Source organism: Paenibacillus sp. WC2504, assembly GCF_052682475.1.
The window spans coordinates 7,735,858-7,851,200 of the sequence record NZ_JBQZFH010000001.1; the positions used below are offsets into that span (position 1 = coordinate 7,735,858).

At 48.6% G+C, this 115,343-nt stretch carries 110 protein-coding genes, 1 rRNA gene and 1 riboswitch (1 of these 112 running past the window's edge); of the genes, 38 read left to right on the forward strand and 73 right to left on the reverse strand.

The window, feature by feature from the left end:
- From ACUN27_RS35315 to bcp, 8 genes are all read right to left on the reverse strand, one after another.
- Positions 1-1,527, reverse strand: a 16S ribosomal RNA gene (locus tag ACUN27_RS35315) (it extends 9 nt beyond the left edge of the window).
- A gap of 337 nt (positions 1,528-1,864) precedes the next feature.
- Complete coding sequence (locus ACUN27_RS35320; protein WP_326062130.1) at positions 1,865-3,268, reverse strand: NCS2 family permease; 1,404 nt, start codon at positions 3,266-3,268, stop codon at positions 1,865-1,867.
- Between the two features lie 142 nt (positions 3,269-3,410).
- Positions 3,411-3,511, reverse strand: a riboswitch (purine riboswitch).
- Between the two features lie 89 nt (positions 3,512-3,600).
- Entirely contained in the window at positions 3,601-5,139 is a 1,539-nt protein-coding gene (gene guaA / locus ACUN27_RS35325) for a glutamine-hydrolyzing GMP synthase (protein WP_315954890.1), read from the reverse strand.
- Between the two features lie 111 nt (positions 5,140-5,250).
- Complete coding sequence (locus ACUN27_RS35330; protein ID WP_445560500.1) at positions 5,251-7,575, reverse strand: transglutaminase-like domain-containing protein; 2,325 nt, start codon at positions 7,573-7,575, stop codon at positions 5,251-5,253.
- Positions 7,562-8,776, reverse strand: a complete 1,215-nt coding sequence (locus ACUN27_RS35335; protein WP_326062132.1) for a DUF58 domain-containing protein — start codon at positions 8,774-8,776, stop codon at positions 7,562-7,564. Before ACUN27_RS35335 ends, ACUN27_RS35330 begins: the two co-directional genes overlap by 14 nt.
- Before the next feature lie 11 nt (positions 8,777-8,787).
- A complete protein-coding gene (locus ACUN27_RS35340; protein WP_127458692.1) occupies positions 8,788-9,765 on the reverse strand; it encodes an AAA family ATPase in 978 nt (325 codons plus the stop codon).
- 65 nt (positions 9,766-9,830) lie between these two features.
- Positions 9,831-11,285 (reverse strand): polysaccharide deacetylase, encoded by a 1,455-nt coding sequence (locus ACUN27_RS35345; protein ID WP_315954894.1) that lies wholly within the window; start codon positions 11,283-11,285, stop codon positions 9,831-9,833.
- A 1,091-nt stretch (positions 11,286-12,376) separates the two neighbouring features.
- Entirely contained in the window at positions 12,377-12,856 is a 480-nt protein-coding gene (gene bcp / locus ACUN27_RS35350) for a thioredoxin-dependent thiol peroxidase (protein ID WP_315954895.1), read from the reverse strand.
- Positions 12,857-13,012: 156 nt separating this feature from the next.
- Between bcp and ACUN27_RS35355 the strand changes: the two genes are divergently transcribed.
- From ACUN27_RS35355 to ACUN27_RS35375, 5 genes are all read left to right on the forward strand, one after another.
- On the forward strand, positions 13,013-14,278 hold the full coding sequence (locus tag ACUN27_RS35355) for an S-layer homology domain-containing protein (protein ID WP_326063276.1): 1,266 nt from the start codon (positions 13,013-13,015) through the stop codon (positions 14,276-14,278).
- Between the two features lie 141 nt (positions 14,279-14,419).
- On the forward strand, positions 14,420-15,115 hold the full coding sequence (locus tag ACUN27_RS35360; RefSeq protein WP_326063277.1) for a response regulator transcription factor: 696 nt from the start codon (positions 14,420-14,422) through the stop codon (positions 15,113-15,115).
- Positions 15,108-16,118, forward strand: a complete 1,011-nt coding sequence (locus tag ACUN27_RS35365; protein ID WP_315954898.1) for a sensor histidine kinase — start codon at positions 15,108-15,110, stop codon at positions 16,116-16,118. The genes ACUN27_RS35360 and ACUN27_RS35365 overlap by 8 nt, the downstream gene beginning before the upstream one ends.
- Before the next feature lie 98 nt (positions 16,119-16,216).
- On the forward strand, positions 16,217-16,978 hold the full coding sequence (locus ACUN27_RS35370; protein ID WP_315954899.1) for an ABC transporter ATP-binding protein: 762 nt from the start codon (positions 16,217-16,219) through the stop codon (positions 16,976-16,978).
- Positions 16,968-18,914 (forward strand): ABC transporter permease, encoded by a 1,947-nt coding sequence (locus ACUN27_RS35375; protein ID WP_326063278.1) that lies wholly within the window; start codon positions 16,968-16,970, stop codon positions 18,912-18,914. Before ACUN27_RS35370 ends, ACUN27_RS35375 begins: the two co-directional genes overlap by 11 nt.
- 20 nt (positions 18,915-18,934) lie before the next feature.
- Here ACUN27_RS35375 and ACUN27_RS35380 read toward each other — a convergent pair whose 3' ends face one another.
- The 5 genes from ACUN27_RS35380 to ACUN27_RS35400 all read right to left on the reverse strand — a co-directional run bounded on the left by ACUN27_RS35380 (position 18,935) and on the right by ACUN27_RS35400 (position 23,947).
- Positions 18,935-19,849 (reverse strand): RNA polymerase sigma-70 factor, encoded by a 915-nt coding sequence (locus ACUN27_RS35380; RefSeq protein ID WP_326063279.1) that lies wholly within the window; start codon positions 19,847-19,849, stop codon positions 18,935-18,937.
- A gap of 27 nt (positions 19,850-19,876) precedes the next feature.
- Positions 19,877-21,175 (reverse strand): phytoene desaturase family protein, encoded by a 1,299-nt coding sequence (locus ACUN27_RS35385; RefSeq protein ID WP_445560501.1) that lies wholly within the window; start codon positions 21,173-21,175, stop codon positions 19,877-19,879.
- A gap of 137 nt (positions 21,176-21,312) precedes the next feature.
- Positions 21,313-22,101, reverse strand: a complete 789-nt coding sequence (locus tag ACUN27_RS35390; RefSeq protein ID WP_315954903.1) for an ABC transporter permease — start codon at positions 22,099-22,101, stop codon at positions 21,313-21,315.
- A gap of 3 nt (positions 22,102-22,104) precedes the next feature.
- Positions 22,105-22,899, reverse strand: coding sequence for an ABC transporter permease (locus ACUN27_RS35395; RefSeq protein WP_315954904.1), 795 nt, complete (start codon positions 22,897-22,899; stop codon positions 22,105-22,107).
- Entirely contained in the window at positions 22,892-23,947 is a 1,056-nt protein-coding gene (locus tag ACUN27_RS35400; RefSeq protein WP_315954905.1) for an ABC transporter ATP-binding protein, read from the reverse strand. Before ACUN27_RS35400 ends, ACUN27_RS35395 begins: the two co-directional genes overlap by 8 nt.
- Positions 23,948-24,153: 206 nt before the next feature.
- Here ACUN27_RS35400 and ACUN27_RS35405 point away from each other — a divergent pair, with 206 nt between their 5' ends.
- The 4 genes from ACUN27_RS35405 to ACUN27_RS35420 all read left to right on the forward strand — a co-directional run bounded on the left by ACUN27_RS35405 (position 24,154) and on the right by ACUN27_RS35420 (position 32,213).
- Positions 24,154-25,191 carry an LCP family protein gene (locus tag ACUN27_RS35405; protein ID WP_315954906.1) on the forward strand — a complete coding sequence of 346 codons (1,038 nt, stop codon included), beginning with the start codon at positions 24,154-24,156 and terminating at the stop codon, positions 25,189-25,191.
- Positions 25,192-25,444: 253 nt separating this feature from the next.
- Positions 25,445-26,791: a glutamate-1-semialdehyde 2,1-aminomutase gene (locus ACUN27_RS35410; protein WP_445560502.1), complete on the forward strand. Its 1,347-nt coding sequence runs from the start codon at positions 25,445-25,447 to the stop codon at positions 26,789-26,791.
- A 624-nt stretch (positions 26,792-27,415) separates the two neighbouring features.
- Complete coding sequence (locus ACUN27_RS35415; RefSeq protein WP_445560503.1) at positions 27,416-31,966, forward strand: glutamate synthase-related protein; 4,551 nt, start codon at positions 27,416-27,418, stop codon at positions 31,964-31,966.
- A gap of 121 nt (positions 31,967-32,087) precedes the next feature.
- Positions 32,088-32,213, forward strand: coding sequence for a DUF6254 family protein (locus ACUN27_RS35420; RefSeq protein ID WP_220138883.1), 126 nt, complete (start codon positions 32,088-32,090; stop codon positions 32,211-32,213).
- 468 nt (positions 32,214-32,681) lie between these two features.
- Here ACUN27_RS35420 and ACUN27_RS35425 read toward each other — a convergent pair whose 3' ends face one another.
- From ACUN27_RS35425 to ACUN27_RS35480, 12 genes are all read right to left on the reverse strand, one after another.
- The gene (locus tag ACUN27_RS35425) at positions 32,682-32,837 is read right to left on the reverse strand and encodes a hypothetical protein (RefSeq protein WP_445560504.1); all 156 of its coding nucleotides are present in this window, start codon (positions 32,835-32,837) and stop codon (positions 32,682-32,684) included.
- A gap of 111 nt (positions 32,838-32,948) precedes the next feature.
- The gene (gene helD / locus ACUN27_RS35430; protein WP_445560505.1) at positions 32,949-35,360 is read right to left on the reverse strand and encodes an RNA polymerase recycling motor HelD; all 2,412 of its coding nucleotides are present in this window, start codon (positions 35,358-35,360) and stop codon (positions 32,949-32,951) included.
- Positions 35,361-35,580: 220 nt separating this feature from the next.
- Positions 35,581-36,462, reverse strand: coding sequence for a DinB family protein (locus tag ACUN27_RS35435; RefSeq protein WP_326063284.1), 882 nt, complete (start codon positions 36,460-36,462; stop codon positions 35,581-35,583).
- Between the two features lie 4 nt (positions 36,463-36,466).
- Positions 36,467-37,129 carry a bifunctional 2-keto-4-hydroxyglutarate aldolase/2-keto-3-deoxy-6-phosphogluconate aldolase gene (locus ACUN27_RS35440; protein WP_315955116.1) on the reverse strand — a complete coding sequence of 221 codons (663 nt, stop codon included), beginning with the start codon at positions 37,127-37,129 and terminating at the stop codon, positions 36,467-36,469.
- A gap of 32 nt (positions 37,130-37,161) precedes the next feature.
- Positions 37,162-38,139 carry a sugar kinase gene (locus tag ACUN27_RS35445; protein WP_315954910.1) on the reverse strand — a complete coding sequence of 326 codons (978 nt, stop codon included), beginning with the start codon at positions 38,137-38,139 and terminating at the stop codon, positions 37,162-37,164.
- A gap of 188 nt (positions 38,140-38,327) precedes the next feature.
- Positions 38,328-39,188, reverse strand: coding sequence for an inositol monophosphatase family protein (locus ACUN27_RS35450; protein ID WP_315954911.1), 861 nt, complete (start codon positions 39,186-39,188; stop codon positions 38,328-38,330).
- Between the two features lie 219 nt (positions 39,189-39,407).
- Positions 39,408-40,178, reverse strand: coding sequence for an enoyl-ACP reductase FabI (gene fabI, locus ACUN27_RS35455; RefSeq protein WP_127455090.1), 771 nt, complete (start codon positions 40,176-40,178; stop codon positions 39,408-39,410).
- A gap of 101 nt (positions 40,179-40,279) precedes the next feature.
- On the reverse strand, positions 40,280-41,236 hold the full coding sequence (uvsE, locus tag ACUN27_RS35460) for a UV DNA damage repair endonuclease UvsE (RefSeq protein ID WP_315954912.1): 957 nt from the start codon (positions 41,234-41,236) through the stop codon (positions 40,280-40,282).
- 83 nt (positions 41,237-41,319) lie between these two features.
- Positions 41,320-41,619: a hypothetical protein gene (locus ACUN27_RS35465; RefSeq protein WP_445560506.1), complete on the reverse strand. Its 300-nt coding sequence runs from the start codon at positions 41,617-41,619 to the stop codon at positions 41,320-41,322.
- 473 nt (positions 41,620-42,092) lie between these two features.
- Positions 42,093-42,410 carry a hypothetical protein gene (locus tag ACUN27_RS35470; RefSeq protein ID WP_157323415.1) on the reverse strand — a complete coding sequence of 106 codons (318 nt, stop codon included), beginning with the start codon at positions 42,408-42,410 and terminating at the stop codon, positions 42,093-42,095.
- 6 nt (positions 42,411-42,416) lie between these two features.
- Positions 42,417-43,562, reverse strand: coding sequence for a D-alanine--D-alanine ligase (locus tag ACUN27_RS35475; protein WP_315954914.1), 1,146 nt, complete (start codon positions 43,560-43,562; stop codon positions 42,417-42,419).
- 44 nt (positions 43,563-43,606) lie between these two features.
- Entirely contained in the window at positions 43,607-44,626 is a 1,020-nt protein-coding gene (locus ACUN27_RS35480) for an amidase domain-containing protein (protein ID WP_445560507.1), read from the reverse strand.
- Between the two features lie 301 nt (positions 44,627-44,927).
- Between ACUN27_RS35480 and acnA the strand changes: the two genes are divergently transcribed.
- Both acnA and sleB read left to right on the forward strand, forming a co-directional pair.
- On the forward strand, positions 44,928-47,645 hold the full coding sequence (gene acnA, locus ACUN27_RS35485) for an aconitate hydratase AcnA (RefSeq protein WP_315954916.1): 2,718 nt from the start codon (positions 44,928-44,930) through the stop codon (positions 47,643-47,645).
- A gap of 195 nt (positions 47,646-47,840) precedes the next feature.
- Positions 47,841-48,503 (forward strand): spore cortex-lytic enzyme, encoded by a 663-nt coding sequence (gene sleB / locus ACUN27_RS35490; RefSeq protein WP_127455076.1) that lies wholly within the window; start codon positions 47,841-47,843, stop codon positions 48,501-48,503.
- An 80-nt stretch (positions 48,504-48,583) separates the two neighbouring features.
- Here the strand turns inward: sleB and ACUN27_RS35495 are convergent, their stop codons facing one another.
- Complete coding sequence (locus ACUN27_RS35495) at positions 48,584-49,474, reverse strand: cation diffusion facilitator family transporter (RefSeq protein ID WP_315954917.1); 891 nt, start codon at positions 49,472-49,474, stop codon at positions 48,584-48,586.
- A 98-nt stretch (positions 49,475-49,572) separates the two neighbouring features.
- Entirely contained in the window at positions 49,573-50,316 is a 744-nt protein-coding gene (locus ACUN27_RS35500; protein WP_127455072.1) for an IclR family transcriptional regulator, read from the reverse strand.
- Between the two features lie 312 nt (positions 50,317-50,628).
- On the opposite strand from ACUN27_RS35500, the gene ACUN27_RS35505 reads away from it, so the two are divergent.
- Positions 50,629-51,624 (forward strand): alpha/beta hydrolase, encoded by a 996-nt coding sequence (locus tag ACUN27_RS35505; RefSeq protein ID WP_445560508.1) that lies wholly within the window; start codon positions 50,629-50,631, stop codon positions 51,622-51,624.
- 333 nt (positions 51,625-51,957) lie between these two features.
- Here ACUN27_RS35505 and ACUN27_RS35510 read toward each other — a convergent pair whose 3' ends face one another.
- The 14 genes from ACUN27_RS35510 to ACUN27_RS35575 all read right to left on the reverse strand — a co-directional run bounded on the left by ACUN27_RS35510 (position 51,958) and on the right by ACUN27_RS35575 (position 63,860).
- A complete protein-coding gene (locus ACUN27_RS35510; protein WP_315954919.1) occupies positions 51,958-53,277 on the reverse strand; it encodes a deoxyguanosinetriphosphate triphosphohydrolase family protein in 1,320 nt (439 codons plus the stop codon).
- A 234-nt stretch (positions 53,278-53,511) separates the two neighbouring features.
- Positions 53,512-54,120 carry a GTP cyclohydrolase I FolE gene (gene folE, locus ACUN27_RS35515; protein ID WP_394358179.1) on the reverse strand — a complete coding sequence of 203 codons (609 nt, stop codon included), beginning with the start codon at positions 54,118-54,120 and terminating at the stop codon, positions 53,512-53,514.
- Positions 54,121-54,129: 9 nt separating this feature from the next.
- Positions 54,130-54,708 (reverse strand): TetR/AcrR family transcriptional regulator, encoded by a 579-nt coding sequence (locus ACUN27_RS35520; RefSeq protein ID WP_315954920.1) that lies wholly within the window; start codon positions 54,706-54,708, stop codon positions 54,130-54,132.
- A 133-nt stretch (positions 54,709-54,841) separates the two neighbouring features.
- On the reverse strand, positions 54,842-55,051 hold the full coding sequence (locus tag ACUN27_RS35525) for a YneF family protein (RefSeq protein ID WP_127455063.1): 210 nt from the start codon (positions 55,049-55,051) through the stop codon (positions 54,842-54,844).
- A gap of 90 nt (positions 55,052-55,141) precedes the next feature.
- Positions 55,142-56,173 (reverse strand): HD-GYP domain-containing protein, encoded by a 1,032-nt coding sequence (locus ACUN27_RS35530; protein ID WP_315954921.1) that lies wholly within the window; start codon positions 56,171-56,173, stop codon positions 55,142-55,144.
- A gap of 15 nt (positions 56,174-56,188) precedes the next feature.
- The gene (locus ACUN27_RS35535) at positions 56,189-56,752 is read right to left on the reverse strand and encodes a methylated-DNA--[protein]-cysteine S-methyltransferase (protein ID WP_315954922.1); all 564 of its coding nucleotides are present in this window, start codon (positions 56,750-56,752) and stop codon (positions 56,189-56,191) included.
- Positions 56,749-57,942 (reverse strand): tRNA epoxyqueuosine(34) reductase QueG, encoded by a 1,194-nt coding sequence (queG, locus tag ACUN27_RS35540; RefSeq protein WP_379172642.1) that lies wholly within the window; start codon positions 57,940-57,942, stop codon positions 56,749-56,751. The genes ACUN27_RS35535 and queG overlap by 4 nt, the downstream gene beginning before the upstream one ends.
- 47 nt (positions 57,943-57,989) lie before the next feature.
- The gene (gene lepB / locus ACUN27_RS35545) at positions 57,990-58,595 is read right to left on the reverse strand and encodes a signal peptidase I (protein ID WP_315954924.1); all 606 of its coding nucleotides are present in this window, start codon (positions 58,593-58,595) and stop codon (positions 57,990-57,992) included.
- Complete coding sequence (locus ACUN27_RS35550; protein WP_315954925.1) at positions 58,596-59,150, reverse strand: DUF402 domain-containing protein; 555 nt, start codon at positions 59,148-59,150, stop codon at positions 58,596-58,598.
- A gap of 142 nt (positions 59,151-59,292) precedes the next feature.
- On the reverse strand, positions 59,293-59,724 hold the full coding sequence (locus ACUN27_RS35555; RefSeq protein ID WP_315954926.1) for a GNAT family N-acetyltransferase: 432 nt from the start codon (positions 59,722-59,724) through the stop codon (positions 59,293-59,295).
- Positions 59,725-59,962: 238 nt separating this feature from the next.
- The gene (locus tag ACUN27_RS35560) at positions 59,963-61,171 is read right to left on the reverse strand and encodes an MFS transporter (protein ID WP_315954927.1); all 1,209 of its coding nucleotides are present in this window, start codon (positions 61,169-61,171) and stop codon (positions 59,963-59,965) included.
- A gap of 280 nt (positions 61,172-61,451) precedes the next feature.
- Positions 61,452-61,958 (reverse strand): hypothetical protein, encoded by a 507-nt coding sequence (locus ACUN27_RS35565; protein ID WP_445560509.1) that lies wholly within the window; start codon positions 61,956-61,958, stop codon positions 61,452-61,454.
- Positions 61,939-62,451 (reverse strand): hypothetical protein, encoded by a 513-nt coding sequence (locus ACUN27_RS35570; RefSeq protein ID WP_315954929.1) that lies wholly within the window; start codon positions 62,449-62,451, stop codon positions 61,939-61,941. The genes ACUN27_RS35565 and ACUN27_RS35570 overlap by 20 nt, the downstream gene beginning before the upstream one ends.
- A gap of 53 nt (positions 62,452-62,504) precedes the next feature.
- Positions 62,505-63,860 (reverse strand): TrkH family potassium uptake protein, encoded by a 1,356-nt coding sequence (locus tag ACUN27_RS35575; RefSeq protein WP_315954930.1) that lies wholly within the window; start codon positions 63,858-63,860, stop codon positions 62,505-62,507.
- 216 nt (positions 63,861-64,076) lie between these two features.
- Between ACUN27_RS35575 and ACUN27_RS35580 the strand changes: the two genes are divergently transcribed.
- Entirely contained in the window at positions 64,077-65,951 is a 1,875-nt protein-coding gene (locus ACUN27_RS35580; protein ID WP_379172562.1) for a PAS domain S-box protein, read from the forward strand.
- Positions 65,952-65,993: 42 nt separating this feature from the next.
- Here ACUN27_RS35580 and ACUN27_RS35585 read toward each other — a convergent pair whose 3' ends face one another.
- From ACUN27_RS35585 to ACUN27_RS35595, 3 genes are read right to left on the reverse strand one after another with little or no spacing between them, the layout of a single operon-like run.
- Positions 65,994-67,109, reverse strand: coding sequence for a Ger(x)C family spore germination protein (locus ACUN27_RS35585; RefSeq protein ID WP_315954932.1), 1,116 nt, complete (start codon positions 67,107-67,109; stop codon positions 65,994-65,996).
- Positions 67,109-68,218 carry a GerAB/ArcD/ProY family transporter gene (locus ACUN27_RS35590; RefSeq protein WP_445560510.1) on the reverse strand — a complete coding sequence of 370 codons (1,110 nt, stop codon included), beginning with the start codon at positions 68,216-68,218 and terminating at the stop codon, positions 67,109-67,111. The genes ACUN27_RS35585 and ACUN27_RS35590 overlap by 1 nt, the downstream gene beginning before the upstream one ends.
- Positions 68,218-69,774: a spore germination protein gene (locus tag ACUN27_RS35595; protein WP_445560703.1), complete on the reverse strand. Its 1,557-nt coding sequence runs from the start codon at positions 69,772-69,774 to the stop codon at positions 68,218-68,220. The genes ACUN27_RS35590 and ACUN27_RS35595 overlap by 1 nt, the downstream gene beginning before the upstream one ends.
- 155 nt (positions 69,775-69,929) lie before the next feature.
- Between ACUN27_RS35595 and ACUN27_RS35600 the strand changes: the two genes are divergently transcribed.
- From ACUN27_RS35600 to ACUN27_RS35610, 3 genes are all read left to right on the forward strand, one after another.
- Positions 69,930-70,151: a hypothetical protein gene (locus tag ACUN27_RS35600; RefSeq protein WP_315954935.1), complete on the forward strand. Its 222-nt coding sequence runs from the start codon at positions 69,930-69,932 to the stop codon at positions 70,149-70,151.
- Positions 70,152-70,238: 87 nt separating this feature from the next.
- Entirely contained in the window at positions 70,239-70,850 is a 612-nt protein-coding gene (locus tag ACUN27_RS35605) for a superoxide dismutase (RefSeq protein WP_127455033.1), read from the forward strand.
- Between the two features lie 203 nt (positions 70,851-71,053).
- Positions 71,054-71,737, forward strand: a complete 684-nt coding sequence (locus ACUN27_RS35610) for a Crp/Fnr family transcriptional regulator (protein ID WP_315954936.1) — start codon at positions 71,054-71,056, stop codon at positions 71,735-71,737.
- A gap of 21 nt (positions 71,738-71,758) precedes the next feature.
- Here the strand turns inward: ACUN27_RS35610 and mutY are convergent, their stop codons facing one another.
- Positions 71,759-72,880: an A/G-specific adenine glycosylase gene (mutY, locus tag ACUN27_RS35615; protein ID WP_326062887.1), complete on the reverse strand. Its 1,122-nt coding sequence runs from the start codon at positions 72,878-72,880 to the stop codon at positions 71,759-71,761.
- A 99-nt stretch (positions 72,881-72,979) separates the two neighbouring features.
- Here mutY and ACUN27_RS35620 point away from each other — a divergent pair, with 99 nt between their 5' ends.
- The gene (locus ACUN27_RS35620) at positions 72,980-73,543 is read left to right on the forward strand and encodes a hypothetical protein (RefSeq protein WP_326062886.1); all 564 of its coding nucleotides are present in this window, start codon (positions 72,980-72,982) and stop codon (positions 73,541-73,543) included.
- A gap of 118 nt (positions 73,544-73,661) precedes the next feature.
- On the forward strand, positions 73,662-73,991 hold the full coding sequence (locus ACUN27_RS35625; protein ID WP_315954939.1) for a c-type cytochrome: 330 nt from the start codon (positions 73,662-73,664) through the stop codon (positions 73,989-73,991).
- A gap of 5 nt (positions 73,992-73,996) precedes the next feature.
- Here ACUN27_RS35625 and acpS read toward each other — a convergent pair whose 3' ends face one another.
- Positions 73,997-74,383 (reverse strand): holo-ACP synthase, encoded by a 387-nt coding sequence (gene acpS, locus ACUN27_RS35630; RefSeq protein ID WP_315955117.1) that lies wholly within the window; start codon positions 74,381-74,383, stop codon positions 73,997-73,999.
- A gap of 208 nt (positions 74,384-74,591) precedes the next feature.
- On the opposite strand from acpS, the gene ACUN27_RS35635 reads away from it, so the two are divergent.
- Entirely contained in the window at positions 74,592-75,569 is a 978-nt protein-coding gene (locus ACUN27_RS35635; RefSeq protein ID WP_445560511.1) for an aldo/keto reductase, read from the forward strand.
- A 74-nt stretch (positions 75,570-75,643) separates the two neighbouring features.
- On the opposite strand, the gene nadE is transcribed toward ACUN27_RS35635, so the two are convergent.
- From nadE to ACUN27_RS35680, 9 genes are all read right to left on the reverse strand, one after another.
- A complete protein-coding gene (nadE, locus tag ACUN27_RS35640; RefSeq protein WP_445560512.1) occupies positions 75,644-76,453 on the reverse strand; it encodes an ammonia-dependent NAD(+) synthetase in 810 nt (269 codons plus the stop codon).
- Between the two features lie 155 nt (positions 76,454-76,608).
- Positions 76,609-77,046 carry a BrxA/BrxB family bacilliredoxin gene (locus ACUN27_RS35645; RefSeq protein WP_315954941.1) on the reverse strand — a complete coding sequence of 146 codons (438 nt, stop codon included), beginning with the start codon at positions 77,044-77,046 and terminating at the stop codon, positions 76,609-76,611.
- Positions 77,047-77,179: 133 nt separating this feature from the next.
- Complete coding sequence (locus ACUN27_RS35650; protein WP_315954942.1) at positions 77,180-77,572, reverse strand: DUF3905 domain-containing protein; 393 nt, start codon at positions 77,570-77,572, stop codon at positions 77,180-77,182.
- A complete protein-coding gene (locus ACUN27_RS35655) occupies positions 77,569-78,456 on the reverse strand; it encodes a prolipoprotein diacylglyceryl transferase family protein (RefSeq protein ID WP_445560513.1) in 888 nt (295 codons plus the stop codon). The genes ACUN27_RS35650 and ACUN27_RS35655 overlap by 4 nt, the downstream gene beginning before the upstream one ends.
- Positions 78,457-78,518: 62 nt before the next feature.
- A complete protein-coding gene (locus ACUN27_RS35660) occupies positions 78,519-79,409 on the reverse strand; it encodes a polysaccharide deacetylase family protein (RefSeq protein WP_445560514.1) in 891 nt (296 codons plus the stop codon).
- Positions 79,410-79,628: 219 nt separating this feature from the next.
- Positions 79,629-80,315, reverse strand: a complete 687-nt coding sequence (locus ACUN27_RS35665) for a PspA/IM30 family protein (RefSeq protein ID WP_315954945.1) — start codon at positions 80,313-80,315, stop codon at positions 79,629-79,631.
- Positions 80,316-80,318: 3 nt separating this feature from the next.
- The gene (locus tag ACUN27_RS35670; RefSeq protein ID WP_445560515.1) at positions 80,319-80,783 is read right to left on the reverse strand and encodes a PspC domain-containing protein; all 465 of its coding nucleotides are present in this window, start codon (positions 80,781-80,783) and stop codon (positions 80,319-80,321) included.
- Entirely contained in the window at positions 80,752-81,447 is a 696-nt protein-coding gene (locus ACUN27_RS35675) for a PspA/IM30 family protein (RefSeq protein WP_445560516.1), read from the reverse strand. Before ACUN27_RS35675 ends, ACUN27_RS35670 begins: the two co-directional genes overlap by 32 nt.
- 39 nt (positions 81,448-81,486) lie before the next feature.
- Positions 81,487-81,807, reverse strand: coding sequence for a LiaF transmembrane domain-containing protein (locus tag ACUN27_RS35680; RefSeq protein ID WP_315954948.1), 321 nt, complete (start codon positions 81,805-81,807; stop codon positions 81,487-81,489).
- 190 nt (positions 81,808-81,997) lie between these two features.
- On the opposite strand from ACUN27_RS35680, the gene ACUN27_RS35685 reads away from it, so the two are divergent.
- The gene (locus ACUN27_RS35685; protein ID WP_445560517.1) at positions 81,998-82,228 is read left to right on the forward strand and encodes a spore germination protein; all 231 of its coding nucleotides are present in this window, start codon (positions 81,998-82,000) and stop codon (positions 82,226-82,228) included.
- Between the two features lie 42 nt (positions 82,229-82,270).
- Here the strand turns inward: ACUN27_RS35685 and ACUN27_RS35690 are convergent, their stop codons facing one another.
- From ACUN27_RS35690 to ACUN27_RS35700, 3 genes are read right to left on the reverse strand one after another with little or no spacing between them, the layout of a single operon-like run.
- Entirely contained in the window at positions 82,271-82,954 is a 684-nt protein-coding gene (locus ACUN27_RS35690; RefSeq protein ID WP_326062879.1) for a hypothetical protein, read from the reverse strand.
- Positions 82,951-83,847 (reverse strand): ABC transporter ATP-binding protein, encoded by an 897-nt coding sequence (locus tag ACUN27_RS35695; RefSeq protein ID WP_326062878.1) that lies wholly within the window; start codon positions 83,845-83,847, stop codon positions 82,951-82,953. Before ACUN27_RS35695 ends, ACUN27_RS35690 begins: the two co-directional genes overlap by 4 nt.
- Positions 83,847-84,215 (reverse strand): GntR family transcriptional regulator, encoded by a 369-nt coding sequence (locus tag ACUN27_RS35700; protein WP_127458717.1) that lies wholly within the window; start codon positions 84,213-84,215, stop codon positions 83,847-83,849. The genes ACUN27_RS35695 and ACUN27_RS35700 overlap by 1 nt, the downstream gene beginning before the upstream one ends.
- A 156-nt stretch (positions 84,216-84,371) precedes the next feature.
- On the opposite strand from ACUN27_RS35700, the gene ACUN27_RS35705 reads away from it, so the two are divergent.
- Entirely contained in the window at positions 84,372-85,427 is a 1,056-nt protein-coding gene (locus ACUN27_RS35705; RefSeq protein ID WP_445560518.1) for a metallophosphoesterase family protein, read from the forward strand.
- A gap of 57 nt (positions 85,428-85,484) precedes the next feature.
- On the opposite strand, the gene ACUN27_RS35710 is transcribed toward ACUN27_RS35705, so the two are convergent.
- The 3 genes from ACUN27_RS35710 to ACUN27_RS35720 all read right to left on the reverse strand — a co-directional run bounded on the left by ACUN27_RS35710 (position 85,485) and on the right by ACUN27_RS35720 (position 89,884).
- Positions 85,485-86,582: a hypothetical protein gene (locus tag ACUN27_RS35710; RefSeq protein WP_445560519.1), complete on the reverse strand. Its 1,098-nt coding sequence runs from the start codon at positions 86,580-86,582 to the stop codon at positions 85,485-85,487.
- A 1,098-nt stretch (positions 86,583-87,680) separates the two neighbouring features.
- Positions 87,681-89,204, reverse strand: a complete 1,524-nt coding sequence (locus ACUN27_RS35715) for a sensor histidine kinase (RefSeq protein ID WP_326062875.1) — start codon at positions 89,202-89,204, stop codon at positions 87,681-87,683.
- Positions 89,201-89,884 carry a response regulator transcription factor gene (locus tag ACUN27_RS35720; RefSeq protein ID WP_127458044.1) on the reverse strand — a complete coding sequence of 228 codons (684 nt, stop codon included), beginning with the start codon at positions 89,882-89,884 and terminating at the stop codon, positions 89,201-89,203. Before ACUN27_RS35720 ends, ACUN27_RS35715 begins: the two co-directional genes overlap by 4 nt.
- 221 nt (positions 89,885-90,105) lie before the next feature.
- On the opposite strand from ACUN27_RS35720, the gene ACUN27_RS35725 reads away from it, so the two are divergent.
- Together ACUN27_RS35725 and ACUN27_RS35730 are read left to right on the forward strand one after the other, a co-directional pair.
- Entirely contained in the window at positions 90,106-90,987 is an 882-nt protein-coding gene (locus ACUN27_RS35725) for an FAD:protein FMN transferase (RefSeq protein WP_315954954.1), read from the forward strand.
- A gap of 156 nt (positions 90,988-91,143) precedes the next feature.
- Positions 91,144-92,400: a BaiN/RdsA family NAD(P)/FAD-dependent oxidoreductase gene (locus ACUN27_RS35730; protein ID WP_315954955.1), complete on the forward strand. Its 1,257-nt coding sequence runs from the start codon at positions 91,144-91,146 to the stop codon at positions 92,398-92,400.
- A gap of 70 nt (positions 92,401-92,470) precedes the next feature.
- On the opposite strand, the gene ACUN27_RS35735 is transcribed toward ACUN27_RS35730, so the two are convergent.
- From ACUN27_RS35735 to ACUN27_RS35745, 3 genes are all read right to left on the reverse strand, one after another.
- Complete coding sequence (locus tag ACUN27_RS35735; RefSeq protein WP_315954956.1) at positions 92,471-93,826, reverse strand: dicarboxylate/amino acid:cation symporter; 1,356 nt, start codon at positions 93,824-93,826, stop codon at positions 92,471-92,473.
- A 339-nt stretch (positions 93,827-94,165) separates the two neighbouring features.
- Positions 94,166-94,684: a hypothetical protein gene (locus tag ACUN27_RS35740; protein ID WP_315954957.1), complete on the reverse strand. Its 519-nt coding sequence runs from the start codon at positions 94,682-94,684 to the stop codon at positions 94,166-94,168.
- Complete coding sequence (locus ACUN27_RS35745) at positions 94,644-95,468, reverse strand: inositol monophosphatase family protein (protein ID WP_445560520.1); 825 nt, start codon at positions 95,466-95,468, stop codon at positions 94,644-94,646. Before ACUN27_RS35745 ends, ACUN27_RS35740 begins: the two co-directional genes overlap by 41 nt.
- A 171-nt stretch (positions 95,469-95,639) precedes the next feature.
- On the opposite strand from ACUN27_RS35745, the gene ACUN27_RS35750 reads away from it, so the two are divergent.
- The gene (locus ACUN27_RS35750; RefSeq protein ID WP_326062872.1) at positions 95,640-96,605 is read left to right on the forward strand and encodes an aldolase catalytic domain-containing protein; all 966 of its coding nucleotides are present in this window, start codon (positions 95,640-95,642) and stop codon (positions 96,603-96,605) included.
- Positions 96,606-96,701: 96 nt separating this feature from the next.
- On the opposite strand, the gene ACUN27_RS35755 is transcribed toward ACUN27_RS35750, so the two are convergent.
- Positions 96,702-97,025 carry a hypothetical protein gene (locus tag ACUN27_RS35755; RefSeq protein WP_326062871.1) on the reverse strand — a complete coding sequence of 108 codons (324 nt, stop codon included), beginning with the start codon at positions 97,023-97,025 and terminating at the stop codon, positions 96,702-96,704.
- A 201-nt stretch (positions 97,026-97,226) separates the two neighbouring features.
- On the opposite strand from ACUN27_RS35755, the gene ACUN27_RS35760 reads away from it, so the two are divergent.
- The 3 genes from ACUN27_RS35760 (at position 97,227) to ACUN27_RS35770 (ending at position 100,075) form a co-directional block, all read left to right on the forward strand.
- On the forward strand, positions 97,227-97,985 hold the full coding sequence (locus ACUN27_RS35760) for a response regulator transcription factor (RefSeq protein WP_445560521.1): 759 nt from the start codon (positions 97,227-97,229) through the stop codon (positions 97,983-97,985).
- Positions 97,982-99,349, forward strand: coding sequence for a sensor histidine kinase (locus ACUN27_RS35765; protein WP_315954962.1), 1,368 nt, complete (start codon positions 97,982-97,984; stop codon positions 99,347-99,349). Before ACUN27_RS35760 ends, ACUN27_RS35765 begins: the two co-directional genes overlap by 4 nt.
- Before the next feature lie 204 nt (positions 99,350-99,553).
- On the forward strand, positions 99,554-100,075 hold the full coding sequence (locus tag ACUN27_RS35770) for a C40 family peptidase (protein WP_326062869.1): 522 nt from the start codon (positions 99,554-99,556) through the stop codon (positions 100,073-100,075).
- Positions 100,076-100,217: 142 nt separating this feature from the next.
- Here ACUN27_RS35770 and ACUN27_RS35775 read toward each other — a convergent pair whose 3' ends face one another.
- The gene (locus ACUN27_RS35775; protein ID WP_315954964.1) at positions 100,218-100,676 is read right to left on the reverse strand and encodes an Hsp20/alpha crystallin family protein; all 459 of its coding nucleotides are present in this window, start codon (positions 100,674-100,676) and stop codon (positions 100,218-100,220) included.
- 136 nt (positions 100,677-100,812) lie between these two features.
- Here ACUN27_RS35775 and ACUN27_RS35780 point away from each other — a divergent pair, with 136 nt between their 5' ends.
- The 5 genes from ACUN27_RS35780 to ACUN27_RS35800 are packed head-to-tail and all read left to right on the forward strand — an operon-like array spanning position 100,813 to position 102,729.
- Complete coding sequence (locus ACUN27_RS35780; RefSeq protein ID WP_127457737.1) at positions 100,813-101,040, forward strand: spore germination protein; 228 nt, start codon at positions 100,813-100,815, stop codon at positions 101,038-101,040.
- Positions 101,041-101,074: 34 nt separating this feature from the next.
- Positions 101,075-101,284, forward strand: a complete 210-nt coding sequence (locus ACUN27_RS35785) for a spore germination protein GerPB (protein ID WP_315954965.1) — start codon at positions 101,075-101,077, stop codon at positions 101,282-101,284.
- Between the two features lie 60 nt (positions 101,285-101,344).
- A complete protein-coding gene (gerPC, locus tag ACUN27_RS35790; RefSeq protein WP_326062868.1) occupies positions 101,345-102,079 on the forward strand; it encodes a spore germination protein GerPC in 735 nt (244 codons plus the stop codon).
- A 5-nt stretch (positions 102,080-102,084) separates the two neighbouring features.
- Positions 102,085-102,264 carry a spore gernimation protein GerPD gene (locus ACUN27_RS35795; protein ID WP_157323778.1) on the forward strand — a complete coding sequence of 60 codons (180 nt, stop codon included), beginning with the start codon at positions 102,085-102,087 and terminating at the stop codon, positions 102,262-102,264.
- 3 nt (positions 102,265-102,267) lie between these two features.
- Positions 102,268-102,729: a spore germination protein GerPE gene (locus ACUN27_RS35800; protein WP_315954967.1), complete on the forward strand. Its 462-nt coding sequence runs from the start codon at positions 102,268-102,270 to the stop codon at positions 102,727-102,729.
- A gap of 60 nt (positions 102,730-102,789) precedes the next feature.
- On the opposite strand, the gene ACUN27_RS35805 is transcribed toward ACUN27_RS35800, so the two are convergent.
- Together ACUN27_RS35805 and ACUN27_RS35810 are read right to left on the reverse strand one after the other, a co-directional pair.
- A complete protein-coding gene (locus ACUN27_RS35805; RefSeq protein ID WP_326062867.1) occupies positions 102,790-104,424 on the reverse strand; it encodes an S-layer homology domain-containing protein in 1,635 nt (544 codons plus the stop codon).
- Between the two features lie 162 nt (positions 104,425-104,586).
- The gene (locus tag ACUN27_RS35810) at positions 104,587-105,507 is read right to left on the reverse strand and encodes a GGDEF domain-containing protein (protein ID WP_326062866.1); all 921 of its coding nucleotides are present in this window, start codon (positions 105,505-105,507) and stop codon (positions 104,587-104,589) included.
- A gap of 319 nt (positions 105,508-105,826) precedes the next feature.
- On the opposite strand from ACUN27_RS35810, the gene ACUN27_RS35815 reads away from it, so the two are divergent.
- Positions 105,827-106,528 (forward strand): response regulator transcription factor, encoded by a 702-nt coding sequence (locus ACUN27_RS35815; RefSeq protein WP_315954970.1) that lies wholly within the window; start codon positions 105,827-105,829, stop codon positions 106,526-106,528.
- Here ACUN27_RS35815 and ACUN27_RS35820 read toward each other — a convergent pair.
- On the reverse strand, positions 106,525-107,259 hold the full coding sequence (locus ACUN27_RS35820; RefSeq protein ID WP_315954971.1) for a DUF554 domain-containing protein: 735 nt from the start codon (positions 107,257-107,259) through the stop codon (positions 106,525-106,527). The genes ACUN27_RS35815 and ACUN27_RS35820 overlap by 4 nt on opposite strands.
- 136 nt (positions 107,260-107,395) lie before the next feature.
- On the opposite strand from ACUN27_RS35820, the gene ACUN27_RS35825 reads away from it, so the two are divergent.
- The 4 genes from ACUN27_RS35825 (at position 107,396) to ACUN27_RS35840 (ending at position 110,093) form a co-directional block, all read left to right on the forward strand.
- Entirely contained in the window at positions 107,396-107,629 is a 234-nt protein-coding gene (locus tag ACUN27_RS35825) for a hypothetical protein (RefSeq protein WP_127457745.1), read from the forward strand.
- Positions 107,630-107,718: 89 nt separating this feature from the next.
- Positions 107,719-108,360, forward strand: coding sequence for a thiamine diphosphokinase (locus ACUN27_RS35830; protein ID WP_326062865.1), 642 nt, complete (start codon positions 107,719-107,721; stop codon positions 108,358-108,360).
- Between the two features lie 112 nt (positions 108,361-108,472).
- A complete protein-coding gene (locus ACUN27_RS35835) occupies positions 108,473-109,564 on the forward strand; it encodes a polysaccharide deacetylase family protein (RefSeq protein WP_315954973.1) in 1,092 nt (363 codons plus the stop codon).
- Positions 109,565-109,643: 79 nt separating this feature from the next.
- Positions 109,644-110,093 carry a PilZ domain-containing protein gene (locus ACUN27_RS35840; protein ID WP_315954974.1) on the forward strand — a complete coding sequence of 150 codons (450 nt, stop codon included), beginning with the start codon at positions 109,644-109,646 and terminating at the stop codon, positions 110,091-110,093.
- Here ACUN27_RS35840 and ACUN27_RS35845 read toward each other — a convergent pair.
- The 4 genes from ACUN27_RS35845 to ACUN27_RS35860 form a co-directional block, all read right to left on the reverse strand.
- Positions 110,086-110,577 (reverse strand): GAF domain-containing protein, encoded by a 492-nt coding sequence (locus ACUN27_RS35845; RefSeq protein ID WP_315954975.1) that lies wholly within the window; start codon positions 110,575-110,577, stop codon positions 110,086-110,088. The genes ACUN27_RS35840 and ACUN27_RS35845 overlap by 8 nt on opposite strands.
- Before the next feature lie 403 nt (positions 110,578-110,980).
- On the reverse strand, positions 110,981-111,670 hold the full coding sequence (gene araD, locus ACUN27_RS35850) for an L-ribulose-5-phosphate 4-epimerase (protein WP_309492452.1): 690 nt from the start codon (positions 111,668-111,670) through the stop codon (positions 110,981-110,983).
- Between the two features lie 141 nt (positions 111,671-111,811).
- Positions 111,812-113,041, reverse strand: coding sequence for an S-layer homology domain-containing protein (locus tag ACUN27_RS35855; RefSeq protein WP_315954976.1), 1,230 nt, complete (start codon positions 113,039-113,041; stop codon positions 111,812-111,814).
- Positions 113,042-113,284: 243 nt separating this feature from the next.
- Positions 113,285-113,734 carry a hypothetical protein gene (locus ACUN27_RS35860; RefSeq protein ID WP_315954977.1) on the reverse strand — a complete coding sequence of 150 codons (450 nt, stop codon included), beginning with the start codon at positions 113,732-113,734 and terminating at the stop codon, positions 113,285-113,287.
- Between the two features lie 177 nt (positions 113,735-113,911).
- Between ACUN27_RS35860 and ACUN27_RS35865 the strand changes: the two genes are divergently transcribed.
- A complete protein-coding gene (locus ACUN27_RS35865) occupies positions 113,912-115,174 on the forward strand; it encodes a hypothetical protein (protein ID WP_445560522.1) in 1,263 nt (420 codons plus the stop codon).
- Positions 115,175-115,343: the final 169 nt, after the last annotated feature.

A 115,343-nucleotide genomic window follows, 5' to 3' on the forward strand; every position in this document is an offset into this window, starting at 1 on the left:
GATCCAGCCGCACCTTCCGATACGGCTACCTTGTTACGACTTCACCCCAATCATCTACCCCACCTTCGGCGGCTGGCTCCCTTGCGGGTTACCCCACCGACTTCGGGTGTTGTAAACTCTCGTGGTGTGACGGGCGGTGTGTACAAGACCCGGGAACGTATTCACCGCGGCATGCTGATCCGCGATTACTAGCAATTCCGACTTCATGCAGGCGAGTTGCAGCCTGCAATCCGAACTGAGATCGGCTTATAAGGATTGGCTCCACCTCGCGGCTTCGCTTCCCGTTGTACCGACCATTGTAGTACGTGTGTAGCCCAGGTCATAAGGGGCATGATGATTTGACGTCATCCCCACCTTCCTCCGGTTTGTCACCGGCAGTCATCTTAGAGTGCCCACCCGAAGTGCTGGCAACTAAGATCAAGGGTTGCGCTCGTTGCGGGACTTAACCCAACATCTCACGACACGAGCTGACGACAACCATGCACCACCTGTCTCCTCTGTCCCGAAGGAGGGCTCTATCTCTAGAGCTTGCAGAGGGATGTCAAGACCTGGTAAGGTTCTTCGCGTTGCTTCGAATTAAACCACATACTCCACTGCTTGTGCGGGTCCCCGTCAATTCCTTTGAGTTTCACTCTTGCGAGCGTACTCCCCAGGCGGCATACTTACTGTGTTAACTTCGGCACCGAGGAATCGAATCCCCAACACCTAGTATGCATCGTTTACGGCGTGGACTACCAGGGTATCTAATCCTGTTTGCTCCCCACGCTTTCGCGCCTCAGCGTCAGTTATAGGCCAGAAAGTCGCCTTCGCCACTGGTGTTCCTCCACATCTCTACGCATTTCACCGCTACACGTGGAATTCCACTTTCCTCTCCTACACTCAAGTCAACCAGTTTTGGATGCGAACCGGGGTTGAGCCCCGGGCTTAAACACCCAACTTAATTAACCGCCTGCGCGCGCTTTACGCCCAATAATTCCGGACAACGCTTGCCCCCTACGTATTACCGCGGCTGCTGGCACGTAGTTAGCCGGGGCTTTCTTCTCCTATACCGTCACACAAAGCGCAGTTACTCGCCTTGCTGTTCGTCTAGGGCAACAGAGCTTTACGATCCGAAAACCTTCATCACTCACGCGGCGTTGCTCCGTCAGACTTGCGTCCATTGCGGAAGATTCCCTACTGCTGCCTCCCGTAGGAGTCTGGGCCGTGTCTCAGTCCCAGTGTGGCCGTTCACCCTCTCAGGTCGGCTACGCATCGTCGCCTTGGTAGGCCGTTACCCTACCAACTAGCTAATGCGCCGCAGGCCCATCTATAAGCCACAGATTGCTCCGTGTTTCATGATTCTCTCATGCGAGAAAACCAGTTATCCGGTCTTAGCTATCGTTTCCGATAGTTATCCCAGTCTTATAGGCAGGTTGCCTACGTGTTACTCACCCGTCCGCCGCTAAGCACCGAAGTGCTCCGCTCGACTTGCATGTATTAGGCACGCCGCCAGCGTTCGTCCTGAGCCAGGATCAAACTCTCCATAATAGAAAAGCTTAATTGTACTCATTGACTTGCTAGCGAGATTATTCATCTCATTTATAGTCGATTACTCGACTGTGCTTACTCACTCGTTGTTCAGTTTTCAAAGATCAATGACTTCCTTATTCATCCATCGCCTTCAAAAGCGACCTGATCAATATACCACATCAGCCTATTCGATTGCAAGAACTTTTTTTCAGTTACTTTCGTTCTTTCGTTCGACCGCCGAAGCGACAAGAAGTAATATAACAAATACGCAAAGGCATTGCAAGTCCTTTGCCAATTGTAAAATATGGTAACAAAAAAAAGCCCCGGCACATCATGCACCAGAGCTTAAAGTTTTTTAACCTTGACTTCCTATAAAGATGTAACGAGCTAGAACAAGAATCGCCAATACCCACATAAGCCAGTGAATGGAATAACGCTTCTCACTTTTACCACCCAAATTCGCTGCTGCTGCCAATACCACATAAGTAACAATACCAAAGGAAATCCCATTCGCAATATTGTAAGTGAAAGGCATCAATACAATAGTAAGGAACGCTGGAATAGCAATAACGAAGTCTTGGAAATCAATCTCACGAATCGATTGCACCATCAGAACACCAACAACGATCAAAGCAGCCGCCGTAGCGGAACCAGGAATCAACATCGCAATTGGAGCAAGGAACAGAGCAAGCAAGAAACATACGCCCGTAGTTACGGCGGTCAAACCAGTACGTCCACCCTCTGCTACACCTGCTGCGCTTTCTACAAATACAGTGACCGTACTCGTTCCAACTAATGCACCACCGCTAACACCGATTGCATCTACAAACATCGCTTTCCCTACACGCTTGTTGCCTTCTTCTTTGTTCTTCATAATTCCAGCGCGACTCGCTGTTCCAACCATTGTGCCGAATGTATCAAACAATTCAACGAATGTAAATGTAGCAATAACGGAAACAATCCCCGTTGTCATAATCCCTGCAAAATCAAAATCACCGAATCGAAGCTTGCTTAAATCCGGAACCCATGTCGTATCTGCACTTGTCAAGGTACCGAGATTAACCATCCCCATGAAGTAGCCGATAACTGTAGTGGCCAAGATACCGAACAAGATCGCACCGCGAATGCGCAGCACCATAAAAATGGAAATCAGCAGAACACCGATAATCGTTAGAATAACGCTTTTATCTTCTAATGAACCCATATGAAACACTGTTTCAAATGAAAGAACGTCTGTAAATTGATGAGCTTTGATATCTTTGCCGCTTTCTACTGCGACAGTAAGAATACCGCTGTTTTTGAAACCGATCATCGCGATAAACAAGCCGATTCCTACCGTAATCGCATGCTTCAGGCCATCTGGAACAGCGACAAGGAGGATCTGACGAATTCGGGTCACGGTTAAAATGATAAAGATGATCCCCGAAATAAACACGGCGGTTAACCCCATTGAAAACGTAAACTTACCTTGTGATGTCAAGATAATCGTTGCAAAATAAGCGTTCAAGCCCATTCCCGGCGCAAGCGCAACAGGAAAGTTAACGAATAACCCCATAGCAATCGTCATAACACCGGCAGCAATCGCCGTAGCCAAGAAAATCGAAGTCCAGTCACCGCCGGTAGCTCCCGATTTAAAAGCACTCAGCACGTCTGGGTTGACTGCAAGGATGTAAGCCATCGTCATGAAGGTTGTAATCCCCGCCATGATTTCTGTTCTTACGCTCGTGCCGTTTTGTTTCAATTTGAAAAAGCGATCCATTTTTCCTACTCCTCCTAAAACGAATGGTGGGGAACAGCAAAAAACCCGGAATCATGTTGCCTGATTCCGGGTACGAAAAAGGAGCTTCCCTATGAGAGTTGCCCCTTCTATGCATAGCACAAAAAGTCATAGTAACTCACACAGATTCCGTCCTTTTTTTCGTAGCCAGATCATTTGCGGTGATCTCGTAGAAACTCTCGGGCCAATCCCCAAGATTATACGAAAAACTGTTATCCATTTCACATTTTAGTGCGGAAATAACCCTTTGTCAATAAAAAAGACGAACATTCCAGGGTTAAATTTTCCCAGAACGTTCGTCTTTTCAATATTATCTATTCCCACTCAATTGTAGCAGGCGGTTTGGACGTAATGTCGTAGACAATACGGTTTACATTCTCAACTTCGTTCACGATACGAACGGAGATTTTCTCCAGCACATCCCATGGAATACGCGCCCAGTCGGCTGTCATGCCGTCGATGGAAGTAACTGCACGAATGCCTACAGTGTAGGAGTACGTTCTAGCGTCTCCCATAACCCCAACGCTTTTCATGCCCGGAAGAGCCGTGAAATATTGCCAGATCTCGCGATCCAAGCCTGCTTTCGCGATTTCATCGCGCAGGATGGCGTCGGATTCACGAACAATTTTCAGCTTGTCCTCTGTGACTTCGCCAAGAACACGAATAGCCAGACCAGGACCTGGGAATGGTTGTCTCCATACGATTGCAGCAGGAAGACCGCACTCTTCGCCCACTTTGCGCACTTCGTCTTTAAACAAAGTTTTGAGCGGCTCGATTAGCTTGAACTTCATATCTTTCGGTAGTCCGCCTACATTGTGATGCGATTTAATCGTATGCGCTGTAGCTGTACCACTTTCTACGATATCCGTATAAAGCGTACCTTGTGCCAGGAATGTAAAGTCATCGAATTTGCTGGACTCTTCTTCGAACACGCGGATAAATTCCGTACCGATAATTTTACGTTTTTGCTCCGGATCAGCTACGCCGGCCAATTTGCCGAGGAAACGTTCACGCGCATCGATTTTGACCACTTGCATATCGAATTTGCCAACAAATGTATCCATAACGCTTTCTGCCTCGCCTTGGCGCAGCAAGCCATGGTCAATGAACATACAAGTCAATTGTGAACCAATCGCTTTATGCAAAAGAATCGCAACAACCGATGAATCCACCCCGCCGCTAAGCGCGCAAAGGACTTTCTTGTCGCCGACTTCTTGACGAAGTTCTTTTACCATATCCTCAACAAAGGAGGACATCGTCCAATCACCTTCACAACCGCAAACGCCGTAAATGAAGTTATGGATCATTTCGTTCCCTTGAAGGGAGTGACGAACTTCCGGATGGAACTGTACCGCATGAATATTACGCTCACGATGGCTCATTGCGGCAATTTCAAGGGAATCCGTGCTCGCTTCGATGACGAAACCTTCAGGAAGAACGGATACATGATCACCATGGCTCATCCATACCGTTTGTTTCGCTTCCAAGCCTTTCACCAGCGGGCTTTCATTCGTAAACGAAAGATCTGCCTTGCCATATTCACGCGTATGTGCGCGTTCAACTTTACCGTTCAATTGATGAGCAATTAGCTGCATGCCGTAGCAAATCCCCAAAATCGGAATCCCCAAATCGAAGATTTGCGGATCAACAGCTGGTGCTCCCTCACCGTATACGCTGGATGGACCGCCAGAGAACACAATACCCTTTGGCTGAAGCTCGCGAATTTTCTCAACCGTTGTATTGAACGGCAGCAGCTCGCTGTACACGCCCAAATCACGGATTCGTCTAGCAATCAGTTGGTTGTACTGGCCTCCAAAATCTAAAACGACGATCATTTCACTCGGTTTACTCATTATCCGACCTCCTAATTTCATAGCGGTTGAGGTGTCAGGGGTATCCTTGTCCGCTTACCGCTATTTATAGGTACTAATTTTAAACATTAGGTACCTAGGATGTAAAGGGGTTTAATGTGTCTTTTGAATGGCTTTCCATATTGCCACAATTTCCCGCTTCGTATAATGCGAAGAATTGACGGCATCATAGCGGATGCTTTCATAGATTAAAGCGAATTTAAGCAGCGCTTGCTTTTGACCTTGATGCTTGAAACTCAAAGAGGTGACATAGTCTCTCACGGTTTGGTCCTTAGGCTTTCCGCCATATTTGCGGAATAATTGGAGCCACAAACGATCCATATAAGGAATCAGGGGATGCGGATGATTTAAGCTGTGTTTGTAAAATGGAACGAGCGCTCCGTTAAGCAAGAAACCTTTTCGCTTCAGCAAGAGGACAATAGCCGCCAGCACGATGAGGCCTCCTAGCAACATGATGAGAAGGTTGCGATTTGTTTTGGCATAATCGATGACTGTATGTTTCGTGGCTTGCAGCCACTCGCTTGAAGCCGCTGTAAAATTCCCAGGTACCGGAATATTCATCAGAGAAGCGGTCATCGCAGATTGCTCCATAGCAGCCGTCGTTAAGGTCTCTCTTGGATGGTCGGAAGAAATCCCCGAGAATCCCGGCGTAGGCTCAAACGGCACCCACCCCATAGATGGGAAATACACTTCCACCCAAGAATGCGCATCCGAGTTACGAACCAACACTTCTTGAAGCTGATCCGCCTCATGGTCAGTCGATTGCAGTGTTCCGGGCGCATAACCTTTGACCCAGCGGGCTGGCACACCGACAGAGCGCAGCATCACCACCATCGACGTTGAAAAATGATCACAATAACCGGTCTTATCCACGAACAAAAAGTGACTGACAAAGTCCTCACTTCGACTAGGAGTCGTCGGCTTCTCAAGGCTGTACGTATAGGTATGGCTCAAATACTGCTCAATCGCAACGGCTTTGGCATAAGGCGTAAGCCGGTTCGCTGTAATTTGTTCGGCAATGCTGCGAACCGATCTCGGCAACGTTGACGGCAGCTGCAAGTAATCGCCCGTAATCTCTGGCGGGTAAGAACCGACATCCGAATTCAGCAAAGTCGGATCTTCCCTAACAGGCTGTACGGTTACTTTGTAATACGACAAAGGATCTGCAATATCAGGCAAAGCCACTTTCCCGCTCAGCGTAGACTTGAGCAGGATGTCCCGTGATAGCGGCTTCCCCTTCTCCGTCAGAAGAGAGTCCACACCCAGTAGATTGCCACCTAAGAACAACTGCTTATTCGGCGACTTGTCGTTCCACAAAACTTCTTGTGCTACAAGCTTTCCTGAACCTGTTTGAACAGGCGCTGCGTACGGCTCAAGCGTTTGATTCGTTTGAGTCCAGCCTTTGCCGTCGTAGAAATTTTTGGATTCTCCGCGCCAGTAAGTAGGCTCTGATGTTTTGGCTGTGAATACCGGAGTCGTGTCTACTTGGAGGGGACCTCCTAAGGAAGTGTCATTTTGACCGTAGCCTGATTTGGCCACAGCTCCACCGGCATGCGTCTCCTCATTGTAAAGTTCAAACAACCGATCGGACATATACGCCCAGCTTACCGGCTTCATCAGCTCTTCCGGCTCGGCCTGCTTGGCCGAATACCAGGCGGCTGCGGCTAGCACCCCCACTACGGCTGCACTAACGGCCACCCACCTAAAAGCGCTTCCGGGACGAACCGAAGCAAAGCCGTAGGTTTGCTCGATTCTCGAAAGATTCAGCAGCGCTAACAGCAGCAATCCATATCCTATTGTGCGCATGATGCCTTGCACGGTATCCGCACCAAATACCAATTGTAGGACAACCAAATAAATCAACGTGGCAGCAACAAACCATAGGCTGTGCTGTCTTTGCAGCATGAGCGCCTGTATCACGGAAATAAGCAGCGACCAGCCCAGCAAAAATAGTAAAGTCCTGAGTTCACCGCTGATGAGGTCAAAATGGGCCTGCATCAGATAACCGACATCCTGAACGATCGTTCTAAGCAAGTCAAAGACCCACGCTCCGGTTATAAAGGTTTCCCTGTCAAACATAAATCCGACGAAAAGCAGGATCAACACGCCTTTGGCCGTCCATCCCCAAGTGTAAGGAACTTTAAAGCAATCTATGGCGATGCATAACGCAAAAACGACCAATATCGGGCCGGCTTCAATCGACGTATCTGCCATCCACGCCAATGGATGGAGCCATTCTGAAATCAGTAAGAACAGCAAGAGAGAGATCAAGATGTCTCGGAAAAAGGTTTGGTGGAGCGGCGATGATGTCCCCGTGCCGGTCACTGCGCTGGCGTGGAAGATGGGACCTGGTGGAATCGCTCCTGAAGGGCGAATAAAGGTCATGCGCGAATCGCGCCGTGGTTCAAGCGGTTGCATCCGCGACACCTCCTTGCTTCGGCCACTGACCCCGCGGGTGTGGCACTTCCGTGAAGCTGCAGCCTGCGGCTTGCAGCTGCGAAGCCCCCTCTCGCTCAGCGACCGAGAGGGAGGGCTTGGCGTGCACGTAGATCACGTGCACGGAACGGCGCCTGGTGCGCGCATCCGCGATCGCGCGCACCAGCGCCACATCGAGCGTCGATGTGATACACACCATCGACGCATCCGGCGGCAAGGCCGCCGCCTCTTTCCTGACGAGGTCAGGAAAGGCCATGGCGGGCTTGCCGCCCACGCTCGCGAGTACTTCGTACGCGAGCGTCAGATCCGGGCGAATCGTCGGCGCGATTCGCTTTCCGTTCGAGCTGCTGGCAAAGCCGCAGCTCTCGCGCCCGCCAGCGGCGGCTTCGAAGAAGCCTGCCGCGAGGGCGACGCCCTTCTCCAGCAGCGGCTGAGCCGCTTCAGCTGGAGCCGCCGCAGGCGCCGCGTCGAGCAGCAGCATCCGCTTCGCGGAGGCGGCCTGCTCGGGGTCCTTGGTCATCAGCCGGTTCAACCGGGCTGTGGATTTCCAATGAATGCGGTGATACGGGTCACCGCTGGCATAGTCACGGACACCGCTGATGAGCGGTGTCTCCGCTTTAGGACCACGGGCGGTAGGCACGTCGCCGTCGTCCGCGTGAAAGGTCATGCCGGAGCGGCCCAGCGTATCCGCCTTCGGATAAACGAGGCACCGGTGAATCTCGTCCCGGCGCGTTCGGCGAACGGCGAAACCGAACATATCGCCGGTGACCGCTTCACAGCCTGCGAAGCGGTATACGCCGCGCATAAGGCCCGTAATTTTATAACGGAAAAGGATCGTGGACTGAAACCATGGGAAAAGCAGCTTGCTATAGATCAGCTGAGCCCCGCTTCCTTCATGGACCCACGTTTCTTTGACGACCAGCCAAGGCATTGGCATCCGCGCACGGTGTGCAATCCCAAGGCTGATCGTGATATCTTCACCCGCCACAAATACTTCTCCGGACAACTGCCGATTGATCGACAGCCCTTTGAACGCAAAGACATAAAACAATCCCGCCTGAATCCATATCAAAGTCAAGCAGCATCCTAAATACCAGGCAGCGAAGCCACCTTGCCAATAAACCAACAAAACCGATAGGACACACCCCACAAAGAGCAGCGACGATTTACCCCAGCTTTTCATGAATGTGCCCCCTACTTCGACGAAACATAGCGAAGTACTGGAGTTTGCAAGGAAGCTAATAGATCCGCTAATATCCGTTCCGCCGACTTTCCCGTCATCCGAGCCTCGGAGGTCAGAATAAGCCGGTGTGTCCAAACAGGCAGCACCAAATCCTTAATATCATCCGGCACAACGAACGTTCTGCCTTTCATATAAGCGGACGTTTGCGCAGCACGCATCAACGCGTGGGATGCCCTTGGACTTGCACCAAGGTACAAATCCGTATGTTCCCTTGTAGCTAAAGCAAGGCGAACGATGAAATCTTTTAACGTATTATCGACATGAATCATAGCTGCTTCTCTTTGTAACTGCACAAATTCATCCTGCACAATAACAGGCTTCACTTGGTCGATCGGATGGCGATCCTGGAGTCGGTCGAGCATCAGAATCTCTTGATCCGGCGTCGGATAGCCTAAGGATAGCTTCATCAGGAAGCGATCCATTTGCGCTTCAGGCAGCGCATAAGTCCCTTCATAATCTACGGGATTTTGAGTTGCCAGCAAGACGAAGGGCTTCGGCAGTTCATAGCCCACTCCATCCACCGTGACCCGCTTCTCTTCCATCGCTTCCAGAAAAGCAGATTGTGTTTTCGGAGAGGTCCTGTTGCATTCGTCCGCCAACACGATCGGCGTCATTAACGGTCCGGGGCGAAATTCAAAATCGCCTGTCTTCGCATTATAAACAGACACGCCCGTCACATCGGATGGCAGCAAATCCGGCGTACATTGTATTCTCTTAAACTCGCAACCAATGGTTCTTGCCAAAGCGCGCACTAACATCGTTTTTCCCACACCCGGCACGTCTTCCAATAAAAGATGACCGCCGCTCAACATCGCGATAAACGCCTGCTCGATCGTCTCTCTTTTGCCAACAATCACTTTCTCCACATTCAGGATCATCCGTTCCACGAGAGGCTGCGGCTGATCGAATATTCGTGTTTTCGACTGCATAGTCAAGAAGCCTCCTTACTTAAAGGTATGCTTCTAGTTTTTCCAGTGTTCTACTCTTTTAGACATTAACCTGCTAGGGCAAATAGAGAGTTTTTTAGACTACTATTATTATCTTTCAGGATAAAGAATTGTCGGAAGGCCATCGCCACTTCCCGTCTGCCCTCTTCCATCACCGTGTCCGTAATTCTACCTCCTAGCGAATCTACCGTTTTACGCAGGGGCACGACCATCGTCCCCTCCTGCAGTTCCATATCTGCGAGCGAGTAGGTGGCTACGTTATTTCCCAAAGCATAGGCGCGAATCGTTCTCGCCGGTAAGTCATATTGAATATCGTAAATGCCGTAGTGAGCATTAGCTGTCTTCGTTATATCCTGCCACTGTACGTTTCCACCTAACTTTTCAATTAAAAAACGCAATGAAAGCTCAATTCGATTCGATCGCAATTGATATTGTGCAGGCTCCAAAGTAACACTGCTCCACTGAGAAAAGTGAACCTTAAGCGGCACAGTCGGCTTTATAGCGAGTAGTGGAGACTCTTCATCTGCTTCTGCCACCTTTTGCTTCCCTAGCTGCTCATCCGTATTCTTAGGCTCCTCCTTGACTTGCTGCAAGCCCGGATGCTGGTGTACGGTCGCATATTGTTGTGTTTCCTCCCATAGTTGTTGAAAATGAGCCGCACTCATGTTTCTTGACCACTTGGATTTTCCCACTTGGAATTGCTTCGGCTTTACATCAGTTGTCAGGGGTGCGAAAGCATAACCCAGGTTCTTATAATATTCGATCACTTTAGGCAGGATCTCTACTGTTGATTCATGCCCCGTGCCATCATGGAATAGAACCGTCATTTCGTGCTCGAGCGGTGAATCCTTGACCGTTTGCCAAATCTCATTTGCCGGTACATGAACTCTCTTCGAATCTCCGCTGTCAACATTCCAGTCCACGACGGTATAACCCGCTTTATCCATTAAATAGTAGTAATAGGCATCGAAATTGGTATAGGTCCCTCCAGGAGCGCGCACGAATTGCGGGCGGGTGTCTGCGATGTCGGCGAAGATTTCCTCACTGCGTTGAATTTGATCCCAAAACGTTTGAAAATCGCTATAAAGCTCTTTATATACATGATTATAGGAATGATTGCCGAGGGTATGTCCGTCTTTCAAAATTCTTTTCACCATATCGGGGTACTCTTTGGCTTGTTCGCCCAGTGCAAAAAACGTGGCTTTCACGCCTTCTTTCTCTAAAATATCCAGAACCTTGCCCGTTAACTTGCTAGGACCATCATCAAAGGTTAAATAAACCGTAGGCTGCTCAGGTGTTACATAGTTTTTCTCTTCCTGCTGTAGGCGTTTGCCCGTTTTGAGCTTTTGATAAATCTCCTGCTCATCTTTGGCGGAGGTTCCATCCCCTTCTGTGGCCCTAACAGGAACCGCAGAGAGAAACAGGGAAACTAGTAGTAGCAAGACCATAGTGAGTTGAATACTTTTCCGTTTACTGGCTGCATGTTGAACTTGAAAACGCATGCGATGATCCCTCCGCTTGTTCTATCATTTTACTACCTGATAGAGTATATGGGAGATGGACGGGGAGTATGTCTCTTGTCTAGCAGTAATTTTCCGAGGAGGAGGACTAGTATCTGAAGAGATTTGTAATGGAGCTAGAGTCATCTATTTCGGTGTAATCGACCGTTTTCATGGGCTAGACGGAACTACAGGGTCTTATTTTTTAGAAAAATCGAGTATTTCGCTTAAAATCGGCAAAATAGAGGATCACAGTTCCACTCCAACTAGCAAACGGCTGCTTCTAGATGAAATAGCGGACTGTAGTTCCTCGTTGAGGAGAAAGGAATCGTTGGAAGGAGTTAATTTCCCTCCGTAGTTTAGCTTGTTAAGAGCCCAGTGGGAGCGAGTTTTGGCGGTGTAGAACACCCAACGCCGCTAAAAATTCAGCGTTACTGAGACATTTGGCGGAGGGGGCATCCTCATAGGAGAGGTAAGCTGGCTAGCCACTTGGAGGAACTACAGGCCGCTATTCTAACAAATTAAGTCCGTTTCCGCGTTCAAGCGGAACTGCAGGGCCCTATTTGACCACCTACCTGTTTAGCCCGATTTCTTCAAGAAAACGGACAAATAGAGGACGTCAGTTCCCCTCCACGTTAAGAGGAGCCTATTTCGATGAAATAGGGCCCTGTAGTTCCCCTCAGGGAAGAACCGCTGGAGCGATAGCAGCGACTGTGACAGCTATGTTGTATTTTGCGCAACCATTTGGCCGTAAAGGGGCCTCATTTCACCTCTATATTGCACTTTATACAACGATTGTTGCATTTAAATCGCTTACAATTCACCTTTTGCAACAAATGGTTGTATGATGTGCAACGAAAGACCGCAATCGCGATCTGACCACACCATTACGTTGTATGTAATGCAACGTAGCCCATCAACTTTGCTGCACAGCCGTCTTTACAACGAAAAATATTTGTTTGAGTAGATTCGATTCCATACTTAGATTTTAACAACAAAATTAAATAAAGGTTGAGCTTTCGCTCAACCCCAAAACATATAAATTCTTATCTTTCAAAAAAAGCCGCCGAGAACCTCTCTCGACAGCCTTCTTCTTACAGTGCTTCGACCGCTTCCAGCACCGACTGGACATGGTTTTTTATCCGCACCTTACTCCATTCCTTCACGATGTAACCTTCCTCGTCAATGAGGAAGGTCGAACGGACAATGCCCATGTACTCACGGCCATATAGCTTTTTGAGCGCCCATACCCCGTACTTTTCAGCCACCTGGTGATCGCTGTCAGAAAGCAGCAGGAAAGGCAGCTCATATTTCGCGATAAATTTATGATGGGCGTTCAGTTCATCAGGACTAATGCCGATGACTTCAACCCCGAGTTCGGCGAACTTGCCGTTATAGTCGCGGAAATCACAGGACTGCTGCGTACAGGTCGGCGTATTATCTTGCGGGTAAAAGTAGATAACTACCTTTTTACCTTTATAATCATGCAGCGACACGCTGCTGCCACTCGATGCAGGCAGTGTAAAATCAGGGGCAAGACGTTTGACCGTCTCTTGCTCTTTTTTCTTAGCCATTCTATGAACGCTCCTATCCATTCCTTCTTATCTTCACTCATTATGCGATATTTGCAGCCTCACATCAAACCGCGATGTCCAAAACTAGCATATAACATGAAAATCATGGTAGGTTTAATAGGATGGTATAAAAATTTTAAGGAGTGAAGAATCGTCATGCATCCTATTCAACGTATGTCATTACTCTCCACATTGGGACTGACACTAGCCCTCCCAACTTTATCAGACTCTGCCGCTGCAGCAGATGATAGCGCACTTATTACACGGGGACAATTCATTAAACAAATTACCGACGAGCTGAAACTGACACCTTTGAATAAACAAACTGTCCTGCCTTCCGACGTCAGTTCGGATTCTCCCTATGCTAACACCGTACGTATCATGCGTGAACGCCGAATCCTGCAAGGATATTCAGACGGCACATTCCGCCTGGACCAAGCCGTTAGCCCCGCGGAGGCTTCCCTCATTCTGGGGAGATTTCTAGGTCTGGCCGACAGTAAGGCGAGCACTGTTTTGAAAAGCGATTACAGCGTTGATTTCAGCGGCCAAACTGCAGGTATTACCCTAGACACAGCAGGAGCAGCCATCAAAAAAGCGCTAGCGAACGACCCTTCGGTGTCCTCCTGGCTCGTTGCGGATCCAACCTCACCAACGGATCTGAAAACGTTCCGCGGTCACATGGAGATGGGCATGCATATTCTGCTTCATCCAAATGCGGGATCTCCGCTGAACAACCTGCAGACAACTGTTAAGTCGGACATCAGCTATAATAAGGATCAAGGCCTTCATCAATCCATTACGACTGTTGCCCCAGGCTCGGATATGGTCATGAAAACGATCAACATGGAGCAATACATGGTTAGTCAAGGTACTTTCATGTCGATGCCTAATGCAACAAATGACGGCATCGAGTGGTTTGATATGTCCAAACAAGTGCCGTTTACCTTCGAGCAGGTGATGGAGCTGCAGAAGAAAAGCATGGATATAAGTAAAACCTTGGTAACGCCATATTTCTTCTACAAGGATCTTGGCACGACTGAGAAGGATGGGCAGAAACAGCGCAAGGTCTCTATTCGAGGAAAGCTAACCAACACCGCCGATATTGTCAAAACATTAAGTGGACTTGGCGGCAGCCAGGATGCTTTCAAAGAGGTGCTCAACTCGCCTGCAATTGCAGGAATGAGCGTTTCCTTATCCGCTGTACTTACGGTAGATGAGCAGACCAAACTTCCTGTCAGCATGGATGGCGATTATATCGTTGAATATGGTGAAGATCCAAATATTCCGATTGAACAAGTAGATATGACCATGTCTATGACCTATCAAGATGTGAACCAGCCGATAGATATTCAATTACCAGAGGAAGCTAAGAAAGCGAAGCCTGTTCCAGTCCCTGTTCCTGCTCCTACGCCTGCTCAATAAGTGTACAAAAAGAACCTTGATTCCCACGTTTCGTGGTGATTAAGGTTCTTTTGCATGTGGCGATGAGGATGCCAATTCGCACTTCCCTCTTTTATCCATTACAATGAATGTTAGAAATTTGTCGCAAGCAGGTGATTCCCTATGTTTAAAATATTGCTGATCGAAGACGATGCCACTCTTTTCACAGAAGTGAAGGACCGGCTCGCTCAGTGGTCCTACGATGTGCATGGCATTACAGATTTTGGCCGGGTCCTCGAAACGTTCGCGGCCTTGAAACCGGATCTCGTGATTATTGATATTCAGCTCCCGAAATTTGACGGGTTCCATTGGTGCCGTATGATTCGAACTCACTCCAATGTCCCCATCGTTTTCTTGTCCTCACGCGATCATCCAACGGACATGGTGATGTCGATGCAGCTTGGCGCCGATGATTTCATTCAGAAGCCGTTTCATTTCGACGTGCTTATCGCCAAAATCCATGCAATTCTCCGCCGGGTCTATAACTACAACACGGAGCCTCTCAAATTGAAAACCTGGTGCGGTGCTACGATTGATTACGAGAAAAATACGGTGACAAACGAAACCGGTACCATCGAATTAACGAAGAATGAAATCTTCATTCTCAAATTGCTCATCGAACGTAAGAACACCATCGTTAGCCGGGACGTCATCATTAACAGCCTCTGGGACGACCAGCGGTTTGTCAGCGACAACACCTTAACCGTCAATGTTAATCGACTTCGGAAAACACTGGACGAGCTGGGGTTAGGTCGTTTTATCGAAACTAAGGTCGGGCAAGGTTATATGGCCACAGAAGAGGCTCATTTCCATGATTAGACGTTATCTCGTCGAAAGAAGAAGCTGGCTCCTTTTCTTTATTTCCGCACAGGCTCTTGTTCTGCTTATTGCCTTTTTGGATAAGGCCATCCCCTTTGGCCCTATTCTTTACATTGTCTTTCTAACGACAACGTTATTTCTCATCTTTTTCATTTTTCGTTACAACAAAGAAACTCGTTTCTATAAACAGCTTGAGGAACGAGACAACAATCTGGATCTCTCCGCCTTAGCGGGTGCGGATAGTCCCTTGGAGTCTGTCGTAGAGACCAGCATGATAAATCTGGCCGAGCATCTCCGTCAATCTGCGTCCAGGCATCAGGTTGCACTAGAACAGGAGAAGGACGATTTGCTGGCGTGGATTCACGAAGTCAAAACACCACTCACCGCCATGCGGCTCATGATGGACCGTCTGGAAGATGAGACGATGAAGACCGCTTTAACCTACGAATGGCTGCGGATTCACCTTCTCCTGGATAAACAGCTTCATCAGAAGCGGCTCCCGTTCATGGAGAACGACCTGTATATCGAACAGGTGAATTTGGAATCATTGACCTATGCAGAAATTAAGACGCTACAGACATGGTGCATCCAAAAAGGCATCGGCTTCGATCTTGATTTCGAAGTGACGGACGTGCTGAGCGATGCCAAATGGCTCGCTTTCATTCTGCGTCAGCTGGTGACGAACGCCGTGAAGTATAGTGATCCTCATGCTGCGGATATCATCATCCGGACGCGCCGCCGCGACGAACGGACGGTCCTTGATGTCAGCGACCACGGCCGCGGGATCGAACCGAAGGATTTGCCGCGCATCTTCGATAAGGGCTTTACCTCCACAGCCTGGCACCAAGACAGTGCCGCTACGGGGATGGGCCTCTATTTGGCGAAGAAAGCCGCCGAATCGATGCTGATTCACATCGCCGTGAGCTCGGAGCCGGGCGCTGGCACCACGTTCACCCTCATCTTCCCCCAGCCGAATGAGGTCATGCGCATCACAGGCATGTGACAACTTTGTCACATGCCTCTCTTCTTTGTTCGCCCGATCGCGGGAGAAAACGGGCAGCTCTTTTTATAATAAAGCTATCGAATAAAGGAGTGTGTGAAATGACAATTCTGGAAGCAGTGAAAATTCATAAAAGCTACGGCAATAAATTCAATAAGCAAGAGGTTCTGAAGGGGCTAGATATCCGAATTGAAAAGGGAGAGTTCGTCAGTATTATGGGGGCGTCGGGCTCGGGGAAAACCACGTTGCTGAATGTGCTTTCCTCCATCGATAAGGTCAGCCAAGGCTCTATTCAAATCGAGGGCAAAGAGATTACGACTTTGAAGGAAAAGCAGTTAGCCGAGTTTCGCAAGCGGCATTTGGGGTTTATTTTTCAAGATTATAATCTGCTCGACACCTTGACCGTCAAAGAAAATATTCTTCTGCCGCTTTCTATCGCCAAAACTTCCAAGCAGGACGCTGAGTCCAAGTTCCAAGCCGTCGCCACGGAGCTGGGCATTTATGAAATCAAGGATAAATATCCTAATGAAATCTCAGGCGGCCAAAAACAGCGGACCTCCGCGGCCAGAGCGTTCGTTCATGAGCCGGGCCTTATTTTTGCAGATGAGCCAACCGGGGCGCTCGACTCCAAATCCGCATCGGATTTGCTGCATAAGCTGAGCGATATGAACGAAAAGCGCACAGCTACCATCGTCATGGTCACGCACGACTCCGTCGCTGCGAGCTACGGAAGCCGGGTTATTTTCATCAAAGACGGGCAAATATACACACAGCTTTATAAAGGGCAAGAATCCAGACAAGCGTTTTTTCAAGATATCATGAAGACTCAAGCAGTTCTAGGCGGTGTGCAGAATGAGCATTAACCAGCTGATTATTCAAAATTTGAAAGCGAACATCAAGCACTATTATTTATATATATTCGCTTTGATGTTCAGCGTCGCGCTGTACTTTGCTTTCGTCACTTTGCAGTACGATCCCGCTTTGGATCAGACCAGAGGCTCCATCAAAGGAGCAGCAGCCATCAAGTCTGCCTCGATTCTGCTAATCGCAATTGTCGCTATTTTCAACTTGTATGCCAATAACATGTTCGTAAAAAGGCGCAGCAAAGAAATCGGCTTATTGCAGCTGATCGGCATGACGAAAACGTCCATTTTCCGGATCCTCAGCACAGAGAACTTCATCCTGTATTTCAGCTCGCTTATTGTCGGAAGTTTTATCGGGTTCTCGGTGTCGAAGCTGATTCTGATGATATTGTTCCAAATTACGGGGGTCAACGCGATTGCAACGCTTCACTTTTCGACCCAGGCGTTAGTCCAAACCTTCGTTGTATTCGTGGCCGTCTATTTGCTAATCATGCTGGTTAACTACGTATTTATAAAAAGACAAACCATCCTGTCACTGTTCCGAGTTACCACGTCCACCGAGATTAAAGTAAAGCGCCTATCTCTTGCAGAAGCAGTCCTAGGATTGATTGGCATTACGCTCATCTTGCTCGGCTATTATGTTTCATCCAAGCTGTTCAGCGGCAGTTACACGACAATGGTCGAATTGTTCACAGCTATGATTTTTATTCTGGCTTCAGTTATTATCGGTTCTTATCTGTTTTATCGAGGCTCCGTTCGCATGCTGCTTAACGTCATTCGCAAGAAGAAAAACGGATATTTGAATGTTCGCGAGGTCCTCTCGCTCTCTTCCATTATGTTTCGAATGAAATCCAATGCCCTGCTGCTGACTGTCATTACAACCGTATCCGCATTAGCTATCGCCTTACTATCATTAAGCTACATTTCGTACTATTCTGCGGAAAAAACAGCAAAAAACGATGTGCCGTCCCACTTCGCCATCACGCAAAAGGACGATGCCGATACGTTCAAGGCGGCGCTGGATGCCCGCCACATTTCGCATAAGGATACGACCATTGAAGTGATACAGGCTAAAGCCAACATAAGAGGAATTTTAGCCGGTAATATGAACGGGCTTATGGTGGATCCGAGTGATATGACGCTTTCCGTGATCAGCGATGTAAATACGCCTTCCTACAATATGACGCCTGAGCAAATTCTGTTTACCGGCACCAACGATCTGTTGAGTAAGTTTATGAGCTTCAAAGATTCCGGGAAGCTCGAATTAGCCGGACAGCACGCCGTTACCCCTCTCACCTATTTAGGTTCGAAGAAGCAATCCATCGTCTCATGGTACTTCACGAACGGCGGCATGCCTGTTGCTATCGTAGACGACTCCGTCTTTCAACGGCTTAAACAGGATCTGGTGCCATCGTTGCAAAAGAAGTCCTCCCTCTATCTGGGCATCGATATTGTAAACGAGGCTGAGCTGTCAACCGCCAATCAGATTTTCGGAGACTTAGGGTTTGATAAAGATGACCGCGGTGATTCCCGGTTGGATAGCTCTATGAACCAAAAAAATAGAATGGGACTTACGATGTTCATCGTCGGCTTTCTCGGCCTTACGTTCCTGATCACATCAGGCTGCATCCTGTATTTCAAACAGATGGATGAGAGCGAAGACGAGAAGCCGACCTACACGATTTTACGAAAACTTGGCTACACGCAAGAGGATTTATTAAAAGGGATTCGCCGCAAGCAGCTATTTAGCTTCGGAATCCCGCTTGTCGTCGGCCTTACGCATAGTTACTTCGCCGTCCAATCCGGTTGGTTCCTGTTCGGAGCGGAACTGTGGACACCCATGATCGTGGTCATGGTGCTTTATACCGCTTTATATTCCGTCTTCGGATTTCTTTCCGTGAAGCATTATAAGAAAGTCATCCGCCAAGCGCTTTGATAGATGATTGATTTAACTTCCTAAACACCCATCTCCGCTACATGCCTCAGCTTATCAGGGTTCGCAACCAAATAGACAGCCGCTACCTGACCATCTGCAACATGGAAAGTCATCACATTGTTCGGCTGTCTATCCTGATAGGATACAACGCCCAATTGTCCATTTACGGTCGCCATTTTAAAGCTAAAGCCACTCGGAACTTTGGACAGTACCCCAAATAAAAACATGGCAATGCGTTCGGCACCCTCAATAGGTCGTATAGCCGCTCTGACTTTGCCCCCACCGTCCGAATATAGGACAGCCTCTGTTTTGACAATGTTCAGCAACTGAGCCATATTACCGGAAGCTAAAGCATGAACGAATTGCTCCACGATAGCGTTAGCCTGATCCTCCACTGGCTGCTTGGGTCGTACAACATCCTCGGCGTCCTGACTGGCTAAGGTACTGATCGAACTTTTGGCTCTGCGGAAAATTTGCCGGCAGTTCACGCTGCTTTTATCAACAATTTCAGCAATTTCCTCATAGTCGTATTGCAGCACTTCCCTTAATACGAATACCGCCCGCTCTACCCAGGAAAGCTGCTGCAGCAGAAATAGGTACGCTGTGGATAACGACTCTTTTTGCGTATAAAATAGTTCTGGCAGATCGCCCTGGTTCTCCGCCGCCACAAGTGGCTCCGGCAGCCATGGGCCTACATAAACTTCGCGTTTTTTGCTTGCAGAACGCAGCTTGTCGATACAGCGGTTGGTTACCATTTTGCATAGATAAGCTTTAGGATTCTGAATGCCCTGAGGATTTTTCTCATTAAAATATAGAAAAGTTTCTTGGACGACATCCTCGGCATCCATGACACTCCCCAGCATCCGATAAGCTAATGCGAACAAAAGCGGTTTATACGCCGTGTATATCTGTTCGGCATCCCTGGCATTCTCCATCGTCTACACCTCCTGCTTATTTCCATTTTACGCCATCACATAGCTCTTTAAAATAGCGGCCGCCGCCCGCTTGGCACTTGCCGCTGAAGCATCGGCGAGCATTTCGCCGTGCGTGACCCAGTCTCCGGCCACATAGAGGCCGCGGACTCCCTCAACGGCCGGCCCTGTGAACCGGCTCGCCCTTCCGCGATGCAGCGTATCGTGGACAACCGTGATATTCGGCAGGAACTGCCGTGCCACGACCTGATCTTCCCAGCCTGGATGAAGGGTATTCATAGCTTCGGTGAGCAAGCGCTCGTCGGCCTTCGGATCACTCTCTCCCGGGCCGTTGTACTTCACCAAATGCACAACCAAGGTTCCGTTGTCGCTCAACTGGGTGTTCAATGTATGGTGAGAGAAGAAAATCGGTTGATCAAGGCCCATGGCAACGTCTCGCCCGCCTTCTGGCAATTTTCTCAAGCCAAGATCCAAGCATGCCGCCATGGACGGACGAGCTTGATCTTTCCACTGCTTGAGTATGGTACGGTCAGCCGCATCACTCACCAGCTTATAAGTTTCAGACGGTGAGGCGGTGCTGATGACATTAGCGGCTTGGATATACTCGGCGCCGGCTAGCAATAGTTTTTGAACCCTGCCATTTTCAAGCACAATTTCTTTGACATCTTTGCCGCTTACAATTTGCACACCCGCTTTGACAGCTAGTTCTCTAAGCTGATCCACGATCGTTTGCCAGCCGCCATGGAGGTAAAGAACACCTTTTAACGCACGCTGCAATTGCGCTAGCACCGGTCCCGCCAGCTGAAAGTCGGTATCCTGCGCGTAAGTAGCCGTTCGGCATAGCGAGTAAAAGACGTGACGGACCATCGGATCCGAAATTTCCGCCTCCGCCCAGTCTCTTAAGCTCCTGTCAGGGATGCGGCTTGCGTCCAATTTAGTAAGCTTCATCACGAACTGAATGAGCTGCATTTTACCCGACCATGTCAGCAGCTTCGAAGTCAGCATGTTGGTCAGATTCGCAGGCATAGGGACGATTTGGTTGTTCCACAACGCCATGATCTTGGAGGACGGACTCCCTCCGTGTAGGCGCACTCCCAGCTCCGTCAAAATCGCGTACGCCTGACCGGCACGGTATATGGCATGCCCGCCTAGATTGAAGAAGGCGCCGTTCTTCTTATTCGTCATCGCCCGGCCTCCCAAGCGTGCCGCTTTTTCCAAAATAATTACCGATTGACCGCCTTTTGCTAATTCGATCGCCGCGATTAGGCCAGCCAAGCCACCGCCTATAACAGCTGTATCGTATTGCCCCAGTTTATGCAATTCCGCCATGCTCCATCGCCTCCGTTTTGTCTTTTCAGTACATATGGCGAATGAGGTTTGCATTTTGTGACAGAAGGGCGTGAAGTTGGGCCTGTGCAGCGCAAAAAAACCTCCAACCCGCATACGCAGAGTTGGAGGTTTAAGCATTAAGATCCCGCACCGCGGTACCGTTTCACGCCAATATTCCAAACCGTAATACCAATAAAGCAGAAAATCACGCCCATCACCGGCGTCAGCAGCGCGAACCACTTCCAGTTCGCTGGATCAATGAAATACGCCGCAGGATAGAAGCCAACGAACGCAAACGGCAATATCCACGTCAAAATGCTGCGAAGCAGCTTATTGTAAATCGTGGCCGGATAACGCCCGTAGTTCTGGATATTCCAAATCAGCGGCAGAATGCCGGTTGGCGCATCCGAGTAAAAACCAAGCGCCGTCAGCGAGATGTACACGCCAGCATAGATCAGAATCGAGCCCACAACCATCAGGATAAAAATCAGCGGATCATGCCAATGGAACGGAAGCCCTAGCTTGACCCAAGAGTAGATCATAACAATCAACCCGGCCAACGCACTAAACAAAGACGATGGACTGAGATTCTCCAGCATCAATTGCCATAAGTTATAAGCCGGACGGGTGAGGATACGATCCATTTCCCCTTTAACAATATATCGTTCACTGAAGCCCCACAGATTAAAAAAAGTGATGAATATGCCATAGGGGATCATAAAATAGCCGTAAATGAACAAAATTTGTTCTTGATTCCAGCCGCCAAGCGATTGCGTTTGCAGAAAAACGACGAGAATGAAGAATAAATTGAGCCCATTGAACATCAAATCGGAAATCACATCAATCCAGAAGTCAGATCGGTAGGTGAGGCGGGTTTTCATGTAATTTTTCAGATACTCAGCAACTAGGGAGATATAGAATGTCATGTGTTAACCCCCCTGCACGAATAAACGCGTTTTGGATTTGACCCAGAGAGCAACCATGGGAACGAGCAGCAGCAAAAACCACAGAACCTGTACGCCAAGATTTTGATAAATAGCCGAACCAGTAATTTTCCCTGTGAACACGGCGCTCGGCAAGTACGTAATGGCTTGAAACGGAAGCCACTCTAGAATGGACTTGGACCACCCCGGGAAAAAGGAGATCGGAATAATTAGCCCTGAGAATAAATCGACCGCAACGCGCTTCATGCGCATTAGGCCTTCGTTATTTTCAAGGAAGAAAGCAAACAACCCGGTAATAATATTAAGCTGCGTATTAATTAGGAAACTGAAAAACAACATCACAAAGTAGATCACCCATAGGCCTGGATCACTAGGAAATTGAATCGGCAGTAACAGCCAGATGAAAATCATGCCCGGCGTTGTAAACAGCAGCAAACGGAAGACGCCTTCACCGAGTCCTTGCATCATTTTCACAAATACATAATTATACGGCCGAATGAATTGAATCGCCACGCTGCCGTCTCGAATTTCATTGGCAATTTCCCGGTCCAAGTTATTGAAGTAAAAGGCGCGCCCCATCCAGGAAACCGCGACATACGTCGTCATCTGGCCCAGTGTCAGGCCGCCAATCATCTCTTGCCCGCCATATATGGCTTTATAAACAAAATAATAGGAGCCAATATTGAGTGCATAAATCAAAATGCCGCTGTAGTAGTTCACCCGGTAAGCAAGCATCATAAGAAATCGCATGCGAATAACTTCCAGATAAGCACTAAGCATGTGTGAAGGCTCCCTCTGGCTGCTTGGTTTCCTCTGGACGTTTCACATCCGCTGAACCTGCTTTATATATTTCTCGAACGATGTCATCCGTGTTGGTTTCGTTGATTTTGATATCTTGAATCTGCACAACGCCGACCACGCGGCTTAGCACTTCAGATACGTTCGCACGCTCGTAAGGAATGAACACCTTGGCGGACAATTCATTCTCAAGCTGCCACGCCACATCCAATCCCCTCGTCAGCTCTTGCAGACGTGGCAGCGTGATCGGATGCTCGAACTGGAGCACGACTTCCTTGCCTTTGCCCCACTTGGCTTTCAGCTCTTCCAGGCCGCCGTCATAAATAATCCGGCCGTCATCGAGCATAATAACACGCGAGCAAAGCGCCTCAATATCCTGCAAATCGTGCGTAGTCAGCAGGATTGTTGTCTCATAGCGCTGATTGAGTGATTTCAAGAATTCTCGAATCTCTGTTTTCACGACGATATCCAAACCGATGGTTGGCTCGTCTAAGAAGAGAATCGCCGGATTATGAATCAACGAAGCGGCAAGCTCACAGCGCATCCGCTGCCCCAGACTCAATTTACGGACAGGTCGTGATAGTAAATCAGCTAGTTGCAGGCGGTCGACAAGTTCGTCGAGGCGCTTTTTGTAGTCGGCTTCAGAGACACGGTATACCTTTTTCAACAATTGAAAGGATTCCACAACGCCGATATCCCACCAAAGTTGACTGCGTTGGCCGAACACGACGCCTATCTCGGCTACGAACTTCTCACGCTCTTTAAATGGAACGAAACCATTGACCTTGATATGTCCGGAGGTCGGTACGAGGATGCCGGTCAGCATTTTGATCGTGGTTGATTTACCGGCGCCATTTTCACCGATATATCCGCAAATTTCGCCCTTTGGAATTTGAAAGCTAATGTCCTTCACGGCTGTAACATGTTTGTACTCTCTATGGAATAAATCTTGGAAGGCGCCCTTTAAGCCCCCGCGGCTCTGTTGAACTTGAAATTCTTTGCGAAGCATTTCTACATCAATGGCTAACATGAACTTCCCCCTGTCTAGGTAGACTCGGCTACACTTGGCTACATATAACGGCAAAATTCGCCGTAACTTGCTATCGAAGTTTCGTAGCATCTATAATATGGATCATAAAGATAAAATGTACAACAACGGCAACAAACTCATGATACATGAATTCTGTAAGAAAAAAAAGTACAGATTATCCCTACCTTAGAAAGGAGCGCAGAACCATGAGAATTATTAAACGAACCCTGCTCCTGATCGGCTTACTCCTGATAATGGTGGCTGGTTATTACTCTTATTCCTTTTATCATTTTGCGCAAAATATTTCCAATAAACCGGATGCACCGAAAGGCAGCACCCCCCTTATAGCCCAAGCAGTCAAAGACAAGGGTGAGAAATACACCCCTCCCAAATGGGAAGGTAAGAATCGGGTTAACATTCTACTCTTAGGCGGAGATTCCCGCGGCATGGTGAAGAATGAATTGCCTCGGTCCGACAGTATTATGCTCGCATCGATTGATCCGGTAACCAAGAAGGCTCACCTCTTCTCGATTCTTCGTGATACATATGTGAAAATCCCTGGCGAAGGCGAAGACCGCATCAATACAGCGATTACGACAGGCGGTCCGAACTTGGCAATGAAAACTGTCAGCGACTTGCTCGGCATCCCGGTTCAGTACTATGTCTATACCGATTTCAAAGGGTTCATCGCTCTCGTTGATGCCGTAGGCGGTATCGATATCGACGTCGAAAAGGATATGAAATATACCGACTCGGAAGATGACCATGTCTACGATATTAATTTGAAAAAAGGGCTACAGCATCTCGATGGCAAAACTGCCCTGCAGTATGTACGCTTCCGGCACGACGCATTATCGGATTTCTCACGTACAGAACGTCAGCGGAAATTCCTGACGGCGGTTGCGCAAAAAATGCAAACGACGTCATCTCTCATTAAGCTGCCCAAGATTTTGAACGCAATGGATCCTTACATTGATACGAATCTAAGCGTGACGGATATGCTGAAGCTCGCTTCTCTTGGCTTTGAAGCCAAAGCTGATGGCATCGTCTCCTCCCAGCTTCCGCCGACCGATATGCTCGTCGAGAAAAACGTCCGGGGAGCTGCCGTCATTACGGCAAACAAAGATAAGCTGCAGCAGTATGTGAAGGACTTATTTGCCGGCAAGGCGGACGCAGACACAGGTCCAACCAAACCGTCGCCATCACCAACACCGAAGAATTCCGTGAAGACAACGGCGAAGTAAGCAACTGAAGGCTTGCGAGGAATAAAGTGAGCGGCTGAAGGCTTACGAAAATAAAACGGCAAAGCAAGCGACTGAAGATTAACACGCCTCTACTTGGTACAGGGCTTTAGCCCCTCAGGTAGGGGCTTTTTATGAGATCAGTAAGGGCTCGATTCGTCTGTAACGGACTCTAGGGCCGCTATGGAATAACGACTCCCGGTCCGTTAGTTACCGTCCAAAATACATACTACTTATAAAGGAATGATTACTTCTTATGAATCGCAAAAACTCCGAGCAATTATATCAAGAAGCACTGCAGCACATCGTGGGCGGGGTCAACTCCCCTTCCCGCTCATTCAAAGCCGTCGGCGGCGGCGCCCCCGTCTTCATGAAGCGCGCGCAAGGCGCACACTTCTGGGATGTAGACGGGAATCGCTTCATTGACTACCTCGCCGCCTACGGCCCTATCATTACCGGTCACGCGCATCCGCACGTGACCGAAGCGATTTGCCGCGCCGCACAGAACGGCACGCTGTACGGCACCCCGACCGAACTCGAGATCGAGTTCGCAAGAATGCTGAAGTCCGCGATTCCTTCGCTGGACAAAGTGCGCTTCGTCAACTCCGGCACAGAGGCCGTGATGACGACGATCCGCGTGGCGCGCGCCTTCACCGGGCGCACCAAAATCATTAAGTTTGCCGGGTGCTACCACGGCCACTCCGATCTAGTGCTTGTGGCGGCCGGTTCCGGGCCGTCCACGCTCGGCACGCCGGACAGCGCCGGCGTACCTGCGAGCATCGCGCAAGAGGTCATCACCGTGCCGTTCAACGACATTCCGGCATTGGAAGCCGCGCTCGCGCGATGGAGCGGAGAGATTGCCGCGGTGATGGTGGAGCCCATCGTCGGCAACTTCGGCATGGTCATGCCCCATGCCGGCTACCTCGAGCAGCTCTGCGCAGCTGCTCGCAAATACGGGGCCCTCGTCATCTACGATGAGGTCATCACGGCGTTCCGCTTCCACTATGGAGCGGCACAGACCTATCCCGGCCTCCCTCTCGTGGAGGGCGGCACAGCCGAGGCGGCGGCGCGCTTCGCCGCCGTCGAGCCAGACCTTACGGCCCTCGGCAAAGTAATCGGCGGCGGACTGCCGATCGGAGCCTATGGGGGCCGCAAGGCCGTGATGGAGCAGGTCGCTCCACTCGGACCTGCGTATCAAGCCGGCACGATGGCGGGGAACCCCGCCTCCATCTCGGCCGGCATCGCCTGCTTGGAGGTGCTCCAGCAGGCAGATGTGTACACCAAGCTCGAGCAGCTTGGTGCGACGCTTGCAGGCGGCATCGTGGAATCCGCAGCGAGACACGGCATCGCCTTGACGCTGAACCGTATCGGCGGCGCATTCTCCACCCACTTCTGCGATCATCCCGTCACCAACTATGACGAAGCGCAGGATACGGACGGTGAACGCTTCGCGGACTTCTTCCGGCTTATGCTGGAGCAAGGCATCAACCTCGCTCCTTCGAAGTACGAAGCATGGTTCACAACCATTGCCCATACGGCAGATGACATCGCCCAGACCCTGGATGCCGTGGATCACGCTTTTAAAATAATGAAAACTCGCTAAGGTTTAAATTTTTTCGAAAATACACACAATTACTACGATTGCGTATAAAAAAACATCAAATCATGGCCCGGTGCACAAGGTATTTTCTGCTATCCATATCTGCTAACATGTCCCAGAAACGAACTATGTTCCTAACAAGAACATAGTTCGTTCGTATTTTAAGAGGGAGCCAAGCATTAAAAAAATTACCTTTATTCACCATTATACACGAAAGGTAACGCTTACATTTTTGTTTTCGCTCTGCAACTATTGTCGGATGAACATTTTCGTGCTATTCTAAGATTACTTTTACCCTTTTAACGAAAAGTCTTGTTTTCGCAGTATTTTCCTAGAAAGTTAGGGCATGATTTACAAATTCACGTTCGTTTTTTGTGTGTGATGCCTTACTTTATGACGGGTCGATTCTTGACTGATTTCAAGGGAGCCATTTCCTCGAAATTGGCATGCTATTCAGTTAAATTGCATTTTTATTCAAAATCTCGCATATTTCGTTTTTGATCGGTTTCCGGTCATCCATTGAAAATGCTAAGAGTTGCGGGCTCATTAATGCCAAAATGCAAGCAAAGTAGTGAAAGAGGAGTTAAATATATAGGGGAGGTGACGGTCAGGCGACTGACCTGAGCAATGAATGAAATTATGCGTAATGAAGGCCGTTTTCAAGATCTACTAGGAACCGAACATGACAGCTGCGGTATTATTTGTATTATTGAAAAGAACGGTCATCCTACCCGTGAAAACATCCAAAAAACGATTGATGCCCTTGTAAAAATGGAACATCGCTCAGGATTTATTAACGGTGAAGGCGACGGTTGCGGTATTTTAACTGACATTCCACGCGCTCTTTGGGAAAAGAAATTAACAGATGCGGGTCTAGACGGCAAACTTGCTTATGATAACCGTTTTTCTGTTGGACATATCTTTGTTCCGCGCAAACTTGACCTGACCGTTACCGAGATTCAGAATGGCATCCGTGAGCTATTTGCTTCCCACGATGTGTCCATCATTCTCGAGCAAGAAAACCAAGTAGATAGCAACGTTCTTGGACCTAACGGATTAAACGATGAGCCTACATTCTGGCAAATCGCTGCAATCAGCAACAAAACAGAAGGTCAAGTGGCAGATCACCTTTTTGAACTGCATATCGCGATTGAAGACCGCTACAACGTTCACGTTGCAACATTAAGCAATGTAACTTCCGCTTACAAAGTGTTGGGCGCAGCAAGCATTCTTCCGAAATATTTTAACGACACACGTGATCCGCTTTTCGCTTCCCAAGTTACAATTGGTCATAACCGTTATTCCACGAACACACTGTCCAGCTTCTTCCGCGTTCAACCATTCTCCCTATTGGGGCATAATGGTGAAATTAACACCGTTAAGAAACTTCGTCTTGAAGCAGATATGGTTGGCGTTCCGCTCGTTAGCGGTGGTTCCGACTCCCAAGACATGAACAGAACGATTGAAACGTTCATTCACCGCTTTGGATTATCACTTTTCGAAGCCATGGAAATGGTTTTCCCTCCTATTATTAATGAAATGAAACAATTCCGTCCGGAACTTCAAGATCTTTATGTTTACTTCCGTCAAGTTTGGGGCCACTTCGCTCAAGGTCCTGCAGGTATCGTTTCCCGTTACGGCAACGAATGTATTTTCAGCGTGGATGCGCTTGGTTTACGTCCTGTTTGGATGGTTGAAAGCGAATCTTCCCTGTACTTCTCCTCGGAGCAAGGCGTTATCACGGTTGGCGACATGGTTGCTGATCCGAAGCCTATCGCGCCAGGTGAGAAAGTCGGCGTTGTGCTTACACCAGGTGAACATGTTCAAATCATTCCTTACCATGAAGTACAGTCCCTTGTCTATGAACGTGCAAGCAAACGTTTGAACATTAACGGACTTCGTAAATATCTGAACCCTGCCAAAACAGACACTCAAGCCGAGCTCAACGAAAATGTTGTAGCAACGGATCAATTGTACAGTGCGTTTGGTTGGGATCGCGACGGTATTTCTTATATCGAAACAATGTCCGAAACTGGCGCTGAGCCAATCCGCTCCCTAGGCCACGATTCCCCTCATGCTGCTATTGCATGGGAACGTCAAAACGTGCCTGACTTCATTAAAGAGAGCGTTGCAGTTGTTACGAACCCGGCGATTGACCGTGACCGTGAAATGGAGCATTTCTCGACTCGTGTGATTGCAGGTTCGCGTACACCGGTTTACTCTCAGGTTGATAGCAATCTTCGCCTTGAGCTTCTAGCTCCGCTTGTACTCGAAGGTACGAACGGTGTAGATAGCGAAGAGCATCTGTCTCAACCTTCCTATGAGCAATTGGTTGCTTTGTTCCGTGCACAAGGTGAAAATGCTGTAGCCGTGCTTTCCACGACTTTTGCAAGAGGAACATCTCTTGGAGCTGGTTTGGATGCTTTGGCTGCTGACGCTATTGCTGCTGCTCGCGCTGGCGCTGCACTTATTATTCTTGACGATTCAGAAGCTCACCAAAACGATCGTTTGTGGCTTGAGCCTCACTTAGCTGTATCCAAAATCGATATCGCACTTCGTGCAGAAAAACTTACTTTCGGCGACAACCTGCGCCGTCACGTGACATTGGTGCTTCGTTCCGCAGCGATTCGTAACCTGCATGATATCGCGGTAGCTTGTGGTCTTGGTGCCGACGTGATCTCACCTTACCTGTTGTTCTCCACTGCTTCTGATAAAGAAGGCAACGCGGCAGCAGCACGTAAAGTTTATGGAGCTCTTACGAAAGGTCTGGAAAAAGTGATCTCCACGATCGGAACGCATGAGCTTCGCGGTTATACACGTTTCTTCTCCTCCATCGGCTTCCACCCGGAAGTGGCTGAGGTGCTTGATATCGTGAATTACCTGGGTAGTGAAAAAGGCGGAACTGGCTTTGCACAGCTCGAAGCTGAAGCAGAAGCTCGTTACAACGATTTCACCAATCCGAAAGCAAAAGCGGCGAAAAACTTCCGTTTCTTCCAACGTATGTGGAAAGCGCTAGGCGATGCTGCATCAGGAGCCGCTTCTTACGGCGACTACCGCGACAAACTGCGCGAAGAAGAGAAGAAGAACCCGATCTCCATTCGTCACATTGCTGGATTCAATGTCGAGAAATCACTTGGAGAAGGCCGCAAAGCGCTTGATCCATCGAAGGTTGATATCTCCATTGGCGGTCATTCCTTGCCGATGCTGATTTCCTCCATGTCCTTCGGTTCACAGAACGAAACAGCTTTCCGTGCCTACGCTGAAGCCGGCGAACGCCTGAACATGGTAACCATGAACGGCGAGGGCGGAGAAATTAAAGATATGCTTGGCCGCTACAAAAAAACGCGCGGTGCACAAGTGGCATCCGGACGTTTCGGAGTTAACGTTGAACTGGCTAACGCGGTTGCATTCCTTGAGATCAAAATCGGTCAAGGTGCTAAACCGGGTGAAGGCGGTCACTTGCCGGGCTCCAAAGTTACAGCCAAAATCGCTGCAGCTCGTAATGCAACAATCGGCTCTGACCTCATCTCCCCTTCGAATAACCATGATATTTATTCGATCGAAGATTTGGCTCAAATCATTTCCGAGTTGAAAGAAGCTAGCGGTCGCAAAGCGAAAATTATTGTAAAAATCCCAGTCGTACCAGGTATCGGTACAATTGCGGTGGGTGTTGCCAAAGCAGGCGCTGACGTTATTACCCTTTCCGGTTTTGACGGTGGTACAGGTGCGGCTCGTATTCACTCCTTGACACACGTTGGTCTTCCTACAGAAATCGGTACTAAACTTGCACACGTGGCTTTGATTGAAGCAGGTCTTCGTCACCGCGTAGAGCTGTGGTCCGATGGTGGTCTGAAATCAGGCGCTGACGTTGTTAAAATGGTTATGCTCGGTGCTAACCGTGCCGGATTTGGTAGTATCGCAATGCAATCGATCGGGTGTACAACATGCCGCGGCTGTCACTTAGACACTTGTCACGTTGGTATCGCAACGCAAATCGATTCCATGGAAGAAGCTGAGGAAAAAGGTCTTCGCCGTTTCGTTCCTCGTCAATTTGACGTAGCTGTTGACAGCTTGGTTCGTCTGTTTGGCGGTATTGGCGAAGAAGTACGTGAAGTTGTTGCTTCCCTCGGGTTCACTAGCTTGCAAGACCTGGTAGGCCGTTCTGACCTGCTCGAGCAAATCAGCCACTTGGATCGCATTGATCTGTCTGACATTCTTCGTCCTGCTCCGCTTCAGTTCGTTTCTGATGCAGAAAGAGCTATGGAAGAAGCAGCAGTATCCTCTGATATCCGTATCGCGGCTGGTGCAGAAGGTCTGGAATTCTTCCCTGAATCCTTGGCGTTTGACGCTCCAATCGTTCGCAACTGGTCCAAAGTGGATGCTGAGTCCCGTATTCTCGGAACTCGTTATTCCAGCCATCGCGTAAGAGACCGTTTCGACGGCAGCTACGATGAACTGCCAGCTATCGCTCTGAACCTCGTTGACGGTTCGGTTCCAGGTAACGGCTTAGGTGCCTTCAATGCCCGCGGCGTTGACATTACCGTTCAAGGTGGTGCCGAGGATGGTCTGGGTAAAATGGCGTTCGGTGGTAAAGTAGCCATCGTGAAGTCACTTGGCAAAAACAACACGTTCATCAACGGTAGCGTTGGTAAATCGTTCGGTTACGGTGCACAAAAAGGTTTGTTCTTGATTCAAGGCAGCGCAGATACACGTGCTTGTATCCGTTTCTCCGGTGCAGACGTTGTATTCGGCGGCGAAATCACGACACCTCTACGAGATGAGCTCGGCGGACTTGCTGCTCGTGCGAACCTCAAAGGCTTTGCGTTCGAATACATGACAAACGGCCGTGCCGTTGTTATGGGAGATCCGGGTCCATGGATTTGTGCAGGGATGACAGGTGGAGTAATCTACCAACGTCTCGTACCGGAAATGGGTCTAGACCAAGCAGCTATCGAACGTCGTATTGCCAAAGGCGCAAAAGTTAAAATTGAGCCAGTTGGCGTACAAAGCATCAAAGATCTCACTGAATTGCTTACAGCTTACCGTACAGAGCTTGCTAACTCCGGTCAAACGGATGCCGCAGCCAAAATCGACAGTCTGCTAAGCAATCTTGAAGCAAACTTCATCCGTATCTCCCCGGTCAACATGCAAGCTGACCAATCCGTTGCTACGGAATAGATAAATAAAAGCTCCACAGGACCTTCGAGGTCTTGTGGAGCTTTTTTCTGTATAAAAGAACCGTACAATTCACACGTTATAAGTGCAACACCCATCCGCATACCATAGGAGGTTTTTTGCTATGAGCCAATCGAAACGCCGCGAAGAAGCTGCATGGAAAAGCCGCAAACAAGCTAGACATCCACATGGTAAGGTGAAGTCTCTGGCCGAATTCGCCAGTGAGTACGACGCGGAACGCAGCAAGTAACGCAAGCCCCCTCCAACGTCCAAAGAGGGACCAACTCAAAGCAACCCGGTTACCGCGCATCCTAAAATGTGCGGTACCGGGTTCTTTGAGTTTGCTGGCTCGCGGCTCGTGGTGGCTATTGGCGTTACCCCTTTTCTTCGCTCAGGGAGCACCACAGTTCTACTCACAATCTTAAGGGCCGCTATAAACACTATCCCTCTCACTCAGGAGCTCACCAAGTCAACTCACAACCTGAAATGCAACTATAGACACTATCCCCCTCACTCAGGGGCACACCAACTCATCTCACAACCTGAAACGCATCTATAGACACTATCCCTCTCACTCAGGGGCACACCAACTCATCTCACAACCTGAAACGCATCTATAGACACTATCCCTCTCACTCAGGAACGCACCAACTCATCTCACAACCTGAAACCCATCTATAAACACTATCCCTCTCACTCAGGAGATTCTAAGCCTATCTCAGACATGATCACAGTTGTTATGCATGATAATCATAATCTTCTGATTCTTGGGGATAGTGCCCATAGTAACTTCCCGGTTCAACGTGCAGCCTAAGATGCCCGGTACCGGGTTCGTTGAGTTTGCTGATTCGCGGTTGACGGTGGCTATTGGCATTATCCCTTTCGCTCAGGAGCTTCTAAGCCTATCTCAGACATGCTCACAGTTGTTATGCACGATAATCATAATCTCCTGTCACTAGGGGATAGTGCCGATAGTACCTCCATCCTAACTAAGAACATCCTCGGCGTTGTCCGTGAGCACATAAGTACCCTGCGGCTGGCTCGTGATGAAATGAGACGGTTCCCCAAGCGTGAAGATACACAACTCGTGCATAGCCCGGGTGCAAGCCGTGTAAAACAGCTTGCGCTCATTCTCATGGCCGTACTGATGATGGGAACCATCATAAAGGAGTACGGCATCGAATTCGACCCCCTTCGCCAGATACGAAGGGATGACGAGCACGCCCGACTCGAACGTCGGGCTGTGTTTGGTGACACGCCCCAGCGGAGCCTGCAGCAGGGGCGTAAGGGCTTGATGCGCGAGCTCAGCCTCGCTCGCGGTCTTGGTAATGATCGCGATGGAGGCATAGCCCTCATCCAGCAGCCGCGCCACTTCGGCTGCCAGCAGGCTATGCAGCGATCCGCGATCGCTGGTCTGGATCACCCGCGGCTTACCTCCCGCGCGGGTAAAGGGCTCTATGGCATCGCCGTCAGGCACGATGCCGCGGGTGAACTCCACGATCTCGCGCGTGGAGCGATAGCTGCGGAACAAACGGATGACTTCCGTTTGTTCCGGCCCGTACAGAGCGGCGATCGGATCGATTTCGCTGTACGCGGAAGCGTGCGAATAGATCGCCTGGCTCAAATCGCCGAGCGCTGTCATGCGGCAGCGCGGGAAAAGCCGTTTCAGGTAAGCCAGCTGAAACGGAGAATAATCCTGCGCCTCGTCGATAATGACGTGGCGCACAGCGCTGTTCGTCTGGAAGCCGCAGACAGCTTCCATCAAGTACAAGAACGGCGTTGCGTCCTCGTAAGGCAGCCTGGCTTGTGCCAGCTCCTCCAGCGTCCGCCCGCAGATTTCGGACCAATAGCGCGGCTTCTCGGCTATCAGTTCCCTTTTATCCGTTGCCGCTCTTTCTCTAAACAACTGCCCGTAAAGACCAATCATATCAACAAATTTAAGCTGCTTCACCGCGCTTCGAACAGGCTTTAGATGCTCTTTCAGCACGGTTCGACCAAGCAGATGCCGTTCTTGATCATAATCGTCGAAAGAGGAATCGCGTCCCCCCTCCATTTTGCGCAGCCTAATATAAGCACGATGGTACTCATCACTGCTGAGGAGCTCAATCTCCTCATCAACCCAAGCTTCCTCGATTTCAACTTCTGCAAAGAGCTCCAGCTGCTCCAATAGCCATTCTTTCATCAGCTCCAAACGGTTAGGAAGCCGTATTGCGGAATCATAACTGTAAAAACGTTCCACCAAACGAGCCGCGCTAAGCACCTCTTTGTCGCGAAACTTAATAGGGTTAAATAACATTCCCATTTGCTCTAGCTGCTTCTTATAAGCCTCTATTATGGCAAGAAAAGCAGTTGAAGATTTATAATAAATTCCGCTCAAACGAGCTTCATAGGTTTCTTCCATCACTGGCGTTTGCTCAGACCCATGGTCAAGACCGCCCCTTGTCAATACATACTCCAATTGTGTAAAAGAGTCCTCCACCTCAAACATCTCGCCTAAACGATGCTCCAAATAAGCTTGGTAGGTCGTTTGCTGCATATTTTCTTCGCCTAGCTCCGGCAGCACCGTGGACACATAATGATTAAATAGCGGATTTGGCGAAAACAAAACCATCTGATCCGAACTCAGCTTATCTCGGTGCTTATATAGGAGGTACGCGACTCTTTGCAACGCGGCTGACGTTTTACCGCTTCCTGCGGCCCCCTGTACGATAAGCATTTGGGCGCTGTCATTGCGGATGATGCGATTTTGCTCTTTTTGAATCGTTGCCACGATTGTCTTCATTTGCGCATCCGAACTCCGGCTGAGTACTTGCTTCAGCAGTTCATCGCCGATGGTCACGCCGGTATCGAACATAAGATGGATATGCCGGTCACGAATGACAAATTGACGCTTCAAAACCATTTGACCCTCTACCGTACCATTCGGAGTAGCAAATGCGACTTCTCCCGGCGCAAAATCGTAATACAAGCTGGAGATGGGAGCCCTCCAATCGTAGATAAGATACTGACCTGCTTCCTCATCCAGAAAAGACGCAATGCCCAGATATACAGCCTCTTCTTCCCGCTCACCGCGTTCAATGAAATCGATCCGGCCAAAATAAGGCGACTGGACGAGCCTTCTCAGCTTGCCTAAAGTTTTGGATGCCTGTCGGTGCGTTCGTTCCCGCTCGGAAAGCACCTCGGATTGTTGCCTCATGCTGGCGATGGATTCTACCGCATCTTCCGCTGTACTCATATCCATCGTGACTTCGTCCCAATAATGTTTACGAATCTCAACTACATCAGATTGAACTAGACCGACCTGCTCTTCCAATTCCGTGATTTTGACCGCTATCTTCTCTGTTACTTCCTGCACTCTTTGCTTTTCTGCTGCTCTTGCTTGATCTGTCAGACTCATCCCAACGCCTCTTTTCTTACCATTTTATTAGGATTTGACATGGAGGTTGTTTTGGTGCTATAATTAGATTAGGATAAAAATGTTTATAATTCAAAATATTTGAATCATTCTTTATTTTAACAAGTTACGTTTCAAAAATCAATAAAAACCCCAGGTCATTGACCTGGGGTTTTCTGGCATTCTTTTTTACTTCAGTCTCTAGCCTCGGACTCCCGGACTGTCAGCAATCATGCAGATCACGAATTTCATTCACAGCTCGGATATGATGCTTTGCGTGGCCTGCCATCATTTTCAGCAACAGTGCTACAGACTCTTTACGTTCTTTCGTGGTGACCGTTCTCTCAAGCGCATTGGGTAAATGCTCGCACAGTCCAAGAATGTGCTGCCTCATAGCCCGAAACAGCTGAACTTCAGCGTGAATCGACCGATTCCGATAATCCAATCCTATGCTCCAATCATCCTGTGAAAAGCTGTTGCCTTGATAGGCACGCCCCGGCTCCGCCAAAGCGAATTTCACTTTGTGCAGCGTAACCAGCTCTAAGTCGATCAGATGTAGGACTTGCTGGCGAATGGACCATTTGCCCGGGGCTTGCGATCTGTTCAACTGCTCCTCCGTCAATCCCGCTATTGCGCTTTCCAATTCATCAGCACCCGCTGCATACATCTCTACAATCTCAGCATGGGTAGCCGGCAGTTCCTCCCAATACACAAATGTATATCCATCGACGTCTGGCACAAAGAGTTTGCGAATATGGCCTGGATTCTCTTCTTTTCGCAGTTCCTTACAACCTTTAGCTTGGAGACTAGCCTCCACAGCATTCACCGAAGCTACGCCGACGTAGATGAGATCTCCCTTCTTGGGAGAAGCGTATTTGTTTTGCAGCCAGCCTGCTGCCAGCTCAGTCTGTGCTTCCGTTAGCAGCTGAGCAGACAGTGTTTGCTGAATCAATACAGCATCATAGTCTGACGTGATTCGCAGCAATGCAACTGGACCGGAAGCCGCTCTTTCGAGCAGCTCCCAGCCCAGTTGTTGCGTATAAAAGACAATCGATGCCTGAAGATCATCTACCTGCAAAAGCAGCTTCGCCCCGTTGTCTGCCATCGTTCTACTTCTTGGCCGCTCGATAGGCCTCGATGTATTGTGCAGCCCGCTTAGCCACCAGGCTGTAATTGCCTGTTTTGACCGCTTCGCTGGTCAAATCGGAACCGATGCCGACTGCGACCGCGCCGGCCTGAATCCATTCGCCGAGGTTGCTCAGCGAGACCCCGCCCGTTGGCATAATGTTCGCCTGCGGCAGCGGTCCTTTAATGGCCTTAATCATCGCCGGCGAGTAGAGATTGCCGGGGAATAGCTTCACGATATCGACGCCAAGCTCCAGCGCCGTCTGAATCTCTTGAATCGTCATGCAGCCCGGCATGACGGGTACACGGTAACGGTTGCAGAGTGCAACCGTGTTCGGGTTAAGCGATGGGCCGACAACGAACTCGGCCCCGCTCAGGATCGCTGCACGCGCTGTCTCCGGGTCTAGGGCTGTGCCCACCCCGATAATCGCGTATTTGGAAGCGTCCTGCGTAGTGCTCGAGTAGCGCTTCGCCAGCTCCTCGATTGCGCGCAGCGCGAACGGCACCGTCATCGTGACTTCGATGACTTTAATGCCTCCTGCAATGGCTTGATCCGCCATTTCAACAACTTCTTCCGGCGTCTCTCCACGCAGAACGGCAACGACGCCTTCACTTGATATTTGCTGAACAAGTTTCAATTTTTTCAATGGAATCTTCCCCTTCTTATGCAAGCATGAAATTAGCGTTCTATATGTTTAACATCGTTAAGAATAGCGTCTACTTGCTCCCAAGTCGGAGCGCCTTCCCAGTCTCCTTCGGTTTGAACAATCAAGGAGCCCACCAGATTGCCGATACGCACCGCTTCCGCATAATCGTACTCTTTGGACAAGCCTACCAAAAATCCCGCACAAAAGCCATCGCCTGCGCCAACCGTATCCACCACTTGCTCCGCTTTGAAATAAGGAACCGCTGTGATCGAATCTTTGGTTACGACATAGGTTTCGTTCTCTCCGCCTTTGACGATGGAAACAGCGGACAATTCACGCAGCTTGCCCACAATGACATCCCAATCCTCCGTCTGGTAGAGCAGCTTCAGCTCATCAAGGCCAGGCAGGAAAATATCCGACAGCTTGGCAAGCTCAAGAAGCACGGGGCGCGCTTCGTCAATCCCCCAAAGCTTCAACCGCAGGTTGGGGTCGAAGCTAACTTTGACGCCATGTTTGCGGGCCAATCGAACCGCTTCAAACGCAGCCTCTTTGCAAGACTCGCTGAGTGCCGGTGTAATACCCGTGATATGAAGGATTTTCGCCCCAGCAATGTAGCCTTCATCCAAATGCTTAGCGCTCATTTGGCTTGCCGCTGAGTTTTTGCGATAGTAGTAGACGGACGTTTTGCCCATGATCATTTCGCGCATCATAAGCCCGGTCGGCGCTTCTGCCGTCAGTTCTGCACGGGAAACATCGACACCTTCACCGCGAATTTTTTTGTAAATCAAACGGCCCATCGGGTCTTTGCCCAGACGTCCAAACCAGCCTACTTTGCCTCCAAGGCGGGATACTCCGATTGCCACGTTGCTTTCCGCACCGCCAAACAAGCTATGCAGTTCAGACGAGTACTCCAATCCTTTGCCGTTGGAAGGCATCAATAGCGCCATTGTTTCGCCAAAGGTAATAATGTCAGGTCCGGTAACCGCTTGCGATTGTGAATTCGTCGTCATATAAGTTCTCCATCCATTTCCTGATCGTTAGTTGAAACGTTTAAATAATGCATATATCTCATATTATAGTGTATAACTACCGTTTGTACCAGATAGTAAGATTAGAATCTGACAAGTTCCACCCTAGCTTGAAGCTGTAGAAAAAACCCAAGACTTATGTCTCAGGTTTCTTCTGCCTCATATGACCACTAAAATCCGGTAGCTTCGGCTTTAACCAACTCTTGCCGCAGCTCATCATGAATCTGGCCGTTGGTAGCTAGTATGTTGCGAACCGCCAAATTGTAAGGTCTGCCTTCGGTATCTGTCACCTTGCCGCCCGACTCTTGGATCAGCAACGCGCCCGCTGCAATATCCCAAGCATTCAAACCAATTTCCCAGAAGCCGCTAAGGCGTCCTGAGGCTACATAAGCCAAGTGAAGCGCCGCGGAGCCTGCGATCCGGAGGTTGCGCACTTTGGGAGATAAAGCTTGAATACCTTTCAGGTTAATCGGTAATGCGCCATTGCGATCTGCCGGAAGACCTGTTGCAACCAGACTGCTGGACAGCTGTCCATCGAGCGATACGATTGTCTTTTTGCCGTGCATATAAGCACCTTTCCCCTTCTCGGCAACGAACAGTTCGTCACGAGACGGGTCATACACGACACCGACAATAATCTCACCCTTGTGTGCGAGTGCAATTGAAACAGAGAAGAACGGGAACCCGTGAACAAAGTTCGTCGTACCATCAATGGGATCTACGATCCATAAGTATTCTTCCTCGCTCATGGCTTGAAGTGCTTTGGCCGATGCTTCCGGACCAGGCTCCACGCCTTCTTCACCGAGAATGGAATGATCCGGGAAATGCGTCATGATCAAGTTGCGAATAAGCTTTTCAGACCCTTTATCCACTTCGGTCACCAGGTCCTGAGAAGAAAATTTCGTATCAATACGGCTGATATCGCCCACTTTGCTCTTGATCCATTGCCCAGCCTTGGCTGCCGTATTGATAGCCACTGCCGTAAAACTCTTACTGCCGATGACGAACGGCTCCGCCTCACCATTTACCACTTATATCAACTCTTTCTTTTTTATTTATTTAGATTTAGAAGTAAGTTAAGTATAGTAAATTATACGTTTTAAATACTAGTGCGTTTCATCCCAAAATATTCGTACATTTATACATTTATTAATAAATAAAGGAGATTTTCAGACATTTTACAAATAAAAAAACCATACTGCCATCTAGGCAATACGGTTTCTTGATCGTATTTAGACATTATAATAGCTTTAAATTCCAACGATATGATAACCACCGTCAACGTAAATCACTTCACCCGTGATGCCTCGGGACAGGTTGCTCATCAAGAACATCGCTGTATCTCCGACTTCTGCTGTTTCCGTCGTTTTGCGCAGCGGAGCTTTCTCTTCTACTTGACGCAGGATCGAGTTGAAATCTTTGATGCCTTTGGCAGCCAAGGTACGAATCGGACCAGCAGAAATACCGTTCACGCGAATGCCGAATTGACCGAGGTCAGCCGCCAGATAGCGCACGGAAGCTTCCAATGCCGCTTTGGCAACGCCCATAACGTTGTAGTTTTTCATTGCACGCTCAGCGCCAAGGTAGGTCATTGTCATGATGCTGCCGCCTTCTGTCATTAGCGGATAAATGCGTTTGGAAACGGCAACAAGAGAATAGGCGCTGATATCATGCGCTAAGGCAAAGCCATCACGCGATGTGTCAACGAACAGTCCGTCCAATTCTTCCGTTCTTGCAAAAGCAATACTATGTACAAGGCCATGAACGACACCGAACTTCGCTTTAAGCGTATCAGCCAGCGTATCAATTTCAGCGTCTACCGTTACGTTACAAGGCATAAGCGTTGAACCTGGAATCGTGTCAGCAAGCTTGCGAACGCGTTCCTCGACACGCTCATTTTCGAACGTAAAGACCAAATTTGCTCCTTGTGCCGCTAAGGATTGAGCAATCGCCCATGCGATGCTGCGATCATTGGCAACACCCATGACAAGTATATTTTTTCCTGTTAACAGTTGACTCATGGCCGTGAAAAACCCCTCTCAACATTGGATTATGCGTCATTCATACCCAATCTCAAAAGTACCCCATTTTGCCAAACAATTCAAGAAATAAATCTGAATCGCTACAGTTGGATCGAGGCTTGATCAAGCACCACAATTCCTTCCTCGAGTTTAAAATCCTCCATCAGACGAAATAACGCTTCATCCTTCATCTTCGCTTCGATCATGATATCAAGCCTTGGGGTAACAGGGGCAATCGCACGCAGAAAAACAAGAAGCGGCCCTGCTTCCACGTAATCGGCATGGCTTCTTGGATCGGTCTCGCTTTTGGGGCTTGAGACGTGAATCTTAGGCGGGAGTCCGTTTGTCCAGGTTTGTTGAATACGCGGCCACAATTCGGCGGCATCTTCGCCCTCGTTATTCACGGCATGATGATGAACATCCAGAACCATTGGCGCTCCTACTGTTTCAGCAATTTCCAATGTTTCTAACGCATTGAATGTTTTATCGTCGTTCTCCAGGGTGATCCGCTTTTGAATCTCGGGGCGCAGCGTGGAAAAGTTTTGGATAAATCGCTTAGCCGCTTTCTTTTTATCCCCATATGAACCGCCCACATGAATGTTGCACATGGCCTCTGGACCAAGACCCATCACATTTAGCATCGCGTTATGGCGTTCCAGATCCAGGATGGACTTCTGCAGGACGTCCTCTTTTGGAGTGCTCAGGACCGTGAAGTGGTCCGGGTGAAAGCTCACACGCATGCCCGCTTGCTTGGCATAAGCACCTAGCTCCTCGAATTCCGCCGAAAGCGTCGGGATCGGGTCCCAATCCGCTAACATTTCATGCCCAATAAGGGGGATGAATCTAGATGAGAAGCGGAACACCATGATATCGTGAGCTCGGTTATGCCGCAGCAATCTCAATGTATTATGCAAGTTTTCCGCACCTAAGCGTTCCAGCTTCCGGATGGCAGCCTCCCGATCCAGCAGCTTGCTGAAGTTCGTGACTGTCATTGTTTTGGACGGTGAAGCGTTTTTGACAACCGTCGACATCGCCACATACCCAAGGCGAATAATCATGCACATGTAACCCCCAAGAAAGTTCAGGTAAAAATCCTGTGTTAGGTTACCCTTTTTCCAGTGACCACATTCATTAAACGCTGCTAGGAAAGTGCAGCAATGAGTTTAAAACCGCAATAAGCCGTTATGGCTATAGGTAATGGACTTAGCGCAAGCATGCCGAGCTTAGTGGCGCGGTCCTCTTTTCGCAAAGTTAGCAAATTGCCAAACAACCATACGAGAAGATAAAGGAGCAATGCCCCAGTCGCCATGTACTTTTGTTCAGTTGAAGAAGGAGCCATGAAACCGTAGAAGCCGAAAATCATATAAATAAGCACATAAGGCGTCGGTATGCCAAGCACGATATTAAATAACCAGTAGGCAGTAAATTTCATTGTATTCATCCCCTTGCTGTGAAGTCTACTGCTTTAATTGTAGCTCTAGCTGCTTGGGAGAATAAGTACTAATTTCTTATAGTACCTTTGCGGGAGTACGACCTGGTGGAGGGTTTGTCAAACATGCTTATATTTCGTTGCAATCTCCTGTTACACCAGTTCCGCTTGCATCCACCTCGCCGCGTTGTACTTTGTGCAACATAATGACCACAATTAGCCCTCAACCCGCCCCTACAATGTACTTTGTACAACATTACAGCCTGCAAATTACAGTTTTCAGGCAACAAGGCCAAAATGATTGCACTTTGTGCAACGAAGAGAGCGATAGCGAGCCATATTCCGCTTTCATGTTGCACAAAGTGCAATGAAGCACGACCATAAGTCCCACGAGCGTCGTCAATGAGCACCAAAATCAAAAAAAGACACCGTCCCTAACGGACGATGCCTTCCTCTTTCTCTTCCTTTTCCTCTACCGGCCACAACTAAGCTTGCTCACCAAAAAACATCTCATGAGCAAGTTTCGTCTGTACCTGCGCCTCTTCCTCCGTCAACCGACGAACGAGCTCCATCTCCACTTGCGTTACTTCTTCGCCTTGGAAATTGATTTCCGCGATAGAAGCAAGAATTTTGACGATGGCGATCGCTTGATTGTCAGGCGTGTAGGCGATGACCTTCTGTCCTGTCGGGAACACGCGGAAGCCGCTTTTCACCATTTTACCGCGGCCGTACTCCAGCAGCTCGAAGAGCTCCTGCGCGGACTTGAACTTACAGACCGAGTTAAACTCCGTTTGGAATCCCATTAGCATCTACTCCACATCAAAAGAATATTGGATACTTTGCTTCGCTGTATGCCGCTCAACCGCCAGACGAATGAGATCATCCAGCAATTCGGTATAAGGTTTGCCGGATTCCTGCCACAACAGCGGATACATGCTGTAAGGCGTGAAGCCTGGCATCGTATTGATTTCGTTGATATAGATCTTTTGATCAGCTTTGCCTAGGAAAAAGTCAACGCGGGATAAGCCGCTGCCATCAACAGCCAAGAAAGCTTGAATGGCCAGCTGTCTAACTTGCTCAGCTGTTTCGGCCGGAAGATCTGCCGGGATGACCATAGCGGATTTACCGTCGATGTATTTGGCTTTGTAGTCGTAAAATTCGTTCGAGGAAACAATTTCACCGACAACAGACGCTTGAGGTTCATCATTCCCAAGAACCGCTACTTCAATCTCGCGGGCATCAATATTTTCTTCAATAATGACTTTGCGATCATATTGGAAGGCGAAACTAACCGCCTTAATTAACTCCTCTTGATTTCTCGCTTTGGAAATACCGACGCTGGAGCCCAAATTAGCCGGTTTCACGAAGCATGGATAACCAATCGCAGTTTCCAGTTCAATGAGATGATACGCGCGGTTCTTCTCCCACTCCGTCCGTGTAAAGTGACGGAAAATACACTGCGGAAGTCCTTCTTGCGCAAAAACTTTCTTCATCATGACTTTATCCATACCGACTGCGGAAGCAAGCACGCCTGCTCCTACGTAAGGAATATTCGCCATTTCCAATAAACCTTGAATCGTCCCGTCCTCACCAAATGTACCGTGTAAAAGCGGGAAAACAACATCTATGCCAGCGTCCTTCGTACCAGCTGCTGCGGCGGAAGAGATAGCTACATCGCCCTTCGCGTTAACAGCCCCGAATATAGGTGCAAGGGCATTAGAAGCAGGTGCATTCGCGGAGTCTCCGCTGCTAAAGGTCAATGCCTCTTTCGATGCAACGGGTGCCAAGAGAGGCGCGCCGCTTTTCCACTCCCCTTTTTTGGAGATGTAAAACGGTACCACTTCATATTTGGTGAAGTCTACGGCTTTCATAACGGCCATGGCAGTTTGCAAGGAAACGTCATGCTCTCCCGATTTCCCCCCATAAATTAGTCCAACTCTTATTTTGCCGCTCATTGCGTACCTCCGTCTAGTCGTTCTATTCCTTCAAAATATTACGTTCACATTTCATCTGCAACCCGAACGAAGAAGTATTTGGTCCGCTCCGTCCATGCTGGCGAATCTTTATAAGCCCAATAACGATTGCGGCTATTATACGTGTGTGCATTGACAAGTGGCATGCCATTCGCATCTTTGCCCGTCACAATAACATTATGCTGAAACCGGCCATCGCCGTCCCAGTCATAGCAAATCGTGTCCCCAGGCTGCAGTTCGCGCGGGTCATGAACCTCATGACCGTGCAGGCCCCTGCGGCTATGCGCCAAAAAAGATTGCAGGCTATTGGCAACCGCCCAACTGAAGCTCCACAACTCTTGGTTGCCCCTTTTGCCAGCGTACCACCAGCCCAAATCCCTTTTCCCAGTATAGTCCATTGGAGCCCCACCTGCAAAGAGGCATTGCGACACATAATTGGTGCAATCCACTTCGAATTGCTCATATTTCGGGTTCGGCGTCTGCCACCACGTTTCCGCATATTGGACGGCTTTGTCGCGGTTATAAATGATTTTGCGCGGAACGAATTCCTGGGCTCCGCTGTTGAGTATACTATGGTTGATATACGGGAGTGACGGTGCTCTGCGAAGGCCTTCCACAAAATCCGCCTGCTCAGAGAAAAAGACGCTCCGCGGCTTGTTCGGAAGCGATTGTTCTCCCTGTAGGGACTCTGTACTTCTGACTTGCCAACGATTGGCTGCACTGTCAATCACAACTCGCTCCGGCTCAATGCGCTCCTCCATGTGGTCGATTGAACCGATGCGATAGTGGATAAACCGGTGCAACACGATATCGGCAATAACGCCATGCGCCGATTCTCTAACGCCGGTAAGGCGCAGCTTCGTTTCCCCTCGCTGCAGCTTGGCATCGCGATCGCGAAAACTTTCCAGGAGCCTGCGAACCCTGACCTCCTGCTTACGTACATAAGCGCTGTCTGACAAATAGGCTTGGAGCGGTGCTGCGGAGCCTTCGAGCTCTGACTGATTTTTAGCATGGACGTAATTGTAGAGCGCTGTTTTCCAGGACATCGGGGTTACCCTCCTAAAAAGTTTTGGCAGGAAAGTTGTGTGCGCCGTCGGTTACCGAGTTCAAGCTTTATTTGAAACTTTTATTTATGGAAAGTACATGTTTGCGGCAAAATAACAGTCATCATAGGACGAGCCCGATTTGCTTTGAATTGATTCAATATATGACATTTGGATGGTAAAAATGATTGAAATAAATCTTTACTCAAACACAGCGAAACGCTATACTTGAGTTAGGGGATTAATGAAATTGAGTTTCATTAGATGAAACCAATGGATGAAGATATTAAAGGAGGAATTATCCATGTCCAACAAGGACACTTTTTCTGTGCGTAAGCAGTTAACTGTCGGAACGAATTCGTTCCAATACTACAGCTTGCCTGACTTCGAAAACCAAGGTCACGGTACGATTAGCAACCTTCCCGTCTCCATTCGCGTTTTGCTTGAAGCAGCTATCCGTCAATTTGACGGCCGTGCAATTACAAGCGAACACGTAAAACAAATCGCAGGCTGGGCTGAAGGCCGTGACGATAACAAAGAAATTCCTTTCATTCCTGCTCGTATCGTTCTTCAGGACTTCACAGGTGTCCCTGTCGTGGTTGACCTTGCGGCAATGCGTGCGACAATGGCTCGTGAAGGTGGAGATCCAAAACGGATCAACCCGCTTGTTCCTGTAGACCTTGTTATCGACCACTCTGTCATGGTTGACGCTTTCGGTTCCCCGGATGCGCTTGACATGAACATTAACTTAGAATTCGAAAGAAACGAAGAGCGTTACCGTTTCCTTCGCTGGGCGCAAACAGCATTCGATAACTTCCGTGCTGTTCCTCCTTCAACAGGTATCGTTCACCAAGTTAACTTGGAGTACCTTGCTTCTGTTGCAGCTACAAAAACAATCGATGGTGAAACGGTTGTTTATCCGGATTCCCTCGTAGGAACTGACTCCCATACAACAATGATCAACGGTCTAGGTGTTGTAGGTTGGGGCGTCGGGGGTATCGAAGCGGAAGCTGGTATGCTTGGACAACCTCTTTACTTCGTAGCTCCAGACGTTGTTGGTTTCAAATTGACAGGCCACTTGGCAGAAGGCGCTACAGCTACTGACTTGGCTTTGACTGTTACACAAATGTTGCGTAAAAAAGGCGTTGTTGGTAAATTCGTTGAGTTCTTCGGTCCTGGTCTGAGCAACATCTCCTTGGCTGACCGCGCAACGGTAGCGAACATGGCTCCTGAGTACGGCGCAACAATCGGTTTCTTCCCAGTAGATAGCGAAACATTGAACTACTTGAGAGCAACTGGCCGTGAAGAAGACCAAATCGCGCTTGTAGAAGCTTACTACAAAGCACAAGGCATGTTCCGTACGGATTCCACACCAGATCCAGTATTCACAGATGTCATCGAACTTGATCTTGGATCCGTAGTACCAAGCTTGGCTGGTCCTAAACGTCCGCAAGACCGCGTTGAGCTTACGAACATGAAAGAGTCCTTCAACTCCATCATCCGTACGCCGATCGACAAAGGCGGATACGGTCTGACGGAAGAGAAAATCAACGAAGAAGTTGATGTTGTCTACCCGAATGGCGAGACAGTTAAAATGGGAACGGGTTCCGTTGTAATCGCAGCGATCACTTCCTGTACGAACACATCCAACCCAAGCGTTATGCTAGGTGCGGGTCTTGTGGCTAAGAAAGCCGTAGCTCGCGGTTTGAGAAAACCGGCATTCGTGAAGAGCTCCTTGACGCCAGGTTCCCTGGTTGTTACTGAGTACCTCAAGAAAGCTGGCTTGCTTGAGTCCCTAGAAGCACTTGGCTTCCACGTTGCAGGTTACGGCTGTGCAACTTGTATCGGTAACTCCGGTCCGCTTCCTGAAGAAGTGAGCAAAGCTGTAGCTGACAACGATATGACAGTAGCTGCCGTTATCTCCGGTAACCGTAACTTTGAAGGCCGCGTTCATGCTCAAGTAAAAGCTAACTACCTTGGATCACCTCCACTTGTTGTTGCTTATGCACTTGCAGGTACAGTTAACATTGATTTGGCTAACGATCCAATCGGATACGACCAAAGCAATCAACCTGTCTACCTCAAAGACATCTGGCCTACAAACCAAGAGATCCAAGAAGCTCTTGGCGTAGCAATGAGTCCTGACATGTTCCGCGACAAATACAGCAACGTATTCCGTGCGAATGAGCGCTTCAACGAAATCGCGATTCCAGAAGGCGATCTGTACGAATTCGACACGAATTCCACATACATTCAAGAACCTCCGTTCTTCACGGATCTGGGTACAGTTCTTGACGATATCGCGGATATCCGCAGCGCGAAAACTTTGGCACTCATGGGCGATTCCGTTACAACGGATCACATCTCCCCTGCAGGTAACATCAAAGTTGACAGCCCTGGAGGTCAATACCTGATCAACCATGGTGTAAAAAGAGAAGACTTCAACTCCTACGGTTCCCGTCGTGGTAACCACGAAGTGATGATGCGCGGTACGTTCGCGAACATCCGTATTCGTAACCAAGTGGCGCCAGGAACAGAAGGCGGCGTAACAACTTACCTGCCTACTGGCGAAGTAGAGTCCATCTACGATGCATCCATGAAATATCAAGCTGCAGGTCAAAACCTTGTCGTTATCGCGGGTAAAGAGTACGGAACTGGAAGCTCCCGTGACTGGGCGGCTAAAGGTACATTCCTACTTGGCGTAAAAGCCGTTATCGCGGAAAGCTTTGAGCGTATTCACCGCAGTAACTTGGTTGGTATGGGCGTTCTTCCTCTTCAATTCCTTGATGGAACAAGCTGGAAAACACTGGGTATCACAGGCCGTGAAACATTCGATATCACTGGACTGAGCAACGATGTTCAACCAGGAACAACAGTTAAAGTAACAGCAACTCGCGAAGATGGTACAACTTTCGAGTTCAATGTACTTGTTCGTTTGGATAGCTTGGTTGATGTGGATTACTACCGTAATGGCGGTATTCTACAAACCGTTCTTCGCCAAATTTTGGCCGAGAAAAACTAAGATAACCATCAAGATAGCCATACACACACAACTAAGAAATCCGGGATTGCCGTATGGCATTCTCGGATTTTTTGCGATTTTGGAGATGGCTGTATCCTTAGAGCCGCAAGTGATTGACTTACATTGGTAATAACTGCGGGTTGAGCCCCCTTTCCTCCCCACCTATAATGGGTAACAGCGAAAGGGGAGATGAAGATGAACTCATTAAAAAGGCTCGTCCTTGTCATGCTGATCGCTTCGATTGGTCTAGGTTTTTCAGTAAGCGAATGGAGCCATCCAACAGCAGCCGCAACGGCTGAAACGTTGCAACCAGGCAGTGAGAACGGAGACGTCTGGGATGCTCAATTCCGTCTTAAAATGTTAGGCTATTACCAACAGCCGCTAGATGGCGTGTACGGTCCTGTTACCGCCGCAGCTGTACGTAATTTTCAATATAATTATGGCTTAACGATTGATGGTATTGTTGGTGCTAATACATGGCAGAGCTTACGTAAGTATTCGGTCAATCAAACGGATCTTGATATGCTGGCGAAAGTGATCTACAGCGAGGCTCGCGGTGAGTCCTACGAAGGACAAGTCGCAGTTGGAGCGGTGGTTATGAATCGTCTGAATTCAAGTGAGTTTCCGAATACAATCGAAGGGATTGTTTTTGAATCTGGCGCTTTCACGGCCGTAGATGACGGACAATACTGGTTGACGCCGGACAGTACGGCATACAAGGCTGCACAGGATGCTGTACGCGGCTGGGATCCAACCGGTGGTGCTCTCTACTACTTCAATCCAAAGACAGCGACAAGCAAATGGATCTGGTCACGTCCGCAGACGGTTCAGATCGGCAATCATATTTTTGCCAAGTAAAAAATGAAAAACACCTCTCATGTGGCCGCTTCGAATCGAATCGGAGCCGCTGATGAAAGGTTTTTTTTCATGCGTTCAAGTTACGTAGACTCCTTGTACCAAGGATTCAAATGCACCAGGACTTCGTCCACATCGCTATGAGCAGATTGGATTTTGTGTTTAATGCCGCGAATAATGTCGTGGCCTTCTTGGATGGTCAATGTACCCGAGACACCAAGCCGTGCATCGATTAATATGTAGTGACCGTGCTCGCGTGCTCTCAAGCGGTCAATCCGCTTGATCTCGGGTACAGAGCGGATCAATGACGCGTACTGCTCAATCTGTGTTGAGCTTACGCTTCGCTCCATAAGAATACCGAATGAGTCTTGGCCCATTTCGTAAGCCAGCTTCAAGACCAGAATGGAAACGATAATCCCCGCTACGGGGTCCCCATATGCGAGAAATCCATAGCCGAAGTGATCCCCGAGCAGCGCCAGCCCAATCCCGACGGAAGCGGCAATCGACGCGTAGACATCCGCCAAATGATCATAGGCCGTGGCGATCAATCCTTTGCTGTTCATTTTACGGCCAACCCGCATCGTGTACACGTAAAGAACTTGCTTCCAGATGAGTGAGATGACCGCTGCGATAAAAGCAATCACATGCGCCTCACCGGCTGGCTCGAATAAGGCATGAATAGAATGATAACCAATGTATAGGGCGGCTCCAGCTAAAATAATCGCGACGATGAAAGCGCCGAGCACTTCCGCTTTGCCATGCCCGTAAGGATGGTCCACGTCAGCGGGCTTAGACGAAACACGCATGGAGCTGTACGCCGTCGCCGTAGCAATGACGTCTCCGGCATTATGGATGCCATCAGCTATAAGTACCTGGCTATTGAAAAGAAGGCCAACGATAATTTTGATGGCGGTCAGTACAATATTGCTGGCAAGACTAATCCAGATCGCCAGCATCGAGGCTGTGTTCTTCATACTTGCCACTCCACTCCCTTCCCTCTTCTAGTATGGCCTCCTAGAAGCAAAAAATCCTCTATCCAAGTACTTGGATAGAGGATTGCGGGGGTGATGCGCTAGCGCAGCATCGTGCCCATGCGCCGCGCCGCTTCCATAATGAGCGGCGCCTGCTCTTGCATCAGCTCCAGCGTAAGCCGGTTCGCTGGGCCAGATACGGCGAGGGCGGCCACAAGCCGGCCCCCTCGATCGATAATCGGCGCGGACACGGCCGCCGCACCGGGCTCGCGTTCTTCCACGCTCGTGGCGAAGCCAGCGCGTTTGGTGTCGCCCAGCTGCTGCAGGAACGCCTGCTGATCCAGCCCGGTCGGCCAGTCGGCCGAGGCTAGCAGCTGCTGCTGCACAGCGGGCTCTGCGAAGGCGACGAGCACCTTGCTGGAGGCGCCGACGTAAAGCGGCATTCGCGCGCCCACAGGGGCTACACGGCGAATGGCATGGTTGCTCTGTACGGCTTGGATGCGGATACGCTCCAGGCCGTCCTGCACGTACAGCGAGATCGTCTCGCCGAGGAGATCGCGCAGCCTTTCCATCTCCGGCAGCAGAATGATGCCGGGGTCTCCCTCCTGCGAGAGGTTGGCGGACAGTTCCCACAGCCGATAGCCCAGCCTGTATTTATCTGTGGCGGCATCGCGCATAATAAAACCCTTGCCTTCCAAAGAAGCAAGCAACCGATGCACCGTACTTTTATGTAAATCCACACGACTTGCAATTTCTGTCAACGTTAATTCGGTCGATTCGGTAAAACAGAGCATAATATCCAAAGCACGCTCTACAGCTCGCACCGTCAGCTTATTATCTTCCATGACGAACACCACTTTCATAGTCACTCTGCCTGCGGAAGCATCAAATAGTTTCACTATATGAAACCCAGTTATATCTAGTATAACCAAACTCCAACGTTGCGTAAAGGTCAAACATCTGTTTCTTGAAATGTTACAGAAAGGTTACAGTGACTTTACATTTCCCGCACCCTCATTGACTTGTAAGCGCATACAGAATAAGATTAAGATAATAGATTACTTATCTGAAAATTTAGATAATTATTCCTTTCTCCTTATAACTTCTCAGAGCAGCCTATTTTGAACACACTACTTTACTGGAGGGAGGGTACTGCGATGTCATCAACATCACTATCCCCAGGCTCACTTCAACCTACGCTCGAACAGGTCGTTACTCGTCCGCTTTTACGCAAAAAAAGGCTGGTTCTCACCATCCTGATCTCATTCCTGACGTTATGTACCTCGCTGTTGCTGGCTTTTCACGCCTATATTGCATGGACGTTGGCACGGCCGCATATTGATCCGCTTCATTCGGATCCTATGAGAGCCGTTGGCCTACCTTACAGCAGCGTTACGTTCCCAAGTCTGAACGCAACCTCGAATTTAGATGGTTGGTTCATTCCCGCTCCATCCAACAAAACCGTGATCTTCTCGCACGGCTACGGCGGCAATCGCGAAGAGTTGTGGGTTCCGCTCTATAATTTGGCCCGTGAGCTGCACTTGCAGAACTACAACGTGCTGATGTTCGATTATGGATATGTTCAACCAGGCAACGAACGCATCATGACGGGTGGTATTCAGGAGTCACAGGAGCTGCTGGGAGCAATTAACTATGTTAAGCATTTATCCAACGGTCCTATTTATATCTGGGGCTTCTCGATGGGTGCTGGAACAGCGCTGCAAGCCGCTCTCCAAAATGGTACGGATATCTCAGGGATGATTCTGGACAGCACGTTCATGCTGAATCCGGATACACTCTATCACAATATGAAGCAAGTTGTGAATGTTCCGAAATTCCCGTCTCTACCGCTCGTCCGCTTATTTTTCCCTTTATTGAACGGAGTGAGCTTGCATGAGGTCCCTTATAAAAAGGTCACTTCAACTGCTTATTCAATGCCTATTTATTTCATTCATGGAACGGAGGATTCCAAAGCTCCATATGAAATGGTAGAGGACATTTTCAAGGTGCAAGACAACGCGCAATCCAAACTTTGGATTATTCCCAAAGCGCAGCATGAGCTGTTGTACCGCGCAGAACCCAAGAAGTATGTGCGCACTTCTCTCAGCTTTCTTAATGGCCTGACGCCAAAAGAAGCTGTAGCTGTAAACTGACTCAGGTATTCCCTCCTCCCTATAAAATCGACCCCTTGCGGGGTCGATATTTTTTTGCGGGGATGCCATTCACTATCAACTTAAAGTCTGAAGCACATCTTACCTCTCAGTTAGGATAGCAACCTGTATTTTGTACATCAAAATTCATGTTACCCACCCATTCGAGAGTAAGGATCATGCATTTTGTACATCTAATTTCAGCATTACAGCCCAAACCACGCCACTCACGTCAATTTTGATGTACTATTTACATCTTTTCGCAAGATTAACTCCATTTACCCAGGATTTGATGTACTTTTTGCAGGATCATGCGCAGCACCCTCATCTTCGCGCCTAGTCCATCTCATAGATCGAGCCGGACTTGCTCGCGAACAGCTCTGCATACACCTTCTCCGCGTATGCGTCGGTCATGCCGGATATATAGTCCGCGACGAACCGCGGCCAGCTCCAGTTGCCCTTCCGGCGCTCATAGCTATCGATCCAATCGGGTGGAATGATCCACATTCCCCTGTCTTGATCGATAAAGCTTTCCCACAGCCGCTCGACGATGATCTCGCTGCGCTTCTGGAGGCGCAGTACACGGAAGTCCTTGATCAGCGTGACCCACGCCAGCTTCTTCAAGATCTCCATGGTCCGCAGGAGATTCATATCCTCCGCTCCGTCTCTGACGAGCGCAACCTTTTTCCAGCCTCGCTCAGGATCGTCCAGAATGTCCAAACGGCTTGCAAAAGAGCTGACCCAACGTGCTTTCATCTCTCTGCGCGTACGCGATTCCTCCCGATTGCATTCGGCGAAAATCTGCTGCCACTGCTCTAGATAGTCGGTCAGCACCTTCCTGACCATCTGCTCGATGTCGACTTGCTCCCAGCCGAATTTGTGCTTATTGGGATCATTCAGAATTTCCATAACCAAATGGCGGATCAAACGTTGATCCTCAAAAAACGTAGCGTTCATCTGAATTTTTCCTGCACGAATGCCGTCTTCAATATCATGCGTAGAATACGCGATATCGTCGCATAGATCCATCAATTGCGCTTCCAACGTGGAGCAGCCTTCCGGCATGTTCCATTCTCTCCGCAGCTCTCGGATAATCTCCCACTCAGAGGCGTATACCCCCTTGAGCCGGCCTTCTTCCTCCAGCAGGAAAGGGTACTTATTAATGCCAAGCAGCACAGCCGCAGTAAGATCCAGACCGCTTTCACTGCCCGCCCTTTTTTCAAGAAACATCAGGATCCGGAAGTTCTGGGCATTGCCTTCATATTTCAAACCATGATCCTTCAGCAGGATGTGGTTCAGCACCTCTTCCCCTTTGTGACCAAAAGGCGGGTGACCGAAATCGTGCGCAATCGACGCACACTCCACAACGGTAGGGTCAATAATGAGACCCGGATGCTCTCTTTTTTGCAGAAAAGGGTTCGTCCGCTCCAGACGTTTCGCCACTTCTCTGGCGATTTGGGCTACCTCAAGCGAATGGGTTAGACGCGTCCGGTAATAGTCGCCTGAACCGGCTCCGAACACCTGTGACTTGCCCTGCAGCCGACGAAAGGTCGGTGATTGGATCAGCCTTGCGTAATCCCGCTCAAATTCATCCCGTTCTTCACTCACTTTAGAGGAAGCGGCCTCTCCGGGCCGAAATTTTCGTATGTTGTTCATCAGCTTGCCCCCTCTGGTGCTCTTGCCAACCCCCGGAATTGTACACCTAGCAATTCGTATACTTGCTATTATCAGTTTATGCTATAGCATGTACGCTAGTCACCCTGGGGCCATTTATTTATAAAAGAATACTATATTCATCTATTCGACAACAAGTCATGCAGGCACATTCTCCACAAAAAAAGGGATGCTGCACAAGACTTTTGTCTTCATGCACACCCCTTTACTCACGAATTACCTATTGATCAATGATAAAAATTCGGAACGCAGCGTCGAATCCGTACGGAAAGAACCGCGCACCGCTGATGTGATCGTCTCGCTGCCGTACTTTTTGACCCCTCTGGAGCACATGCACATATGCTCGCCTTCCACAACGACCATCACGCCGTGCGGCTTCAGCACTTCATCGAGAATGTCAGCGATTTCGGACGTTATTCTCTCCTGCACCTGCAATTTGCGGGTGATGACATCGACTAAACGGGCAAATTTGCTTAACCCCGCGACTTTACCGCTCGGCAGGTAGCCAACATGCACTTTGCCGAAAAACGGCGCCATATGATGCTCACATTGGCTGTAATAAATGATATCTTTAATGATCACCAATTCCTCATGCTGCTCATCAAAGGTTACACCAAGCACGTCCCGCGGGTCCGCGTCGTAGCCCGAAAAGATTTCTTCATACATGCGCGTTACGCGTGCAGGTGTATCCAACAAACCTTCGCGGTCCACATCTTCACCGATCAATCGTAAAATTTCGCGCACATGCTTCTCAATCAGCTCGCGATTCTCAGCTACTCTCGTATTTCTGTATTCAACGGATGCCAACTGCTCCACTCTCCTCATTCATATCCTTTAACCCATGCAGACTGTCAAAACCTTGATCCCATCTCTCATAGCCCTGCTGTCTTTATGCGTTTTGGTAAGCAGCATGCCGCCCTGCCAAAGAGAGACGATAGGTGCAGCAAGCTCGACTGGGGCTAGTCCCTGCAGCGATAGCTCACCTTGTTTCCGGCCTTCTTTTAGACAAGCCTCAATCTCAGTCTCCATCTCGCTGAAAAAGCGGCTGAGCGGCTTACGCAGCTCCTCTGAGCAATCGCTAAGCTCTAACGCCAAGTTCCCGAAAAAACATCCCTTCCGGCACTCGTTCTCATCACAGAAGCTTAGCATGCGTTCAAACAATTCCAGCACGCGCTGCTTTGGCGATAGGTTAGTATTCCCCAGACTTGGCTCCAACACGGATTGCCGCATTTCATCTACTTTGCGCTCTATGACCTTTAAGCCCAGTTCTTCTTTACTTTTAAAATGATAATAAAAATTGCTTTTACATACCCCGCTGCTCGACAAAATGTCCTCTAGTCCCGTTCCTTGGTAGCCATGATCATGAAATAGATCCATCGCAGCTTCCAGAATGCGGTCTTTGTTGCTTGCCATCGACTAGCCACCTCTGAATCGTACTGGTATGTCCTAATTTTACAAAACCTGACTATAATACGAAGGGCTCCTGCTGTCCGCCGATTGTACGGTTAGACAGCAAAGCCCTTTAAAGGGGTCCCCGACCCCACTATTATTTCCACTTTTGGTTTTTCATCATTTGCTGCGCTTTGTTTAACTGCTGTTTATTCATGTTGTAGCCCATTTGCTTCGCCATTTTGGCCAGCATTTCCGGATTATTTTGCATAGACTCCAACTGTTTTTTCAAGTAAAACACGCCGATAAAAAATCCCCCGACTAAGCCCACAATCAAAGTGAGAATAGGAATAAGATAACTCCACATAACGTTGCCCCCTGCAAGTGTTAATTGGTTAGATCACTTGCCTTATCATACCATTTCTACTTATCGCTTTACAAATGACTTGGCCATAAATCATAGAACTTGTTCAATAAAAACCGTGGTATGTTTTGCCAAATCAATTTCCTTAATATCCAGTTCTCTGTCCATCTGATCCTGCTTGACGATTCTAACAATCGGCCGGCTCGGCAATCCGCGATGCTGGCCGACGACGACGCCGGTCTCACGATTCGATAGGCGAACGGAAGCCCCTGTCGGATAGATGGAAACAGTTCTCAGAAAATGAATCAAAACCTCTCGATCCAGCTTTGTTCCAGCCAGCGCCATCATATGCTCACATGCCTCGTAGGGCAGCATCCTGCGTCCCGCGGAAGTATCGAAAAGCAAGTTATCGTACATATTCGCGACAGCTGTAATTTTGGCATAAATATGAATGTCATCGCTGGTCAAACCTCTCGGAATGCCCTGGCCGTCTAATGCTTCATGATGTTGGAAGGCGACATGGGCAATCAGCAAGCTGAATTCGCGCTTGGTTTTCAAAAGCTCAAAACCACGCCATGTATGATGCCTCCTGCTGTCAGACGACTCATCGTCACAGGTGAGCTCAACTTTCCCCACGTCATGCAGCAGGGCGCCGATGGCAAGCTCTTTCAACTGACTCTCATTGAACCCCATATTAATACCTACGAGCACCGCCATCATGCAGACGTTGGTCGCATGGACGTACATCTCGTTATCCTTGGTCCGAATGTCAGTCAGTTGGACGAGCACATCCCGATTCTTCATCACCTCGTCGAGCAAAGTGTTGATCGAAATGCTCATAGCACGGGAGTTGAACTCCTTGCCGGATCGGAGCGCCGCGAAAGTTTGTCCCATTTGCTGCATAACGACACGTTTCGTTTCTTCTGAAATGATTTCGGGAATCTCTACATCTTCCAAGTTCGGATCCTTGATGTAGATCATCGTCACACCGATTCGATTAAGCGTATTGATCATGAAAACCGTTAACTGCACGCCTTCCGAAAGTAAAATGGAACCGTTACTGGCGAATATCGTGCGGCCTAAATATTGACCCGACTCAACGGAATCCAAATGTACATATTTCATAGGATCACTCCACGGTTAGTTATTCTTTGGATTCATATTGGGTTGTTCTTCGCGTTCCAAATCAAGCAAATGTATTTTCATGTCCAGACCTCCGGCATACCCCACCAAGTCGCCGCTTACGCCAATGATCCGATGACAGGGAATGATCACGGGAATCGGATTTTTATTATTTGCGCCGCCTACCGCTCTCACGGCTTTCGGTGATTGAATCGCCTCGGCAATGTGCTTATAGGTAGCTGTCTCTCCATATGGGACGTCAAGCAGTGCACTCCAAACTTTTTTCTGAAAGTCCGTTCCCTGCAAATCCAATTCCCCATCAAACTTTAGCCGTTCTCCTCTAAAATACTCCTCCAGCTGTTGCACGGTTGACGCAAGTTTTCCCGCATCCTCCTGAAGCTTCGTTCCCTTGCCAAACCAACGGGCAGCCCACTCTTGCAGATCCTCTTGATTCTGGCTCATGGTGCCGAATGCAACACGGCAAAGTCCTTTCGGACTTGTAATGAGAACAAGCGCACCTATAGGCGTAGCAACTTCCGTATAGGACAGGTTGTTTGAAGCGAATTGCTGATTCTGTGTCATGTCGGATTCTTCTCCCCTATATGCGAGCTTGCCTGGTTGGCTTGCCGGATGGCCGTCATCGCCTTCTCAATATCTTGCTGCACAGCCCGTTCCTGCTCGGTCCCTTGGGCCTTGTCCAGAGCTGTTGCGGCATCGTCGCCTCCTATGCGCCCCAGCGCCCACGCAGCCGTTGCCCTAATCTCAGGCCGCGGATCCTTGTGCAGCAGCTCCGTAAGGACAGGCACAGCGGAGCTGTCCTTGAAGTTCCCCAACGCGATGATTGCGTTGCGCTGGATGGGCTTTTTGCCCCTCCACGACGCCGCGATGCGTCCGTATTGTTCTTTGAAGTCCTTGTTCGTCATGGTGAGCAAGGGAATCAGAAGCGGCTTGACCTTCTCAGGGTCAGGCTCGAACTCCGGATGATGCGTCCAGTTCATCCCCTTGTTTTTCGGGCAGACGATCTGACAGGTATCACAGCCATAGAGCCGGTTGCCGATCTTAAGCTTGTACTCATCTGCGATATACCCCTTCGTTTGGGTGATGAAGGAGATGCAGCGGGATGAGTTGAGTTGTCCCGGGCCAACGAGCGCCCCTGTGGGACAAGCGTCGATACAGATCGTGCAGTCGCCGCATTGGTCCATGATCGGTGTATCGGGGCTGAACGGAATATTGGTGATGATTTCGCCCAAATAGACCCATGAGCCCCATTCCGGCGTAATGACGGCGCAGTTCTTACCGGACCAGCCGATGCCGGCACGTTCCGCGACAGCACGATCGACCAGCACACCGGTGTCGACCATGCTTTGCAATCGCGCATCCGGCATGCGCTCCGCGATGAAAGCCTCCAGCTTCGCGAGCCGGTCGCGAAGCACATCATGGTAGTCGCTCCCCCAGGAGGAGCGCGAAATGATCCCCCGATACGCCCCTGGCTCGGATCGGGGCGGGTTAGCCAGCTTCGACGGGTACGCGACCGCGATGGAGATGATCGATCGCGGCGCGTCGAAGCTCAGCTCGGGATGCACCCGCTTCTCGATATCCGGCTCCTCGAAGCCGGATTCAAATCCCTTCTCCCTGTGACGGAGAAGGATGTCTTTCAGTTCTGTGAACGGCTCAGCTGACGTGAAGCCGATCTTATCTATACCGAGGGACGGCGCGGCTTCCACAATCTCTTGCTGTAATTTTCTAATCACTGTCTCTGACGCTGCGACGATGGAAACCGCCAAAACACCCTCACCTCTTTCCTGTGTTCGTATCTAACTTACAGATCAGCGGCCATTGAGAATGGCCACAGCACATACTCGGCCCGGCCTTGAATCAGGCTGGCCGGAACTTCCCCAAACCTGCGGCTGTCCGCACTCGCCGCCGCATGGCGGTTATCGCCCATCACGAAGACGCGGCCCTCCCCGATCTGCATCGGGCCGAAATCGCCGTCCTCGATGGGCGAGTCGGTGTACGGCTCGTCGACTTTCTCGCCGTTCACATACAAAGCGCCGCCTCGGCCTTTCACCTCGTCGCCTCCAACGGCTACCACCCTTTTCACCAAAAAAGGATGGTGTGTAAAGGCATACTCCTCCGTCTCCTTCAGGATGACGATTTCTCCGCGTTTAGGCGATTTGAAGTACGTAATCGCCTTGTTCACAAACAGCCATTCTCCCTCCTGCAGCGTTGGATCCATCGAATGTCCCCGAACCGTGGACAAGTTAAATCCAAATTGATGCACAAGAATAACGACAAGAAGAGCTACGAGGATGGATTTCGTCCAATCCCACAGCTCATGGGTAAGGCTCTTTACCTCTGTCTGTTTGACATTTCCGGACTGTGAAGCTGCTTGATTGGATTCATTACGGCCTACAAAGAAGCTCATTCATGCTCCTCCGTTCTTTTGCTTTTCCCACTGCTCGTAATAATGCATGACCAAGTCATCTTGAAATGGCGGCTTGTCCGTACTTGCCAGTTCCAAAATCGCGGCCAGACCAGCCTTCACCTTTGACTCAACAAGTGTTGAATAGTGATAATTCAGTTTATGACGTTCGTATTCATCTTCATCTACGATATGCACGGAACGATCCGGCATTCGAATGACATCAAGGTCGTAGTCGATATAAGTAAGCACTTGCCCCGTCACATACATTGGAGACGCTACGTTGCAGTAATATCTGACTCCTGTATCTTCAATAAGAGCAACAATATTAAACCATTGACTGGGAATAAAAAAAGAAACGCCCGGAATACGGCTGACCCATTCCTTTCCGTCGGCTTCCTGAATCTTCGTCTGGCTGTTAATAAACACCATCATGTCTTGCTGGAGATGGTCGGCATGCATGACGTGCGGCGGCACTCGCCAATTCGTGAGCCACATCCGGTGTAAATGTCCGTCATGTTTGAAGCTTTTTATCACATACGGCGCGAAATTATCCATGTCTCAAAGCTCCTCTATTGATAGCTGCCGATAAGTTCTCCTATTATATAGAAAAGCATATCTGACCCCCAAATGCAATGGCGGCACAGATATGCTTCTCTAGATTCAAATCTGTTCAATTTCACTCTAGTCACTGCTGTGACTACACGCTGACTTTCTTCACAATGCTCAAACGATGCGCAGCACGGGAAAAATCAGATGTACTATAACCCGCCGACTCATACACAGGGAGTACGACTTCATTATGGACGTCTACCGTTACCATAATTTTGTTCACGTTCCGTTGGAGGAACCTCATTTTCATTGCTTCGATCAAAGCTTTTCCGATACCTTTACGCTGATACTCTGTGGCAACTGCAATCCGATAGTAATAGCCATTGTTGTTATCGATGGTGCCAATAATCATGCCCACGATTTCCGATTCTTCTTGTGCAACCAGCACAAGCTCCGTATCCCAAGAAAGTTGACGAGCAAATGCTTCCATCGTTTCCTCATAGCAGATTTCCGACAAAACATCCTGTAAAAGTGATGTCACCGAAGACGTATCACCAAGCTGAAATGAACGAACATGCATACGGTTCTCTCCCAATCCCCTATTCATTTTCTAGGATTAATTTTATGGTAATTTAGTAAATACGACAAAAAAGGACGGAATCCTGCTGAAAATGTGTTAAAATTCACAAAAATCTTTGTTTTTTTCTAGAAACCTCTTGAAAGCGCTTAAATGCAAGCGTTTTCAACAAATTGTGCGTGCATCGTCCTCTTTTAACACAAAAAAAGAGGTAAGCTAAGCTTACCCCTTAAATACCTCATTAGCTGCTAGTCGCTCGCGACTCTGTAACAACCGCTTGCGGACCGCGATATTTGTAGAAAAATGCCACACCAATCAGGGCAAGTCCATTGATGGCAAAAACGAGAGGAATTCCGATCCAGCCGCCCAAGAAGCCGCCGATGATCGGACCGCTCATCGTCCCAAGCTGCGTAGCGGATTGATTCAAGCTGAAGGCCCTGCCCCGAAAGCCGGGATCCGTAAATTTCACGATCAAAGCATTTAACGCCGGATAGACGGCGGCGAAGAACAGCCCGTAACTAAACCTCAATATGCCGAATGCCAGCAAATGATGAGTTCCCAGCTGCAGCAGATTACCTATGCCTCCGCCCAGCAGCCCGATGAACAGCGTTTTGGAGTAGCTGAGCTTTTGCCCGAGCTTGCCCCATCGAGGCGCGGCTATGACCGTGGCTACGCCAACCGCTGAGAAGATGATGCCTGAGCTTAGAGACGCTGAGCTTTGGGTACCCCCCATTTGGAGCACATAGATGGTGAGCAGCGGCTCAACGATCATAACCGAGGTAGCCACCAGCATGGTGACGCCAAGGATCATCATGAAGGATCGGTTGTGCGCAGCCGATTTCAAGTCATCCCAGACGCTGGAACGCTCGGCGGAGCGGTTGAAGTTTTTTTCCTTGGCTCCGAATAGGCCGATGAAAGCCGCCACCAAGACGACACAGCCAGAGACCAGAAAGGACTCCCTGTTCCCTACCCAATGGCTGACAAAACCGCCAACCAGCGGGCCAATCACACTTCCTGCGGCTCCTGCGGTAGACATGACGCCGAGGGCGTAACCGACTTCTTTCTCCGGAGTGTTCGTGGCAACCAGTGCAATGGACGCCGGAACGAAGCCGGCAAGCAGCCCCTGCAGGATACGTACGACTAAGAACAGATAAGGATCATGTACGAAAAACGTCGCAAAATAAAGAACGCTTAAACTGAACCCTGAACGAATGAGCATCGGTTTGCGACCATATTTGTCGGCAAGCGATCCCCAGTAGGGTGCAATTAAAGCGCTGGCTAGAAAAGTAATACCAAATGTGATACCCGACCATGCTTCGAGCCCTTTATCAATCCCGAGCTCCGTGTGCAGGAATATCGGCAAGAATGGAACCGATATGGTGTAGGCCATCCCGCAGAAAAAAACGCCGATCCATAATGTAACCAGATTTCGCTTCCAAGAAAATTCCATGTCATTTCCCCTCCTAATGCTTCTTTCTGCACGTAAGTGCTCGTTCATTTCTCCTTCTCTCTCCCGATAACCGCGAAACGATAACCTTATTTTATCATCTTTATTCCGATATTAGAAATTTTAAATCAAGAACACAAAAAAGCCACTGGGATTTCAGTAAAGGTTTACTTGAAAAATTAGACAGCCGCGTGAATCGACCACAGAGCATTGAAGATTAACGGCAGAGTTTCCAGTTATTTTCTAAATAAATAATTCTCACATAAAAGAAACGCCTGACAGGTCAGACACCGTCAGGCTTGGGAGCTACTTTCTCTGTTGCATGATAAACAATGATGTACAGCGTAAATGTTACAAGATAAACAAATGGTGAATACCACAGCTTCCATCCATGAAACGTAAACACGTGACAAAGGCAAGCCAACCATTCAAAAAACACGGAGAACCCCGAGAATACGCCCACATAAAGGATCCGGCCTATGCCTTTTAGTTTCCATTTATCATAAAAGTACAAAAAGATGTAGGTATACGGAGGATAGTTAAGATAATAAATGACAATGTCCATCAACTCATACTTGGAGCTATCATTGACGTCATACATGTCGAAAGGTTTGACGGCAATCAATGAATCAACCGACTGTGATATAAAAACGGTGAACACGGTATACACAGTAATCACAACGGGAGAGAATCGTTTGGGCAGCAGAAAAGCGATGGTTGCGGTGACAGCGAGTGAAATCAAAGTGAACCACTCATTGATATCGAAGTGTTCAGGTGGATAGAGAATCATGGCCATCACACTTTCCAAGCATTTTTCTGAAAACTAAGCAGAAACAGGTTGACTCGAGCAAGGCGATGTACCAGATTACCGCAGAATAACCGATATTCCACCCCGTTAAGGTCAGAATACCAAAGAACTGAAATAAGTGATAAGAACCTGTTAGAGCTGAAAACCAGATGCCTATATAGAGGATTTTGATAAGAAACCGTGTATTCGCTTGAAAAATAGGAACGAGCAGCCACAAGGTGCTAATCGGGAAAATAAGGATTTGATTGAGCTTATAAAAGTAAAAGGCCCAAAACGACTCTGCAAATTGTATCAATTTGAAATTATCTACAATCGCTGAATGCAGTTGTTCAATCGCAATCAAGATGACCATGTAGTACACCCATTTTTCGAAACGGTCAAAAAGCTTCGGCATTTTGCCCAAGGAAACCACTGCGCCAACAGCAATCAAGGTCGTGCAAACGTTTAATAAAAATAAGATAGAAAAAACCTCCAATCGGGAAAAGTTTTACCTTACTATTCCCCGTTGAAGGCTCCGTATTCAATAAGTTATCCTATCGTAATCTTTCCTTCCGGGTAGCGGAAGTGCTCCTTCTCCGGTAGCGGAATCAAAATGTAAGCGAGTGTAACGGGTCCAAGCCGCCCAATGAACATCAGCATAACAAGAAATACTTTGCCGAATTCCGTCAGCTGCGAGGTTAATCCCATCGACATCCCAGCTGTGGCATAAGCCGATGTGACCTCAAACAATACGCCAAGAAACGGATAACTCTCTGTTATTGTAAGAACAATGGTGGCAATGACAATCAATGAAAAAGAAAGCAGCGTGAACGTAATCGCCTTATAAATCCGATCTTTGGAAATGCGCCGGCGGAACAGCACAATTTCCTCATTGCCCCGCATCATGGCAATTACAGCACCGACAAGGATGACGAAGGTCGTCACCTTGATGCCCCCTCCGGAGGAACCGGGCGAAGCCCCAATAAACATCATGATAATGATGAAGAATTGCGTCGCCTGCCGCATCGATGGAATATCGATGGTATTAATGCCTGCTGAACGCGATGAAACAGACTGCAGCAGCGAACTGAGCAGCTTGCCCATCGCGGAGAGCGGCTGCAGCGTATGCGTATTCGTGAACTCGAAGATAAGAATGACGAGAGCCCCGATGATGATCAGCCCCGCAGAAGCGCTGAGAACCACCTTGCTATGCAGGGTAAGCTTTTTATTCTTAGGATACGTTAGCAAGTCGGAAATTACGATAAACCCGATTCCTCCTAAAATGACAAGGAGCATAGAGACGATGTTAACGAAGGGATCTTCGACATAATGCATCAAACTTCCCGGCCGATCAGACAAGCTGCCGAATAGATCGAACCCGGCGTTGTTGAATATCGAGATGCTGTGAAATATGCCAAAGTATACGGCTTGGCCGATCGGCATCTCAAATGACCAACGGATCGCATATAACACGGCGCCAGCCAGCTCAATGTAGAGTGCGTAAATCAAGACTTTTCGAACAAGCCGGACGATGCCTTCCGTAGACTCATGATTCATCGCTTCCTGCAGGATAAGACGCTCCTGGAAGGAGATGCGCCGCCGCAGAACAAGGGCAATAAGTGTGGACATGGTCATGAAACCAAGGCCGCCAATTTGGACAAGAAGGATAAGGACAATTTCCCCAAAGGTTGATAAATGTGCGCCTGTATTAATCACGGACAACCCCGTTACACAAGTGGCGGAGGTCGCCATAAATAGGGCATCGGTCCATGTCATTTGGCCCTCCCCCGCTATGGAAACGGGCAAAGACAGCAGGATCGATCCCCCGATAATGATCAAAATAAACCCGATAGCCAGTACTTGGGGAGGACTTAAGCGGAATCTCTTTTTCGAATTATGTATCATTGCGAGCAACCCCATACCTATAATGAGTTTGCGACAATTGTATAATTTGATAGAGTCAATGTAAAGAACTGTCAGATTAAGAGGAATTATCGCCTAACACTGCGGCTTTCCTCCTAAATTAAATGCCGTATAGGCAGGAATAACCCCCTTTCTGGTAGAACACTTACACTTCAGTTGGAATCTTGAGTTAAGCCCTTAGCGGAGGTAGTTTTGTCCATGTCCATAGACCAAAGATTAATAAATGAATCTTTATTTATACAAGCTTTTAAATATGCTCCGATCGGCATGGTTCTTGTTTCATTGAATGGACGCTGTCTCAAAGCTAATCCGGCTATTTGCACCATATTGGGGTATTCGGAGTTGGAGTTGTCCTCCCTTACTTTTCAGGAGATCACCCATCCGGAGGACTTGATACTTGATCTGCAATTAATGACTGAACTGCTTAGTGGCAAACGGGATTCCTATCAAATGGAAAAAAGGTATATTCATAAGAACGGACATATTGTATGGTGCCTCTTGGCTGTATCTCTTGCTCAGGATGAGGAGAGTCACAATCCGTTTTTCGTCTCTCAAATTATTGATATCAGCGATCAAAAACAGGCGGAAAACGAGCTGCGCGAGAAAGAACGCCTTCTCTATGAAAAAGACGTCCACTATCGTGTCAACATGATGAACCATTTGGAACAAACTCATGAGCTGTATCGGATGATTTCCGATCATGCTTTAGATATCATTTCGATTGCCTCACCGGAGGGCGTAACACGTCATATTTCTCCGGCTGTTCGCAGCTTGCTAGGCTATGAAATGGATGAAATCGTAGGAAAAAAAATGATGGATCTCTGGCATCCGGATGATTTGCTTGCGTGGGGTAAGCGCTGTCTCCTTGATAATTCGGATGTCGATATGTTTATATGCCGCATCCGCCATAAAGAGGGCCATTACGTTTGGTTTGAAACGACGGTCAAAATGATTCGCAATGAAGAAGGCGATGTCGAAAAAATCGTCGCCGTCGGCCGGGATATTACAAAACGGAAACAGGCCGAAGATGAGCTCTGCGCGACCAAGGAAAGACTTGAATCCTTCATCAAAAACAATGGGGACGCGATTTGGGTCATTGACCGTGACGAAAAGGTCGTTGAAACCAATGCCGCATTCGACAAGCTTTTTCAGTGGAAGTCCGAGGAAATCATCCATCAATTGCTGCCCATCACACCACCAAATCTCGCCCAGCAAACAAGGGAACTTCACGATCAGGTCCTATCCGGGCAATCGGTGATCGGTTTCGAAACGGTTAGATTGCGCAAAGACGGATCGCTCGTTGATGTGAGCACGACGTTATCTCCTATTCATGACACGACGGGGCATATTATTGGCATCGCTGGCACGTGTCACGATATTACGGAAAAGAAACAAGCCGAGCAAATGCTCATTAATTCAGAAAAACTTTCTATCGCCGGTCAATTAGCTGCCGGGATCGCCCATGAGATCCGGAATCCGATCACAGCGATTAAAGGTTTCATTCAGCTTATGAAATCAGGAGTTTCCGAGAAGAAATTGTATTATGAGATTATGTCATCAGAAATTGAGCGCATCGAAATGATTCTCAGCGAGCTGCTGATTTTGGCTAAACCTCAGCTGATCCACTCGGATCGTAAAGATATTCGCAACATTCTGGCTCAAGTAACTACATTGCTGGAATCGCAAGCGATTCTTAATAATGTGGAAATCATCACGGAATGCGAACCCGATCTTCCCCCGATTTTGTGCGATCAGAATCAGTTGAAACAGGTTTGCATCAATTTCATTAAAAACGGCATAGAGGCTATGTCACTTGGCGGAACCCTCCTCATTCAAGTGAAAACACAGAACGAAAGCAACCTGATTCTCCGCTTTATCGATCAAGGCTGCGGAATCCCCGAACACATTTTAACTAAGCTGGGACAGCCCTTCTATACAACAAAGGAAAAAGGAACGGGCCTTGGATTCATGGTCAGCAAAAAAATTATTGAAAGCCATAATGGAACGGTAAGCGTGTTCAGTAAAGATACAGAAGGAACAACCGTTGAGGTTTGCCTTCCGACCAATAACTAGAATAGAGCCATTCTGCAGACGCAGCATGGCTCTATGTTTACCCTACTTAACTTCACCTACGTCTTTAACTATCGCATTTACTTGGACATTTACTTCCGCCTTGGCAAATACCTCTCCCCAACGATCCTCTACCTTCTTCCACGCTTCATATGTATGAGCACGTGCGAACAAACCAAACCCGATCGGATCGATTTGGTGCTTCTGAAATTTATCAATGAGTTCTTTCATCTGCTTGTCCAATTGAGTCTTGATCATCTTCTCCAGTTTCTTGCCTTCCTTATCTGCATCCAAAACGAATAACTTTTCCGTTATGAACAAAGGCAGATTCAACACGACATCAAAATGGAACTGATCTTGTGAATAAGTCACCTTCACTTTCCTTGTGAAATGCAGGATATAAAAAGTGACCGCGCCTTCGGAAAAAAGGTCGTCCCTGCTTTTTTCTGGCAATTGCACAGAAAACGAAAGACTTCCTTCTATTCCTCCTTGAAGCAATAGCAGAAGTTGATTTTCTGCGGTATTCAAATTCGCTACATATTTTCCTTTCTTATTCAGCAATGCGGTCCCCGTCGCGACAATTTCTCTATTTTTGCGTAATTGCGGCAAGTATGGTGTTATTCCCTTTTCATATATCTGAGTGTGCAGATTATGAAGTGTTGTCGCCGAAATCAGATTTCTCTCTTTTGCTGTATCAATAAGCGTAGCCACATGCAGTGGAAGCCTTCGTTTATTCAAGGGCTTGAAGAACATAATATCCTCGACAGGGCCATCAACAGCAATAACTTTCGCCAAAATATTCGATTTGGAATCTCTGAAACAAATGTCCAACATCTTGAGCCATCCCTCGTGCTCTAGAACGCGCGATCCAACAAGAATACTTTGGACTTTACCAGAACTTATAAGCGCTGAAACACGAGCATCCAACTCGTTTCTTGCTCCTCTCACGGTCGGGGAATATACCTTGGTTTGCTCATTTTTTTCCTTCGCTTCCTTGTTAAATACAGGACTTGAAGAATAAAAGACAAGATTATTGTCCTTGTCCAGATCAATACCCAGCATAAGAAGAAGAGAAATATCTTCCAAGTCAGTCCGATCATCACACCCTGGTAGTACCAACAGCACCACAATCAAGAGCAGGATTGCTCTTCGAACCCGCATCAATTCCGCCACCTCACTACCCAATTCTTCATGATAAGAAGTCCCCATAGAACAAAAGGAAGTAAGTACGCTACACCCACTCCAAGCTGATTAAAACGCGCGATCCAAATCTTACTTTCGTGCCAACTTAGATCCCAAAAGAAGGTGTATGCGATCATCCCTGCCAACAGAACGAGCATATGTGCGTTCGTTTTCCCTTTTGCAACCAATTGCTCCGTGCATTGCACGGCAATATGAAGAGCAGGAAACCACGTTTTACAAATGAGGAGTGTATACACAGATAAAAAAATAATATCGAATCTCTCCAGAAAACGAAATTCGATGATTTTGGCAGCGGAAAGCGGTGCTAGTTGATATTGGGTGATTTCATCCGGGCTGAAGACAACAAAACAAATGATCGTCACAAATAAGTAAACCGCAAGAGTTAGGGTATTAGCGATGACCACGTTGGCGGAAGCTGTTTTTTTATTTTCCAAATAAGGGTAAAAAAACATTATGCCTTCAAAACCCAAAAAGGAGAGGATCGTTGAGCTTACACTATGCCAGACTGGCATCCATCCCTCTTTTAGAACCGGAAGCAGATTTATCCAATTTGCCTCCTTAAATACATATAGCAGGATGAACGGCATCCAAATAGTGCTTAAAATCACGACTTCTGCGAAGCGTCCTAAACTTCGGACGCCTCCCTTTACGACCATAAAAGCTGGCACAACAAATAACAACATAAGCACATAAGTGTAAGATTGCTGCATAATCCAAGTTTTAATGAGTAGAGCCATTCGGCCAAAAATTAGATAGGCGAACAGAATCATGTAAACAGCAAAAATGATGGTCAACAGGGTAACGGACCACTTGCCAAAGTAATGTCTCACCAGATGGATCACGGTCCCGCCAGGATATTTTTTCATGACCTGGATCATAGCTAGACTCGCCACGACTGAACATACCCAGCCACCGAAAATGGCGATCCACCCATCTGTACCACTAATTTCTGCCAAAGCGGATGGCATCGTTATCACGCCTACACCTACCTGCATCCCATGAATCAAAAAGATAAACTGCAAGCGTGTAATTTTATTCTTTTCATAGGTATTCCCTGTCTGTGGCATTAGCTGTCATCACCTTCTGCCCGTTTTGAGATCATCTTCTTTTTCTGAAGAGTTCTAACGCTTTGGGGGCGCATAATCATCTTCCACAGTGGTAGACGTACGAAACCATCTTTCCAATCCCCTAGACGTATGGGGGCAAGCGGTGAAGTATAGGACTGGCCAAGTGATTTTAAATTAATGAGGTGCGCAATCAAAACCATGTACCCGGCTACGATCCCGACAATGCCGAAAATAGAGGCAATAATCATCATAGGAAATCGGATTAACCGAATGGAAGAGGCCATATCATAGTTAGGCAAGATGAAGGAGGCTACCGCCGTAGAGGCCACAATCACGACCATAAGGTTGCTGACGATACCTGCTTGAACAGCCGCTTGTCCGATGACGATCCCGCCCACAATGCCTACCGTCTGCCCTACGGGAGCTGGCAGTCGAATACCTGCCTCACGAAGCATTTCGAGCATAATTTCCATAATTAAGGCTTCGATAAGCGGCGGGTATGGAACAACAGCTCTAAACTCACCGATAGATAGGATAAGATCTAGAGGAATTACTTCATGATTGAAAGAAATGCAGGCAATATAGATCCCCGGCAGGAAAGCGGCCACAAAACAGGCCAATATGCGCAGCAGCCGAAGGAAGGTCGCCACGGGCCAACGCATGCTGTAGTCATCAATACCTTGAAAAAAGGAGACCAGGTTCATGGGTGCAACCAACACGCTGGACGAACGATCGAGCACAACGCAAATTCTTCCCTGCAAAATTTGGGAGGCCGCTGTATCGGGCCGTTCCGTCGTAATAAATTGCGGAAACAAGGAGAAGGAGTTATCCTCGATATATTCGGCTAGTTCTCCTGTATTTAATATACAGTCTACATTTAACGCCGTAATTCTTTTCTCCAGTTCCTGCAAAAACTCGGGCAACGCAACATCCTCTAAATATAGAAGTGAAACCTTGCTTTTTGCTCTTTGGCCTATATAATACTCCTTGATTTTCAACTCGGTGCTGCTAATATACCGGCGAATTAACGCAATATTTTGAGCGTCCGTTTCGACAAATCCTTGGTGAGCTCCTTTTAACGAGGCCTCGATCTGCGAATCTGTAATCGCCCTTTGCGGCCAGCCCTGCGTATCCATGGCATAGGCATGTGGCAGTCCATCAATGAAGAGGACGCTATACCCGTGCAAGATAGAGGTCTCTATTTGCTCCCATGTCGCTATCGTGCTCATAAGCCCAAGCGTTACAGGCAGTTCGCCTTCTGTTGTATCTGCTTGGTGAAACATGAGCTGACGCAAAACGTTGTTGTTGATCGCATTTTTATCGACTAGTCCGGACAGATACACAAGTGCCGCTTGGCTATCCGTTTGTTTATAAGTGAAAGTACGGACGACCAAATCTGGTGTTTTGTTAAACAGCGTCTGCAGTAACTTTACATTCTCTGTAAGAGTGGTATGCAGCGAATTGCTCCCTGGTGCAAAAGGAATGTTCTGCTCCGGTACGGCCGCTTGAATGAATATTCGGTTCGTCCAGCGAAATAATCGGCGAACAAAACTCATCATGTACACCCTCTTACCTCTTCCAATCTTGTCATCTCATTTTCCCTTGAATTTCCACGGATTATTCATGACTTTTTTTCTGGGCCAGAGACATCTAGCTTTTTTTCAATCAGACGTGTATAAAAAGTGGAAAAATTTCGGATGTTATAGGAGGAATGCGAGGTGAAACCATGTCTACCCACGAGGAATCCAGTTCAGAATATCCGCGGAAAATCCGCGACTTCCAAGTACTAAGCACAATGAAGCCAAGTGAATGGACGGAGATTGAACTCCACAACAGCCACAGGCAAATGAGCGACTTATCCCCTTGGCTTAATGAGCAGGGCACCCATATCCACAGTCAAATCATTCAGGAAATCGAACGTCGCGGCGTCTGACTTAGTAAACATAGATGTTGCTTTATTATCGGAATTCCTTCATAATGAAGAAGTTGAATCTACATAATTTTAGGAGGTATTTATACAATGGCACATCAACTACCAGCTCTTCCTTATGCGAACGATGCACTTGAGCCACACATCGATGCAAAAACGATGGAAATTCACCACGATCGTCACCATAACACTTACGTGACTAACTTGAATGCAGCTTTGGACAAGCATCCTGCTCTGCATGATAAATCCCTTAACGATTTGATCGCTGACCTGAACAGCCTTCCTGAAGATATTCGCACTGCTGTTCGCAACAACGGTGGCGGACACGCGAACCACTCCCTGTTCTGGGAAGTTATCGGACCAAATGCTGGCGGAGCACCTACTGGCGCGCTTGCAGCAGCTATCGAAAGCGAGCTTGGCGGTTTTGACAAATTCAAAGCTGACTTCGCTGCAGCAGCAACAACACGCTTTGGTTCCGGTTGGGCTTTCCTGGCTGTTGACAAAGCTGGCAAATTGAAAGTATACAGCTTGCCTAACCAAGACAGCCCGATCATGGAAGGCGAAACGCCAATCCTTGGTCTTGATGTTTGGGAGCACGCTTACTACCTGAACTACCAAAACAAACGTCCTGATTACATCGCAGCGTTCTGGAACGTTGTGAACTGGGCTGAAGTTGGCAAGCGTTACGACGCTGCAAAATAAGTTAGCCCTACAAGGAGCTGTCCATCGAGTAGATTTTTCTACTTGAGGGCAGCTCTTTTTTCATTTGAGCCTATGTGCAGTGGCCTAGGGACATCCTCGGACATCCTCCTTTGGGACTATTAATGGTGGAAATTGTTTACGGTTTTTCGGGAAAGTAGTACGATAACGGTAACCAATATTATCCTGAAATGAGTTGAGAGCCTGTGAAAACAATCGTCCCCCTACTTCAAAATGTTCCTCTTTTCCAAGAACTCTCACAAGCTGATTTATTAGGCATCGCCCCTTTATTTATTGAAAAAAAAGTAAAGAAAGGCAGCATTCTATTCTTGGAAGGCGATGCAGGCGAGGAGTTATTCCTTATCAAATCGGGTGTCGTCAAAATATATCGGTTGGATGAAGCCAAAGAAATCATTCTGGCTTTGTTTCGGGACGGGGATTTTTTTGGTGAGATGTCTCTGATCAGCGCAGGTCTTACCCGATCGGCAACCGCTGAAACGCTGGAAGCCTGCACACTTTATGCTCTGAAGCGCACTTCCTTCGTGCAATACATGGAAAAGAGCCCCAGGCTGTGCCTGAAGCTCTTGGAGACAACAATGGGGCGATTGCGTCAAGCCAATGACCAAATCTACGATCTGACGTTTCTTGGCGTGCGCTCACGCATTATTAAAACCATTATTCGCCTATCCGAACAGCATGGCATCCCTGCACAGGACGGCCTTCTGATTAATGTCAAGTTGACCCATCAGCAGCTCGCCAATATGGTGGGCACTGTCCGGGAGTCCGTTACCAAGGTGCTGCAAGAGCTCCAGGACGACGACCTCATACAAATTGATAAAAAGTTAATCACATTAAGAAATGTGGAAGCGATTAAAGCCGAAATTCGCTAATATACGTGGATCAGGGAGCACCTACTCGTTGCTCTCCTGCCATTCTTTCATAATCCGAATGAACACATTCGGGAAAGCATACTGCTGCAGCTCATCCGGGCCTACCCAGCGATAATGGAACGGGATCCATTCTCCCCCGTTGGTTGAGTGGCTCAAGCTGGTGAGCTTGGCGCGAAATACTTTCATTTTCCAGACAATATGGCTGAAAATATGCTCCGTATCCATGAACCACTCGCCAGGCTGGATCATGATTTGCTCTTGGTCTGCAAGCGCTTTGCGTAGCATGTCCTTGTTCTCATCGTCAGAGAGCCATCCCTCCGGCTCCCACGTCACATGCGGCAGCTCCCACATACGGGCTAACAAACCTTCCTGCGGACGCTGTCTGATCAGCCATTTTCCTTCATTCTCACCCGTACCTTCGATCAAAGCCACTGCCCGCAGCTCAGGACGAGGCGGTTTGGCTTTCTTTTTGATAGGCAAGCCTTCTTCCATCCCGGCTTCACGCGCAGAGCAATGTGCCATGACGGGACACGTCAAACAGTGCGGCGACCGTGGCGTACAGACCATAGCCCCAAGCTCCATCAGCGCCTGATTAAAGTCGCTCGCCGTTCCTTCCAGGATGAGCTCGCGCGCCAGCTTCTCCATACGGGTCCGAGTTGCCGGCTTCATAATATCTTCTTCAATGAGAAAATAACGCGACAATACGCGCATGACATTACCGTCTACAGCCGGCTCCGGCTTATTGTAGGCGATGCTTAGCACCGCTCCAGACGTATAGGGACCGACACCTTTTAACGATGAAATCTCTTCTTTCGTCTGCGGAACGATGCCGCCATAACGCTCGTGCACTTCACGCACCGCAGTTTGAAGATTCCTTGCACGCGAATAATAGCCTAGTCCCTCCCAGGCTTTCAGGACATTCTCCTCAGGTGCAGTCGCCAGGGCTTCTACTGTTGGGAATTGATCAATAAACCGATGGAAATAAGGAATAACCGTATCCACTCGAGTTTGCTGCAGCATGACTTCGGAAATCCATATATAATAAGGGTTTTTACTTCTTCGCCATGGTAAATCACGTTTGTGCGTATGGTACCAATCCAGTAAGTTTTTGGAAAAATAAAGCATTTGTTCTTGACTGTACATGAGCTCTCCTTCTCTATAGGGCGCGTTCCAGTTATAATGAATGAATGGACATGAGTCCATTATACGAGAATTGCGGAACATAAAACTAGAGGTGAATGTATGCAAAACGAGAAGCAAGTACATAAAAGGAAATTATGGATCGGCGAAGCGCGTGCTCTCCTCCCTCTTCTCTTCATCTGGGGCGCGGAGTGGATGTTCAGTGCGCTTATGGATATTGCGATCTATTGGCGCGACCTGGACTGGTTAAAACAAGCCGCCCTCCTTACCGCTGTCGTAGCGAGCTTAGTGCAGCTGTGGAGCCTGCGGAAGGATTTCCGCGCTGATGGAGAGGGCTTACAGGACCAAAGCGGCTGGGGGCATCCGGCTCTGCTGCTGCTGCCAGGCGTGATGCTGATTGCCGCTATCGCTTTGCTTGAGGCCATTGGCGCTATCGGGCCTTTATTCGCCCCTGTGCTGCGAGCTTTCATTCTCGCAATCGGATTTGTGCAGTTCGGGCTGCTGCTCGGCAGACCTTTGATTTATTTGGGACTGTGGCTGTTCGCCTTGTCCGCCGTGATGGGTGTCTGGTATTTGGGCTACTCCGCCGTCATCCTCGAGGGCATGGGTGGTATCAGCCTCGTCGTATGCGGATATATGCTGCGCGTTTGGGGGCGGCAGAGCTAGGAAAGTGTAAGGCATACATTCAGCGGCAAATAGGAGGACACTCACTATGAGGCAAAACAAAGAAACCATGCTGCGCACAGCATGGCGACGGAGCATCGGCGCACTCGTCCTTGGGCCGATGGTGCTCGCATTAGCTGCATGCGGCGGGGCTTCCGGTGGCGAAGCCACACCGAAGCCTCCGGCTGCCACCGCAGCAAGCGAGAGCAACCCTGCGTTCGTGAAAGCGCAGGAGCTCTTCACAGCGAACAAGTGCATCAGCTGCCACGGCGTTGATCTGGCTGGCAGGGCCGGCGCCAAGACCAATTTGCAAAAAGTCGGCAGCCAAATGACCAAAGAACAGATCGCGAGCCAGATCAAAAACGGAGGCGGCGGCATGCCCGCTTACAGCACTAAGTTGTCCGAGGATGAAATCGGACAGCTGAGCGATTGGCTCAGCTCCAAAAAATAGCAGCCTTAGAGCTGCTCTACAATCGCATAGGCGGCAGCCATCGATTCCGTATGCGTGATGCTGATATGGATGCGTAGGCTGCCTATTAAGCCTGCCCGCTGCAGCGCTTCCTCGCGCACGTGGCATATCGGCTTGCCCAGTCCATCGGGCAGCACCTCCACATCCTGAAAGCCAATCTGCTTGCCGATACCGCAGCCGATCGCTTTGACAATCGCTTCCTTGGCCGCAAAACGGCCGGAAGCAAACTCCGCTAACCGCCCTCGGCGCTTTTGCGCAAGCTCTCTCTCCTGAGGCGTCAAAATCCGCTCCAGAAACCTTTCACCCGCTGAACCTTCCAGCATCTTGCGCACTCGCGCAATTTCCAATAAATCCGTTCCGACGCCAATAATCATCGCTCGTGAGCACCACTTTTCTGCTGCGTTTTGCGTCCACTGTACACGATTCATTCTTCACGGTCAAGGGGCTGTTTGCATGCAGAGTGCTTTTTGAAACGACTTCTAGTTACTTCCAGGTAAGTAAGTTACCCTATTTTCAGTTCTTATGCCAAGCAGGAACTAGGCGTATACTGGACATAGATAAAAAGCTGGGAGGCCTACATAAATGAGAATAATGCCACTTGAAAAACGTGGAATATCGAACAGCCGAATTGCTTTTGGATGTATGGGCATTGGCGGGGACTGGACGGCAGCACCCTTGACCAAAGAAGATTATATCGTTGCCGAGAAAGCTGTAGAAGCTGCGCTTTCCATTGGCATCACCATGTTTGATCATGCCGATATTTATAAAAGAGGAAAGTCGGAAATTGTTTTCGGCGAAGTCCTGAAGAAAAGACCTGATCTTCGCGATCAAATCATCCTTCAATCCAAGGTGGGCATTCGTTTCCAGGATGATGTGAATCCACAGCGATTTGATTTCAGCAAAAATCACATGATTCCCGCAGTCGATGGCATTCTAAGCCGTCTTGGCGTGGAGCATCTGGATGTTTTGCTGCTTCATCGTCCAGATCCGCTTATGGAACCGGAAGAGATCGCCGAAGCATTTAATCTTTTGCGTTCTGCCGGCAAAGTGCGTCACTTCGGCGTCTCCAATATGACCGCTGCACAAATGCGCTTCATTCAAAATTCCTTGCCGGAGCCGCTTGTGGTCAACCAGCTGGAATTGAGCTTGGCTCGCCTGGACTGGATTGAACAAGGTATCCTTGTCAATCAAAAAGCCGGCGTAGGCGTCAATTTCGCCGATGGCATCCTGGAGCACTGCCAGATGGCGGACATCCAAATTCAGGCTTGGGGCCCGCTGGCGAAGGGGATCTTCTCCGGCAAAGTGTTGAAGGATGCTCCGGAAAACATCGTAAAAACGGCAGCCCTCGTTAAGCAACTGGCTGCCGAGAAAGAAACAAGCTTGGAAGCCGTCGTACTTGGCTGGTTAATGAAGCACCCGGCCCGCATTCAGCCGGTTATCGGCACTTCATCTGTCGAGCGTATACACGCTTGCCAAGATGCGGTCCGCGTATCCGAAAATATGACACGCGAAGAGTGGTATACGCTGCTCGAAAGCTCACGCGGCGTGCGCGTTCCTTAGGTTCGGCACTCACTCGCCCCTGAACATACAAACAACCCCCGACCTGACAAGGCCGGGGGTTTTGATTAACGGGATTAAATACCCGGAATCGGAATACGTTTATGCTCCGTTTTGAGATATTGCTTCTCCAGCTTCTCTTGGACAGCCGGATCAATTTGCTTGCCTTCCAAGTAGTCGCTGTTATCGCCGTATGTAATACCAAGCTCGTTCTCATCCGTCTGGCCATCCCAGAGACCTGCGGTCGGGGCTTTGTCCAGCACGCTTTGCGGAACGCCCAGCTTCGCTGCAAGAGCTCGCACTTGCCGCTTATTCAGCGTGCTAAGCGGTGTAATGTCGACGGCACCGTCGCCATATTTCGTAAAGAACCCGGTAATCGCTTCGGAGGCATGGTCTGTGCCCACAACGATTAAGCCAAGTTCAAAAGCAAGAGCATACTGCATCACCATGCGTGTCCGCGCTTTGATGTTGCCTTTGCCGCCACGGCTCACATGCTGGTGAACGCCGATATGCTTGAGCCCGTATTCGACTTCAATGGCAATTTCGTCGACCGCTTCTTCAATATTGTTCTCGATTTGATGTTTCAAATCGAATGCTTTGGCCACCGCGTAGCTATCTTCGATATCTACTTGTTGACCGTAGGGTTGAAACACGCCGACCGTCTTGTACTCGGTGCCTTTTTCCGCAGTCAGCTCGTCCGTTGCCTGCTTGCACAACCCTGTCGCTACAGCGCTATCGATTCCGCCGCTGATTGCGATCAGCAGGCCGTTCGCTTTCGCGCCGAGCACATAATTTTTCAGAAAGTCCACACGTTTGCGGATTTCTTCGTCAATATCAATTTCCGGCTTAACGCCAAGCTTCGCGATAATTTCTGCTTGCAAACTCATGCCTCTCTCCACCTTTTCTATCATATAAAATCCAACCTTCTTTGAAATCTAGTATAGACTTTCAACCCCAAAATTTCAAAGAATAATCGCATTTTTCTCCCCATAAAAAGGAAAAGACCCGCCATGCATCAGCTGCAATAGCGAGTCGTTATTCCTTACTTGCAATATTGATTGAAAGCACCGATCAAATCGCCTGCGATCATGTCAGCGGAACGGTCTTCAATTTGGTGACGTTGGATGAAGTGAGCTAGCTCACCATTCTTGAACAATGCGATGGATGGGGATGATGGCGGGTATGGTGCCAAATATTCACGAGCCTTCGCTGTTGCATCCTTCTCTTGACCTGCGAACACAGTGTATGTGTACGTTGGCAGTGTATCATTTTGAAGCGCTTTGGCTACCCCAGGACGACATTGACCTGCTGCGCATCCGCAAACGGAATTGATAACCAGCAGCATGGTGCCGTCTTTGGACTTCTCCATCACTTCGTCCACTTGCTCCGGAGTCAGAAGCTCCGTAATTCCCAGACGAGTCAAATCTTCCCTCATCGGTTTAACCATATCTTTCATGTAAGAATCAAAAGACATTGCCATATGTTCCACCCCTTAGGATTTAATAGTTACTCTCAAAACGTAATCGTTACAACTTATATTATACATCCGTTGGCGGTGAATGCAAAGTACCTATAGCTGACTTCTAAAACAAATGGAAATAAAGCGAAAGCTATTAAGCTTCCGCCTCATCCTTTTTCCTCGTACTAGAAGCCTCTCCCGGCTCAAATGAAACATCTTTATCCGGATGCGTGAAAATCCCGCTTTGGGGCACGATGCCCTTTTCGAAATAATCGCGATTCTCGGCGCTTTGAAAGCCAATGTCCTTATACGGGTGAACCCATTCATCGCCTGCCATGACTTCAGGATCGGTCTCAGCCGTCCACTGCTCCAGCGGGGAGTTGTCTGATTCATACTCATGATCGCCGATGACGACACCATGTTCGTTCACGAACGCCTCACGTGGACCACGCCCCTGCTCAAATTGCGGGAGAAAATCGATCTCGAAAGGATCGAGATTGTTTTGGTCTTGAGCGGCTTGGGCTGCCTTTTTCGGATCCTTGCTCATGTCGATGGCCGGTTGGGTCCGTCCAGTTTTTTGTCTACAAAGCCCTCTTTCCCTGCATCTGATTGCGACTTCTCGCGTTCTTTGTTTTGCTGTTCTTGTTGGATTTGGGTCTTGGAATCGTTTTGACTCATTGCACTCAGCTCCCTTCTGCCAGTATTATGTGCCAAAGCAGGTAGAAGCATTCCAATCACGATCATGAAAAGAAAGATCAGCTGTGCCATGCTTAAATAAAGCAGTTCCGGCTTCGCAGCAGCAAAAAAACTAGTCAACATCCCTGCAGCGCCTCCGTACATCAGTGAGTACTTCAGTAAAATCCCGCTCCCATAGCGATTTCGGCGCCCCTCATATCCAATCTGCCAAATAAGCAGAGGAAGCAGCAGCAGCGACACATAGGCGTGAAAAGGATGAAAATGCGATATCGTACCTTCGACGCTGATGCCCCACGGCCATGTAGTCGGAAATCCGTATGCCGGGACCAACGCACAATATACAAATACGGCTGCAGTCAGACCAGTAGCCAGTATATCTAGAAAAACGTACAGCGATATCCGCTGTTTTCTTATTTGAACGTACATATAAACAGCAGCCAATAGAAGTCCAAGCATGATTTCTGTGCTAGAGCCTACTACCATAAGAAGTTTCAATGGACTTGTCCAGAGTAACGAGGGTTGTGTGACGATAACGCCAAGCTTCCATGCGATTAGTACGATGATTGCACCAGCAAAAACGATATCATCAATCGGCTTAGTCATCGTGGCCTCTTCCCGACTGCTTAATTGCCGCGCTGCTCTTCGAATCAGCCATAAGCCTATAGCGCAAGCCAAAAGGACCGCTACCAGCTTGCCCTGCAGCTGCAAGGGTCCTAACTGAAATACATCCGGCATTCTTATCGCCTCCCTCTCTCCATTACTTCCATCGTAACGAGAGGTGACGCGATGTGCAACTATCAAGGCTCCAAGAACTGAAAGGTAAAGGAGGATTTCTGCAACTTATCAAAACGGAAGCCGGCAGCCTTCAGCTTGCGGATCACGACAGGCAGCGCCTCTAAAGTCGTGGTCTTATACGTGTTATCGTGCATCAATACGATAATACGCTTCTTCCCTTTGCTTGCGCTCAGCACAGAATCGATGATCATATCTTTATCCTGCACGGGGGCAGCAGCATCCGTCGAGCTAACGTTCCAGTCGAAATACTGGTAACCTTGCTCTTTTACCTTGGCCGTCACCCTACTCATAACTCCCCTGCCGCCGGATTTACGGCTCACTTGATTGTTCGAACCGCCTGGAAACCTTAGAATCTCAGGTCGAAAACCGACCGTTTCCTCCAGAAGTCGATCCAACCTGCTTGCATCTTTGATGAAAGCTTCAGGCGATTTATAAATACGGTTATAATTGTGTGAATACGTATGATTCCCAAGTGTGTGTCCTTCCGCTGCGATTTCTTTATAGAGCGATTTGCCCTCGCTCGTTTCTGTGCCTATGACGAAGAAAGTTGCGGTTACCCCATAGGTTTTTAAAATATGTAAAATCTTCCGTGTACTATTTGACGGACCGTCATCAAAGGTCAAATAGGCGATTTTATTCCCTACAGGAGGTGGACTGTGATGTGGAGGGCCGGAATAAAAATGCCTCGTCTCCACGACCGTTATTTCTTTATTATCACCCACTGGAGAAGCTGGGCTCACCTCTGATACTTCACTCGCTATTTTTCCGGATAACTGTTTAGGTACTTGCGCCGCTTGCTCCGTATGTATTTGATCGGTCCCACACCCTGCCACACTGACGCTAATCATTAACCCTATTAAATAAATGCCCGCTCGCCGTTTCTGATCACCCATGGATGCTCCCCCTTTTCGTGCGTTTCCTGTGCCACTTTAGTATGGCTATCCGCTCATTCGACATTAAATCCAATATTTCCCGGGAAATCCGACAGGAACAGCCCATCTCCCCCCTTTAAGTGAGTTCTGGCAGTAAGCTTCGTCGTTTTATGAGAACATAAAAAAAGACCATCCACAGGTCAATTTCAACCTAAGGATGGTCCTTTCCTTACAAACCGCTTACTCAGCAGCGCTGCCGTTTAATTTCTCTCTTAGCAGGTTCATCTGCTCATCAACCTTTGCTTGCTTCGCAACATCAACAGGCGTGTAGCTGCCAACCGTACCAGCGGGTACATATGGCTTGCGTGCGATTTCCGCTTCAACTTCCAGTTGAATGATTTTCTCTTCCATGCGTTGGAAGCCACGGGATGCGTTGCCGCTCTCGATTACGCCGTTGTAGGAAACTTGCGCCATTTGTTTTTTCGCTTTGGCAAGCTGAGCACGGGATACAAGCTCGTTGCGTTTGTTGCGCATTTTGTAGAACTCATCTTTCATTTCATGAAGCTGTTGTGTCAGCTCATCGGCATGTGCTTTTGCAGAAGCATATAAATCTGTGTACTCCACAATTTTATCTTCATGGTACAATTTTTCTTCAACCGCTTGGCGAGCGATGCCTTCTTGACCGTTTTTGATTGCTGCGGAAGCTTTCGCTTCACGATCAGCTACTAGACGAACGGACTCCTCAAGGCGCTGTTTCAATTTGCGCTCACTTGCAATTTGTCGAGCTACTGTCACTTCCGCCTGCGCAATTTCCTGCTCCATATCGCGCAGATACTGATTCAACATGACGATCGGATCCTCGATTTTATCCAATACCTCGTGAATTGATGCTTTTGTCATATCCTTCATTCTTGTAAATACTCCCATGGTTTACACGTCTCCTTTTTTAATATCAATTGGTTGTTGTTGTTCAAAACGAGCGACTTTGGCTCTCAGTTCTTCCACTTCTCTTTGCAAAGCTTTCTTCTCGATATCTTTCATCATTTCATCAATGTTATTAGTTTTGCTTGCCTCGTATGGTGCGTTGTAGCCTGCATGATGCGGTGGCACGTGACCAGAGTGCGGCTTGTGTGCCGTTGTGTTCCATCCACCGTTGTACGGAGGGCGGGCATACGAGCCGGCATAAGGATCAAAAGGCGGATGGTCGTAACCAGGCTCCTTCGGAATCACAATAGCGGCCATAAAGTAGATGAAAATGACCGTTCCGCCTGTGAAAAATGTTGTGATAACCACTAGCAGTCTTAGTAATGTAGCATCAACGTTCATAGCTTCGGCGAGTCCGCCGCAAAGACCGGTTACTTTTTTATCTCTTCGTGAGCGGTATATTTTGCTCATGATTGTCTGCTCCCTCCTGATTCAGCCTATTCCGCAGTGCCTCAAGCTCCGCGTCTACAGCCGGATTTCCCGCACCGTAGTAGCTTTCTCGGCCCATACGTCGTACATCTCGGAGCGTTCTTGCATGAAGCTCCATATCGGATACGCGCTCTTCCAAGCGGCCGAACATCCGTGGTGACGCATCCTGCGACACGCTGCTGCGAGCATGCAATCTCTGCTGCAAGCGAGCGGATTCCATTCGGGCCAGGTAGTAGCTGCGTTTATCTGCCACTTCTTTGTAATCTGCTTTGAGCTGCTGCAGCTCCTCATCCAAGTCCAGGATGGATTGCTTGGCTTGCTCATACAATTCGCGATATTGCTCGCTTTTCTCCTCAGCTTGCAGCTTCTCTTGAAGCACAATCCGTGCCATATGTTCTTCGCCGGCCTTCAAAGCCAGGAGCGCTTGCTGCTCGCGCTTCTCTTTGGTTTCTAACGCCGTCAAATATTGCTGCCTTAGCGAAGCTGCGTGAGTGACGCATTGCTGGTACAGCCTCTCGGATTGTTGAAGCTGTTCGCGCTGAGCAGCTAAGTATTGGTCGATCAAGCGAACCGGATCTTCGGACCGTTCCAAATGTTCATTCAGGGATGCTACGGTAATGTCTCTCATACGCCTCAATAGGCTCATCTCTCATACCACCTTTTCCACTCTGTTTTGCCATCCTATTTACACGGTTCTTCTTGTCAACATCGAAACCCCGTAACCAATCAATCCAATCGCCAGAAGAATAATGATCCAGCCGGCTAATTTGCCAACCAGGATAACACCGCCGATTCCTGCAATAAGCCAACCGAATTTATTGCCATTCTGAATGCCAATATATCCTAGACCGACCATACCAATCGGAATCAGGTATCCCATCACCGAACCGATAAAGGGTCCCATGTGAAGTCCTAACTTGTTAAGCAGAATCAGTGCGCCGAATGCGATTAGCAGAGCGGCTAAGCCTGTATTTCTTTTCATGATTTCGTCACCGCCTTTCGTCATGTGCTGTGCTCTTGTTCATGTCTTTATTCTAGGTAAAATCGAGCCTTTCCAAAACGGACCGCGGACGGTATTTCATACTAGACCTTAGTCGGGGCGCATCTACGACCTCTGTTCAGACCGGAAATATTGCGGTGGCAGATAGGCTGCCGTGTACATACAATAACAAGTGAGTGGGAAGGGGGCCGAACCAATGCCTTCAGTGGTCTATGGCGGTGTCAAAATTCTAAGTGTGAACTCGGGTTCGAATGTCCAGTTTGGGGATACCGCATTAATACGGCTGTCGAGTAACTCCAAGATCTATGCGGGCGCCAACTCATTTTCCCCGGGGGATAGCTTCGGAAGTGTCCAGAATGTCCTAAACGGCAGTGCCAATACGAGTGATCCGGATCTCATTGATACGAATACGAATAATGTGCTGTAACGCAAAATGAACCCGGGAACAAATTCCCGGGTTCATTTCCAATTAAGCCGCTGCCCTGCGCAACAAGCCATATGCTGCCAGCAAATAAACAGCAACCAACGGCACCATCCACCAAAATAGCTCCAGATAATGTTGACCGATCCATGAAAAGATACTTCCCCACAGCCCGAATTGGGATAATAACATGGATCCTCCTGTACCTATCAGAAGCGCAACAACGAAAAAGATTAACATACCTAACGCTCCGAAACGCCTATGAATGCTGGAAGTGGCAAACCCCAGAAAGTACATTTGCAGCAGGAGAATCAAATAAATACCGAAAACTGCGATGGGTGAAGTATCTCCCAAAAAAGCAATTTTGAAAATATGCAAACGAACTCCCCAACCACCGGTACTTTCTTCAATAAGTGACAAAATCACGAGCAGCGCCGCTGTACAAATACTGTAGAGGAAAGTTGTTAAAGCTGTTCCTACGAAGTAATCCTTTCTACGGATGCTGAGTCCCAAAGCAAAAGGGAATGTATCTTTGAGTGTCACGGCGCCTGAAACTAATGCGTAAATGAATATTGAAGCAAGGCCGCCTGTATTCATTGTCTCTTCCTCATTCAGGGATAACGCAATGAAAAAACTGATAACAAAATTCAAGCCAAGAATCATCCATGGGACGAATAACCACGACATTTTATTCCGCATATGAAGCTTAATCACATTACTTACCCGATTCATATCCGCTCAGTCCCCTTCCCCACAAGTGGTGTACGTGTCAGATGCACAATGAGCTGCTGCAGGGATACCGGCGCAAACTCCAGCCCCAGCGACTCCGCTTCTCTCCGATCGTGATCCGTTAAAGCACCCAGAATTGTGGCCGTTGCAGCAGCACCAATGTACTGACGCTCTAGCACTTCCTTGCCTCTTGAGAACGCGTCTATCGCCGTAGCCAACCCAGATACTGTGCAAGCGCGGCCGCGCAGCGCATCCGCATCTTCATCGAGGATCAACTGACCATTATCAATGACCAAAATATGTTCAAGCAGACGGCTTACTTCGTCGATCAAATGCGTAGACAGGATCACCGTACGCGGATACTCCGCATAATCCTCCAGCAAGCGGTCATAAAATAAAGCTCTTGCTACGGCGTCCAAGCCTAAATACGGCTCATCAAATATAGTTAACGGTGCGCGGCTGGCCAAACCAACCACAATTCCAACAGAGGAAAGCATCCCTCTGGACAACTTCTTCACTCTTCTTTTCAAAGGCAATCGAAAATCTTCAATCAATGACTTAGCATACGCATCGTCCCAATCCGGATAAAGTGTTCTGGCAATCTCCATCACATCTGCAACACGATAACCCTCCGGATATTTCTGGCTTTCCTTGATGAAGCAGATTTGATTCAAAACACGGTTATTTTCATAGGGATCTTCGCCAAATACCTTCAACTCGCCGCTGGTAGCAAACTGCTGGGCTGAAAGAATATGCATGATCGTGGTTTTCCCCGCACCGTTTCTACCCAGTAAACCATAGATTTTATTTGCTTCTACCTTGAAGCTGACATGATCAACCGCGGTTACGTTCCCATAAGACTTCGTTAACCCGTTTACTTCCACAATGTGGGTCATCACACTTTCCCTCCTCTTCGCACCATTTCAGTTAGCTGTTCCACCGTAATCCCTAGCTTTTCAGCTTCTTTCACCATCGCCACAACATACTGTTCATAAAATAATTCTTTTCTCTTCTCCATCAGCTTCGTCCGCGCTCCCTCCGCTACAAACATGCCAATCCCGCGTTTCTTATACAAAATACCTTGGTCCACCAACAAATTAACGCCTTTCGCCGCGGTCGCCGGATTAATTTGATAAAAAGCTGCGAATTGATTCGTAGAAGGCACCTGCGATTCTTCCGGCATTCTTGCTTCAATAATGTCATCTTCAATCCGTTCCGCGATCTGCACAAAAATCGGGCGGCTATCGTCCATCGTCAAACCCATTTCCTCACCACCACATTGGTTAATTACTCATGTAATTAACCATACAACCAAAGGACTCTATTGTCAACAGGCATTGCGTATTTTGGGCACCCTTTCAAACATAAATCCCCTCCAAACTGGGAATACCACTATAACAAACTGTCATTCACTACTCCCATGAAAGGTAATCCGCCTATGTTTTTATCTAAAATGCGTCTAACTCTCGCTGCCCTGCTGCTCATATCCATAACTGTCACCGCCTATAGTGCGGAGTCAAGGACACAAGACGTGCAGCGTGCAAACTACCTAGCCGAAAACCAAATAAATGAGGCTCCCTCTGCCCTGCAGGGAGCCCCGCTATTTTCCTTTTCCGTGCTTAGCGATACTCATATCGTGAACACGGATCAAGTGTCCCAGCTGCTGCTCAGCCGCGCGCTGGTCGATCACCACAAGCTGCGTCCGGAGAGCAAGCTGCTTGTGCTCAACGGCGACCTGACGGGCGGCACCGAAGGCGACTATCGCAGCTTGATGGGGCTGCTCAGCAGCCAGCCGCATGCCCCTGTGCACGCGACCATGGGCAACCACGACTACTACGGCGTATGGCGTACGCCGGAGGGTGGCATGGATACATCGAAGATGAATCCTGCCTGGTCCAGCAAACAAGCGGTCGCGTTATTCGACCGCATGTGGGGCTACGATAAGCCGTATCACGAGCTTATCGTGGAGGGCTACCGCTTCCTCTTCCTTAGCGGGGAAGCGTATCGTGACGTGAACGCCTCCTATAAGGAGGATGCGTTCCTCTCGGCCGAGCAGCTCACCTGGCTGCGCGATCGGCTTACCGTCGCGGGCACGGCGGATGCCGGCAAGCCCGTGTTTGTGTTCCTCCATCAGCCGCTGCCGCAGACGCTGGATGGTACAGACCGTGAGCTGGGCGTCGTCCAGCACGAGGAACTGCGGGCGCTGCTGGATGAGCACCCGAATGTTATTTTGTTCAGCGGCCATACCCACTGGAACCTGGAGACGACCAACCAAGTCAAGCAGCTGAAGTTTCTGGCCGCTTCCAGCGCTTCCATCCGCGAGGTATGGAACGCTCAGAACGAACCGGAGACGATTGGCGTCAGCCAGAGTCTCATCGTGGACGTCTACAAGGACCGCGTGGTTATCATGCGTCGTGAGCATACGACGAAGCGCTGGATTGAACCTTCCATCGCGAAAGGCTACGACGTCAAATAAAAAAAGCCGCACTCCTATGTCCCGAATAACGGGAAAGGAGTGCGGCTTTTTATTCGATTAGTTCGTTGCTGCCGGAGCTGCTTCCTCTTTGGAAGGCTTGCCTTTAGGGCCAACGAAGCCTTTTTGCTCGACTTGTTTTTTGATGCCATCTGTCATGCTGTCTTTGATTTTGCTGATAAGATCATCTTCGCTGATGCCTTTGGCAGAAGCCACGTCAGCAATGGATTTTCCTGCTTCCAGCTCCGTTCTCAGCTCTTCTTGGGTGATGCCCAGGATCTGTGTCAGTGCTTCAGGGTTGCCGAACATTCCAAAACCAGGACCTCCGGGACCACGGTGATCGCCTCTGCCTTCAGGTCCGCCTTCCGGACGAGTGCTTTGCACTTGTTTCGTAACACGGTAGGAAAGATCAGCTAGCATTTTATCCGCTTGCTCCTGTGTCAGCTTGCCAGCTGTAACTTCAGTGTTAATCGCTGTTGTTTCAGCCGCGACTAACTTCGCCACGAAGTCTGCTTCTGTTAGGCCTTTTTCAACTGCAAATGCTGATAAAGTCTTGCCTGCCTTTAAAGCTTCTTGCACAGCGCTTGGTTCAACGCTAAGGATGGTAGCCGTTTCCTCAAGAAGTTTGTCGCCACCATGTCCTTTTCCACCGCGGTCGCCGCCCGGGAAACCACCCTGGAAACCGCCTCCGAAGCCGACTTTGAACCCTGTTCCATCGATTTGCTTCGTTAATTGGTCAGAGAGACCGGCAACAATTTTGTCCGCTTGCTCTTGTGTCAATTTACCCGCCGTTACTTGATCCGTGATGGATGTTGTTTCCGCTGCAACCAGCTTTTGCAAGTAGTCTTCTTTCGTCAGGCCTTTCTCCTCTGCGAATGCAGCCAATGTTTTGCCTGCTTTCAATGCCTCTTGCACAGCGCTTTCCTCAACACCTAAGATGGTTGCTGTTTCTTTCAACACATTCCCGCCGCGGAAGCCGCCGCGATCTCCGAAACCTTTTCCTCCTTTGCCAAAGCCTGCTTTTTGAGTCATATCGTTTGCGGAAGGGCTTATCGTATCTGCATATGCTTGATTATGTAGGGCTCCAACAAAACCGACACCAAGTACAAAAGAAGCGATCAATGAACCTGTAAGAATTTTTCTGGAGATATTTTTCATCGTGTGTTCCACCTTTTCTTTCAATTATTTTTTTGTTTGTTCCTTACAAAACCTAGTATAGATGCCTTACCTGAATTGGATCTGAGTAGTAACTGAATGTTGGTTGAGAAGTATCTGAGAATTGGCTGAAAAAGGAAACTAGTCTCACGTAGGCTCATTGGGTGAAAAAGTGCATGGATAGACTCCGTGGGGAACCACAGGGCGTTATTCTGCCTGGAATCTGTGTTTGCGCTAGTCAAAGGGAACTAGAGGGCGCTATTTTAGCGATATCGGCTTGTAGGTAAGCTTTTGAGGGGAAATAGAGCCCTGTAGTTCCTTCAAAAACTGAAATGAGCCTTTTGGGCTCAATTAAGACCCTGTAGTTCCCTTCGGTTCAAGTGCGGGGCTGCTGGCGGCGAGGGCGAGGTTCTGGTTCTGGTTCTGGTTCTGGTGCGAACTGAATCGGGGACTGGAGGAGGTGCGGGAGATTGGGCGTTACGGAGGGCTGATGGGTGAGCGGCTATTGGTGGAGTTCAGGTACTTTAACTAGTTAGCTACTATTGGTGGAGTTCAGGTACTTTAACTAGTTGGCTACTTCGGGTGGGATTCAGGTACTTTAACTAGTTGGCTACTTTGGTGGAGTTCAGGCACTTTAACTAGCTGACCACTTTGGGTGGGGTTCAGGTACTTTAACTAGCTGGCTACGTTGGTGGGATTCTGATACTTTACTAGCTGGCTACTTTGGGTGGGATTTAGGCATTTTAACTAGTTAACTACTATTGGAGTGTTCATGTTACTACAACCATCAGATCACCACTTCTGAGCATTGCTGTGTGCTAAAGGACTGAGTGGGGCTATTTGCCGCTTTTGGGATAGGATTAGTATCTAACGGATTCACCTGCCGCTAATCGTCAAGAAATGGCCTTAAAACAGCTGCAAACCAGTAGATAACGGCGCCTCAGTCCGGTAGCTTTCCAAATCTACTCAAAGAGGCAAAATAGCGGCTGCTGAGTCCGTAACAAGTGTGTCGACCATCGAGGGGCAGATCGTACCGGGGTTATGCCCACCCCTCGTAACAACAAAAAACCTATCCCGGCATCAGCCGAGATAGGCATCTTTTTATTTCACCGCAGGAAGAATCACCTTAAAGGTGGTTCCCACTCCCACGATACTATGCACTTCAATCAATCCGCCGTGAAGCTGGACAATGGAATGAGTGATCGATAAGCCCAGACCGGCGCCGCCGCTCCGTCTTGCCCGCGAGGTGTCGATGCGGTAAAACCGGTCAAACAGATGAGGAAGGTGCTCGGGGGCAATCCCCTCTCCGTTGTCATGGATCGCAATTTCCACGCCAGATGGCGTTTGGGCTAGCGTGAGCCCGACCTCCCCCGTCAGCGGGTGCGTGTGCTGAACGGCATTGTGGAACAGGTTCAGCACAACCTGCTTGATTTTATCCGGATCATACAGATACCGGGTCTGGGGAGCCAGGTGGAAGGTCACCTTCCTGTCTCCTGCCAGTAGACGCAGCTGCGGTTCCATCTCATGCAGCATCTCATCCAGCACGCCTTCCGTCTTCTGAAAAGAAGGAGAACGATCAAGCCGCGCCAGCATAAGGAGATCCTCGACAAGTTTGTTAATTCTCACGGATTCGCCATGCATGCTTTTCAATGCTTTCAGCAATGGCTCCGGCTGTTGGTATGCTCCGCGAAGCAGTACCTCCAGAAAGCCGTGTATGGACGTGAGCGGTGTGCGAAGTTCATGCGAAGCATCCGCTGCGAAACGGCGCATCTGCTCTTTCGCTTCCTTTTCCGCCTCGAAAGATACCTCCAACCGTTCCAGCATCCCATTAAATGAGGCGGCCAGACGATCAATTTCCACCTGTCCCTGATGTGCAGGGAATCGCTCGTTCAGGTTACCTGAGTCAATCTGCTTGACCGTATCCACCATATTGGAGAGCGGAACCAGCGTTCGGCGCAAGACGGGAAGGAAGCCTAGAAGACCAAACACCATCGCTAACAAGGATAGAAAAATAAAAGTAAGCAATTGCTGAACCAACACATCCCGAATCGGTGCAACACTGGTGCTGGCTTGAATAATGCCCTGAAAGCTTGGTCCGCCGGGACCGCCCCGGGATCGTTCAGGCTCTCCGCCAATCTGATGAAAAACCACAAGTTGATCATTGCCCTTCTCATCTTTGACGATGCGGTGCTCCAGCTTCATTTTCTTCTTTGCCAGGAGACTCAGATATTCCTCTTGGCTCAGTTGTGGAGCTGGCTGCTCATAAGGTGAGGAGATCAGCTTATAATTTCCTTTTTCATCAATAAAAGCAATGGATAACTCCGATACGAAAATCCGCTCCTGCTCACCGGCGAAACCAGGCCGGTTCTCACGGTTTGAGGGAAATACGGGCGTTTGCCCGTCTCCAGTACCCAAACCCAGACGCAGCATATTCGGGGGCAGTGCAGCAAGCTGATTGCGGATGGTCTCCGCTTTATTTTGATACATGAACCGCTGCATAACGACATATTGAAACACCCCAATGAGCAGCAGCAGCACGGATAGCACCAGTAAGGTTCTAGAAAGCAGTTGAAATTTCAGAGAGCCCGTCGCAAAAAGATCGGCAAACCTCCCCTTCCTTTTCATGTCAAATCCATCCGGTAACCGGCTCCGCGAATCGTGCGAATCAGCTTATGTTCCTTATCGTTCAGCTTATCGCGCAAGGACCGAATGTACACCTCCACGATATTCTCTTCGCCTCCAAAATCATATCCCCAAACTTTATCGAGAATCATCGATTTGCTGAGCACAAGTCCATGATTAATCGCCATGAATTTAAGCAGCTCATATTCGGTTGGGGATAACTCCAGTACTCTGTCATGCAGGCTAATTTCTTTGCGACGGTCATCCATGCGAAGCGGTCCAATCACAACCTCGCCGAACAAGTTTGGAAAATGATTGCGTATCCGCGCATAAATGCGGGCAAGCAGCTCTTCAAAGCTGAACGGTTTGACCATATAATCGTCCGCTCCGATTGTAAGTCCCTTCACCCGGTCATCGATTTCGTCTTTGGCTGTCAGCATGATGACGGCGATGTTTTCCGTCTTTTTGATCATACGGCAAACTTCGAATCCGTCCATTCCCGGCATCATCACATCCAATATCGCAATATGCGGCTGAAATTTATTGCATGTCGTGATGGCGGAAAGTCCATCCGTTGCGGTCATCACCTCGAAGCCTTCATTCGTTAGACCTAATTCTAAAAATTCCAAAATATGAGGCTCGTCATCTACGAGCAGAATTTTGATTCCTTTTAACTGGCGCATGGGGTCGTTCCTCCCGGGTTCAATTCAATACAGGCTTTACAGACATTTTCTATAGTCAGTATCCCATATCCTGCCTAAAAGCAACCTGAGCAAAAGCTGAAAGGTTGCTGAATACTATCACTTTTCAGTAATTTTTCAGCTAACTATCAATTGAATCTCAGGTAATGCTTCTATAATTAGACCAACAACGTAAAGGACACCAAAGAAAAGAGGAAACACTTATGGAGCCATTATCCCCCTCCTTCCATTCGTTCCATTTCCAATCGCTCAAGGCTGAGATCGAATTATTGCTCCGCTGTGACGATAAAGAGCGCACGCTCATCACGCAATTAACCGATGATTGGTTTCGCAATGTCGATAAGCGTTTCAGCCCGGCTCTTGCCGACAGTGAAATTTCTCTATTAAATACATTAGCCGGGGAAAATTGCATGGTTTCTAATACCATGCTAGAGGTACTTTTTTTAGCTGAAATGTACCAAGCTGTAACCGATGGCTATTATCATCCACTTCATGCGGATGGTGCGCAGGCTGCTGCCCTTTTGGAATGGGAAGTAGATCCCTCCACGAAATCGATTAAGCTCCCCCATAATGCCAACATTCATTTGAGAGGGCTGGAGCAGGGCTGGGCGGTCAAACGATTAGCAGAATATATGCAGAAACAGCTTTCCCTGGAGCAAGGCTTAATCCTCGCCGGAGGAGAAATTACGGTATGGGGTCGAAGCTCGCTGGGCATTGATCCTTGGATTATCGGCATTCAGAACCCTTGGCATGACAACGCTAAGCTAGGTGCCATCGCTTTACCCGAAGGTTCCCTATCGACGTACAGCCAGTTCGAAGATCCGGATGCTGGCTCGGTCCATGATGTCGTGCAGTGCACGGTTGCCGGTGAAGATCTTGTGGAATGCCAAGTTTGGGCTAGGACGCTTGCAAGACTTGGTGTTCATGAAGGGCTGGCGCTGCTGGCCAAACGCACCTCCGTGTGTGAAGCGGTCGTGATTACCGCGGAACAGGAGCTTCACTATTTCGGGAAAAAAGCCTCTCTCCAGCGAAGATGGCTGGATATGCGAATCGACCATTATCACTTTCAAGATAAGGTATCTTAAGCCACTGGAACCTTTATCCACATACTTGCGCACATTATCCACATATTTCAGATGATTTACCCACAAGGATGGTTATTTTATCAACAAGTTATCCACAGGTTGTTAGTAAGAACGAAAACATGATACAATTTTTCAAAAATGAACTAGAGGTATCGTATGAAGTATGATGTCATTGTCATCGGCGGAGGTTCGGCTGGCCTCATGGCTAGTATTGCCGCAAGCCGCCAAGGCGCCAAGGTTCTTCTCCTCGACAAAGGGGATAAGCTCGGCCGCAAGCTTGGCATCTCCGGAGGCGGCAGGTGCAACGTTACGAATAACAAAGACATGGATGAGCTTATTCAGCATATCCCGGGCAACGGGCGCTTCCTATACAGTGCTTTGACGCAGTTCGGCAACAAGCACATTATCGAATTTTTTGAAAATCTCGGGATCCGTCTGAAAGAAGAGGATAACGGGCGTATGTTTCCCGTCAGCGACAAGGCCAAAACCGTCGTAGACGCGTTGATCGGCCAAGTTCGCAAGCAGGGTGTGGAGATCCGGACGAACAGTCCGGTCAAAAGGGTCCTGTTCCAGGACGGCAGCGTCCAAGGCGTCCAGCTCCACTCCGGCGAGAAGATGGACAGCCGCGCTGTCATCATCGCCTCAGGCGGATGCTCCGTTCCGCATACCGGCTCCACGGGAGACGGATATGCGTGGGCTGAAGCTGGCGGGCATACGATCACGCAGCTTTTTCCGACCGAGGTCCCGCTGACCTCGAAGGAAGCTTGGATCCGCAGCCGTGAGCTGCAGGGGCTTTCTTTGCGCGACGTGACACTTTCCGTGTGGAACGCCAAAGGGAAGGCTGTCATCTCCCACCGCGGGGACATGTTGTTTACGCACTTCGGGCTGTCCGGCCCCATCGCCCTGCGCTGCAGTCAGTTCGTCGTCAAGGAACTAGCCAAAGCCGAGCGGAAGGAAGTTCTTCTTACCGTGGATCTCTTCCCTGACCTGAGCATGGATGAGCTGTACAAAGAAAGCATGGCGCTCACGAAGGTTGAGGCCAAGAAAGCAATTAAGAACGTGCTGAAGCCTCTCCTGTCCGAGCGTCTGATTCCTATGCTGCTGGAGCGATCCGGTCTGGACGAGCAGCTTACGCACGATAACATTCCGAAGCAGAAGTGGCTCGACATGTGCAAGCTTATGAAGGCTTTCCCCGTGCGCATTCACGGGACGCTTTCCATTGAAGAAGCCTTCGTTACGGGCGGAGGCGTGCATCTCAAAGAAGTCGACCCCAGCACGATGGCGTCGAAGTTGGTGAATGGACTTTACTTCTGTGGAGAAGTCCTGGATATTCACGGCTATACAGGCGGTTATAATATCACCGCTGCTTTCTCTACCGGCTATATGGCCGGCCAAAGCGCGGCGCAGCAGTAGATTGTTCCCTACTCCAACTAAAAAGGACCTACATCCAACGGATGCAGGTCCTTCTTCATTTTACAAGAGATTAAGCTGTTACCGCTTCAAGGTCATCTTCCTCGTCACGATCAAATGCCGCGCGGTCGAATTCGCCTTCGGACTCAGCTACAAGCAAAGCTGTAACGGTTGTACCCGTTGCGTTAACGGCTGTACGACCCATGTCGATCAGCGCTTCAACGCCAAGCACAAGACCCATACCTTCAAGAGGCAAACCAAGAGCTGTCAATACAACGGTCGTCGAAATCGCAGCAGGTCCCGGAACACCGGCAACACCAATGGAGGAAATTACGCTTACTAGGATAAGGATAAAGTAGTCAGATCCACTAAGTGGGAGATTGTAAACTTTCGCTACGAAAATCGCTACAACCGCCGGCCACACACCGCCGCAACCATTGAAGTTCATTGTAGCGCCGAGTGGTGCTACGAAGCTGGCAATACGCGGTGAAATACGTAGACGCTTCGTGATAACTTCCAGGTTCACCGGCAGCGTTGCATAACTGCTTCGTGTTGTGAATGCGACAGCAATCGTCGGATACGCTTTTTTGAAAAACTTAATAGGGTTAACTTTCGCTACCAGAAGAACTAAACCACCGAAAATCAAGACGAAGTGAATGATAAGTGCTACGTAAGAAGTTAAGATAATTTTGGCAAGCGGAGCAAGGGTTTCAATCCCATATTTCGCCGCCATACCTGCGATCAATGCATATACACCATATGGTGTCAGACGAATAACATACTTAACAACTTGGTGAATCACAGCAGTTGCGGATGTAATAAACGATTTAACAGCTGCTACGCTCTCAGGCTTCTTGGAACCAACGTGAACAATAGCCACAGCCACGAAGATCGCGAAGATCAGAACGGGTACAACTTTCCCTGTTGCCATATCGTTAATCGGGTTGGACGGCACCAGATCCAGAATAACTTGGGAGAACGTCGGAATTTCTTTAGCTTTAAAATCTTTCGGTACAGCCTGTGCAATCCCGTTACCTGGATCGAACGCCAGGGCAATGACCAAACCAATCACCGATGCGATCCCTGTTGTCAGCAAGAACCAGCCGATTGTTTTCAGACCGAGTTTACGAAGCTGACCTAGACTGGATAGAGAGGAAATACTGTTAATAACTAAGATAAGGACCAGAGGCATAACAAGCATTTTAATCAGGTTAACATAAATCGTTCCGATCGTGCTTACGCTTTTGTACTCCAAATGCAATTGGTTAAACGCTATCCCGGCTACGAGACCAAGACCTAACCCGATGAAAACGCGGTTCCCGAAGCTTACTCTTTTTCTCCCCAAGAAAACGAGCAAACCAATAATTAATATTGATACGACTAAGCTGACCCAGTTCGATGTAAATGCGGTGACCAGGTTATTTTTCACTAGAATCATCTCCTTAATTCCTACGTTCTTACTTGGTTTAATGGAATTAGAATATGACATTAGAAGTTACATGTCAATGGTTAATTTAAAATAATGCAAAAAAAACCGAATTTTATGCTCGTAAATCCGAGATAAAATGCGGTTTTTTCTCACAATTTTTATGTAATTACGAACGAAATTTACAAAGTATGCCTTAAATGAGGCTAATCCAATCGGAAGCCTATTATAGCTGAATTGCAATGCTGCATAGAAATGAGGGGATGCCCCTCCGGTCATCCTTGACCAAATGGGACAGCCCCCACCTTGACTCATGAACCTGTGCGAACAGACTAACTCACCTCAGATCCGTATGCCGGCGCTGAAGTGATTGTAGTCGTCAGAGGACGGATCAAATGCCGCTTCTTCCTCGCTCGGCACGGCGTCGGCATCACGCGTTGAGGCGTAATTATCCGGCCAATCCTCATTCACGGTGTGAGCCGGGATGCGGATGGAGCCCTCCAGATCATACGCCATAGCGTAGGTATCAGGCTCGGACTGCGTGGGCTGCCGTTCCACTAGACGCCCGCCGTGTGCCTGCGCGATCTCAAGCGCTGAGGTCATTTCCTGGTCGTCGAGATGGATGTGCAGCGTCGTCCTCTCCCCTTCCAGCAGCTCCGGCTTGTAGCCGAGCTCCTCCAATGTATCAAGCGCAAGCAGTGCATCCCGCTCCTTATCAAAGCCAAAAAAGATAGGAACAAAGTTCTTCATCGCATAGCATCCTTTCTTCCTCCAAATGAAAAGTCTGCCATTAGCTTCTGCAACTTGTTCCCTGCCTATTCTACATCGTAGCTTCCTGCACGATTTTGAGCAGCTCCGCATGGTATTCGGGCACCGCAGCAACGATATAAGCCGGCTTTCCGCTCTCGTCACCAGTTTCACCAAGCAGAGCAAGTGGATTGCCTTCAAAATCCGTCACCTTCACGCCTGCCTCCTGCGCCAGCAGCAAACCCGCGTACAAATCCTCCCCTTCGGAGTTGTACAGGACAATACCGTGCAGGTCGCCTCTGGCCAGCAGCGCCCATGTCAAAGACGGCGCCCACATGCGCAGTACCCTTTTCATTGAATGCTCCAGATGATACCGGAGCCTTAGCGCCCCTTGATCATTTTTGCCAACGGCATGGCCCTGAATCCATGAGATGGTGGATTTTACAAGCGTTCCGCTGGGCTTTGCCGCAAGCTTCCTGCCATCCTGCCAAGCGCCTTCCCCCTGCAGGGCGGCATAATTAAGCCCGAGTGCCGAATCGTGGATCACGCCAAGTACAATCCGCCCCTGATAGCTTAAAGAGATGGAGACTCCGTAAAGCGGTATCCCGAGAGCGAAATTATTCGTTCCATCCAGCGGGTCAACGTGCCAAACCCATTCACTTGCCGCACCGCCTTCACCGGCTTCTTCACTATAGATACGATGAGTTGGGAACACCGCCATAATCTCATCAACAATGAGGCGATCCGCTTTCACATCGACCTCGGTCACCAAGTCGCCACGCTCATCCTTGTGCTGAATATTCAACTTACTGCCGAAGTGCTCTCTTGCCAACTCTCCCGCCTTGGATGCTGCTTTCACAGCAACTTCTCTGGCTACAATCCATTCCTTACCATCCATATCCCTTAGCCCCTTTGTAGAAACATTCTTCTATAGATGTAACCATTTTACTATATGTTCCCTACGAAGTTGCCATGTGTGAAGCCCCTTGCATTGACAAGCAGCCTCTTCATAAGTGATAATATAGCAAAATCTTAAGCGATATGAGCAGTCGAAAGGGGCATTACGAGCATGGTAAAGCATCATCAACACAAGATTTTGGATTGTACGATTCGGGACGGCGGTTTGGTGAACGACTGGGATTTTAGCGTGGAGTTTGTCCAAGACATGTATCGCGGTTTAAGTGCAGCCGGCGTAGAGTATATGGAGATCGGCTACAAAAACTCGGAGAAACTGCTGAAAGGCGGAGCATCCGGTCCATGGCGTTTTTTGAATGAGGCTTTTCTGCGTGATGTCATTACCAAAAAGACAGATACGAAGCTATCTGCGCTCGTAGATATCGGCCGTGTCGATGAGAAAGACATTTTACCCCGTGAAGACAGCTTGCTTGATTTGATCCGCGTCGCTTGTTATATCAAAGATGTGGACAAAGGTCTGGAGCTTGTTCAAAAGTTCAACGACATGGGCTATGAAACGTCCCTGAACATTATGGCGCTTTCCCACGTGATGGAAAATGAGCTGATCGAAGCATTCGAAGAAATTAACAAAAGCCCCGTTGACGTTGTCTATATCGTAGACTCCTACGGCAGCATGGCTCCTAAGGATATTGATTACCTGGTAACGAAATTCCAACGCCTGCTTCCTGAGAAAGAGCTTGGCTTGCATATGCATAACAACATGCAGCTTGCTTTTGCCAACACGATTACTGGCGCAGCCAGTGGCGTAACCTTCTTGGATTCCTCCGTATACGGTATGGGTCGCGCTGCAGGAAACTGTACGACAGAATTGTTGCTCAGCCATTTGAAAGGCGCGCGCTACGATATTCGTCCTGTCCTCGAAATCATTGAAAAACACATGATCACGATGCGTGAGAAATGGGATTGGGGCTACCTCATTCCTTACATGATCGTAGGTGCACTCGATGAGCACCCACGCACAGCCATGGCGCTGCTCAGCTCAGCAGAAAGAAATAACTTCGTCGATTTCTACGACCGTTTGACTTCCGTTGAGACCGTGCCTGCTTCTCACAAAGGCTAATTCGTTCGACCAAAGAAACCCCCTGTCAGCTTGTTCGTAAGGCATTGCCTGCGGATGAGCGACAAGGGGCTTTTTTTATGGCCGCGCAACGGAGACTTATTTGATAATTTTGGCTGAAACAACGTAATCCTCGGCATATTCCCGGTCAATAAGGAAGGTAAATTCCTCTTCCTCCCGGCGAACGCTTCCTCTTTTCCGGAACACCTCGATATATTCACTGTCTATAAGCTGCGTGCAATCCTCATCGGCATAAATCAGGCCGCCGTCCAAACGTTTGATCGCTTCAACCATCGCTTCACGCGATTTTAACCCACCCTCAATTCGTACATACACTCTTCCTGTCGCATCTTGGTCCTGCAGTAAAATGACTACTTTCTGTACCGTCTTGGCACGTACTTTCTTTTCCGGTGATATGCTCATTTGTTCGGCTCCTTTATCAGCATTCTCTGTGCTAGTTTATGTCACGAAGGTTAAACGCGGACTAGGCTAATGATCACTCTATGAAAGACTGGGCAGCTTCGAAACTAGCGTTCATGTATGTAAAAGCTCCTTACCTGAGAAACTAAGACGATGAATCGATGCCGCTGTTCTGGCGGGAGCTGGGAGTGAATATTTTTCCGAATGAGCCGCATATTGCTGATCGAGGATGAAGAACGCATTGCCCGCGTGTTGAAGCTGGAGCTTGAGCATGAAGGCTATGAAGTACATACGAAGCCAGATGGGCGCGCAGGACTGGATGCCGCGCTGTCTGAAACCGAATGGGATCTTATTTTACTGGACGTCATGCTGCCGGAACTAAGCGGTCTGGAAGTATTGCGCCGTATTCGCCAAGTGAACGCTACGCTGCCTATTATTCTGCTGACCGCGAGAGATGCTGTGTCGGACAGAGTCAGCGGGCTGGATCAAGGCGCTAACGATTATGTGACGAAACCTTTTGCCACTATTGAACTGTTGGCACGCATACGCAGCTTGCTCAGACAGCGGAATCTGCAGGACCAGCCGGCAGAGCAGCCTCATTTGCTGAAAATTGATGACTTAACCATGGACTTGAAAAGCAGATCCGTAATACGAGAGGGAACTACTATTGAACTTACGCCAACAGAATTTGAACTGCTTCGCTTCCTGATTCAGCATCAAGATGAAGTCATGACGAGGGAACAGATTATTTCCGAGGTTTGGGGCTATGATTTTGTAGGGGATACGAATGTCGTTGATGTTTATATTCGTTATCTTCGGCAGAAAGTGGACAAGCCCTTTTCCTCCAAGCTTATACAAACGATCCGCGGAATCGGTTACCTGATTAAAGTAGATCCAGCGCAAGCACCCAAAGAAACAGATGAAGCGTCGGGTGGAACGGCCACCAAAGAAAAACCTTTATGAGTCTAAAGCTGAAAATTACACTGGGCGTTGCCGTCGGTCTCATGCTGATCCTTTTTATCAGCTTTACTTTTGCCTACTACATGTTCATTCGGGTGACCACCAATGGCGAGGCCGATTTGCTCAAAGAGAAGGCGAGGACACTGCTTTTAAAGGATCTGCCCAATCATCCTGAGTATTGGCAGGACAATTCCCAGATGGAAGAACTCCTCATCCCTCAGGAAATGCTGCGCTATATTGGACCGGATTCCAAGGTCATATATCAAATTTATTCTGATGAGACGCTAATTCGCTACCCCGTCACCTATGTGAACAAAGACACCATTACGGTAGAAACGGCTCCAGACGGTATCTATGTTTTTGTAAAAATGCCCGTTTTTAAAGAGGGCCATCAGCTTGCAACGCTTGAAATTGGCCGCAGCCTGAGGAGATTGGGGCAATATGCGGACATGCTCATCTCGGTACTCCTCTTGACCTCAACGGGAACGCTGATTCTCGCTCTGATCGGGGGATATTTCTATACGAACGTCCTTTTCCGCCCGCTTCAGGACTTCGTCTGCACGATGCAGAACATCGAACAGAGCGGCTCCTTCCGGCACATCAACCTGCCAGCGAAGGATACCAACGATGAACTCGTGATACTTGGCGCGACCTTCAACCGGATGATCGACAGGCTGCAGGATATGTTTCAAAAGCAGGAACAATTCCTTGCCGATGCTTCCCACGAACTGCGCACCCCCCTGACCATCATTGAGAGCTATGCGAGCTTGCTAAGAAGATGGGCTTTCCATGATGAAAAGCTGCGGGAGGAAGCGCTCGAAGCGATTATTTCCGAATCCGCTCAGTTGAAGCAGCTAACTCAGAACCTGCTTTCTCTCACGGATGTCGTCCGGGAAAACTGTGAGCAGGACGTCGACTTCGATCTGCTTCCTCTCGCCCATCAAACCGCGGCTTCCCTTCGCATGACATCCGGGAGAGAAATTGACGTGGAGCTGGCTTCGGAACAACAAGAACTTCTTATGAGCGGTGACTCCTATAAAATAAAGCAGCTGCTTATTATCTTGCTAGATAATGCGCTGAAATACAGCCAGCAGAAGATCGTTATGCACATCGAACTCACCAATGATCATTGGGTCATCCTTAAAGTCATCGATCAAGGAATTGGCATCCCTGAAGACGATATCCCCCATCTCTTCGACAGGTTCTATCGCAGTGATAAAGCAAGGAATCGCAAACAGGGCGGTGTGGGTCTGGGACTGGCCATAGCTCTGCATATCGTGCAGAAGCATAAAGGCACGATCGAGATTCAAAGCCATTTGGGAGAAGGGACTACAGTGATTGTCAAACTACCGACAACATGTCAATAAAAACATTTTCATAGGATTTTCATCATTCTCTCAGAAAGCGTAGGAAAACCAACCATAGTATGGCGAAAGGGCTTTCAAGGTAAATAATAGGTTGAATTTCATCTGGTATACTTGGGACATGTCAAACGTAACCGACATAACGTCACTCAATAGATGAGTCTGGTGAAGCAATTTCAAACAACTCAATTCTAGGAGGCTACCACGATGAATTTACAAACCAACTGGTACAAGAAGTTAGTTGTCACGGCGTTGACCGTTTCCATAGGACTCTCTGCAGGGATGATATCTGCACCTCATCAAGCTGATGCTGCCACAGCTTCAACGACTGAAGCCTCGATTACGGCAACTTCCCGTGGGAATAGTGTCATTAGTATCGGTAAAAAATACTTGGGAACACCTTACCTATTCGGTTCAAGATCAGGTCAAACGAACACGTTCGACTGTTCTTCCTTCACGCAATATGTATTCAGTCGCGTAGGCGTCAATCTGCCGCGTACATCTAAGAATCAGGCCCATGTGGGCAGCTATGTGTCCAGAAGCAATCTTCGCACAGGTGATCTTGTGTTTTTCTCAAATCCGGGCAAGCCGGGCGTCATTAACCACGTTGCCATCTACATGGGGAATGGCAACCTCCTGCAAACTTACGGGGCTGGCGGCGTACGCATTACGAACATGCATAGCGGGACTTGGTCATCCCGTTACATGACCGCCCGCCGCGTATTGTAAGGATGCGCACTAGGCTCAAATAGCGCCGTAGTTCCTCAGCGCATACGCATCTACAAAAAACCGTTCTTTCGTAAAATGGCGGGTCCCTGCGGCCTCCAGAATACGATAGGAACGGTTTTTTGTATGTTCGGCTTCGCTGCTGCTAATAACGAATGTAGGCTTCCGTATAAGTCTCTTTTAATCCTCTTTTACGCACCTTTATCTGGAGTAAACGCTGCTTGTAACTGACTCTCGCCGATCTGGGAAGCACAAGCGTCGGAAATTTAATAATTCGGCCCTTCCCGCTGGTGAATCCGGTGAGCTTCATCTGATTCGATTTTACAAACACTCGAAGTGCCCTTGGATCTTCGCCTTTGGCGATTTTCACTTTGACAATGACATGTTCATGCGTTTCAAAGATTTCGGCGCCGGTCGCTCCTTGCGTAGAAATGCTTGCGTCCATGCCCGGCATAGCTTTTTTCAGCATGTCCTGTACATATCCCTCAACCCACGTCATATTATCTAGAAAGGTCTGCCCTTTTTCAGCGAAAGGCAGCTTTTGCCCGAGAAACTTCTCTACATGATCCCATTTCAGCCAAGGATGGCGATTAAACCCGCTCAAGCCTATCACCTCGTTTTCTCTTGCAGTATATGTGCCTACGCCCTGATGTGACACCAATCTGAAAAACAGATCACCTCTAGGCGAATACCCTCATATACTAGAGGTGTGAGAAGCCTGAAGTCAGGGAGGCCGAAATATGCCATCTATTGTAGGGAACGTGAAAATCATCAGCGTTGGTTCCAGCTCAGTTGTCCACTTCGGCGATACCTTCATCATCGCACCTACCAGCTCTTCCAAAACATTCGCAGGAGCAGGCTCCTTTAATACGGGTGATTTCCCTCGTGTCTATAATGCATACAGCACTACCGTCACTAATGATTCGGATCTTATCGAAGCGAACGCCACCAGCGGAGTGATCGTCTAACGAACGCGATGTCAAACACAGCGAGGTGTTCCTTATGAACATGATCATTCACCAAACCATCATGATTCAGCAGCTAAAAGTGAACTCCGTTGCCAACTCCTCCGTTCTTCAAATCGGCACCGCAGGTTCCATTCGTTCCTTGTCAAACCTCTATAATACAGGCGGTTATGTTGAACCTACGCCAGCGCTTGGTTCGAGTGATGTAAATCCCGTTTCGCTCGTTCGATTGCCGCCGCCTACCTGATCCGCTATGAAATGACCACCATGAAAGGTTTTCTAATGAAACCGGAAGGAGGTGCCATATATGCATAATTCAATCACGTGGCAGCAATGGGCCCAGCAGCTTTCCGCCTATATTGAAATGCAGAAGCAGCGTATCGATAAACTGGAAGAAACCGTTACGAAACTGCAGTCCGACCTCGATGCTCTAAAAGTTGAGAAACGATTCCATATCGATAAAATCGAATATAATTTCGATCAACTGAAGGTTGAAAAACTGGACGGAACTTTGACCATAGGCATCAGCCCGAGCTCGCTGGATAACGTCGACGATTTCACAGTTAATGGTGCCTCAGTAGGGAAAGATGCCGGGCAAAATCAAAATCAAGATCAGAATCCGTTCGCCCAGGGACAAGGGATGGGGATGGGAACAGGGCAAGAATTCGGAATTGGACCTATGAACACCGGGAATACGAGAAAGCAGCAGGGCACGGAAGGGCAAGCCCATTCAGGAGCTTCGATGCAGCACGACGTTTCGAAAGGCATTGCGCATTATCTGCAATATGGGCTCCAATCCGATATGTTGAATCTGGAAAACAAATACCAGTACCATTTGGACGAAGATTACAAAGACCTTATCATAGACGATATTCGCAAACAATTGGATGCTCGCATTCAGCATTATGTCAATCAATACCGCGGTGTAGGATTTAAAGAACCAATGGAAGCTGTAACGACAAGTATCATTGATAAAACAAAACAGGACATTATCAGTGCAGTTGAAAGCTACATATCCAGTCTGCCAAGAAATGAGGGTTAACTATGATGAACTTGAATGTGGAAAACAAACAAATTTTCGTAGGTGATGTACGCATCGTCGGGGTTTCCAGCTCCTCGGTTTTTCTTATCGGCGATACAGAGGTCATCTCCTTGTCTTCGATGTTCGACACTCCTCCGGAAGCCGTCATCATCTCGCCATTCGTCCCGCTCCCACCTGAGGCCTAGAAGATGGCGCGCCTCTCCATTGTCGGCTATGTCTATGTGCTTGAAATTGGCGCCAGCAGTGTCATGCAGGTCGGAGATAACGTCACCACCGCGCTGGATACCAACGTCTTCGCTGTGCAGCGCGAAGTACCGATCTATTACGGGAATGAAGGGAGCTTTAAGGCCTATCCCTTCTATCAACGTCCAATTCCCACACCTCAGCCACCCGAGCCATTTACAATGTGTGTGGATAACTTAGGCTCCTATATCCGGGTGCGGGGCATCAAAATTCTAGGCGTTGGCTCAACCTCTGTGCTCCAGATCGGCAGCAACCGCGTAATCGGAAGCGAAGCCCGAATCAAAAACATCCGTCAGTTCGTTACCGACAAGCCCGGTCCTCATGGGCAGCAAACCTTTATCAAGATAGGCACCGAGGATGTTATCGGCGATGTTCTGCCTGCTATCAAGCCGCCGCCTGGCTTGTAGGTTCCATAAACCAAAGAACCGCCCCCACCCTCATCGGTGGAAGCGGTTCTTTGGTGTGGCTCACTTCGTGAGCAGCGGCTGCGCGCGGTTTAGCAGCGCAGCCATCTCAGCGCGCGTCAAGGACGCGCCGGGGTGGAACGTGCCGTTCGCGTAGCCGTCGACAAGGCCGCTGCTGCTCATCGCAGCAATGGCCTCCGCCGACCAGCTGCCTGCCGGCACGTCAGAGAAGCTCTTCGCAGCGGCTGAGCCACCCTGCGAAGTCAAGTGCAAAGCGCGGGAGAGCAGCATGCTCATCTCCTCCCGCGTCATGATCTGATCCGGCGCGAAGCGCTCGTCGCTGATCCCTTGGATCAGCCCGCTGCTCTTCGCGATCCGGATATTCTGCGAGGCCCAGTGGCTCGCAGGCACATCCGTGAACGAGGCGCTGCCGGCAGCCTCGCCTTGCAAGCCGAGCGCGCGCACGATGATCGTCGCGGCTTCGGCTCTGGTGAGCGCCGCGTCCGGCGCGAACCGGTCTGCGGCGGTGCCTAGCATCCAGCCGTTGTTCGCCGCGGCGAGGATGTCTTCTTTGGCCCAGTGCTGCTGCACATCTGTGAAATAGAAGCCATCCGCCCACAAGCCATAATAATCCCAGGTATCTGCTGTTTCCTGGTTCAAACTCCAGCTCCCGGTACCTTTCAAGTTGTACTTGCTGACCAACTTCAACTTTTCCTTCAGCGACTGTTCATTCTCAAACCAAACCGTGTAATCGCCAGGAACCAGGCTATTGCCGTTGATACTGAACGATTCATCCGTTGGGAGAATTGTAAAAGAGGCAACAGGAGACTGGCTAGCGGTATCATAACGAACGGTTCCCCCGTATGTTTGAATAAGCTTGCTAAGGGTTTGAGAGGACACACCAGCTCCGTTATCGGCTGCATTTTGATTCCAGTACCTACCATAAAACGGGATCCCCAAGACAACCTTATCCGCAGGCGCCTGCGAAATCGCATATTGAATCGACTTCTCTACAAAGGGCAAACTAGCCACAGGTCCTGGCGTCGTATCGCCGGGATAGCTTTCATCATAAGCCATGACCATCAAGTAATCACTTACGGCGGCTAATGCTTTATAGTCATACAGACCTGTCCAACCCTGCGTTGTGCCCGTTGGATTGGCGGCCACCGCTACGGAGACTTCCTTGTCGCTGCCTAATTTATTACGAATGATTTTCACCAAATCCGTGTATTTATCCCGGTAAGCGGCATCCACATTTTCGATATCGAACTGAATGCCATCGAGATTGTTTTCTTGAATAGCCTTAACCATTTGATCCGCTAGCGCTTCACGATTATCGATCGCCTTTTCTCCAAGTGACCGGTCAAAATCATTGCTAAGAAAAGGTACAACCCGTTTTCCCCTCTGATGCATGTCTGCGATGAAAGAAGCTAGCAGTGAATCGGATAGTTCCAAGTTGCCGGTTGCGTCGATATGAAAATAGCTGGGTGCCACGACATCAAGCGTTTGTCCGCTTTTATCCACTTGCGCTGTATACGAACTCGGGCTCCCAAAATACATATAGGACATATTGAATTTCCCCTGCGCCGAACCAGCTTGGGCCAGAGCATCATGAGGTTCCGAGCTTGTTGCTATCGTCAGTATCCCCGCTGCTGCCAAAGCAACAAAGATTTTACGCCATCGCTTGTTCGTCGGCATTTACACTCATTCCCTTCTCTAGCATTCTCCGAGACTGTCATTCCTCTATCATCTTAGAAAGCGTATTAAATCGCTAGTTGTAAATATTGGTGAACGCAAAAAAACCGCTATACGGCGGGCTTTATGCCCCCTATAACGGTTAGTTGATAACTGTCTATGAATCTACTTCTCATGATAAAATTGGAAGTGATTTCTGCCCTTGCCCTTCACTTGATAGAGCGCGATATCGACTTCCTTCATCATATGCGATACTTCGGTTTTGTCAGGCGTATACATCGTAACTCCCATGCTGATTGTAGCCCTGAACAGATGGCCTTGAACCTCCCACGGTTGATCTACACAATGCAGGATTCGCTTAGCCACGCTATTCACATGTTCTTCGCAATCTACCGATGGCAGAAGGATGGCGAACTCATCGCCGCCCATCCGGGCAAACAAATCGACCTCGCGAAGGCAGTTTTGAATGCGATGGGCAAAATCCTGCAAGAAAGCATCGCCCACATCATGCCCCATCGTGTCATTGATCATTTTAAAATCATCGATATCCACATATAACAGCGCAAAAGGCCTGTTCGTTCGTTTAGCCTGCGAAAACATCTGCTGCAACTGCTCCTTGAACAGCCGCCGGTTCGGCAAACCGGTCAATGGATCATGGAAAGCCATCGCGATTAGCCGGCTCTCGTGATTCTTGCGCAGCGTAATGTCATTAAGCACGAAACAAATCTCTGTAAGATTTCCTTCTTCATTACATATCGGCATCGCGGTGCATTCAAACCAGTTAAAGCTCTCGCTGGTCCCTTTCATACGAAGCTCCAGCTTACTGCTGCTGCTTGTCTGCAAGGTTTTGATAAACATTTTATGTATATCCATCCGGTATTCGGAATCGATAAAGTCTACAATTTGTTGAAAATCCTCAGGGATAAGTCCGATCACGGGGTTAAAACTCTTGGACGCATAGGTTAAATTTCCATGTACATCGAAAATACAAAACAAATCCCAAGCCTGCTCAATGAATTGGCGTACGAAGTTATCCTTCTGCAACCATGGATGTGTGACGGGATTCAAATCAGCCGAATGACTCATTACTTTCGTCGCCCCCTTCTCTACTCATGCATAGAGACAAGGGTAGATTAGCATGGGAACATAAAGATTCCATAAAGGCCACCTAAAGTTTGCGTCAATTAAAGCCGCTTTCCGTCTATTTTCTTCCTATTTCGCCAAAGTTTTAGAGCGGCAATAGGGCATAGTACCCAATTTCTTCTGTAGACCGTACCAAATCTAGCGATCTGTCAATAAAAGGATAGAAATTTTTAGGAGAATCGTTCTATAATGAAGGTAATATTTGTGAGCGGGATTTCCGCTTTCATCATGAGCCGTTTTGTTACTGAGGAGGATTTCTAGTATGGCAGGAGAAACAATTTTAGTCGTGGATGATGAACAAGAAATTGTCCAACTGATCCAACTCTATCTAGCGAGAGAAGGATACAAAGTCATCAGTGCCAACAATGGACAAGATGTTTTTGAAATCGTCAAAGAACACAAGCCCGATCTTATTGTTCTGGACATACTGCTGCCAGGACTTGATGGCATAGAAGTTTGCCGACAGCTCCGCAAAACCAGCAATACGCCAATTCTGTTCATCTCCTGTAAAAGCGAGGATATCGATATCATTCTCGGATTAAGCATGGGTGGCGACGATTATATGACGAAACCTTTCAGCCCTAGTCAGCTTGTTGCAAGGGTGAAGGCCCTTCTGCGCCGGAATTCGATCCGCGAACAACATCAGGATGATCCGCAGCTGGTGAAGTTTCCAGGGCTTGAGATTGATCTGGTCAGCCACATCGTTCGCGTGAATGGGCAGACCATTTCGCTGTCCGCCAAAGAATTTGATTTACTTTCCCTTATGGCCAAAACCCCTAATCGTGTTTACAAAATCGAACACTTATTTGAGCTTATCTGGAGCCTGGATAGTATGGGCGACCCGCGAACACTCATTGTACATATCAGCAATCTCCGCAAGAAAATTGAAGTGAATCCGGCTGAACCTCGGTACATTATCACGGTGCGCGGCGTCGGCTATAAATTTAACGGTTCTGCGGTCTAGAACAATCGCTCCCACCAAGCGGAGATATGATGCTGCAGTGGCACAGCTGCTGCCGCTATAACTAATGCCGGAAGCATATTGGCGACATTGATTTTCCTAATTTGAAGAATATTGATGCCTACGCCAATCACCAGAATACCGCCAACGGCTGTAATTTGAATGATCATCGCGTCCAGCGAAGCTTGGCTGAATGCCATGGCGATCAAAGTTGCAGCCAGTGCAATCGTTCCCTGCATGATGAAAACGGACACGGCTGAGAAGATTACGCCTACACCTAAAGTTGAAGCGAAAATAATGGATAAGAACCCATCCAGCAGCGATTTCGTGTACAAAATATCATGATTATGCCGCAGACCGCTGTCCAGCGGACCAAGAATCGCCATAGCTCCAATGCAGTAAATCAGCGTACAAGTCACGAAGCCCTCCGAGACGCTGCCTTGATGCTGCGAGGAGCTTTTGCGCATTTGGGCTTGCAGCCAGTCACCAAGCTGACCTAACCGGTATTCGATGCGAAGCAGCTCTCCGATAATGCCTCCGATGACGACGCTCAAAATAACAAGCACGATTTGACTCGATTTCAGAGCCATCGTAATCCCCAACACAGTAATTGCGAGCCCCAAGCCTTGCATGACTGTGCTTTTTATGCCTTCCGAGATGCGCGGTAGAAGCAGCCCCAATAATCCCCCAATAATGATAGCAGCAGCATTCACGATCGTTCCCCATAATGCCATTATGTTCATTTCCTTTCTGCCTGACCAAAGTATGTATTCCGTATATGACAACCTTATCATTCTACATGATTCTATTCATAATTTCCTCCACGCTTGGAAATGGTATGGATAAGCAACAGGAAAGGAGGAATACGGCATGGCGAAAGACAAATCAATGGAACCGATGACAGGCGATATTGTAGAGACAGACGGAATTTATGCCAATGAGGCAGGGCAAGAGGTTACCCTCAAACGCGGTGATGAATTTCCTGCGGACCTCGTGCTGGGCAGAACGACATGGGAGTTGCAGGGCTTCGCGGAAGAAGCCGAGATTGATCACGATCAAACGGAGCTTAATCCTATGCGCAAGCGCGCTGATAACCGAACTTAATCTTAGAACCGGGCTGCCAGGATGCAGCTCGGTTTTTTGCCTCAATATGGTATACTAAGGGGATGATAATAAGCGCTGGGGGAACAAGCATGAACGGGAAACGAATAATTATAGTAACTGGCGGTACGCTTGGGGATTGGGCGCTGGGTGTCATTCAAGAGAATGATGTCTTGGTTGGCTCTGACCGCGGGGCCTTGTATTTGATTCAGCACGGCTATAAACCTCATATTTCACTAGGGGATTTCGATTCGGTAACGGCTGAAGAGTTAAGCCTTATTCGTTCTTCAAGCGTTTCGTTTATCGAATGCGATCCTATCCATAAAGATTTGACCGATACAGAGATGGCCTTTAATTGGGCACTTGCCGAGCAGCCTGAGCAGATCATCCTGCTGGGTGCCTTAGGCACTCGCTTCGATCATTCGTTAGCCAATGTGCATCTGCTGCGCAAAGGAACTGAGCTGGGCATTGCCTGCTCCATTATCGATGCCAATAACCAAATCATCGTTATGAATCAAACCACTCGCATCGAACGTGGGCGCTATTCCCATATCTCTTTACTTCCGCTTAGCCTTGAAGTTACAGGTATTACACTTCACGGATTTGCGTATCCGTTACATCAAGCGGCGTTAGAGATCGGCCAATCCCTCGGGATCAGCAACATCCTTAACGAACCGGAAGGACTCATCGAGCTGCAGACGGGTCTCCTCTTGGTTATTCAAAGCAAAGATTAACTACAAAGCTCCATATTTCCAGTAATCTCTTCTACGGATTAGGTATAATTCTTCCAACCATTGCTTACAAATAGAGTAATAGACTATTCCTCTAGAAATGGTTGGTGTGCCTATGAGCTTTCGAAGAAAGGGAATCCTGTCGTTTTCGTTAGTTATCGGGATTATCACGATAGTGCTGCTGCTCTTAGTTAGCTGCCTTCCCTCTGCGGACTATGGAACTGAGGAGGAGGCTGACGCAGCGGCTCCTTACATAATTACGGCTTCCGATGAGCATCAGGAGCTTTCCGCTCTACAAGTGGACAAGCCCCTGGCAGAAGCAGAAGTAGAATCCGTTACAGTGCCTGTTGTTGTGCCTAGCGTTGTGCCTGAAGCTGTGTCCAATGCGGTACCTGGCGCTGAACCAGAGCAAGATTCCAACGAAGGGACCACCCTGTTTCTTCCACTCTCCGAGGACAAGAATCCGGTTCCCCCCTCCGTTACCACGAATACGTATGTCCCTGTCGTTCCGCAAAAGAACACGGGCAAGACTTCGTCCAAAGTCAGTATCCCTGTGCTCAACTACCACAGTGTAGCCATAGATCCAGGGAATATTGTCGTCATTTCTCCGGATAAGCTGGAAGAACAAATGGCGTACTTGCACGATCACGGGTACACACCGCTCTCACTCGAAGCATTTATACGTCTCCTGGAAGGAGACACATCCGAGAAAGCCCCGGAGAAGCCGATACTGCTGACATTCGATGACGGCTATATCGATAATTATGAACAGGCGATGCCGATTCTCGCGAAATACGGGTTTCCTGCCACACTTTTTGTCTCCCCTGGCATGACGGAGCAGGACGGCTATCTCAATTGGGAGCAAATTAAGAAGATGCAGGCAGGAGGTTGGGACATTCAGCCGCATGGCATGTCACATCCTCACCTTCCCAAGCTGACGGCGGATGAACAAGCGTACGAAATCGTGGAAGCCCGAAAGCTGATTGAGGAGCATCTGGGAACCAAAGCCGATATCTTTTGTTACCCGTATGGCGAACGCAACAAAACGACGCTTAAGCTGCTTAAGCAGCACGGATTTCGATATGCTTTTACCATCGATCAAGGATTTGCAACAAACGAGCAGTCCCCTTTCCTGCTGAAACGGCTTTTTGTTAATGGCGAGGAAGATTTACAAGCCTTCGAGTCCAAGCTCCTTATGCGCAAATGAGGGGCTTTCTTTCTGAAATATGGTTCATAATATCTACTTTCATAGTATAATATGCCTATTAATGAAGAGGAGCCTCTCCATGTCACAACCAAATAAACGCTCCAGTTTCAGGCTGCATCTCCAAATACCTTTAACCGCCCTATTCAAGATTATAGGGATCAAAAATAAAGCTGCCGACACGAAGCATTCCAAAATCATGATAAGGGACATCAGCGCAGGGGGCATTCGTATGCACACGCCCTTGAATCTCCCTACCGAGATGAGCCTGCTATTGGAATTTACGTTTCATCTTTTTCATCAAGAAATGAAAATACTAGGCATCATTAAACGAAAAACGATGCTGAAGCCCTCCCTCTATGAATACGGGATTGAATTCAGCATCGCAGACAAAGCGATCGAACAGCAGTTGACTAGCCACCTGATTATGTTGGGTTCTCGTTTGAGGCACACCAATGTCTTGGCAAGCTGCAGCTTTTGTTCCGATGAAGATATGGATGATATTTATGCTATGACTTACGACCTTACATAGCGGCAGCTAGAGCTTGCACGAACTGCTCCAAATAGCGCTGATCGAGTTCATCAAAACGGTTTAGGCTAGGGCTATCGATATCCAGCACACCAATCAACTCGTCACCGCTAAGAATGGGAACGACGATTTCCGATTGCGAAGCGGCATCGCAGGCGATATGGCCCGGGAACGCATGAACGTCCGGTACAAGCACCGTTTCCCGTAGCTGCGCGGACGTGCCGCAAACTCCTTTACCTAACGGGATCCGAACGCATGCCGGCAATCCTTGGAAAGGGCCCAGAACGAGTTCTTCCTTCTCTTGCGTCTTGTCCACCAAATAGAAACCTACCCAATTCACATCGGTCAAAAACTGTCCGAGCAGCGCCGCTGCATTGGATAAATTGGCAATTCGGTTCGGTTCATCATGTATCAATGCTTTAACCTGCTGAATCAGCAAGGTATAATTCTCTTCTCTTGTTCCTTCATAACCTGACTTCGCGAACATGTTCTATCATCCTTCTTCCCCTTAACATTCTTGCTCTCTCATCATACCAAAAAGTACACATTTCCGCCAAAAGATAAGATTTACCTGTTACTTTCCCATCTGCCCTAGCGGACAGCCGAAAAAGGGTAGATGATTTGCAATTACGCCGATTCCTCCAACTATTTCCTACCGAAAATCCACTTTTACCGCATTAACTGGACTTCCTACCACTAATTTCACCAAATCAACCAGATTTGGGTAGCTAGCGACAATTTAGCTAGAGCTTCTACCGCTGTTTCGTTTCTTGCCACTAAGCAGCGTAGATTAACGGTGGATTATCCATCTATTTCAAATGAGGTGTGAGGGGCGGCCCTAATCACAAAAAAGACAGCAGGCACTCGTCGAGATGCCGGCTGTCCTTCGTTTATTTTTGTCCGTAATACGCATTAACGCCATGTTTTCTAAGAAAGTGCCGATCCAGCAGCGTTTGATCCATAGGCTGGATTGCTGAATTTAACTCGAAGGTGCGGTAACCGATCTTCGCGACTTCCTCTAGAACGACAGCGTTATGCACCGCATTGTGCGGGTCCTTCCCCCAACTGAAAGGAGCATGGCAGTTCACCAGCACGCCCGGTACCATCGCCGGGTCGAGATCACGGAACGTCTCGATGATGACGTTGCCCGTCTCCAGCTCGTAGGCTCCTTTAATCTCAGCCTCCGTCATGAGACGCGTGCAAGGGACTTCCCCGTAGAAGTAGTCCGCGTGTGTTGTGCCCAGTGCAGGGATGCCCCTCCCGGCCTGCGCCCAGCTTGTCGCCCATGGCGAATGCGTGTGCACGATCCCGCCAATGGCCGGGAAGGCGCGGTACAACGCCAAATGCGTCGGCGTGTCTGAGGAAGGCTTCAACGTGCCTTCTACGACTCGGCCTTCCAGATCGACGACCACGAGATCTTCGGCCTTCAAGTCTTCGTAAGGCACGCCGCTAGGCTTGATCACGACAAGCCCTTGCTCCCGGTCAATCCCGCTGACATTGCCCCAAGTAAATGTGACGAGCTGATATTTGGGCAAATCCAAATTTGCTTCCAGTACCGCTTGTTTCAAATTCTCCAGCACGTGTACTCAACACCTTCCGATATGAATGTACGTATAATGTACTATTATACACTTGTACGTACATGTTATCTAGATAGTGGAGATATAAAGTTTGAGGTGTACAACTTGTATGTACACCTCATTTTTTAATGCCGTTAATGATTAAGTATGTATAATTGAGAAAACAAGGGTCTTGCCATCCGGCTCAAGCCGCGTCTCCACGGAGAAGCTGCCAATCTGCTTCGTCGTTGTTTCCAGTACGCCCTTTGCTGCAGCGCGCTCACACGCATCTGTAAAGTGGCGATAGAAGATGTCCGCATCATAACCAAAAAGGAAATCCGTAAACTTGCGAATACTTTCCATATTGCGCGCCAGAGTCCCATCCTCAAGGCGAACGGTTACGCCATAGGTCAAAAATTGAGGATCAAGCCACAACGATGCTTCATTACTGTTACGTATATCAGCTGTCGCCCCGTTCACGGCAAGCGCTTTGGCATCCGCATCGCGGAACAGGCGGAGCGTTGTTTCTTCCAAGTCATAATTCGTCCCTCGCAGCTTGCCTGCATCCTCCATCATGCTATAAGCATCGAGCATGCGCTGATCAGGGAATATCAGTTTTTTATAGCTGCCATCTTTGGTCGGTACGACTTTAATGAAGGAGTCTCCCTCGTTTTTCACGCTGATCCGCTTGGACTTCGTCTGCAAACGAGTAATAATTTGCAAGGCTTCTGCACGGGTAACATATCGCCCCACACCAAAATAACCGTTCGGGTATCCTTCCATAATCCCCTTCGTCATCGCTTCGCCGATAAATTTCTGCTGTCTGGACGTCGCGCTTTGCAGATCACCGAATTGGGAAGCCGCTTTGAGGCTGTATACCTCATCTTCCAAATACTCGGTTTCCTTCAGCAAGTAATACAAAATCTCAGCTACGTCCTCACGTTTCAGCTTCGCTTTATAATCCGTGAACTGCCCTTTACTAATGAAATGAAGATCGCTGGCCAAGTCCAAGTACGGCTTCGCCCAATACCCAACCGTGCTTGGCTTAAAGGTGAAATCCCGGTAATCCTGTTTCAAAATGCTCTGATTACCCGCGCTTAGTGCTTGCAGAAAGCTTGCTTTCCAATTGCGCTCACCATTCGGAAACTTATCTGTAAACGCAAGCAAAACGATTTTCACGAATTGGTCAGCCGTCACCGCATCATCTGGTCGAAACGTTCCGTCCGGGAATCCATCCAGCAGCCCTTGCTGCGCCATCTGGGTAATCGTCTGCTCCGCCCAGTGCCCTCGTATGTCCGACATCGTAGCCGCTTCACTTTTTGTTTGTCCAACCCCTATGGTTATTACACAGCAAGCCACTGCTATGGCTATCCATTTATTCAACTGCCCCATGTTAAGACTCTCCGCCCTCTACAAATTTTTGATACCAACTTGTACCAATCTCTAGGATAAGGCTTCTATTAACCTTTGAGAATAGCCTTAAAGCCTAGTAAGAGAAGAGTGCCAAGCACTAGCAGGATTGGGTCTATAGCCGCAGGGGCGGGCTTTAATCCATGAATGATTCCGTCTCTCTGCATATTAAAAAGGACCACACCCTCTACAACCGTAGAAAGTATAGTCCTATTATTCCGGCACTTAGCCCAATTTTCTGCCTGCGCCAACGGTTTTCATTGAATTGTAGTAACGGAGCCAATCTGTTATGTATAACATCTTTGTTAGGAAATCCGGTGCGCTCCCCTGCAAGTAGGCATATTTCTCCTGCTGGAGCAGCTGATGCATCTCAAAGCTTTTCAGAAATACGGCTTTCACAAAGGCCTCTTCCGTTTGCGGCTTGTGAAGATCCGTTCCCCTAGAGAGTTCAATTTCCTCAAAAATCACGCCTCTATAATAAGGATGCACATTGACCTGTCGCCCCATATCCACGTATGCAAGACCTGTATACTCAAAAGGCAGCCAAATTAAATTCGTCTTCTTATCTTCCAGTTTAACGGTATACGCTAAGCCCATATTCAAGGCAACTGGCTGAGGGTAATTGTTAATGACTCCGGAACGCAGGTGATCCATGACATGCTCAACGAAATTCATTGTGTTCTTCCTCTCCAAAGGACCTGATTTACATGCAGTATCCTTCCTACATATTGCGTGCTAATACCTTCTATTGTCAAGGCTGCAATTCGCATTTGCCCTATTATTTGCATAAAAAATACCAATACCTGCGATACTAATCCAAAGACATTTTGAAGTGAAGAGGACGGGTTTCCTTTGTCAACACATTCCACCTCCCGATGGACAATGGCTGCTGTCAGAAGGTTTGATATTATCTATGCCCAACGCCGCAACCCCTTCATGGTTGCCTGGTGGTCAGCCTCCTTCCCTGGTTTTGGACATCTGCTCATGTACAAGAACACGACAGGTGTTCTGTTAACGCTTTCTGAAGTCATTATTAATTCATTGGCCAATATTAATCTGGCTATGGTGTATTCGTTTAGCGGCAATTTCGCGATGGCGAAGCAAGTTTTGCGTCCCGAGTGGCTATTCGGTTATATGTTTATTTATTTTTTTGCAATCTGGGACAGCTATCGCTGCTCCATTGAAGCGAATAAGCACTACGAACTGGCCATGCTGGAAAACGGACGAATCCCGATACATCTCATGCGTTCAACCGGCATCCAGTTTCTTGAGAAAAAGAGACCTCTTATCGCCGCCTACTGCTCATTTCTTTTTCCGGGTCTTGGACAGCTATACAACAAGCACATTTGGCTTGGCTTTTACGGTATTTTCTGGTGGTGGATTTATCTCACATTTTCTCACTTCTATGAAGCGCTTATGGCTCTCATCTTGGGTCATAACCGTATGGTTGTCAGTATTCTGAACCCTCAGTGGCTTATGTTCATGCCTTCCGTTCTAGGAGGTGCCATGTACCATTCTTATACCAGCTCGATTGAACAAAATCGGCTTTTCCGCATCACCCAGCGTCAATTTTTAACCGATTATTATGAGAAAGCCAGGATCGCATCGATGAATGGAACCGAGATGAACTCTCCTTTGTGGATGATAGGCACATTTGAGCATTGTACGGAGTTAGAGCAAGCTTTAAGCATGTTGGAGCACAGCGGTATTCATCCAAGCCGCATTCGCCCCGTCCTCATGGACGCCCATGCAGATAAATCGTTATCCATTGTTGATCAACGCTTTGATCGTACAGCTAAATCCGTTGAAATCGGCTTTGCCAGCGCAACAGCCTGCAGTGTCTTGGGGATTAGCCTAGGCTTCATCTTAGAATGGGGGCCTATCATTTGGGGACTTATCTACGGTTTTGGCGGCTTCCTGCTCGGGTTCGGCATCGGACTCCTTATCAAATCCAAACATTCCCTCCCTCATCAAAAGCATAAGCTTCCGGAAGTGACGGTGCTGGTTCAGTATCTAAATGAGGAGGAAGCTGCGCTCATTCATGAGACGTTCTGGCGTTACAAAGCTATCACAGTGGGTAGAATCGACCGCCAGCACGCTAATCCTGCGCTTTAAACGGCTGAACAACACGTTGGAACCCTTCAGCCGTTTCATTTAGACGGATAATTCGGTAGCGTCCACTTCCTATATACAGGACCCATTCTCTTCCCCGGCTCAAATCTCCTCTAGAATCCGACCTACTTCTTTTCTGCCTATCTAACTTCATTCTCCGACTCTTGCGGCA

Excerpts from the sequence above, each read along its gene's own strand:
- ACUN27_RS35505 (WP_445560508.1), top strand. The coding sequence starts at position 50,629 with ATGTCATCAACATCACTATCCCCAGGCTCACTTCAACCTACGCTCGAA.
- ACUN27_RS35710 (WP_445560519.1), bottom strand. The coding sequence starts at position 86,582 with ATGAAAAATATCTCCAGAAAAATTCTTACAGGTTCATTGATCGCTTCT.
- ACUN27_RS35700 (WP_127458717.1), bottom strand. The coding sequence starts at position 84,215 with ATGGGTTTGACGATGGACGATAGCCGCCCGATTTTTGTGCAGATCGCG.
- ACUN27_RS35390 (WP_315954903.1), bottom strand. The coding sequence starts at position 22,101 with ATGACATTCTATATCTCCCTAGTTGCTGAGTATCTGAAAAATTACATG.
- ACUN27_RS35770 (WP_326062869.1), top strand. The coding sequence starts at position 99,554 with ATGAATTTACAAACCAACTGGTACAAGAAGTTAGTTGTCACGGCGTTG.
- ACUN27_RS35635 (WP_445560511.1), top strand. The coding sequence starts at position 74,592 with ATGAGAATAATGCCACTTGAAAAACGTGGAATATCGAACAGCCGAATT.
- ACUN27_RS35620 (WP_326062886.1), top strand. The coding sequence starts at position 72,980 with ATGCAAAACGAGAAGCAAGTACATAAAAGGAAATTATGGATCGGCGAA.
- ACUN27_RS35590 (WP_445560510.1), bottom strand. The coding sequence starts at position 68,218 with ATGCCACAGACAGGGAATACCTATGAAAAGAATAAAATTACACGCTTG.
- helD (WP_445560505.1), bottom strand. The coding sequence starts at position 35,360 with ATGAGTCTGACAGATCAAGCAAGAGCAGCAGAAAAGCAAAGAGTGCAG.
- ACUN27_RS35585 (WP_315954932.1), bottom strand. The coding sequence starts at position 67,109 with ATGCGGGTTCGAAGAGCAATCCTGCTCTTGATTGTGGTGCTGTTGGTA.
- ACUN27_RS35845 (WP_315954975.1), bottom strand. The coding sequence starts at position 110,577 with ATGTTCGCGAAGTCAGGTTATGAAGGAACAAGAGAAGAGAATTATACC.
- ACUN27_RS35385 (WP_445560501.1), bottom strand. The coding sequence starts at position 21,175 with ATGGCGGAATTGCATAAACTGGGGCAATACGATACAGCTGTTATAGGC.
- ACUN27_RS35810 (WP_326062866.1), bottom strand. The coding sequence starts at position 105,507 with ATGAGTCATTCGGCTGATTTGAATCCCGTCACACATCCATGGTTGCAG.
- fabI (WP_127455090.1), bottom strand. The coding sequence starts at position 40,178 with ATGAGTCAACTGTTAACAGGAAAAAATATACTTGTCATGGGTGTTGCC.
- acnA (WP_315954916.1), top strand. The coding sequence starts at position 44,928 with ATGTCCAACAAGGACACTTTTTCTGTGCGTAAGCAGTTAACTGTCGGA.
- acpS (WP_315955117.1), bottom strand. The coding sequence starts at position 74,383 with ATGATTATTGGCGTCGGAACGGATTTATTGGAAATTGCGCGAGTGCGC.
- ACUN27_RS35815 (WP_315954970.1), top strand. The coding sequence starts at position 105,827 with ATGGCAGGAGAAACAATTTTAGTCGTGGATGATGAACAAGAAATTGTC.
- ACUN27_RS35580 (WP_379172562.1), top strand. The coding sequence starts at position 64,077 with ATGTCCATAGACCAAAGATTAATAAATGAATCTTTATTTATACAAGCT.
- ACUN27_RS35335 (WP_326062132.1), bottom strand. The coding sequence starts at position 8,776 with ATGAAAAGCTGGGGTAAATCGTCGCTGCTCTTTGTGGGGTGTGTCCTA.
- ACUN27_RS35730 (WP_315954955.1), top strand. The coding sequence starts at position 91,144 with ATGAAGTATGATGTCATTGTCATCGGCGGAGGTTCGGCTGGCCTCATG.
- ACUN27_RS35375 (WP_326063278.1), top strand. The coding sequence starts at position 16,968 with ATGAGCATTAACCAGCTGATTATTCAAAATTTGAAAGCGAACATCAAG.
- ACUN27_RS35320 (WP_326062130.1), bottom strand. The coding sequence starts at position 3,268 with ATGGATCGCTTTTTCAAATTGAAACAAAACGGCACGAGCGTAAGAACA.
- ACUN27_RS35780 (WP_127457737.1), top strand. The coding sequence starts at position 100,813 with ATGCCATCTATTGTAGGGAACGTGAAAATCATCAGCGTTGGTTCCAGC.
- ACUN27_RS35445 (WP_315954910.1), bottom strand. The coding sequence starts at position 38,139 with ATGACGACGAATTCACAATCGCAAGCGGTTACCGGACCTGACATTATT.
- ACUN27_RS35680 (WP_315954948.1), bottom strand. The coding sequence starts at position 81,807 with ATGACGAAAGGCGGTGACGAAATCATGAAAAGAAATACAGGCTTAGCC.
- ACUN27_RS35360 (WP_326063277.1), top strand. The coding sequence starts at position 14,420 with ATGTTTAAAATATTGCTGATCGAAGACGATGCCACTCTTTTCACAGAA.
- bcp (WP_315954895.1), bottom strand. The coding sequence starts at position 12,856 with ATGGCTAAGAAAAAAGAGCAAGAGACGGTCAAACGTCTTGCCCCTGAT.
- ACUN27_RS35800 (WP_315954967.1), top strand. The coding sequence starts at position 102,268 with ATGGCGCGCCTCTCCATTGTCGGCTATGTCTATGTGCTTGAAATTGGC.
- ACUN27_RS35835 (WP_315954973.1), top strand. The coding sequence starts at position 108,473 with ATGAGCTTTCGAAGAAAGGGAATCCTGTCGTTTTCGTTAGTTATCGGG.
- ACUN27_RS35530 (WP_315954921.1), bottom strand. The coding sequence starts at position 56,173 with ATGAAATATGTACATTTGGATTCCGTTGAGTCGGGTCAATATTTAGGC.
- ACUN27_RS35400 (WP_315954905.1), bottom strand. The coding sequence starts at position 23,947 with ATGTTAGCCATTGATGTAGAAATGCTTCGCAAAGAATTTCAAGTTCAA.
- ACUN27_RS35380 (WP_326063279.1), bottom strand. The coding sequence starts at position 19,849 with ATGGAGAATGCCAGGGATGCCGAACAGATATACACGGCGTATAAACCG.
- ACUN27_RS35520 (WP_315954920.1), bottom strand. The coding sequence starts at position 54,708 with ATGGCAAGCAACAAAGACCGCATTCTGGAAGCTGCGATGGATCTATTT.
- ACUN27_RS35595 (WP_445560703.1), bottom strand. The coding sequence starts at position 69,774 with ATGAGTTTTGTTCGCCGATTATTTCGCTGGACGAACCGAATATTCATT.
- ACUN27_RS35650 (WP_315954942.1), bottom strand. The coding sequence starts at position 77,572 with ATGAGCAAGGATCCGAAAAAGGCAGCCCAAGCCGCTCAAGACCAAAAC.
- ACUN27_RS35470 (WP_157323415.1), bottom strand. The coding sequence starts at position 42,410 with ATGGGATTCCAAACGGAGTTTAACTCGGTCTGTAAGTTCAAGTCCGCG.
- ACUN27_RS35560 (WP_315954927.1), bottom strand. The coding sequence starts at position 61,171 with ATGGAATTTTCTTGGAAGCGAAATCTGGTTACATTATGGATCGGCGTT.
- ACUN27_RS35750 (WP_326062872.1), top strand. The coding sequence starts at position 95,640 with ATGGTAAAGCATCATCAACACAAGATTTTGGATTGTACGATTCGGGAC.
- ACUN27_RS35425 (WP_445560504.1), bottom strand. The coding sequence starts at position 32,837 with ATGCCAATAGCCACCGTCAACCGCGAATCAGCAAACTCAACGAACCCG.
- ACUN27_RS35605 (WP_127455033.1), top strand. The coding sequence starts at position 70,239 with ATGGCACATCAACTACCAGCTCTTCCTTATGCGAACGATGCACTTGAG.
- ACUN27_RS35805 (WP_326062867.1), bottom strand. The coding sequence starts at position 104,424 with ATGCCGACGAACAAGCGATGGCGTAAAATCTTTGTTGCTTTGGCAGCA.
- ACUN27_RS35825 (WP_127457745.1), top strand. The coding sequence starts at position 107,396 with ATGGCGAAAGACAAATCAATGGAACCGATGACAGGCGATATTGTAGAG.
- ACUN27_RS35405 (WP_315954906.1), top strand. The coding sequence starts at position 24,154 with ATGAGAATTATTAAACGAACCCTGCTCCTGATCGGCTTACTCCTGATA.
- ACUN27_RS35645 (WP_315954941.1), bottom strand. The coding sequence starts at position 77,046 with ATGGCAATGTCTTTTGATTCTTACATGAAAGATATGGTTAAACCGATG.
- ACUN27_RS35855 (WP_315954976.1), bottom strand. The coding sequence starts at position 113,041 with ATGGGGCAGTTGAATAAATGGATAGCCATAGCAGTGGCTTGCTGTGTA.
- ACUN27_RS35435 (WP_326063284.1), bottom strand. The coding sequence starts at position 36,462 with ATGGCAGACAACGGGGCGAAGCTGCTTTTGCAGGTAGATGATCTTCAG.
- ACUN27_RS35495 (WP_315954917.1), bottom strand. The coding sequence starts at position 49,474 with ATGAAGAACACAGCCTCGATGCTGGCGATCTGGATTAGTCTTGCCAGC.
- guaA (WP_315954890.1), bottom strand. The coding sequence starts at position 5,139 with ATGAGTAAACCGAGTGAAATGATCGTCGTTTTAGATTTTGGAGGCCAG.
- ACUN27_RS35575 (WP_315954930.1), bottom strand. The coding sequence starts at position 63,860 with ATGATACATAATTCGAAAAAGAGATTCCGCTTAAGTCCTCCCCAAGTA.
- ACUN27_RS35565 (WP_445560509.1), bottom strand. The coding sequence starts at position 61,958 with ATGATTCTCTATCCACCTGAACACTTCGATATCAATGAGTGGTTCACT.
- ACUN27_RS35765 (WP_315954962.1), top strand. The coding sequence starts at position 97,982 with ATGAGTCTAAAGCTGAAAATTACACTGGGCGTTGCCGTCGGTCTCATG.
- ACUN27_RS35745 (WP_445560520.1), bottom strand. The coding sequence starts at position 95,468 with ATGGATGGTAAGGAATGGATTGTAGCCAGAGAAGTTGCTGTGAAAGCA.
- ACUN27_RS35670 (WP_445560515.1), bottom strand. The coding sequence starts at position 80,783 with ATGAGCAAAATATACCGCTCACGAAGAGATAAAAAAGTAACCGGTCTT.
- ACUN27_RS35340 (WP_127458692.1), bottom strand. The coding sequence starts at position 9,765 with ATGCAGTCGAAAACACGAATATTCGATCAGCCGCAGCCTCTCGTGGAA.
- ACUN27_RS35690 (WP_326062879.1), bottom strand. The coding sequence starts at position 82,954 with ATGAATCGGGTAAGTAATGTGATTAAGCTTCATATGCGGAATAAAATG.
- ACUN27_RS35755 (WP_326062871.1), bottom strand. The coding sequence starts at position 97,025 with ATGAGCATATCACCGGAAAAGAAAGTACGTGCCAAGACGGTACAGAAA.
- ACUN27_RS35550 (WP_315954925.1), bottom strand. The coding sequence starts at position 59,150 with ATGGATAATTTCGCGCCGTATGTGATAAAAAGCTTCAAACATGACGGA.
- ACUN27_RS35830 (WP_326062865.1), top strand. The coding sequence starts at position 107,719 with ATGAACGGGAAACGAATAATTATAGTAACTGGCGGTACGCTTGGGGAT.
- nadE (WP_445560512.1), bottom strand. The coding sequence starts at position 76,453 with ATGAGTTTGCAAGCAGAAATTATCGCGAAGCTTGGCGTTAAGCCGGAA.
- ACUN27_RS35370 (WP_315954899.1), top strand. The coding sequence starts at position 16,217 with ATGACAATTCTGGAAGCAGTGAAAATTCATAAAAGCTACGGCAATAAA.
- ACUN27_RS35555 (WP_315954926.1), bottom strand. The coding sequence starts at position 59,724 with ATGCATGTTCGTTCATTTCAGCTTGGTGATACGTCTTCGGTGACATCA.
- ACUN27_RS35480 (WP_445560507.1), bottom strand. The coding sequence starts at position 44,626 with ATGTCCTGGAAAACAGCGCTCTACAATTACGTCCATGCTAAAAATCAG.
- ACUN27_RS35740 (WP_315954957.1), bottom strand. The coding sequence starts at position 94,684 with ATGCGGAGCTGCTCAAAATCGTGCAGGAAGCTACGATGTAGAATAGGC.
- ACUN27_RS35795 (WP_157323778.1), top strand. The coding sequence starts at position 102,085 with ATGAACTTGAATGTGGAAAACAAACAAATTTTCGTAGGTGATGTACGC.
- ACUN27_RS35410 (WP_445560502.1), top strand. The coding sequence starts at position 25,445 with ATGAATCGCAAAAACTCCGAGCAATTATATCAAGAAGCACTGCAGCAC.
- ACUN27_RS35660 (WP_445560514.1), bottom strand. The coding sequence starts at position 79,409 with ATGGGTGATCAGAAACGGCGAGCGGGCATTTATTTAATAGGGTTAATG.
- ACUN27_RS35600 (WP_315954935.1), top strand. The coding sequence starts at position 69,930 with ATGCGAGGTGAAACCATGTCTACCCACGAGGAATCCAGTTCAGAATAT.
- ACUN27_RS35395 (WP_315954904.1), bottom strand. The coding sequence starts at position 22,899 with ATGCTTAGTGCTTATCTGGAAGTTATTCGCATGCGATTTCTTATGATG.
- ACUN27_RS35785 (WP_315954965.1), top strand. The coding sequence starts at position 101,075 with ATGAACATGATCATTCACCAAACCATCATGATTCAGCAGCTAAAAGTG.
- mutY (WP_326062887.1), bottom strand. The coding sequence starts at position 72,880 with ATGTACAGTCAAGAACAAATGCTTTATTTTTCCAAAAACTTACTGGAT.
- ACUN27_RS35840 (WP_315954974.1), top strand. The coding sequence starts at position 109,644 with ATGTCACAACCAAATAAACGCTCCAGTTTCAGGCTGCATCTCCAAATA.
- ACUN27_RS35685 (WP_445560517.1), top strand. The coding sequence starts at position 81,998 with ATGCCTTCAGTGGTCTATGGCGGTGTCAAAATTCTAAGTGTGAACTCG.
- ACUN27_RS35705 (WP_445560518.1), top strand. The coding sequence starts at position 84,372 with ATGAAAGGTAATCCGCCTATGTTTTTATCTAAAATGCGTCTAACTCTC.
- ACUN27_RS35625 (WP_315954939.1), top strand. The coding sequence starts at position 73,662 with ATGGTGCTCGCATTAGCTGCATGCGGCGGGGCTTCCGGTGGCGAAGCC.
- ACUN27_RS35715 (WP_326062875.1), bottom strand. The coding sequence starts at position 89,204 with ATGAAAAGGAAGGGGAGGTTTGCCGATCTTTTTGCGACGGGCTCTCTG.
- gerPC (WP_326062868.1), top strand. The coding sequence starts at position 101,345 with ATGCATAATTCAATCACGTGGCAGCAATGGGCCCAGCAGCTTTCCGCC.
- lepB (WP_315954924.1), bottom strand. The coding sequence starts at position 58,595 with ATGAGCTTCTTTGTAGGCCGTAATGAATCCAATCAAGCAGCTTCACAG.
- ACUN27_RS35535 (WP_315954922.1), bottom strand. The coding sequence starts at position 56,752 with ATGACACAGAATCAGCAATTCGCTTCAAACAACCTGTCCTATACGGAA.
- ACUN27_RS35725 (WP_315954954.1), top strand. The coding sequence starts at position 90,106 with ATGGAGCCATTATCCCCCTCCTTCCATTCGTTCCATTTCCAATCGCTC.
- folE (WP_394358179.1), bottom strand. The coding sequence starts at position 54,120 with ATGAGGAGAGTGGAGCAGTTGGCATCCGTTGAATACAGAAATACGAGA.
- ACUN27_RS35525 (WP_127455063.1), bottom strand. The coding sequence starts at position 55,051 with ATGTGGAGTTATCTTATTCCTATTCTCACTTTGATTGTGGGCTTAGTC.
- ACUN27_RS35760 (WP_445560521.1), top strand. The coding sequence starts at position 97,227 with ATGAGCCGCATATTGCTGATCGAGGATGAAGAACGCATTGCCCGCGTG.
- uvsE (WP_315954912.1), bottom strand. The coding sequence starts at position 41,236 with ATGATTATTCGCCTTGGGTATGTGGCGATGTCGACGGTTGTCAAAAAC.
- ACUN27_RS35500 (WP_127455072.1), bottom strand. The coding sequence starts at position 50,316 with ATGGAAGATAATAAGCTGACGGTGCGAGCTGTAGAGCGTGCTTTGGAT.
- ACUN27_RS35510 (WP_315954919.1), bottom strand. The coding sequence starts at position 53,277 with ATGAACAACATACGAAAATTTCGGCCCGGAGAGGCCGCTTCCTCTAAA.
- ACUN27_RS35655 (WP_445560513.1), bottom strand. The coding sequence starts at position 78,456 with ATGCCGGATGTATTTCAGTTAGGACCCTTGCAGCTGCAGGGCAAGCTG.
- ACUN27_RS35665 (WP_315954945.1), bottom strand. The coding sequence starts at position 80,315 with ATGGGAGTATTTACAAGAATGAAGGATATGACAAAAGCATCAATTCAC.
- ACUN27_RS35415 (WP_445560503.1), top strand. The coding sequence starts at position 27,416 with ATGAATGAAATTATGCGTAATGAAGGCCGTTTTCAAGATCTACTAGGA.
- ACUN27_RS35365 (WP_315954898.1), top strand. The coding sequence starts at position 15,108 with ATGATTAGACGTTATCTCGTCGAAAGAAGAAGCTGGCTCCTTTTCTTT.
- ACUN27_RS35860 (WP_315954977.1), bottom strand. The coding sequence starts at position 113,734 with ATGAATTTCGTTGAGCATGTCATGGATCACCTGCGTTCCGGAGTCATT.
- ACUN27_RS35345 (WP_315954894.1), bottom strand. The coding sequence starts at position 11,285 with ATGCGTTTTCAAGTTCAACATGCAGCCAGTAAACGGAAAAGTATTCAA.
- ACUN27_RS35330 (WP_445560500.1), bottom strand. The coding sequence starts at position 7,575 with ATGCAACCGCTTGAACCACGGCGCGATTCGCGCATGACCTTTATTCGC.
- ACUN27_RS35720 (WP_127458044.1), bottom strand. The coding sequence starts at position 89,884 with ATGCGCCAGTTAAAAGGAATCAAAATTCTGCTCGTAGATGACGAGCCT.
- ACUN27_RS35355 (WP_326063276.1), top strand. The coding sequence starts at position 13,013 with ATGCATCCTATTCAACGTATGTCATTACTCTCCACATTGGGACTGACA.
- ACUN27_RS35695 (WP_326062878.1), bottom strand. The coding sequence starts at position 83,847 with ATGACCCACATTGTGGAAGTAAACGGGTTAACGAAGTCTTATGGGAAC.
- ACUN27_RS35465 (WP_445560506.1), bottom strand. The coding sequence starts at position 41,619 with ATGAATACAATGAAATTTACTGCCTACTGGTTATTTAATATCGTGCTT.
- ACUN27_RS35475 (WP_315954914.1), bottom strand. The coding sequence starts at position 43,562 with ATGAGCGGCAAAATAAGAGTTGGACTAATTTATGGGGGGAAATCGGGA.
- ACUN27_RS35420 (WP_220138883.1), top strand. The coding sequence starts at position 32,088 with ATGAGCCAATCGAAACGCCGCGAAGAAGCTGCATGGAAAAGCCGCAAA.
- sleB (WP_127455076.1), top strand. The coding sequence starts at position 47,841 with ATGAACTCATTAAAAAGGCTCGTCCTTGTCATGCTGATCGCTTCGATT.
- ACUN27_RS35820 (WP_315954971.1), bottom strand. The coding sequence starts at position 107,259 with ATGGCATTATGGGGAACGATCGTGAATGCTGCTGCTATCATTATTGGG.
- ACUN27_RS35675 (WP_445560516.1), bottom strand. The coding sequence starts at position 81,447 with ATGAGCCTATTGAGGCGTATGAGAGACATTACCGTAGCATCCCTGAAT.